Source organism: Nocardia higoensis (assembly GCF_015477835.1).
GTDB classification, from domain to species: Bacteria; Actinomycetota; Actinomycetes; order Mycobacteriales; family Mycobacteriaceae; genus Nocardia; species Nocardia higoensis_A.
On the sequence record NZ_JADLQN010000001.1, the window covers coordinates 2,353,259 to 2,468,601 of the forward strand.

Consider the following 115,343-nt stretch of genomic DNA (forward strand, 5'->3'; position numbering starts at 1 on the left):
GCGAGCACCCCGCGCCCGGCGAGTTGCCTGATCGCCTCACGCACCGTCGAGCGGCCGACCCCGAGCTGTGTGGCCAGCGTCGTCTCCCCCGGCAGCCGCGCGCCCAGGTTCCACTCGCCGGATCTGATCCTCTGTAGCAGAAGATCGGCGGCCTGATCCGCCATCGATGCTCGTCGCACCTGCGTCATCTCACATCATTCCTCTACTTGTCTGCGGAGTTGTGCTAGATTCTAGCGCGTGCTCGCGCATCGCTCCCTTCTCCTCCTTCGCCGCCACGGCGGGGTCTAGCCGGACCGGCTCCCGCCGTGGGGCTGTCGTCCGCGCCGGTCACCCCTTGCGAAGAAGAAGGACTCGTCATGACCGACACGTCGTATCCCACCATCGTCACACCCAGCGGGCCTGTCCCGGCACACGCCGCACATTGGAACCGCCAACGCCGATCGCAGATGCCCTCGCACCGCTACCGTGACGTCTACTCCCGGGTGGATGTCGCACTCGCCGAACGCGATTGGCCCGGCCGCAAGCTGACCGAAGCCCCGCTGTGGGTGCCGGTGGATCTGCGCGACGGCAACCAGGCGCTCGCCGAGCCGATGGACCCCGCCCGCAAGCGCAGGTTCTTCGAACTCATGGTGGCCATGGGCTACAAGGAGATCGAGGTCGGCTATCCGTCCGCGTCGCAGACCGACTACGACTTCGTGCGACTGATCGCCGAGAGCGATCTTGCTCCCGAGGACGTCACGATCGTCGTGTTCACCCCCGCCCGCCGCGATCTGATCGAGCGCACCGTCGCCTCGATCGAGGGCATCACCAACGACATCATCATCCACATGTACACCGCGACGGCCCCCGTCTGGCGGGACGTGGTACTCGGGCACGGACGCGCCGAACTCGCGGATGTGATCCTGACCGGCGGCCGCGACGTGCTCGACTGCGCCGGCGATCTGCCGAATGTGCGCTTCGAGTTCTCTCCCGAGGTCTTCAACCTGACCGAACCGGACTACGTCCTGGACATCTGCGACGCGATGACCGATCTCTGGGCCGCGACCCCGGACCGGCCGGTGATCCTCAACCTTCCCGCCACCGTCGAAGTCGCCACCCCGAATGTGTACGCCGATCAGATCGAGTACATGCACAAGAACCTCGCCCGCCGCGACGCGGTGATCCTGTCGGTGCACCCGCACAACGACCGCGGTACCGGCGTCGCCTGCGCCGAACTCGCGGTCCTGGCCGGGGCACAGCGTGTCGAAGGCTGCCTGTTCGGCAACGGCGAACGCACCGGCAATGTCGACCTGGTCGTCCTCGCGCTGAACCTGCACGCCCAGGGGGTGGACCCGATGATCGATTTCTCCGACATCGACGAGATCCGCCGCACCGTCGAACACTGCAACCGGATCGAGGTCCACCCCCGCCACCCCTACGTCGGCGATTACGTGCACACCGCGTTCAGCGGCACCCACCAGGACGCGATCAAGAAGGGCTTCGCCGAGCACGCGGCCCGCGCCGCGGCCGAGGGCCGCCCCGAACACGAACTGGCATGGCAGGTCCCTTATCTGCCGATCGACCCCGCCGACATCGGCCGCACCTACGATGCGGTGATCCGGGTGAACTCGCAATCCGGCAAGGGCGGCATCGCCTACCTGCTGGCTCGCGACTACGGCATCGAGATGCCCCGTCGCCTGCAGATCGAGTTCGCCCGAATCGTCCAGGCGCACACCGACACCACCGGCCGGGAAGTCACCTCGGCCGAGCTGTACGAGATCTTCCAGCGCGCGTATCTCACGCAGGAAGCCGGAACCGGGCGTGTTTTGCGATGAATTCCGTTCCTACTCCCGCACCGGGACGGCGCGAAAACGTTTCAGATATTTCGGCCAGTCCCAGGTACGCAAGAATTCGACCGCGGCGTCATATCCCTTCCGATACAGCGCTTCCTTCGCCTCATCGCTGATGCCGAAGTCGAGCACACCGACATCGGTGGAGTCGACGCGAATAGCGCGCGCGGAAACCCAGGGCTGGTTCAGATATGCCTGATCCCGCCCGACCAGCATCGTGGGAAGGAGATCGCTGAGCAGACGCACGCCGCCGATGAAGCGGAGCATACCGAGCCCGGGAATCACATCGTCGTTCCCGGCAGGCAGGTTGGGCAGCACGGTGATCCCGAATGTCGGCCATCGCGGTTCGCGATCGTCGGTCCTGTCCAACGAGTCGATCGGGAAGTTCGACAGCACCCCGCCGTCCACGAGAGTGGAGACCACTCCCTGTGTGCCGCTCATCGAGCTGGGTCGGAAGAAGTACGGAATCGACATGGATGCGCGGACGGCGTCGGCGACCCGTTGCGCGCCCGGCGAGCAACCGTAGACCCGCTCGTAGTCCCAGGGCAGTCGCACCAATTGCCCGGTCGTCACGTCGGTGACGGTGACCGCCAAGGAGTACCGCTGTGGTAGCGGAAGGCTGTCGTCGAAGTTGGGCAGATCGTCGAACGTGACCACACCGAGGTCCCGTAGCTTCTCGGCGATCCACTCGTGGGCGTAGTCACCCCGATAGAGGCCGGTGCCGCGGAACAGCGCCCACAACGGCCCGACAACAGGGATGGCTTCTATCGGGCCCGGGTCGAGGAATTCGCGGTAGTCGAGATCGAAGGCAATGTCCTTCAGGTCCTTACTACTGAAGTCCGGATGTTTCGCCCCCGCCGCAAGGACGGCTCCGACGACAGCGCCTGCCGAAGTTCCGGATACTCGATGGAACGTGTATCCGGCGTCGAGTAGCGCGGCAACCGCACCCACCAACCCGATGCCTTTCACTCCGCCGCCCGCGAGGACCACATCCGCGTTCTTGTCGGAATCGGAGGAGATCATGGCCGACCTCCCTCGTCACGTACACCACTGTCGCTGCCGGATCTGCTTGCACACATTTGCCGCTCCTCCCGCATCTATGGCTACTTGACGCTCTTCCCTCCATTCCTGAATCGCTCACTTCGGCCCGAGAAGCCGAGCCCACTCTTCGATTATGAACAGAATCGAAGAGACGAGTTCCTCCACCCAGAACCGTCTACCCCGCGCCGCTCCCTCAGACCGTCGGCCCTATCTCGACCATCCGCGCCCACTCCGGTGTCGCGACGTAATCGGTATCGCGTTCGCTCCACCGGCCGCCGTCTCGGCGGAACAGCCCGATCACCGTCCGGCACCCCGGCCGACTGGCCGGCCAGGGTGTCTGGCCGTCGGTCAGCACGACGAGCACATCGGGACGCGGCCGGCTGCGCAGCGCCTGGACGAAACCGGCGCGCAGGTCCGTACCGCCACCGCCCATCAATGCGATCCCCTCCGCCTGACACAGCGGATGCGCGATCCGTGCCGCCGCGTCACACGACAGCACGGTGACCAGATCGCGACGACCGCCGACGGCGCGGGAGATGGCGGCGACTTCCAGCAGCGCGCTGCCCAGCTCCGCGTCACTGACCGAGGCCGAGGTATCGATGATCACGCTGACCCGCGGCGGCGTGCGGCGCAGGCTCGGCAACACGACGCCGGGCACCCCGGCCGAGCGCCGAGCCGGCCTGCCGTAGGTGTAGTCCTCGCCGGCACCGGCGGCCGACGCCGCCGCTCGGATCGCCGCTGCCAGCAGATCCCGCCACGGCTGAGGCGGATGCAGCGCCTCCTCCGCCCAACGCCGCCACCCTTGGGGAGTCTTTCCCGGGCGGCCGGCGATGCCTCGAGCCACCCGGAAACGGACGGCTTCCCGTTGCTGCTCGGTGAGGCCGTCCGCGCCGTCCGGTCCCCATTCCCATGCGCGGTGCAGTCCGTCCGCGCCGCTGCCACAGTCCAGCCAGGCCAGGTCCTGGGTGTGTGTGCCGAGGCGGAACTGACGCAGGTAGTCCTCCATCAGTCCGCCCGCGGGCAAGCCGAGCGTCGCGGGCAGGACAGCGCCCTCGGGCTGGACCAACCCGTCGCCGAACGCGTCGTCGTTGATCTCGGCATCCGCCGCGATGTTCATCCGGAGCCGCTCCGCCGGACCGGTCAGATCGTGTTCGCGGGCGAAGCGATCACTGCGTCCGTGGTGGTCGCGCAGCAGATGCGATACCTCGTGCACCAGTACCGAGGCCAGGTCCTCGATGGGCGTGGAGGCCACGAACCCGGGCGAGACGTAGCACCGCCAGTAGCGGTCGACCCCCATCGTCGGGACATGTCGCGACTCGACGACCCGCAGCGCGTACAGGGCGGTCGCGAGGTACGGGCGCGCCCTGACAGCCAGCAGCCGGGCGGCGAAGAGTTTGTCGACGTCCAGCGCCGCGGCAGCTGCGGTCATCGTCCGGCCCGCTCGGCGACGCGGGCCGCGGCGCGATCCGCTTCCTGGGACACCGACATCATGCCCGCCAGTCGCTCGATCGAGGCAGGCACCACCCAATCGTCCTGGCGCAGGGTGGCCAGGGTGGTCGCCGGGACGACCACCAGGTCCGGCGCTCCGGTTTCCACCGCCTTCACCAGCACCGCCCACGCCGCATCCCACCGGGATGGCGACGGATGCCGGCGAACAGCTGTCACCACCGCGTCGAGCACGGCCTGGCGCAGATCGCCGCGCTCGGGCAGCTCGGCGGCGGCCGGGTCGGCGAGCAGCACCTCGGGGTCAGGGAGGTCCATCCGGTCGATGCTGGTCAGCAGTTCGAAGCCCGGCCCGTCTCCCACCGTGCCCCGGATCAGCTGGGACAGCACATCCGGGGAAGAGCCCGCCGCGGTGGCGAAGGCGATCAACCGCAGTGTCATGTCCCAACTGCGTGGCGACGGCCAGGCACCGCCCCGGCGCGTCTCACTGCTGGGCAGCTGATGGACGAGCTTGGGTCGCGCCGTGAGGAGTTCGCACACGGCGCGACGGGCGAAAGCCACTGCCTGCGGCAGCTTTTCCGGATCGAGCCGGGGCAGTGTCGCGCGCGGCCAGGTCCCGCCCAGGCCGCGCACGACCACATCGTGATCATGAGTCCAGTACAAGTGCACGAACCGGTTCGCCAGCGGCGGGCTCAGCTCCCACCCGTCGGCCGCCGAGGAGCGCGGGTTGGCGGCCGCCACGATGCGCACACCCGGCGGCAGGCGAAGTGCGCCGACCCGGCGTTCCAGGACCAGGCGCAGCAGCGCGGCCTGCACGGCCGGAGGCGCCGTCGACAGCTCGTCCAGGAACAACAGCCCCCGACCCGCCCGGACGAGTCGCACTGCCCAGTCCGGCGGAGCCATCGGGACACCGTTCTCCGCGGGATCGTCTCCGAGCACGGGCAGGCCCGAAAAGTCCGACGGCTCGTGCACACTCGCGATCACCGTGGTCAACGGCAGCTCCAGCGATTCGGCGAGCTGGGTCAGCGCCGCGGTCTTGCCGATCCCCGGCTCACCCCACAACAGCACCGGCAGGTCCGCGGCCACCGCCAGGGTGAGCGCCTCCAGTTGGGTGTCGGGCCGGGGTTCGGTCCTCACCTCGCCCAGCAGGGACAGCAGTTCGTCGGCGACGTCGAGCTGGGAGAGGTGGGTTCGCTCCGCACCGGGAGCGCACGGAATGAATGCGTACATGTGTGAATCACCTTCGAGTGGTCGATGATCGGCGCGCTCGGCGCCGAACGGACGGGAAATGAGATCGCTCGATGAGGGCCGTGCCGCGCGGTGTGGGCGTGGACGGGAGGGACGGCGGTCGGCGGGAGGCCAGATGTCCGAGTCAGTGCCGGGGTCTCGGGGTCACCGCTGGGTGGCGTGACGCGGGTGTGCTCGATGTGCGCGACGCGCGTCGGACCGGATAGGCCCCGGACCGGTCAGCCCGGCCCGGAACAATCCGTAGGTGGTCCGCTGACGCGCGAACGCCTCCAAGGCGTCCCGCAACGGCCCGTCCCGCAGCACGGCACCGGGACCGAGCAGGCCCTCGACCACGGCCAGCGCCCCGTCGGTGTCGCCGTGATCCAACCGTTCCCGGACACCGTCGAGGCAGTCCGGACGGCGATGCGCTCGGTCGATGGCCCGCAGGCACGGCAGCGGAACACCGGTCAGGGCGACCAGCAGTTCCTCCCGCCGGATCTCGGCCGGATCATGGTCGAGCGCGGTCAGCACGCCGTCGACCAGTCCGATCCGATGCTGCTCGCCCCGGCACCGCACCAGTTGCCGACTGCTCGCCTCCTCGGCTCTGCGGGCTGCACCCGGCCGCGGACAGTCCGGTGCCAGCGCGGAGGCGACCAGCGGATGCAGCCGATCGGCTGTGATCGCACCGGCGCGAAGCAATTCGAGGTCGGGCAGCACCCAGGTCGCCGCATCCGGCAGCACCGGCAGCGCGGACACCGCACCGCGCGGATATGCCTCGGCGATCCGCAACGCGGGCAGGCGGTCGCGGTCGACGGACAGCTCCACGACCACCTCGCGCCGACCCCCGAACCGCACCCGCAGAGCGCCGGTCTGCCGTCCTTCGGCGCGCAGCAGTATCCCCGCTTCGGCCACCCATCGGTCGACAGCGGAGCCATCGGGCGCTATCGCCGACAACGCTGGGTCGATACCGCGACTTGTGTCGAATTGTGCTGCCCCGGAACGTATTCCGAGTTCGCCGACGCTGCGCACATCCCACAGGTGACGATGCAGATCCAGGCGGAACCGCCGGTTCGGCCGGGGATGCGGGTGCGGGCCGGCACAGGATCGGTCCCACACCGCGAGGCTGATCCGCTGCCCGGCATCGGCCCACGCCGGCGCGGTGCGCACCACCAGCGCCACCGAACTCGCTGTGCGACAGCTGCTTTCGGAGTCGGATGGCCCGTACCGTGCCAGCGCGATGGTCAGCCCAGGCCGCAGCAATCCTTCAGGAGCGACCCTCGGCAGATGCCAGCGCAACAGATCAGGCGCCAGACAGCGCAGATCATCCTCGACTCGGGCGGCGACCTCGTGGCCGTGCCTGCGTGCCAGCGCCCGCGCATCGATATCGATATCGAAACCGGCAGCGGCACAAGCGCCCACCCAGTCCCCGGCACGCCGCCGGGCCGTCGCGGTCTCGATCATGGACGGCGGCACGGCGAACTCCCGCACGCGCAGCCAGAGGGACAGACGGGAATCGTCACCGTTCGTGTTCGGAGTGCGCATCAGCACTCACCTTGCACGAACGGGACCCCCAATCTCTGATCAGAATGAGTCATCACGAAGCCGACGATAACACGGGGCGATCGTCACAGCGGTGTGCCGGGAGCGAGCGGGTTGCCGTCCCCCCTCCGGAGCGCGATCATCGATAGTGATCGCGCTCGCTGTCCCCGGCCGCTCCCGCGCGCCGGCGACTCCACAGAACCCGTAGTTCTCGGCGACGAGAGGATCGCGCCCATGTCCTCGCATCACAAAGGGAAGCAGGCCGAACAGCCCGCCCTGGAGGCTCGGCCCGCCACTGCCCCGGGGTCCCCCGCGACTACCGAAAGTCCCCCCGCGGCCACCCTGAACTTGCCCTTCCTCAGCGCCCGCGTGGCCATCCCCGGCCAGGGCATCGACATGAAGGCAGGGCCGGTCCGGCTGTCCCTACCGACCCGCTATCTCTATTACGGCGGACTCGGTGCGCTCACCGTCGCCGGCGCGATCGAGTGGCCCATCGCCGGGGCTCTCGCGGTGACCGGGTTGATCGTCGATCGCCTGCGCACACCCGCCGCCGACCGGCCCCAGGCCGTGGGCGCAGGCGCAGGCGCAGGCGCAGGCGCAGGCGCAGGCGGGAAGTAACCGCAGAGCACCACCCCGGACCCCTCCATGCCGTTCGGCGAATTCCCTCGAGCAGTGCCTCCCTGTCGCAGGCCCGGGCCCGAGTTCTCTGCTCAGCCCGACTCGAAGTGCCGAAGCACGCGGAGGGACCGAAGGGTGACCCACCGGTTCGGCGTCCCGGCCCGGGGATAGGAGACGTGCGTTCGGCCCGGGTAATGGGCGGCCCCCACCCACCGACCATCGGGCCGACGTCGCTTCCGGACGAGATCGAGCGCGTCGGCGAGACGTGAGTCGTAGGCGATGCCCGCACCGCGGAGCACATCGAGCCCTCGGAGCACATCGAAGTGCCAGCGGGCAGGCTCGTGGAATCGGGTGAATTCCGCACGTATCGGCTCGCCGTCTGATCGTCGCCGGTACAGGTGCCGGTCGAGCAGCACCGTCGCCGCCTCGCCTATCGCGCAGCGCACGTCGTCCGCGCGATAGGCGTAGCCCCGACGCAGGAATTCGGCGAATCCGTCGATGACGCTCGTCGTACTGTGGACCGAGGAGACTCCGGCGCCCGACCTGTTCGCTCGGCAGTTGAAGCCCCCGTCGGGCAGTTGCTGCCCGAGTACGAAGTCCACCACACTCGCCACGGCGGCGGACTCCGCACCGAAGTAGCAGGAGTAGGCGAGGAACATCCCGTTCATACAGACGTCTGAGTTTTTCACCGAATCCGCCGGGTTGAACCCGCCGTCCTCACCTCTGTGTGCTTCCAGAGCCGACGCCACGGCCCGGGCACAGATCGGCTCGTCGACCGGCACGGCCAGGTCGCGCAGTTCCAGCAGCGAGTAGTGCGCGCACGTCCACTTCGGCTCGTAGAAACCCCGCCCCCAGCCACCACGCTGTCCGGCGGAGAGGATCCGCGCACCAGTCCCCTCCGATGCGATGCGTGCTCGAAGATCGGGCCGCGTGTCGTCGAGCAGGTCGCGACGGGTCTGGAACTGCACCGCGACCTCGCCGTCCAGAAGCCACCGGACGACCTCGTCCTCGAGATTCCCGCCGACCGCGCCCACGGAATCAGTCTAAGGAGCGGTCGGCAGGTGTTTCCGGCACGGGCGGATCAGCGAGTGGCGGCCGGAACCGGTTGCCAGTGGTGGGCGCCGCCCGTCGTGGTGACGCGGCCGAACTGGACGTCGGCGAAGTGCATGCCGAAGCCGAGGACACCGGGCTCGGTCAGCTGGTCGACGAGCCATGCGGTGGTGGCGCGTGATCGGACGGGGTCGTCGTCGGCGGAGCTGGTCAGGCCGGGGTGGGTGATCTGGACGGGGGTGGTCATGGCGTCGCCGAAGACCAGCAATTGCTCATCGCCGCTGGTGACTCGGTAGCCGGTGTGGCCGAGGCTGTGGCCCGGGGTGGGCATCGGGTGCACGCCCGGGAAGATCTCGTCCTCCCCGATCGTGCGTACCTGGTCGGCAATCACATCGAGGACTTCCGGGGGCGTGCCGTCGGCGATCGCGAGGTGGGGGTTGTGCCATTCGGCGGCGGAGACCAGGATCGGGATGCCGGCGAAGATGTTGGTGGTGGTGCCGGGATGGGCCTGCCACAGCCACCCGAGGTGGTCCATGTGCAGGTGGGTCAGCGCCACGAGCTCGATGTCGGCGACGCCGCGGCCGACGGCGGCCAGGCTGTCGAGCAGTGCGCCGCCGCGAAGAAACCCGACCTGTGTGGGCACGGCCAAAGGCCCGAATCCGGCGTCGATCATCATGGCGCGGTCACCGTATTCGATCAACAACGCTCCGACGCTGGCGGCGAGGTAGCCGTCGCCGTCGATCAGGTCGGCGAACTGCTGCCAGATCTCTTCGCCGGCGTCGGGCAGCCAGCGGTGGGGATCGATGCGGGCCACGCCGTCGGGCAGGTAGGTGACACGGTGGTCACCGACGTCGATACTGCGCAGCTCGACGGCTTCACGGTGGAGACGTTCTCGGGTGATGATCATGGCGAACTCCTAGCAGGACTCCTGCCCGATCTCGGGTATCTCGGGCCACGGCGAGTCGCCCGCGCGCGACGGTGGGTGTCGTGTCCGAGAGGTTGTGCGGCCCGAGTCGCCGGGTCATGGTCGTAGCGGCACGAATGTCTTTCCACGACAGCGCGTTCGGCTCGAGCATCAATGGCGGCAGCACCATGCCGCGGAAGCCTGTCGTGATCGAAGTGGCGGCCGTGAGCGGAGAGCTCACGGCCGGCGCGCCGCGGAGTCGGCGGGACACATGGCAAGCGCTGCTACAACCGTAGAAGGCGTTCGCGTCACCGCGCGGCGACGGGTGGACCGGTGCCCACGTTCATGGCCTGCGTGAGAACGCGGTGAATGTAGTCGGGGTCGGCAGGGGCGTTGTCGATCAGAATCGCTGTGCACAGGCCGTCGGATGCGGCGACCACCGCGGCGATCGCATCGGCGTCATCGGTTAGTGTCGCGGCGAGTTCGGCGACATTCTCGCGCCACCGACGAGCGACCGGCGCCAGGGCGGGGCGGCGAGCGGCGAGCGTCGAAAGCTCGCGCTCAGCCAGGGCACGCTCGCGCCCCGGCCCGCCGGATTCGGCGATGAGCCGGGCCAGGCCACGCAGTTTGTCGCCGGGGCTGTCGATGATGGCGCGGATGCACGCGGTGTAGTCGTCGGCGACGCTGGACAGGGCCGCGACGAGCAAGTCGTCCAGAGTGGCGAAGTAGTAGGTGCTCAGACTGGTGGCGATACCTGCCTGCTTGGCGACCGTACGGTGGGTGACACCGGCGGCACCGTCACGGGTGACGACGGCGAGGGTGGCGTCGATGATTTCGGCACGGCGTCTGCTGCCCCGGGCCTTTCGTCCGTCGACGGGCTCTTCGTCGTCGCTCATGCTCCCCTCCTGCGTGTTCCAGGGCCACCGAGCACATCATCGCTCGGCTGTTTCCCCATCATCATCCTCGCCGATCGGGCGCACGTGACGCAGGGCGACGACGCAGAGGGTCACGGCGGCGAGGATCGCAGCGGCGGCAACGGCCGATGCGGTGTTGACGCCGACCACAAAGGCCGCCTTCGCAGCGCCGACGACCTCGCCGGGAACCTCGTCAGCGACCGAAAGAGCACCGGAAAGGCTGTCGGTGAGACGCCCGGAGACCTCAGGGGAGGTATTCGCCGGCGGGTGCACACGGCTCGAGTACACGGCGGCGGTCAGGCTGCCGAGCAGGGCGACACCGACGGCGATGCCGAGTTCTTGAACGGTCTCGGACATCGCGGCCGCCGACCCGGACTTCGCCGCAGGGGCCGCGCCGACGACCATGTCCGTACCCAGGGCCGCGATGGCGCCCAGCCCGAGGTAGACGAACGCGAACCCGGCGACGACCCGGATAGCGTCCTCGGTCCCGGAGGTGGCCAGAAGCCCGTAGCCGATCACCGACAGTCCGAGCGTGCCGGCCATGACCGAGCCGGGACGTATCCGCCGGGCGACCAGAGGTGCACCGATGGCGGCGACGAACATCGCCAGCGCAGGCGGCCCCATCCACCAGCCCGCGGTGAACGCACTCATGCCCTCGACGAACTGGAGGTATTGGGTGACCAGGTACATGGCGCCGCCCACACCGGCCAATCCGATCAGCAGCACGGCCAGGGCCGCCGAGAACGCTCGGTCGGCGAACAGACCGACATCCAGCAACGGGGAGGTCAGACGACGCTGACGCCGCACGAACATCACACCGGCGACCGTGCCGATCAGCAGTCCGACGACGGCGCTCCGGTCGATACCGTGCGCGGAGACACTCTTGATGACGTAGATGACCGGCAGGAGCGCCGCCAGTGACAAGGCGACACTGACCAGATCGAGCCGGTCTGCGTGCGGATCGGCGTGCTCGGGAAGCGCGAACCTCGCCCCGACCACCACAGCCAGGGCGATCGGAACGGCGAGCAGGAATGCCGCGCCCCACCAGAAGGCATCCACGAGCAGGCCGCCGACCACCGGCCCGGCGGCCATACCGAGGGCGAACATCGTCGCCCACACACCGATGGCCAACGCGCGCTGGCGCGCATCACCGAACATGTTCGAGATCAGCGACAGAGTCGACGGCATCAGCGCGGCTCCTGCCACGCCGAGAAGCCCGCGCGCCAGGATCAGCAGTTCGGCACTGGGCGCGAAGGCAGCGAACACCGAGACCGCCGCGAACGCTGTCATCCCGACGACCAGCAGTCGCCGCCTGCCGATCCTGTCCCCCAGGGTGCCCATCGTGATGAGGAAACCGGCGATGAAGAACCCGTAGGCGTCCATGATCCACAAGGTCTGTGTCGCCGAGGGATTCAGCGCCTCGGTCATGCTCGGCAGCACCAGGTACAGCACCGTCACATCGAGACCGAGCAGGACGGTCGGCAGCGCCAGAAGCCCCAGACCGATCCACTCGCGAACCCCTGCCCGTCGGGCCTGTTCCACCACCATCACGCCTCCTCGCCATTTTGAACGATAGTTCTAATTGTACGATCGTTCAAATATAAACATCGGCCCTGACCCCTGTCGAATCAGTTGCGTCGTGACCATGGGACCGGTCGGCATGGGGACTGGTGTGCGGGTCAAATGACACCGCTACCCCGGCGGGGGTCCGGGACCAGCACGAGCAGGAGTGACGCGGGTGTTCTGGGACACCACGGCGATCACCGCCGCATGCGCACCCGCGGCCCGGTCTCCCGGGCGAGGAGCACGGCGGTAGCTCCGGTACCGACGAACGTCCGAAGTCCTACGCCCGGTCGCCGATCGAACTGTGGCAGACGAGTCCGTTTCCGGTCGCTCGCGTAGCGGCGAGGAGCCTGTATCCCCAGTCCTTCATGAGGTCGGCGGCTTCCGGTGGTCCGTGCACGATGAACGGTGCTCCGATCGAGACGAGGCAGAAGGCCGCCCAGTCCAGGGATTCGGCGGCGATGTGGACCTCGCAGGAGCCGGGGTCGATGGCAGAGACGGTGCCGTAGTGGACGATCTCGGCTCTGACCCGTTCGGCGGAGGCCTGGATGGTGGCGTGGACCCGGTACTTGGAGGGCATCGACCCGATCCGGTCGCGGACGTAGTCCACCGGATCGCCGCCGGGCAGGCGGCGTGGTGCGAATCGTGCGCCGGTGTGGCGTGGTTGCGTGATCCGGTCGATTCGGAAGGTTCGCCAGTCGGTGCGATCGAGATCCCAGGCCACCAGGTAGAGGCGGCTTTCGATATTGACGATCTGATGCGGTTGGGCGGTGCGGCGCGTAGTGGCCGCGTCGCTGCCGCGGTAGGAGAACGAGACGGTATCGGCGTCCCGGCAGGCGAGCGCCAGCGTGGTCAATGCGGTGACATCATCGATCCCGGCTCGGTTGTATTTGTCACCGGTGGGGGTCGCGACAGTCCGGAGACTGTCGATCCTGCGGCGGATCCGGACGGGAAGGACCTGGACGATCTTGGCCATGGCGCTCATGGCGGCTTCCGCGGAGGCGGGATGGGCGCCGGTGGCGATCTCCTTCAACCCCAGCACCGTCGCGGCGGCTTCCTCCTCGCCCAGTACCAGTGGCGGCAGGCAGGCCCCCGCGCTGAGCTGGTAGCCGCCACCGGTTCCGCGCGTCGTGACGATCGGATAGCCGATCTGCTGGAGACCGAGTACATCGCGGCGGACGGTCCGCTCGCTGACATCGAGTCGGCGGGCGAGATCGGCACCGGTCCAGTGGCGACGGCTCTGCAGTAGACCGAGAAGCGCGAGGGTGCGAGTGCTGGTGGACACGTCCCGAGGTTAGGCGCACTTGTGGCCATATCCTGTCCGCAACTGCGGCGAACCTGGGGGTACCAACCGAAAAGGAGACAGTATGTCCACCACTCCCGCCGTCCCCCCGGCACCCGCCGGATCCGCAACGGCCGACCCCTTCATCTTGACCGACGACGCGGCAGGTCTGCTCGACTTCCTCGTCGATGTGTTCGGGGCGATCGAGGTCCCCGAGACGCGGACCGCCGATACCGACGGCCTGATTCTGCATTCCGAGCTGCGGATAGGCGATTCGACGCTGACGATCGCCGATCGTAAACCGGACTGGCCGTATACGCCGTCCTTCGTCCGCGTCTACGTCGACGATCCGGCCGCCACGCTGAAACGAGCCGCCGCGCGTGGTGCGCGGATCGTGACCGAGCCCACGGATTTCTGGGGCGACGTACTCTCCCGCTTCGCCGACCCGTTCGGCCACCTGTGGTGGGTGTACAAGCACAATCCGGGTAACGCGTCCTGGAATGAAGGATCGGCGGACGGAGTCGGCGAAGGCGACTGGGGGAATGCCGATTCCGCCGAGAAAGGCACGGGCGAGCAGTCCTGGGAATCGTTCGCCACCCCGGAATTGACAGCCATTCATTCCTCGCTCATGGAAGCGATGGCGTCGCTGCAGGATCCACGCACCCGCTGACCCGTCGGCTATGCCCCGCGGCCTCGTATGCGCCGCGGGGCATCGGCATCCGTAATTTCCGGTCCTGAATCGCGCCGGGACGCTTGCGTTGCGCTTCTCACGCCCGCGCCTTTGGCTGTCAGGACTTGCCTGTACCGCTGAAATCGGTACGTGGACAGTCTGTTCGGGCTGCGCTCCGATCGATTCATGTCCGGTCCCTCGTCACCCGAACGGTGGCCGCAACGCCCTGTCCCGCCACCGCCCGGCAGTGGTTCCGACAAAATGGCTGTGGGCGCGTGTGGAAGCAGTCCACCCATTGGCGAGACCTCACGCAGTTTCGATCGACTCCCGATCCAGTCCGGTCAGGACTCCGTGCAGGCCGGGAACATCCGATCGCTCGATCAGCGCTTCCCAGCGGTCGAGGTTGCGCACGTGAGACCGACCGGCTACAGCTTGGGCCGCTATAGGCGGAATCCGCCGGGAAATATGCGCCGAAACGAACAAAGGTCCGGCTCGAAAGCCGGACCTTTGTTCGTTCGAGTGGAGCTAAGGGGACTCGAACCCCTGACCCCCACACTGCCAGTGTGGTGCGCTACCAGCTGCGCCATAGCCCCTTGGTGGGTCTCGCTCGGTTTCCCTCGCGCCTGACAAAAGTTACACCACCGGCGTGTTGGCAGCCAAATCGGCTGGTCAGCGGCGTGAACAGGGATAGACGAGCGGCGCGAGCGAGCGAGGCCCGGGGAGCTTAGATCAGGGAGCGGTCAGTTCGGCGACCCACTCCGCGTTGTTGGCGTCGAGTTTGGTGTCGCCGTGGAACAGCGAGGGTGTGGCGGCGTCGTTGTCGAGGCGGGCGTTCAGGTCGGCGAGGGCTGTTTCGGCGGCCTTCTCGGCGGCGGCGACCTGGGCGCCGGTGGCGACACAGTCGACGGCGTCGGCGGGGGCGCCCGCGGTGCGGGCGAGGTCGGCCAGGGCCTGGTTGCTGTGGTCGGACTTGCCTTCGGCGGGCTGGTCGGTGACGAACAGCTGGTCGTGGAAGCGGGCGTAGAGGGGACCGTCGCCGGTGGCGGCCACGCAGCGGGTGGCGGCGATGGCGCGGGTGGAGTAGTCGCCGCTGTCGGATTTCGGGTTCAGGAAGGCGACGTAGTGGTAGGCGACGGTCAGCGCGCCCTGGTCGACCCGCTGGGCGATCTCCTGGCCGTAGATGCGCTCGAGGGTGCCGCACGCGGGGCACAGCGGATCTTCGTAGATGTCGACGACGGGTTGCGCGCCCGGCCTGCCGAGGACGACGACACCGTCCTCACGCAGCGTGACCTCGACGGCGGGTTCGCGGACGGGGCCGTAGCCGTCGTTGCGGATCTCGGCGTCGGACGCGCCCCAGCGGAACACCAGGAAGACGATCAGCACGATCATGGCCAGGGCGATGCCGCCGAGAGCGAACGTCGTGGCGCTCGACATGGGGCGCGGGGTGTAATTCGGACGCTGTTGACTCACCCGCCCTACTCTGCCTCGAGTCGGCCGGTTCCGGGCGGCGGGGTTCAGAGGCGCGGGGGCCGGCGTCGCCGCCATCGCCCCATCCGGGACGGGCCGCCCTCGGGCAGGTGCTCCACGGCCGCGCGGTGGGCCAGCTGGTATTCGTCGTCGTCGATCGGCACGCCCGCCGGTTCGCCGGTGTGCGCGTGCGCGTCGGTGCGGCGCAGGGTCTCGGGGACCGCCAGCCAGGCCACGGCGGCGACGAGCAGCAGTGCGCCGGTCGCCGACAGGCCGACGGCGTAGCCGAAGTGCTCGATGAGGATGCCTGCGGCGACAGGGCCGATCACCGCGCCGAGGTCGCCCGCCATCTGGAAACCGGCCAGCACCGGACCGCTGCGCGCCTGGGAGCCGACGACGTCGGCCAGGGCGGCTTGCTGGGTGGGAGTGAGCATGCCGGAGCCGATGCCCGCCACCACCGACGCCGCGAGCAGCCACAGCAGGTCGGGCGCGAAGCCCAGACCGGCGGTGCCCACGCCGCAGACCAGCGCACCCGCCACGAGGAACGGGCGTCGGCCGAACCGGTCGGACAGGCGGCCGGACTGGAAGAGCACCAGCACATTGCCCACCGCGAACGCGGTCAGCGCCACCCCGGCCATCCCCGGCGACTGCCCGAGGGTCTCGACGACGATCAGCGGCACGAAGGCCATCCGCACGCCGAACACCGCCACACCGTTGGCGAAGTTCGACCACAGCATCGCCGGATAGGCCGGCTCGGCCAGGCCCTGCCGGAACGTCAGCTCCGGCGCTCGCCCACCGGTCTCCGGCGCGGCCAGATGCGAATCGCGCAGGCTCACGTAGACGATCGCGCAGGCGAGCAGCAGGGCGGCGGCGTAGATGACGAACGGCACGCGCAGCCCGAGACCGGCCAGCGCGCCGCCGACGAGCGGGCCGCTGACCGAGCCGATCAGGAAGCTCGACGACCACAGGCCCGACACCCGACCGCGCTGATGGAACGGCGAGAGCCGGATGACCAGCGCCAGTGAGGACACGGTGAACATGGTCGAGCCGATGCCGCCGAGCGAACGCAGCACCAGCAGCTGCCAATAGGTCTGGGACAACGCGCACAGTCCGGTCGAGACCGCGACGATTCCCAGCCCGCTCAGATAGACCCAGCGCTCCCCGAGCCGCTGCACCAGCGCGCCGCTGAAGGGCGCGAACAGCAGTCGCATCAACGCGAACGCGCTGATGATCGCCGAGGCGGCGGTGAACCCGACGCCGAAACTGCGCGCGAACTGCGGCAGCACCGGCGCGACGAGGCCGTAGCCGAGGGCGATCACGAAGGCGGCGCCGATCAACACCCAGATCTCGACGGGCAGTTTCCGATCGTCGGCGGTCGTCGCGATCTCGCCGGTGCCACAACTGCTCACCGCGATAGCGCCTTGCCCACCATCTCCTCCGCGGCGGCTTGGACCTGGGCGAGATGGTCGGGGCCGTGGAAGGACTCGGCGTAGATCTTGTATTTGTCCTCGGTCCCCGACGGGCGGGCGGCGAACCAGGCGTTCTCGGTGGTCACCTTCAGGCCGCCCAGCGGGGCGCCGTTGCCGGGCGCGCGGGTGAGCACCTCGGTGATCGGTTCCCCGGCGATCTCGGTGCCGGTGACCATGTCCGGGGTCAGCTCGGACAACAGTTTCTTCTGGGCCGCGGTGGCGGGGGCGTCGATGCGCGCGTAGGCGGGGCTGCCGTAGCGGCGTTCGAGTTCGCCGTAGCGGGCCGACGGGGTCTGGCCGGTGACGGCGGTGATCTCGGCCGCCAGCAGGGCCAGCAGGATGCCGTCCTTGTCGGTGGTCCACACGGTGCCGTCCATTCGCAGGAAGGACGCGCCCGCGCTCTCCTCGCCGCCGAACGCCAGGCTGCCGCTGAACAATCCGGGCACGAACCATTTGAATCCGACCGGCACCTCGTGCACCTGGCGGCCGAGCACACTCACCACCCGGTCGACCATGGAGGAGGTGACCACGGTCTTGCCGATCTTGGTCAACGCGTCCCAGCCGATCCGGTTGGCGACGAGGTATTCGATCGACACCGCGAGGAAGTGGTTCGGGTTCATCAATCCGCCGTCGGGGGTGACGATGCCGTGCCGGTCGGCGTCGGCGTCGTTGCCGGTGGAGATGTCGTAATCGTCCTTGATGGCCACCAGCCCGGCCATGGCGTAGCGGGAGGAGGGGTCCATGCGGATCTTGCCGTCGCTGTCGAGGGTCATGAACCGCCAGGTGGGGTCGACGAACGGGTTGACCACCTCGAGTTCGAGGTCGTAGCGCTGGCCGATCTCCTCCCAGTAGTCCACGCTCGCGCCGCCCATCGGATCCGCGCCCAGGCGGATGCCCGCGCCGCGGATCGCGTCCAGGTTCAGCACAGTGGGCAGGTCGGCGATGTAGTGGTCGAGATAGTCGTAGCGCTCGACGTGGTCGGCGAGCGCCTGCCGCAGCGAGACCCGCGCGACGCCGTCGAGGCCGGCGGCCAGCAGTTCGTTGGCGCGCGCGGCGATGGCATCGGTGGCGGTCGTGTCCGCGGGACCGCCGTGTGGCGGGTTGTATTTGAAGCCGCCGTCGCGAGGCGGGTTGTGTGAGGGGGTGACGACGATGCCGTCCGCCTGATGCTTGGTGCCGCCGCGGTTGTGGCGGAGCACGGCATGGCTCAGCGCGGGGGTGGGGGTGTAGCGGTCGCGGGCGTCGATCATCGCCGTGACGCCGTTGCCCGCGAGCACCTCCAGCGCGGTGGTCCACGCGGGCTCCGACAGCGCATGGGTGTCGCGGGCCAGATAGACCGGGCCCGTGATGCCCCGGGTGGCGCGGTACTCCACGATCGCCTGGGTGACGGCGAGGATGTGGCGTTCGTTGAACGCGCCGTCCAGGCTGGAGCCGCGATGCCCGGAGGTGCCGAACACCACCCGCTGCGCCGGGTCCGCCGGGTCGGGCACGCGGCTGTAATAGGCGGTCACCAGGTGCGCGATGTCGTCGAGATCGCTCGCGCGCGCGGGACGCCCGGCTCGATCGTGGGCCATGCTCGGGTCTCCCTTCCAAGTCGGCTGTGCCCGGCTGGTCATCGAGATCATGCCGTCAGCCGGCCGATCCCGGACGCGGTGAGGTACACCGCGCCCAGACCGGCCGCCACACTGATCACGACGTAGCCCAGGGCGATGCCGTAGGCGCCGTCGGTGATCAGACGGATGGTCTCGTAGCCGAACGTGCTGAACGTCGTCAACGCGCCGCAGAAGCCGGCGCCGGCCACCGTGAGCAGCCAGCCGCCCGCACCCGCGCCGATCAATCCGCCCAGCACAGCCGAACCGACAATATTAACGGTCAGCGTCCCCAGCGGCAGCCTGGAGTCGAATCGGGCGGCGACAGCACGGTCGATCAGGTATCTGGCCGGTGCGCCGACCATGCCACCCGCTACGACGAGCGCGACGTTCATCGGCGTACCTCGTCCTTGCGCGAACCTGGCGCGAATCGCAGGCCGATCATCGTCGGGCCCCTTCCGTTGTTCTGTCGCCGAACCTGTCAACCAGTCTCTGCCGTTCTCGATCCGCCCGGCACCGGTGGAGCTGTCGCCGATCGAGCCGCTGCCTACCGAGCCGTTCCCTGTCGAGCTGTCACCCACCGCACCGCGCCCACACCGAGCGTCACCCCGGTGAGTGCGGCAATCAATGTTCCCCCCAGATACCCGAGCGCCCCGAGCACCGCACCGGACTCGAGCAGTGTACGAATCTCGAGGCTGTAGGTCGAAAAAGTGGTGTAACCACCCAGGACACCGACACCGAGGAAGGGGCGCAGCAGGCGATGGGTCACCCGGCCCTGCAGGAGCAGCGTCATCAGGACCCCGATGCCGAAACAGCCGGTGACATTCACCACGAACGTCGACCACGGCACGTGCCCCGGCGAGGTCGGCCACCAGGCGCCGATGGCATAGCGCAGCAGCGCGCCCAGGCCGCCGCCCAGCGAGATGGCGGTCAACAGTGCCGGATCCACCGGCGGCATCGGCGGTCGTGCGCTCATGCCGCGACCTCCTCACCCGTTCGGTTCGGGAGCCATGCTATCCGGCACAGAACGGAGAGAATTCCTCCGCTTAAGCCGTCGCGTTGCTAGCATGGCGGGGTGCATCAGGTCGCGGCTCCCTCTCCACCCCGGCGTCTACGGGCGGACGCCGCGCGCAATCAGCAGCGCATCGTCGCCGCCGCCCGCGAACTGTTCGCCGATCGCGGGCTCGAGATCACCCTCGACGACGTCGCCGAGCGCGCGGGCGTCGGCGTCGGCACCGTCTACCGCCGGTTCTCCAACAAGCGCGAACTCATCGCCGAGGTCTTCGAGCAGAACATGCGCGATTTCGCGGTCGCGGCAGAACAGGCGGCCCGCCACGGCGATCCGTGGCTCGGTCTGGTCGAATTCTTCCAATACGCCTGCGAGCATCTGGCCTGCAATCGCGGGTTCAGCGAGGTCATGCTCGAACTGCACGACGAATCGGAACGCTTCGCGCACCTGCGCGACCGGATCACACCGACCATCGCCGCGATCGTCGACCGCGCCCGGGTGGCCGGAGTGCTGCAGCCCGAGATCGAACCGTCGGACTTCCTCGCGCTCGTGCACATGGTCGACGCCGTCGCCGAATTCGCCAATCCGGTCAATCCCGTTGTGTGGCAACGGTATGCGGCCATCGTGTTGAACGGCGTGCGCGCCGGCGAGGTCACCCGCATCGAACTGCCGGTGGGGCCGTTGCGCGAGGAGGACTTCGAGCAGGCCAAGCTGCACGCCTGTACCGCCCGACGCCGATAGCTACGAGTACGCCCCGAGTAGCGGACATCACACCGCGCCGCTACAGTTGGACGCATGACCAAGTGGGTGAACTGGGCCGGCGATCAACAGTGCGCCCCGGCACGCATCGCCAGGCCGGGCGACCCCGGCGAAGTGGCCGAAATCCTCGCGCGCGCCGCCGACAACGGACAGACCGTGCGCGTCGCGGGCGCGGGCCACTCCTTCACCGACACCGTGCTCACCGATGGCGCGCTCGTCGACCTGTCCCGGATGAACCGCGTACTCCACCTCGACGCGCACAGCGGGCTGATCCGGGTCGAGGCGGGCGCCACCCTGAACACCATCAGCACGGCCGCCCACGCCGCCGGACTCGCGTTCCCGAATCTGGGCGATATCGACGTGCAGACCATCGCCGGGGCGACGGCTACCGGCACCCACGGCACCGGCGCCACACTGCAGAACCTCTCGGCCGCGCTGCACTCGATCCAGATCGTGCGCGCCGACGGCGGCGTGGTCGAGGTGAACGAGGACGATGATCCCGAGGCCTGGCGGGCCGCGCGGGTCGGGCTCGGCGCGCTCGGGGTGGTCACCGCGGTGACCCTGCGCATGGTGCCCTCGTTCGTCCTCGAGGGCGTCGAACGCCCGGAACCCGTCGAGGACCTGCTCGCCGATCTGGACCTCCACGTGAACGGCAACGAGCACTTCGAGTTCTACATGTTCGGGCACAGCCCGCTGGCGATGACCAAGCGCAACAACCGAGTCGACCTGCCCGAGCAGCCGCGCGGCGCGCTGGCCGACTGGTTCGGCGACATCCTGCTCAACAACCACGCCTTCGACCTGCTGTGCAAGCTGGGACGCAGCAGGCCACGCGCGATCCCCTACATCCACAAGGCCGCCGCCTACGCGGGCAGCTACCGGCGTCAGATCGACCGCTCCTACCGGGTGTTCGCCTCCCCCCGGCTGGTCCGCTTCACCGAGATGGAATACGCGCTGCCGCGCGAACATTCCGCCGAGGCGATCCGGGCGATCAAGGATGTCGCGAGCCGATTCGACACGCCGATGCCGATCGAGGTCCGCTGGGTCGCCCCCGACGACGCGCTGCTCTCCCCGGCTGGCGGCCGCGAGACCTGCTACATCGCCGTGCACCAGTACCAGGGGATGGAGTGGGAGCCGTTCTTCCGCGCCTGCGAGTCGGTGTTCGACTCGTTCCATGGTCGCCCGCACTGGGGCAAGCGCCACTTCCAGACCGCGGACACGCTGCGCGAGCGTTACCCGCACTGGGAGCGGTTCCGGCGGGTGCGCGAGCGTTTCGACCCACAGGGATTGTTCGCCAACGACTACCTGAACCGGGTGCTGGGCCCCGTCGGCTGAGTCCGCCGACCGGTGGCGTTCACGCGCTGAGGATGTCGTTCACCAGTCGCGGCAGGGCGATACCGATGGGCTCGCGGAAGATCTCCGTGGCCAGATGGTCGTAGGGGGTCTGCTCGGCGTTGACGATGATCAGCGCGGCACCCGCCTCCACGGCCAGCGAACACATGGAGGCGGCCGGCTCGACCTGCAGCGAGCTGCCGACGGCGAGGAAGATGTCGCTGGTCTGCGCCGTCAGAACCGCCTTGGTCACGGTGCGCCGATCGAGCTGCTGACCGAACATGACGGTGGCCGCCTTCAGGATGCCACCACAGCGCGGGCAGGGCGGATCGGGTTCGCCCGCGGCCACCCGCGCGAGGGTGTTCTCCATGCTGTCCTCGTAGGGGCAGCCGACACAGACCACCTCGAACATGTTGCCGTGGATCTCGACGACGCGGTCGGGCGCGGAGCCGGCGCGCTGATGCAGGCGATCGATGTTCTGGGTGATGATCGTGACCGCCCGCCCGGCCCGCTCCAGCTCGACGAGCGCACGGTGGGCGGCATTGGGCCGCGCCTGCCATGCCGGATTGTCGCGGCGAGCTTCCCATGAGCGGACCCGCAGGTCGGGGTCGGACAGGTAGGCGTCATAGGTGGACAGCAGTTCCGCGATCGGGTTCTTCGTCCACACCCCGCTCGGGCCGCGGAAGTCGGGGATGCCGGAGTCGGTGGAGATACCCGCGCCGGTGAGCACGCCGATGCGGCCCGGACGCGCACGCCATGGGGTCGTCATGCGGTCGAGCCTAGGTGTTTGCCGAAGATGGTGCATCGAGTAACGATGTGGCTAGGCGGAAGAATGAGAGATTGCTATCCTAATTATCTCATTGTTCTGATCTGGGTCGATCAAAGGAGATCGTGATGACCGCGTCCGCCGCAGTCGAGAAGAGCACCGCGCCGAAGCTGCCGCCCCGGCGACCGTTCCACCCCGGCACACGCATGTGGGACGAAACCGGCCTGATCACCTTCTCCCTGACCGCAGGCTCGGCCTTCCTGCTGCAGACCATGGAGCCGACCATCTCGGCCGTCGTCGACGAGCACTCGACCTTCCGCACCGACCCGATGGGCCGCGCCCTGCGCAGCCTGTCCTCGGTCATGATGTGGGTCTACGCCGGCGAGGGCGGCATCGACGAGGCCGACCGGCTACGCAGCATGCACGCCTCGCTCAACACTGTCGATGCCTCCGGCTTCAAGCACCAGGCGCTGAACTCCTTCTCCTGGGCCTGGGTGCTGCACACCGGCACCTACGCGTTCACCAAGAACGCCAAGTACTTCAGCCGTAAGCCGATGACCGACGCCGAGAAGCAGGAGTACTACGAGGAGGGGCTGCAGCTGATGCGCAACTTCTCGGTGGCGCCCAAGGAGATCCCCGCCGACTACGCCGCCTTCGAGAAGTTCTTCGACGACGTGGTCGAGAACCACCTCCAGGCCACCGACACCGCGCGCGACTACCTGCGCACCATCCGTTCCGTCGCCGCGCCCAAGCAGCTGCCGAAGTTCCTGCATCCGGTGTGGAAGGCCGCTGCCGCCCCCGTCGGCCGGATGCAGTACTTCTGCACCGTCGGCACCACCCCCGAGGTCGCCCGTCGCAAGCTCGGGCTAAAGTGGACCGCCGCCGACGAGCGCAAGCTCGTCGTGCTGGGCTGGTTCCTGGCGCGCCTGGTCCCGCTGCTGCCGGAGCGCGTGCGCTACTTCCCGATCGCGTACGAGGCGCGCAAGGTCGAACGCGACAAGGCCCGGCTGCGCAAGGTCATCCAGACCCGCCCCATCTGATCGTCGGCTTCGGCACTTCGGCTTCGGCGAAGCCGGCGCACGACCGCCGCGACAACGACGTCGCGGCGGTCTTCGCCTGTCCAGGGCCTACCTCCGGGGATACGCCGAAATGCGGGCGCGTTCACGCGTATCCCGTACGCTACGACAGCGTTTCGGCTCCCGGGCACACCACGGGAGTCCGGGCACACCGCTGGATCGCTCCACCTCGAAAGGCGTACCGATGGCTCACAAACCCAGTGTGCTGTTCGTCTGTGTACACAACGCGGCCCGATCGCAGATGGCCGCCGGGTTTCTGGACGCACTCGCCGGTGACCGTCTGGAGGCGCGTTCGGCGGGCGTCGACCCGGCCGACGCCCTCGACCCGACCGTCGTCGCCGTCATGGCCGAGGTCGGCATCGATCTGTCCGACCACACCCCGCGCAGGCTCACCGACGAGGCCGTCGGCATCTCCGATGTGGTCGTCACCATCGGCTGCGGCGACGCCTGCCCGTACTTCCCCGGCATCAGCTACCGCGACTGGATGCTGCCCGATCCGCAGGGCGAATCCATCGAGGTGGTCCGCGGCATCCGCGACCGCATCCGCATCCTCGGCGAGAATCTGATCGGCGAACTACTCCCCTCGAACGCCCACTGATCGGGGCCGCGCCGAGGCCGAGAAGCGACGTCCGATTCGTTCAAGACCGAGGGCGCGGGCGCGTCCTACGGTGAGAACATGACCCCGCAACTGGACTTCCTCGGCATCATCACCTCCGACATGGCCGCCGCGCTGGCCTTCTATCGCAAGCTCGGGCTCGAGTTCCCCGCCGACGCCGAGGAGCAGCCCCACGTCGAAGCCACACTTCCCGGCGGCTTCCGGCTCGCTTTCGACACCGAGGACACCGTGCGCTCGTTCCATCCCGAGTGGCGCCCGCCCACCGGCGGCGGCCGGATCGGCTTGGCGTTCCGGTGCGCCGACGCCGCCGAGGTGGACTCCGTGTACGCCGAACTCGTCGACGCGGGATACACCGGCGAGCTGAAACCCTGGAACGCGGTCTGGGGCCAGCGCTACGCGACCGTCGTCGATCCGGACGGCAACGGGGTCGATCTCTACGCGCCGCTGGACTGAGCGCCGCTGAATCGGGCGCCCTCATCCCTGGTCCGCCCAGCGGCGCATCGCGGTGGTCGGTGGCGTCCGGCCGGGGCGACGCGTTGCGGGCACCGATCGGCACAACGACATGCGCGAGCGGCGCGGAGGCGGATCTCGACCCGTCGGCCGAGCTCCATCCGCCCTGAGCACGCAGACGACGTGGACTCGCGCCCGGAGGTAGATCTCGACGGTTGAGCAGTGTCGAGATCAGCCGTATCGAGCCGGGCCTCGGATCGAGCGCGACGGAATGCCGATCAGCGCGCCGGGCGGGCGGCCTGCCAGCAGGGTCACCTCACGGGTGAAGTGCGCCTGGTCGGCGTAGCCCGCGTGCGCGGCGGCGAGGGCGAGCGACATCCCGCTCCGGGCCGCCGCCAACGCACGGTGCATGCGCAGGATGCGCGCCAGCGTCTTCGGCCCGTAACCGAACGCGGCGAGCGAACGTCGGTGAAGCGCACGGGCACCGATTCCGGCGGCATCGGCGGTGGCGGCAACCGACGCGCCTGCCTGCAGCGCCGCGACGACCAGGCGCGGCAGCGGATCGAGCGCACCGAACTCGGCAGCACGGCGCAAGACGACGGCTTCCAGTGCGGCGGCCGGGTCGGACGCGACGTCGACCTCCACGGTGAGTGCGCGCACCCGCGCGACGGGCCACAGATCGGTCAGCTCCACCCGGCGGTCGCGTAGTTCGTGGGCGGGCACGCCGAGCAGTTCCGGGGCGGTGCCGGGATACAAGCGCAGCCCGGCGAACCTGGTGCCCGGCGCGGCGTCGGGTCGATACGGGCCGGTGTCCGGTCCGGCCACCAGCAGGGTGCCCTCGCGCCACAGCAGGTCGATCGACCCGTCGGGCAGGACGGGCGAGCTGTCGCCGGACTCGACGGTGCGAGTCCAGACCACCGCCCCGTCGAGCCGCGACGGCCACTCGCGATAAGCGCCCGCAGGTTCGACCACGGCCCGACCCTAACCCCGGCCACCGACAACACACCTCGGGGCCACCTCACCGTGGTGATGGCAGCACCGCGCCCGGACTACCTGGACCGATCAGCAGATCTATCGCCGCACCGACACAATTCGCATTCGGTGCGCATCCGATCACGCGGACATGCCGTCGCCGACGGCCACGCGAAAAGCGCTCGAGTCCCCGGTGCGCGCGCTGCGATGCGCGGACGCTGCCGCGGCAACGGCCCGCACCGGCTGCCGCAGCGCCGTCGGAACGCCGTCGGCGATGACAGAATCGGCCGATGGCAGACGAACTGACCTACGACGACATCGACGCCGCCGCCACGCGCATCGCCGGGCTCGTGCGCCCGATCACCGTCGCCCGTGCCGAACCCGGCGGCGATGTGTGGCTGGCCCTCGAATTCCTGCAGCACACCGGCTCGTTCAAGGCACGAGGGGCGGCGAATTTCGTGGAGGCGCAGCATGCCTCGGGCGCGTTTCCCACGGCGGGCGTGACCATCGCCTCGGGCGGGAACGCCGGCCTGGCCTGCGCGTGGGCAGCGGCCCGCCGGGGTGCGCCCGCGACGGTCTTCCTGCCCGCCACCGCACCGGCGGTCAAGGTGGAGCGCCTGCACGGCTATGGCGCACAGGTGCGACTGGAGGGTACGGAATACGCCCAGGCACTCGCCGCCAGCCGGGCTTTCGCCGCCGAGACCGGCGCGCTGGAGTCGCATGCCTACGACCACCCGCTGATCGTCGCGGGCGCGGGCACGCTGCTCATCGAAATACGGCAGGCGCTACCGGATCTCGACACGATCGTGGTGGCGGCCGGGGGCGGCGGGCTGTTCGCCGGGATCGCCACCGCGGCCGCGCGGCACGGAATACGCACCGTCGCGGTCGAACCCGTGCACTGCCGGGCGCTGAACGCCGCACTCGAGACGGGATATCCGGTGGAAGTGGAGGTCGATTCGATCGCCGCCGATTCCCTGGGCGCCCGCCGGGCCACCGCGATGGCGCTGACCGCGGCTCGGCTCGGCGACGCGGTGTCGATACTGGTCACCGACGAGCAGATCGTCGCCGCCCGGCGTGGGTTGTGGGAGGAGCGGCGGATCGCGGTCGAGTACGCCGCCGCCACCGCACTGGCCGGGCTCCGGTCCGGCGCCTATCGACCGGCCGTCGGGGAAAAGGTCTGTGTCGTGCTGTGCGGGGCCAATACCGACCCCGCGGACCTCAGCCCATGACAGCGTTCATGATGGTGCCCGCGCTGGTGGCGACGGTGCCGCCGAGCATGGCGCCGGCCACCATCTTCGGCGACTGCAGCGCGCCGCCGGTCCACTTCTCCCAGGCGAAGCGGCCACCGGCGAAAGTGATCGCGCTGACGCCGGACAGCAGCGTGAACCAGGTGAAATACCGGGTCATTTCGAGGATCTTGTCCGCCATCGGCGGTGCCTCCGGGGTCGGATTACCGACCTGGGCGAGAACCGTGCCGTAGATGTCGTGCGCCGCAGAGAGAACCGTGCTCACAGCCGTACCCCTCTTCGAAAGTCAGCATGCTCGAATACATACGGGATGAATGCCTAGCGGATATAACTGTGTCGCCGAGTACCACCGGCCGCGTTGCCTGCCCGGTCGTCGAACGCCGGGCCGGAGATCGGAATCGGTCGATCGCGCGAACCGCCGTCGAGCATGCTACTAGCAAACTCACCGAAATCTAGGGCACCACGACGAATCCGTGGCCGAGTGGTGATCTGTTCTCAGGGGACTCTCATGGCTACCGGGGCCGTCGTCTCAGGATCGCCGTGTTGACTCTTCGACGGCTGCCCCTCTCGGCTTCCTCTGGACCGGGCGGTAGGCAGCGCCAACTTCCCGCTTCGCGAGGCCGTCGACCAGATCAGGACGACACCGGCTGCGGCTCCCGCGTCTGCTCGGTCGCGGGCTGTGCCGCGGCCGGGGTGTGGGTCGATCGCCGGGAGGCGAGCACGAACAGCACGACCAGCAGCACGCTCAACCACACGTAGGTGTTGCCGACGAAATGCTGCGACCCCGTCCACTCCGATTCCCGTTCCTCGCCGTTGGGCAGCCAGTTCTGCGGCCCGTAGACGAACACCGCGGCCGTCACCACCGCGACCGCGCACGGCAGAACCGCCCGCCGCCACGGCATCCGCACCGCGTAGGCGACGACTGCGAACAGGGCCGGGGCGATCCACACCCAGTGGTGGGACCAGGAGATCGGCGAGACCAGCAGAGTGAACACGGCGTTGATCGCCAACGCGAGCGCGGGCAGCCCGGCCGCCCGGCGCATCGCCGTGATCACCAGGGCCAGCACCAGCGCACCCACCACCAGCCAGACCACCGTGAACGCGGGCTCGGGCACCTTCAGGCGGGCCAGCACGGCCTGGATCGACTGATTGGTGTGGAAGGCCGAGCCGCTGAGGCCGTCGACGTTCATGCCGCCGAACCAGTAGGTCATCGAGGCGTCGGGCAGGATCGCGAAGCTCAGCGCGGTCGCCACGGCGCCGGTGATCGCGGCGGTGACCGCCGCCTTGTAGTCCTTGCGGATCAGGAAGTACAGCACGAACGCCGCGGGCGTCAGCTTGACCGCCGCGGCGATGCCGACCAGCATGCCGCGCCGCCATTTCGGCTTCTCGGTCAGGCAGTCGGCGGCCACCAGCGCCATCAGCAGCAGGTTGACCTGACCGAAGTCGAGGGTCGCGTGGGTCGGCTCGAGCAGCATCGCGAGCGGGACCGCGCAGGCGGTCGCGAACAGGGCGGTGCGCCGCTGCTCCTCTCCCGGCCATACCCGGCGCGCCACCAGGTACAGCGTCAGCGTCAGCGCCGCCACGGAGGTGAGGAAGAAGGCGAAGGCGGCGATGTCCCAGGGCAGCAGCGCGAAGGGCGCGAGCACCAGTGCCGCGAACGGCGGATAGATGAACGGCAGCCCGATGCCTATGGTGGTCTGCGGTAGCTGGCCGTACATGTCGCCACCGTGCCGCAGGGCGTCGATACCGAGCCGGTAGACCTGCAGATCGATGAAGCCGCCGGTGATCTCCTCGAACGGCCACAGCGGCCTGGTCAGGCACACGGTGGAGAACACGACGAGCAGCAACGGCGCCAGCCATGCCGAACGCCTCGAGCGGCGGTTCGACGGCCTGGGCGCACTCTCGCGTACAGAACTACTCATCCGCGCCGACTATACGGACCTGTTCGGCTCGCTTCGGCAGCAGTCGCCAGATCCGCGCTGCTCAGGCAGTTTGCCGCTGGATAACAGGGCCGATCCGGCGAGATCTCCAGCCACACACGGGCCGCGGCGGCCGCCGTCGTGAACCGCTTCGTGTCACCGACATCCGCGATCCCCTCGGTCGCCTCCTCGGCCCGCTCGCCGACGCCGACCCGCATGTCATCGCACACCACACCGGACACGGCGCGTCGCGACCATCGAGTGATCCCGTTCCGTAGGAGATGCAGGAGCGCTCCCAGCCGGGTAGCTTCTCGTCTCGGGTCAGGTGACCTGATCGGGATTCGGAGTGGTGAGCAGTGCGGTCTGACGGAGTGCCGCGGCAGGTTCCGGCACGAGCGCGGACCGCGATGTCGCGGCGGGTTCGCTATGCGAACTTGTCGCGCGTATTGAGCGCCGCTGTGGAAGCCGACCCCGACAGCGTGCTGGTCACCCTCGGAGTCGACCGCCGCGAACTCGACAAGCGGTCGACACGGTGGGCACGCATCCTGCTCGCGCGCGGGATCGGGGCGCGCGATCTGGTGATCGTGTCGGTGTCGTCGCCGGTGGACGCGGTGACGGCGATGTGGGCGGTGGCCAAGGCCGGGGCGGCGTTCGGTCCCGGACTCCCGGAACTGCTCGCCCGCGCCCGCCTCGGCATCACCACCGCCCGCGACCTCGCCCACGAGCCCGCGGGCTCGATCTCCTGGCTGCTCATGGACGATCCGCGCCTGCGCGCCGAAGCCGAACGCCACCTCGGCGAGCCGATCGTGCAAGCCGAACGGGTGCGCCCGGTGACCGCCGAGGACCCGGCCTGGCTGTACACCCGCACCGGCGCGAACGGGGTCGAGATCGTCACCGTGAACCACGACGAGGTCGCGCACACGCTGCCCCCGCATGATGCCGTCCCGCCGGAACTCGACCTGTTCACACCGGCGGAACAGCAGGAGCACCCCGCCACCCGGCTGGTGCGACTGCTGTTGTCCTCCTGGCATTTCCGGCCCGCCCCGGCCGAGGTCCCCGACCCGCCGCAGACGCTGGCCGGTCTGTTCGACGCCGTGGTCGCCCGCCATCCCGACGCGATCGCGCTCAGCTCCGACACCGGCCGCTGGACCTATACCGAAATCGACGGGCGCGCGAATCGCCTGGCCCGCAGGCTGATCGCCCACGGCGTCGGCCCCGAGACGATCGCCGCGGTCCTGCTGCCGCGTGGCGTGGACCAGGTGGTTGCCCTGCTGGCGGTGGTCAAAGCGGGCGGGGCGTATCTGCCGATCGATCCCGCCTACCCGGCCGAACGCATCGCCTATCTGCTCGACGACGCACGGCCGGTATGCGCCCTCATCGACGGCACCGCGGAGATGCCGGTCAACCTGCCGACTCTCACCGTCGACGACGACACCGCTTTCCCGAGCGAACCGATCACCGATCAGGAGCGCCGCACCCCGCTACGTCCGGACCATCTCGCGTACGTCATCTACACCTCCGGCTCCACCGGCCGTCCCAAGGGCGTGCAGATCCCGCACCGCAATGTGCTCGCCCTGTTCGACAGCACCCGCGCGCTGTTCGATTTCGACCACACCGACGTGTGGACGATGTTCCACTCCTCCGCCTTCGACTTCTCGGTGTGGGAGATGTGGGGCGCGCTGCTGCACGGCGGCCGCCTGCACCTGGTCGACCTCGACACCGCCCGCTCCCCCGCCCGGTTGCGCGCCCTGCTCGGCGCCGAACAGGTCACCGTGCTCAACCAGACCCCGTCGGCCTTCCACCAGCTGTGCGCCGCCGACAGAGACATCGCAGGTGAACACGGTCACGAGCCGCTGTCCTTGCGCCACATCATCTTCGGCGGCGAGGCCCTGGACCAGCGCAGCCTCACCGATTGGTTCGACCGCCACGGCGAGGACTCCCCCCGCCTGGTGAACATGTACGGCACCACCGAGACCACCGTGCACGCCACCCATCACGCGCTGACCCGGTCCGGTCCGGGCGGTATCGGCACCGGCCTGCCCGGCCTGCGGGTGCTCGTCCTCGACCAGCGTCTACACCCGGTGCCTTTCGGCGTCACCGGTGAGATCTATCTGGCCGGTCTCCAGGTGGCCCGCGGCTACCACCATCGCCCCGACCTCACCGCGACCCGTTTCGTCGCCGACCCGCTGGGCGGGGGCGTCCGCCTCTACCGCACCGGCGACCTCGGCGCCTGGGGCCGCGACGGCACGCTGCGCTACCTCGGTCGCGCCGACGACCAGGTGCAGGTGCGCGGTTTCCGGGTCGAACTCGGCGAGGTCGAGGCCGCCGTGCTGGCCGCGCCCGGCGTACGGAGCGCGGCCGTGCTGGCCCGCGAGGATGTCGGCGGCACCCGGCAGCTGGTCGCCTACGTCACCGGCACCGACGATCACGCCGCCGTCCGCGACGCCGTCGCGAGAATCCTTCCGCACCACATGGTCCCGTCGTCGGTGGTACCCCTCGACACACTGCCGCTGACCGCCCACGGCAAACTCGACCGCGCCGCCCTACCCGCCCCCGTGGTCGCCACCGCCTACCGCGCCCCGCGCGACGAGGTGGAACACGCTGTCGCCGCCGCCTTCGCCGAGGTCCTCGGCCTGCCCCGGATCGGCGTCGACGACGACTTCTTCGCCCTCGGCGGCACCTCGCTGCGGATGTTCGGCCTGCAACGGGCCCTCGCCACCCGCCTCGACGCCGAGGTCCCGGTGACGACTCTGCTCGAAGCGGGCACCGTCGCCGAACTCGCCCGCCGCCTGCGCGAGAACCCGGCGCCGACCCGCACCGAAGGCCCGCTCGCCGACACCGCGCTCGATCCCGAGATCACTCCCGCCGGCCTGCTCGCACACCGCGGACCCGCCACCGACGTCCTGCTCACCGGCGCCACCGGTTTCCTGGGCGCCTACCTGCTGCGTGAACTCCTCGACCGCACCACCGCCCGCGTCTGGTGCCTGGTGCGCGCGGCGAGCGTCGAACACGGCATGGCCCGCATCCACACCACGCTCGAGAACTACCGACTGTGGGAGCCCGGCTTCGCGACCAGGATCATCGCCGTTCCCGGTGATCTCGCCGCTCCCGACCTCGGCCTGTCCGGGCCCGACCGCGCGCGCCTGGCCGAGCAGATCCACGTGATCTATCACAACGGCGCCCGTGTCAACCATCTCGAACCGTATGCCCGGCTGCGACAGGCCAATGTCGAGGGCACCAGGGAAGTCCTGCGCCTGGCCACCACCGCCCACGCCAAACCCGTCCACTTCGTCTCCACCACCGGCTCCGTCGTCGCGGCGGGCGAGACCACTCCCGTCACCGAGGACACCGCCCGCGCGGCAGCCGATCTCATCGACAGCGGCTACGTCATCAGCAAGTGGACCGCCGAGCAGCTGCTGTTCCAGGCCCGCGACCGCGGTCTGCCCGTGCGCGTCTACCGCCCCGGATTGATTTCCGGCGACCTGCAATTCGGCGCCCACAACCCCGACGACAGCTTCTGGAACATGATCCGCGCCGCCGCCCTCCTCGGCGCCGCGCCCGACGTGGTCGATGCCACCGTCTCTCTCACCCCCGTCACCTACGTGGCCCGCGCTCTCGTCGAGATCTCCCTGCGCGCCCCCCGCGCCACCGCCTTCCACCTCGTCAACCGCATCCCGGTGCCCGTAGCCGCGGTGCTCGACGCCCTGCGCCGCAACGGCTTCGACATCACCACCGCCGACCCCGCCGAGATCAGCGCCCGACTGCACCACGAAGCCCACCGCCGCGACGCCGCGGGCGACGACACCCTCGTCCGCGCCGCCCTGCTCAGCACCGGCTACACCGACGGCATCGCCACCCTCGACTTCGACGACACCAACACCCGAACCACCCTGCGCGGCACCGGCATCGCCTGCCCCGCCCTCACCCCCGCCGACCTCGACACCTACATCCGCGCCTTCCGCACCACCGGTTTCCTCCCCGCCCCCGACCCCGCGCCCTCCCGGCCGACCTTGTCGGGTTAGCGAACCGTCGCAGCGCCGGTTCCCTGTGATCGGAACCGGAGAGGGCAGTCGGCGGCGACGACATTCGATCGAATTGCGGACCCACCATTAGGCGATATACCGACGAATATCATCCGATACTCCACCGGGAAATCTTTCCAGAATTAATTTTCCACAGTTGACATTCAATGGTGAATAATTACATTCCGCCCGTCATGATTAGTGATTTCGGCCACAAAATCATGCGAACCGGTTATATTTCAAACATCGACTGATGCGGTTCGACATTCCGCCGGATCGTTGCTCGACATTCCCTGGAGATAGCCATGAGTTACACATCCACTCTTCTTCGCGCCGGCGTTCTCGTTCCGATCGCCGTCGCCACCGTGTTCAGTATGGCCGCACCCGCGAGTGCCGCCACCGTGAACGTGAACTGGAGCTGCCGGGGCACCGTCCTCGGCATCGGCCAGACCTCGAGCATGAGCACAACGGTCACCGGCACCGCGCCGAGTTCGGCGGCGTCGGGTTCCGCGGTGGCCATCACCCTCACCCCGGGCGCCTCGTCGGTTCCCAGTTCCGCTTCCGGCTTCACCGTGAACAACATCAGCAACCTGAAGATGACGTTCCCGACCCCGGCGAACTCGACACTGGTCTCGGCCACCGCCTCCGGCGGAAGCGTGGCAGGCACTGTCTCCACGTCGGGCGGGAATGTCGTCCTGACCGTACCGGGTCCGATCGCCGGCGGCACCAGCTTCACCCCGCCCGCGGTGACCATCAACGTCACCGCGGGCGCCGCCGGAACGCCCATCACCAGCAAGTACGCGGGGACGAGCTACAGCAACCCCGGCATGACCATGACGACCAACGTGTCCTTCGTCGGCAACGTCGCGACCTCGTGCTACCCGAACCCGTCACCGACTCTCACCACCACGACCGTGAGCTGAGCGCACGGACGTCACGACATCGCGACCGGTATCCGTATCGGAAGGGTGTGGTGAACATGCCTGGACCGGGTTGCGCCGGCAACCCGGTCCAGGTCTCACCCGAGCCGAGTGGGGCGACCACCATCCTCGACAGTGGTTGCGCTGTTTCGGTTTTGGTGTGATGACACCAATTCCGCGATGCGCAACATCACATCGGCGGAGGTGTCGTACAGTGCATGTCCTACACCGCGCACGGCCGCTTCGGCGGCCGGACCCTTGCACGCTTTCGTGATGTCGTCAGCCGCGGTACGGGCTGTCGGCCAATCGATCGACAGGAGCCCACATGCCCGCTCCGCTCATCCGGCGGCATTCGTCGAGGCCACCGAACTCCCCGACCCCTCGGACGGAATGGGGCGCTCGACGACCGAGCACACCCTGATCGTCGACTTCTGCTGAGCACATTCAACTTTCACATGATCGAGGGGAAAGCCTGTGTGCCCGAGAACAAGCGAACCCGCCCGGATCTCGGTCGAGCTCGAAAGGGCCCTGGAGTTCTATCACGGAACCGTCGAGGATCTGATTCGCGAATTGATCAGAGTACTGGGCCTGAACGAGACCGATCGGCGTGCGCTGGAGATCATCCTGCTCGAGGACGAGAAGTCCACGACGCCGGGAATGCTGGCCGAACGGCTCGGCCTCACCGCCGCCGGCGTCACGATCATGCTCAACCGGCTGGAGAAGCAGGGCTACATCGTCCGCTCGCTGCACCCGACCGATCGTCGTCGCGTGATCGTGATGGCCACCGAATTGGCCACCCATCGCGTCCGGGAACTCGTCTTCCCCATGATCGTCGAGCGCTACAAGATGTTGCTGAGATGGTACGACTCCGCCGAACGCGAAATAATCGCCGACTTCCTGACCCGCGCCGGTGAACTGCAACGAATGCACCGGCAGCGGCTGCGCGACGTGGCCCCCTACCCGCGCCCCTGAAATTCTGCCCCACTGAGCCGTGTCGAAGCGACAGGAATTCGAGGCGCCCCGGAACTCACTCACCGAACTCCGGTAAGGGTTCTCGGGTTCGCGCTGCCCGCGTACTGCCATTTCCGGTCGAACCGATCGGCATATCCCGAGGAGAAAGCAGTAGCCGGATGCGAACCATCGACAACAGCGAAGGCCGACCGGCAGCGCAGGACAACGACGCCGGGCCCGCGCCTCGGATTCTGTGCTGGTGCGGCCCGCCGGACGGTCGGTTCCGCCGACAGATGTCGCGGGCGGGTGTGGTGGCTGCGTTGGCGACCACGGCGATCGGGATAACGCTCCTGGTGCAGGCGGAGTGGAGCCCGCCGGTGCAGGCGCACGACCGGGAGTCGGTCTCGGGCCGGCTCACCATGCGGACTGTCGACTATCGCTCTGTCCAGAACCAGGCCGTCGTGCCGGACACCACCACGACCTCGGGCGCGCCGAGCGAGGTTCCTGTGCCGGGCTACGCCTCGGGCACCGACCCGGCTACCGATGCCGCAGGCGCCCAACCGGCCCCCGATTCCGGCCACCCCGAGACCGGCACGGACACTGCGACGGAACCGCCGACAGCCATGCCACCGGAGGTCTCGACGGATGCGTCGGTGAGCGCGAGTGTGTCCGTGTCGGCGAGCCTGTCGATCGAGTTCACGTTCGGCGTCCCGGTCCCGAGTACGGACACTTCCACCTCGGTATCCACGGTGACCGTCACCACGACTCCGTCGGTCACTACGACGGCCGACCCGAGCACAGTGACGGTGTCGCCGCAGAGCACCACGACAACAACCACTGCGGCTCCCGCGAGCACCACGACAACGACCACCGCGGCTCCCGCAAGCACCACGACAACGACCACGGCGCATCCTTCGAGCACCACAACAGCAGCAACGACGACCACGACGACGACCGAGCCTCCGAAGCCGACGCGTCCAACGACTCCGACGGTCGCACACCCACCGGTCACATCGACACCGCCGACGACAGCCGAATAGCCCCTGCCTCCAGCCACGGCGGTGGCTGCGGGGCGGAAGCGGGATCGGTCCACCGAAGCGGGTATCCCACCCGGCGCACCTGCGCCGCATCCCATTCCGGTGTCGGCGAGCACGGGTCTATCCATCCGAGCGCGTTCATCCCTGCCCTTCCCCTGGCGTTTGCCGACAAGCACCCGCCGCCGAGGACCGGCAGGGCGGCTGCGCCGGACGCTGGCCCTCGTACCGCTTGTCGGTTGGTGGCGGGTCGTCGTAGGCGGACGGCCAGAAGATCATCACCAGGACAACGGCGACCGGCAGCCCGACCGCGACGACGAGACCGAACTGAGCCCCGCTCACCGGCGAACCCCGCTCAACGGCGACCAACGGCCGAACGACGCTCGCGGCGCGGCGCATTCGACATCGGCGCTCGCCATCAGCCGGTCCAACGTCACAACGTCGATATGGGCCGACGACGACAACAGGACTACCTCGACACCGGCTGCCTCGACTTGCTCGACCAGCCCGAGCGCGGAAGCGGGGTCGCCCCACCGAAGCGGATACCCCAACCGGCGCGCCAACCGGCGCACCTGCGCCGCATCCCATTCCGGTGTCGGCGAGCACGGGTCGATCCATCCGAGCGCGTCCATCCCCTGCCCTTCATCCCCTGTCACTGGTAGGGCACCCGCCGCCGAGTACAGCCGTCCAGCCGAATGGCTCAACGCGATGGCTGGACAGTTGAGCGTGTCTCGGCGGCGGGGCCGAAGCCGAGACTAGGAGGCGCACGGTCGCTGTCCTGTCTCCAAAGGACAGGCCGCGCAGGCAAGATGCATCCCGTACCCTGAGGTGATATGGGGTTGCCTGAACGCGGAGGACCCGGCCAGATGGGCGAGGTCCCGCCGAATGAAGTCGGTCGCCGTATCCGGGAGATCCGGGCATGGCGGGGCCTGAGCCTCGAAACAGTCGCCGGTCTCGCTGGGATCTCCTATGGCTACCTCGGCCGCTTGGAGCGCGGCGAGCAAGCGCTCTCGCAACGACGCACTCTGGAAGCGCTGGCACATGCCCTGCGAGTGGCACCGTCAGAGTTCAACGGACAGCCTTGGGAAACGTCTGCAGGACAATCGGCGGCCGCTCACGCGGGCCTGATCGACATCGAGCACGCGCTCGAGAGATGCGAACTCGGCGAAGACCCCGGCGGAAGCATGCGGGAGTGGCCCGCGATAGACGCCGATATCGCTGTGGCACAGCAGTTGCGGGAAGGGACCGACTACTCGGCGGTGTGTGCTCTGGCACCCAAGCTGTTGATCGAACTCCATGCCGCGTACACGCGGCGACCAGACCTCCGTCGCGAGGTGCTGGTGGGCCTGATCCGGTGCTACTACGTGCTGGCCGAGACGACCAAGCGCCTCGGTGCGCGCGGACTACCGATCATGATCGTGAAGGCCGCGCAAGCGTGCGCTGAGGAACTCGAATCGCCGGCATGGCTCGGGTTCGCAGTGTGGCTTCGCGGCTCGATCTCCGGGTCGATGTCCCGCAGTCGGCAGTACGCGCGCGCGGTGGCTGCGGCCGAGCGCATCGCACCCCATCTCGATGACGACGAGGTCGCGCAGGCCTACGGGATGCTCAACCTGTCAGCGGCTCTGGCTGCAGCCGTGCAGGACGATCGCTCGACCGCCGACACCCACCTCGCCGAAGCCGCGGCGGTGGCCGAGCGCATGGACCATGAAATCGGCAGCTTCGGGCGGCTGTGGTTCGGGCGCACCAATGTGCATGTCTGGCGCGCGTCGATCGGCATCGAACTCGGCGACGGGGTGGCGGCGGTCGAGCACACGGCCGGTATCCCGGTCGACGCCATCCCTTCGGCATCCCGCCGCGCTCATTACTACGCTGAAGCGGCGCGGGTGCTCATGGCCGAACCTGCCTACCGGAGCAGGGGTCTCGATCTGCTCTTGAAAGCGGAAACCATCGCCCCGCTTCAGGTTCGTGGTGACTTCTTCGTTCGTGAGGCGGTGGCAGACCAGTTGCGCACGGCCCGCCGCGATGCCGGTGGTCGTAATCTGCGGGGCTTGGCCTGGCGGCTCGGGATCGCCCCCGAGCACGGTGCGCAGCCCCATTGACCGTTGCAGGTGCCCGATTCGGGTGGTTCTGCGGGTCGGGGTCCTCGCTCCTTCGGCCGGTCGGCCGAAGCAGTACAGGAAGCCACCGCCGACCTCGCGGTAAAGATATCCACGTCGAATGCCGTTTCCACCACGGCTGCACCTAGACGACGTTGCCAATCCGGATGGGCAGCTCGGCTGCGTCGCGACGCTGCGGCGGAGTGTGGGCAAACTGTGGGCACGAGCACTCCGAGCACCGCTGTCGGGGCATGAAAAAGGCCCCTCACCTGGGCTTCAGGTGAGGGGCCTCGAGTGGAGCTGCCGGGAATCGAACCCGGGTCCTCCGCCGCGTCTTCAGGGCTTCTCCGTGTGCAGTTCGCTGTGTCTCTGCTCGGATCTCTCGGTCACGCGAACAAGCCGAGATGACGATCCCAGTCGCTGTTGGTTGTCCCGTCCATCTCCGCGACCGAGGCGGACGGTGAAGCCCTCTAGCTGATGCCGGCACCGGGACCGAGGGCTTATCCCGGGCCGACAGAGACGCTATCGCTTAGGCAGCGAGAGCGTACTCGCGCTGATGAGAATCGGCGCTTAATTGGTTGCAACGACGCTTACGGTGGTCTCTTGCCTGCACCGACACGCTTCCCCTGAATCAACGTACGCAGTCGAAACCGTTCAGCCCCGTACGTGTCCGCTCCTTGCGGACTGCTTACTTTAACACCGCGCACCTAGCGGATCATCCCGATTTTCCGGCCACGGGGGCGGTGTCGAGCGTCACACCGAGTGCCATCGGCGAACAGCTTCGTCCGGCTCGGAATCACAAACCTGTCACGCCGCTTCCCCGGTCCGGCAACCGTTGGGTATCTTCTCGATCGGCCACGGGAGACAACCGAGGATTCCGATGGCAAGAGTAGGAAGTCATAAATGCGTATCTCCGGCGGTCGACGCCATCTGTTCCGTACCGCCGTAGCCGGGACGATCATCGGGTCACTCCTGGTCAGCGGGTGTTCCGACCCTGCCGAGCAGGCGGGCCCCGGGGTGACGAGCGAGCCGTGCCCGCAGGCGATCGACGAGACCAAGGGATGCGTGTATCTGGGGGTGCTCTCCGATCTGGCCGACGGGCCGTTCAGCGCCCTCGGCAAATCCATCGACGACGGCCAGCAAGCGTTCTGGCGGGAGGTCAACGAGTCCGGCGGGATCGGCGGATACGAGATCGACATCACCACCTACGCCAAGAACACCGGCTACGACCCGCAGCGTCATCGCGCCGAGTACGAGCGGATCGAACCGCACGTGCTGGCGCTGGCGATGAGCATGGGTACCTCGCAGACGGTGTCGGTGTTGCCGGATATGGAGGCCGACGGCGTCGTCACCGGTGCGGGCACGCTGTGGTCGGGCTGGCAGTACGACGAGACCGACCGGAACCTGGTGATGGATTACGGCTACTCCTACTGCGAGGAGGCGATGCTGGGGCTGGACTGGTTCAGCGCCGAGCACTACCTGCCCAGCGGGATCGGCATCGTGGCCTTCCGCGGGCACTACGGCGGCGACTACGCCGCGGGAACGTTGCGGTGGGCCGCCGCCAACGGCATCCCGGTCACCACCCGGTTCGACACCGGACCGAACAACGAGGTCGGCAATCAGGACGCGCCGGTCGCGGCGATCATGGCCACGCAGCCGGACGTGGTGGCGCTGGCCACCGGACCGAGCGAGACCGCGGAGATCATCGGCAAGCTGGTCGCGGCCGGTTACCAGGGCCGGTTTCTCGGCTCCACCCCGACCTGGAATCGGGCACTGCTGCAGTCGGCGGTCGCGGAGCCGATCACCACGCTCTACAACTACACCTCGCCCTACGACGGGTGGGACGGGACCAGCCAGGGCGCGGCCAAGGCCCGTGCCGCCTCGCCGCAGGAACCCTCGAATTGGGGCTACAACCTCGGGTGGGCCAGCTCGTATCCGGTGAAGGCACTGCTCACCCGGGCCGCCGAAGAGGGCACACTGAATCGGGCCGCGCTGCGGCGGGCGATGATCGGCCTGACCGCGACCTCGGAGGGCATGGCGCCGGATCGGGTGTACGGGGTGGACCCGGATCCCAAGAACGAGCGTGCGGTGATCAGCGTGCCCGATCCGTCGGCGCCGCTGGGGTCGCGCACGGTCGCCTCCTGGTACCGGGGCGGGACGCTGGAGCGGATCACCTTCGACGGTCCGTGCGCGCGGCTGTGACCGTGCCCGGCGGTGATGCCGGGCCCACGACGACCGGGCCTAGGATTTCATTCCCTTGATACGGCGGCCGAGCTCGCGGGTGACCTCGCGTTCGGCCGTGCGCCTGGCCAGGTCCTGACGCTTGTCGTAGTCCTGCTTACCGCGAGCGAGGGCGAGTTCGACCTTCACCTTGCCGTCGGAGAAGTACATCGACAGCGGCACCAATGTCTGATTGCCTTCCCGCGACTTGCCGACGAGACGTTCGATCTCGCGCTTGTGCAGCAGCAGCTTCCGCACCCGACGCGGCGAGTGATTGGTCCAGGTGCCGTGACTGAACTCGGGGATGTGCAGACCACGCAGCCACACCTCGCCGTTGTCGACCGTCGCGAAGGCGTCGACCAGCGAGGCCTTGCCCTCTCGCAGACTCTTGACCTCGGTGCCGACCAGCGCGATCCCGGCCTCGTAGACATCGAGGATCGTGTAGTTGTGCCGCGCCCGGCGGTTGGTCGCGATGACCTTTCGCCCCTTCTCCTTCATAGCCCCATCTCCTTCACAACGGTCAACTCTAAGTGACGGGGCAACCGGATTATTCCCGCCGCCTGGGCGCGGACGGCGGGCGCGGCGGTCAGCCGCCGGGGCGGACGACCAGGTAGAGCACGAGCAGACCGGTGAAGGCGGCGACCATCAGCACCGTGGTCAGCCTGGGCCTGCCGAGCGGGCGCGCCGGGCGCCTGCGGCCGAGCCACACCGATTCCACCGCGGGGTCGGCCGAGCCGGGGCGCGCGGGTGCCTGAGGATCGGCGGCGGCTTGCGGGCCCGGTCCTGCGGACCCGTCGTCACCGGAGGACTCGTCACCGGGAGGCATACCTGCACGGTAGTGCCACGACGGGCGACGCGCGCACGCAGCGCACCGGGTGTTGCCATTCGGTGATGTCGGTGCGCGAACGGCTTCGCTCAGGCCAGCTTCCGGTGGAATTCCTCGGTGCCCGCGCCGGTGGGCGGATCCACGGTCACCACACGCAGATCCACGCCCGCCGCGCCGAATTCCATGACCATGAAACCGAGTTGGTGGAACGTCTGGAACAGCGCGGGAGTGTCGTCGCTCGTGTCGGGGGGTGTCGCGCCGCCGGTCTTGCCCGCCGCGCCGGACACGAGCTGCCGGGTGCCCTTGGAGGCCGTCGTCGGCTCGAGCACCTGCAGGCAGTGGTCGTGGCCGGAGAGGATGAACTGGCACCGGCCGAGTACGTGATCCTCGAAGAAACGGCGCACGTGCACGCCGTTGACCGGCTCGATGTCGAGGCCCTCGTAGCGGCCCGCGTTGCCGTGGGAGCCGTTGCTCAGGAACGGGTGGTGGGTGCAGACCACCTTCCAGCGCGCGGGTGATTCGGCGATCGCGCGATCGAGCCAGGCGCGTTGCTCGTTCATGTATTGTCCGTCGACCGCCCAGTACGGGGACAGGATCGGCGGGATGTAGGAGGCCAGCGGGTTGAGGTCGAGCACGAAGAACTTGACGTGCGGGTCGGGCTCGGGGACCCGCACGGAGTAGTAGCGGCTCGGCATCCACCAGCGCCGCGAGTGCGCGTGGTAGCCGACCTCGTGGTCGCCGCGCAGCAGCCAGCCGCCGTCCCCGGGGAAGATCGCGGTGTTGTCGTGATTGCCCAGGGTCATCAGCCAGGGGAAGTCGAGGCCGGTGTTGGGGTCTTCGAACTTGGCGCCGAACTGGATGTCGTCGGCGCCGGCGGGACCGGACTCGTAGATGTTGTCGCCGAGGCCGAGGGCCAGATCGAAGGGCTCGCGGGCGTGGAAGGCCCTGGCCGCGTCGGCGACGGCCCACTGGGCACGGGTTCCGGTGCCCGCGTCGCCGGTGACCAGCACCCGAACCGAGCCGCCGCCGGTGGGGAGGGGGAACTTGGCGACGCCGTCGCCCACCGGCACCGCCTGGGCAGGAGTCAGCCCGAGCAGACCCGCGCCCGCCGCCAGCACGCCCGCACCGGCGAGCAATTGCCTGCGTCCGATGCCCGGTACCTCACCCATCCGCCGACCTCCGTTTCACTTCCGGCGCATTCCGCCACATCATCACCCATCGACACACCCGCGGCCAGCCCTCGGCGGAACTCGCGGTGGGCATTCGCCGAGGGCGGACCCACGGCGGTCAGGCCGGGACCAGCACCTCGAGCACCTGCTCGCCGTACTTGGCGAGCTTCGCCTCGCCCACGCCGCCGACACCGCCCAGCTCCGACAGGCTCGACGGCTTGCGCGCGGCGATCTCGCGCAAGGTGGCGTCGTGGAAGACGACATAGGCGGGGACACCCTGTTCTCTGGCCGCCGTGGCCCGCCAGGCGCGCAGCTTCTCGAAGACCTCGACGTCGGCCGCGGGCAGGTCGGCGGCGACGGCGCGGGCCTTGGCGGCGCGCGCCTGCCTGACCGGTCGCTCGGGTTCACGGCGCAGCCGCACCTGACGACCGCCGAAGAGCACTTCCCCACTGCCGGGGGTCAGGGTGAGCACACCGTAGTCGCCGCGCACCGCGAGCAGTCCCTGGGCCAGCAGCTGCCGCACCACCCCGCGCCACTCGGTGTCGCGCAGATCCGCGCCGACACCGAACACCTTGAGCGCGTTGTGCTCGTACTGCAGCACCTTCGGGCTCTGTTTGCCGAGCAGGATGTCGATGACGTGCCCCGCGCCGAAGCTCTGGCCGCGTTCCCGCTCCAGTCGCAGCACCGCCGAGAGCAGCTTCTGGGCCGCGACCGTACCGTCCCAGGATTCCGGCGGGTTCAGGCAGGTGTCGCAGTTGCCGCAGCCGGCGCCGGACTGGCCGAAGTAGGCCAGCAGCTGAGCGCGGCGGCAGTCGACGGTCTCGCACAGCGCGAGCATGGCGTCCAGGTGCAGCTGCAACTGCCTGCGGTGCGCCGCGTCGCCCTCGGAGTTGTCGATGAGTTTGCGCTGCTGGACCACGTCGTTGAGGCCGTAGACCATCCAGGCGGTCGAGGGCAGGCCGTCGCGGCCCGCACGGCCGGTCTCCTGGTAGTAGCCCTCCACCGATTTCGGCAGATCCAGATGGGCGACGAATCGCACGTCGGGCTTGTCGATGCCCATGCCGAAGGCGATGGTGGCGACCACGATCAGGCCGTCCTCACGCAGGAACCGGGACTGGTTGGCGGCCCGGGTGCGGTTGTCCAGGCCCGCGTGATAGGGCACCGCGTCGATGCCGTTCTCGTTGAGGAAGGCCGCGGTCTTCTCCACCGAATTGCGCGACAGGCAGTAGACGATGCCCGCGTCGCCGGTGTGCTCGGTGCGGATGAAGTCGAGCAGCTGCCGTTCGGCGCGGTTCTTCGGCTCGATCCGGTACTGGATGTTGGGCCGGTCGAAGCTGGCCACGAAGCGCCTGGCCGAGCCGAGATCGAGGCGGTGGATGATCTCGTCGCGGGTCTTCTCGGTGGCGGTCGCGGTCAACGCGATGCGCGGCACGTCCGGCCAGCGCTCGTGCAGCACCGACAGCGCCAGATAGTCCGGGCGGAAGTCGTGACCCCACTGGGCGACACAGTGCGCCTCGTCGATGGCGAACAGCGCGATCTCACCACGTTCGAGCAGCCGGGCGGTGGACTCCAGCCGCAGCCGCTCCGGCGCGAGATACAGCAGGTCCAGCTCACCGGCGAGGAATCGCGCCTCCACGCTCGCGCGCTCGTCGGGGAATTGGGTGGAGTTGAGGAATCCGGCCCGCACACCGAGCGCGCTGAGCGCGTCGACCTGATCCTGCATCAGCGCGATCAGCGGCGAGACGACCACCCCGACGCCGCGACGCACCAGCGAAGGCACTTGGTAGCACAACGATTTGCCGCCACCGGTGGGCATCAGCACCAGGGCGTCGCCGCCGGAGACGACGTGCTCGACGATGGCGGCCTGGTCGCCACGGAAATCGTCGTAGCCGAACACGCGGCGCAGAACCTCTTGCGCCGCAGTGATTCCGGTGGGCGACGCGCTGTCGGCCGGTGGCTGATCTTCGGGGTGGTCCACGCGGCTCATCCTACGAGCGCCGCCCGACAGCCGCGCCCCGGGCGAACCCGGATCGCGGCCGGTACGGCGCAGTTGTCCACATGTGCACCGATGATGTCGCCGACCTCATTCGCGCACGTAGTACCGCAGCGTCGCGTACGCGGCGACGGCGGCCACCAGCACGCCGATGGGTCCGATCGTCAGCGCGACCACGGCGATGTCGTCCCCGGTGATGCGCGGGAAGACATTGCTGTCGAACAGCGGGCCCAGAGCCCGGTCGATGACCAGCGGGCGGGCGATGAGCAGGCCGGCGACCGCCAGCAGCGAGCCGACCACGGCGGCCACCACCGCCTCGAGCAGGAAGGGCAGCTGGGTATACCAGCGCGTCGCACCGACCAGGCGCATGATGCCGACTTCCGTGCGCCGGGTGAACGCCGCGATCTGCATCATGTTGGCGATGAGCAGCAGCGCGGCCAGCGCCATCACCACCGCCAGGCCGAAGGCCGCGTTGCGCAGTCCGTCGAACAAGCGCAACAGCCGGTCGACGAACTCGCTGTCGTTGGCCACCGTGCGCACGCCCTCACGGTCGGCGAAGGTCTCGTAGATGTGCTCGTACTGACCGCCGTCGGTCATCTTCACCCGCATCGACGCGGGCAGCGGCGTCTCGGAGATGTACTGCACCATCTCCGGCTGGTCCTCGAAGAGCTTCTTGGCTTCCTCCAGGGCGGCGGCGCGGTTGAGGAACTGCACGCTCTCCACGCCCGAGGTGGTCTTCATATCGGCGAGCAGCGACCGGCACGGCTCGGCCGCGCAGTCCGGGTCGTTCGCCGAGATGTTCTCGTCGAGGTAGAAGCGCACCTCGAGACGACCGGTGAAGTAGGCCTCGGTCTTGTCGGCCATCCGCACCGAGAGCAGGCCGCCACCGAGCATGGCCAGTGAGACGGCGGTGGTCAAGATCATGGCGATGGTCATGGTCAGGTTGCGGCGCAGCCCCGCGCCGACCTCGCCGAACAGAAAGCTCGCGCGCATTACTTCTCTTCCCTCGTCATCGCCCCACCCCGTAGACGCCGGTCGCGTCGTCGCGCACCAGCCTGCCGTGATCGAGTTCGACGACCCGCTTGCGCATCGCGTCGACGATGTGGTTGTCGTGGGTGGCCATCAGCACCGTGGTGCCGGTGCGGTTGATCCGCTCCAGCAGCATCATGATGTCGCCGCTGGTGTCGGGGTCGAGATTGCCGGTCGGCTCGTCGGCGAGCAGCACCAGCGGTCGGTTGACGAACGCGCGGGCGATCGCCACCCGCTGCTGTTCGCCACCGGAGAGTTCACTGGGCAGCCGGTCGGCCTTGCCGCCGAGATTGACCATCTCGAGCACCTCGGGCACGGTGCGTTCGATGAACTGGCGGCGCTTGCCGATCACCTCGAGCGCGAAGGCCACGTTCTCCTGCACCGTCTTCTGCTGCAGCAACCGGAAGTCCTGGAAGACGCAGCCGATGCGCTGACGCAGTTTGGGCACCTTGCGGCCGGGCAGCTTGTCGACCCGGAAGTCGGCGACCCGTATCTCGCCGGAGGTCGGCGCCTCCTCCTTGAGCAGCAGGCGCATGAACGTCGACTTGCCTGAACCGGACGGTCCGATGATGAAGACGAACTCGCCCTTGTCCACATCCACCGTGATGTTGTCCAGCGCGGGTCGCGTCGACGTCTTGTACGACTTGGTGACGTTCCGCATGGTGATCACGGGGAGCCAGTGTAGCCAGCGGGCTCTGCCACACCGCCCGGGCCGGGCTCTGCCACACCGTCCGGGCCGGGCTCTGCTGTACCGCCCGGGCCGGGCATGGTCACACAGCCCGGGCCGGGCAGCGCTAGTTCGCCGGCTCGGCCTGCGCGGGCTCGCTCTGGGTGATCGAGGCGGGCAACAGACCGCTCAACGGCAGGATCGTGGTCCCGGCCTGCTGCTCGGGCTTGACGAACAGATACAGCACGAAGATCCCGATCCACACCAGCGCCAGGACGGCCGTCGACCTGCGCGGCTTGGCGAAGATGAGGTCTCTCTTACGCAGTTTCACTCATACCTTCCCGGCGCAACGCCGAGGCCACTCGCACCCGAAGCTCACGACCGACCTCGAACTGCTTGCCCGGCAACGTGCGCGCGACCATGCGAATGCTCATCTTGTCCATCGCCAGGTCTTCGACGCCCATCACCGTGGGCTGGTCGAGCAGCAGCGGTTCCAGTCGCGGATCGGCGAAGGCCTCGGCGCCCACCTGATGCAGTATCTCGTTGACGCGGGTGAGGTCGGCGCCCGCGGCCACCGGGACGTCGATCGCGGCGCGCGCCCAATCCTTGGACAGATTGGTCACTTTCACGATCTGTCCGTTCGGCACGATGATGACCTCGCCGTCGGAGTTGCGCAACGTGGTGATGCGCAATGTGACGTCTTCGACAGTGCCCTCGGCCATTTCCGCCGATCCGGCCACCGAGATCCGCACCACATCGCCGAAGCCGTACTGGCGCTCGGTGATCAGGAAGAACCCGGCCAGGATGTCCTGCACGATGCGCTGGGCGCCGAAACCGAGTGCGGCGCCGAGCACCGCGGCGGGGGCGACCAGACCGGTCACCTGGAACCCGAGTCGCTGGAGCACTTCCACGCCGACGAGCACATAGGCGATGGTGAGGATCACCCAGGTGAGGACTTGCGCGAGCGCGTGCCGATGCTTGGCCGCCTCGGTGCGCACCAGCGCGTCGCCGCCGCGGAAGCTCGCGTCGATCTGACTGGTGATCCGGTCGCGCACGAAGCTGACGAACCGGCCGAACAGCATCGCGCCGAGGATCAGCAGCACGATCTCGAGACCGCTGGAACGCAACCACGCCGTGGTGCTCTCCCCCAGCGCGAACGATGTCACCGAGCCCATCGCCGAGCCGCTTCACCTTCCGTAACCAACACGCCAGACAGGCTACCTTCGCCCGCGCGCCTCCGATGCGCCCGTCGCGATCCGGCTACCGGTCCCCGGCGCAGAGCCGGAACGGCGCGGACCGATTCCGCCGGGCTCAACTCGCCTGGGTCTCACGCATGCGCCACCGGATGCCCGACTCGATGAAGCCGTCGATGTCGCCGTCGAGCACCGCGCTGGGGTTGTTGACCTCGTAGTTGGTGCGCAGGTCCTTGACCATCTGGTACGGGTGCAGCACGTAGGAACGCATCTGGTTGCCCCAGGACGCGCCCTCGTTGGTCTTGAGCGCGTCCATCTGGGCGCGCTCCTCCTGGCGCTTGCGTTCGAGCAGCTTGGCCTGTAGCACGCGCATGGCCGAGATCTTGTTCTGTAGCTGCGACTTCTCGTTCTGACAGGTCACCACGATGCCGGTGGGGATGTGGGTGAGGCGCACCGCGGAGTCGGTGGTGTTGACCGACTGACCGCCGGGGCCGGAAGAGCGGTAGACGTCGACGCGGATCTCGGTGTCGGGGATCTCGATGTGGTCGGTGGTCTCGACCACCGGCAGCACCTCGACCTCGGCGAAGGAGGTCTGGCGGCGGCCCTGGTTGTCGAACGGGCTGATGCGCACCAGCCGATGCGTGCCCATCTCCACCGAGAGAGTGCCGTAGGCGTAGGGGGTCTTGACGGCGAAGGTGGCGCTCTTGATACCCGCTTCTTCGGCGTAGGAGGTGTCGTAGATCTCCACCGGGTAGCCGTGCCGGTCGGCCCAGCGCACGTACATGCGCATCAGCTTCTCGGCCCAGTCGGCGGCGTCCACCCCGCCCGCGCCGGAGCGGATGTTGACCAGCGCCTCACGCTTGTCGTACTCCCCGGACAGCAGCGTGCGGACTTCCATCGCCTCCACATCGCCGCGCAGGGTGGCGCGCTCGGCGTCGGCGTCGGCGAGCGCGGCGGCCCTGGCCTCGCCCACTTCCCCCTCGGCCAGCTCGTAGAGCACCGGCAGATCCTCGAGCCGCGAACGCAGCCCCTCGACGCGGCGCAGTTCGCCCTGAGCGTGGGACAGCTCGCTGGTCACCTGCTGGGCATGGTCCTGGTCGTTCCACAGGTCCGGATCGGCCGCCTGGTGTTCGAGCTCGTCGATGCGGCGACGCAGTTCCTCGATGTCGAGGACCGACTCGACCGTCTTGAGGGTGGCGTCGAGTTCGGAGATATCGGCGGAGACGTCAGGATGCACGATCTACAAGGTTACCGGTCCCGCTCCGAGCAGGCGAAACCGCTTACCGCTGGGACGACCGCGCCCGACTCATCCGGACACGGCTCGCAGTCCGCCGGGACGACGGCCCGCGAGCCGGTCCAGGGCGTGCGCGCTCGCCTCGTCGGCGGGCAGGTGCACGATCAGACGCTGCGCGTCGTCGGCGGACAGGTCCAGCGTCTCGTAGGCCAGCCGGAGCGGCCCGATCACCGGATGGTTCATCCGGGTGATGCCGGAGGCGGCGGGCAGGCCGGGCACCGTGGCCACCCGCCGGGTGAATTCCACGCCTGCCACCACCGTCAGCTGCTCGACCATCCTGCCGACGACCGGATCGGCGCGGAAGGGGCCTTCCTTCAGAGTCGCCACCCACTGATCGGCGACCTCGGACCAATCCGGGTAGAGCTCGCGCGCCCGAGCGTCGGCGAACACGTACCAGGCGAGCCGACCGCCGTTCTCCTCGTCGAACAGCCCGCTCGGCGCCATCAGCCGCCGGTAGCCGTCGGTGCAGGCCAGCACCTCGCCGGTCCGGTCGAACAGGGCCGCCGCGGCCGGGTCGAGATGATCGAGCACCGACCGCACGGCAGGCCGAACCGTCCGGACCATCGGCGCCGAGCCCGTGCAGGCGAATCCGGGGTCCGCGGCTTTGGTGAGGCGGTAGAGATGGACGCGCTCGCCAGGGGTGAGCCGCAACGCGTCGGCCAGCGCGGCCAGGATCTCCGGCGAGGGTCTGCGGTCGCGGCCCTGTTCGAGTCGGGTGAGGTATTCCACGCTCACCCCGGCCAGCAACGCCAGCTCCGAACGCCGCAGGCCGGGGGCGCGCCTGCGGGCTCCCGCGGGCAGGCCGACGCTCGCCGGTGCGACCGCGTCACGGCGGGAGCGCAGGAACAGGCCCAACTCGTTGTCGCTCACCCGTCGAACGTACAAGCGCGCACGGTGGGAAGGGTGGCCCTCTCACTACCACTCTGATCGCGGTCTACTCGGCGGCCGTCGACGCGCCGCAGGCTCGTCGTGGGCAGATCATCGGCGGACCGCCGAGGTATGAGCCCGCCTGACGAGGAGGAGATCGAGATGAAACTCGCGGTGATCATCGGCAGTGTCCGGGAAGGCCGTTTCGGCCCGAGGGTGGCGGCCTGGTTCGCCGAGCGAGCGCTCGCGGACGGCCGCTTCGATATCGATGTGATCGACCTGGCGGAGGTCGACCTGCCGAACGCCCTGCCCGCCGTTCCGCCCGCGATGGAGCCGGACCCGCCGCGCCCCGCGGGTATGCGCGCGCTGAGCGAACGGCTGGGCGCCGCCGACGCGTTCGTGATCGTCACACCGGACTACAACCGCAGCTACCCCGCGGCGCTGAAGTCGGCGATCGACTGGCACTTCACGCAGTGGAACGCCAAGGCGGTCGGGTTCGTCGGCTACAGCGGCGCGACCGGTGGACTGCCGGCCATCGAGCACCTGCGCGCCGTGTTCACCGAGTTGAACGCCCACCCGGTGCGCGACTACGTGACGTTCCCGCGGTACTACCTGCTGTTCGACGAACAGGGCGAGCTGCGCGAGCCCGACGAGCCCGCGGCCGCCGCGACGGCGATGCTCGACCAATTGCACTGGTGGGCAAGCGCGTTGGTGACCGCTCGCGCAGCCACTGTCGCCTGACCCCGCCGCCCCGCGCTCGAGGACTGCTGCCCCGGTCGGCCGAAGGCGTGGCGCCCCCGTAGGCGCACGCACCCGACATGCTGTCCAGATCGAGGCGTAGGTGTCGGTCGGCCGGGTCGGCGGGGGCGTCCACGCTCGGCGAGCCGACTTCGCCGCGGCACTCGGCGAGATACCGGCGACGGGTCGTGGTTGTGCGAGTCGAGCAGGGGTTGGGTGTGGGCGGCCGATAGGCTGGGCGACCGTGGCTGCTCACTCCTCCGATCTCGAACTCGCGTTGCGGCTCGCCGACGAGGCCGACGCCATCACCACGGCGCGCTTCGGCGCACTCGACCTGAAGGTGGACGCGAAGCCGGATCTGACACCCGTCTCGGATGCGGACCTGGCCGTGGAGACATCGCTGCGGCGCCTGCTCGCCCACGCCCGGCCCGAGGACGCCGTGCTGGGGGAGGAATTCGGCGGCGACGCGGAGTTCACCGGCAGGCAGTGGGTGATCGATCCGATCGACGGCACCAAGAACTTCGTGCGCGGCGTGCCGGTGTGGGCCAGCCTGATCGCGCTGCTCTCCGACGGCGTTCCGGTGGTCGGGGTGGTGAGCGCGCCCGCGCTGGCCAGGCGCTGGTGGGCGGCGAACGGGTCGGGGGCGTGGACGAGTTTCCACCCCGGCGCGCCCAAGCCGATCTCGGTGTCGCGGGTGGGTGAGCTGGCCGCGGCGAGCCTGGCATTCTCCAGCCTGTCCGGCTGGCGTGATCGCGGGCTGCGGGAGAAGTTCATCGACCTCACCGACGAGGTGTGGCGGGTGCGCGGCTATGGCGACTTCTTCGGCTATTGCCTGCTGGCCGAGGGCGCGCTCGACATCGCGACCGAGCCGGAGGTCTCGCTGTGGGATCTGGCCGCGCTGGACATTCTGGTCCGCGAGGCGGGCGGCCGGTTCACTTCGCTGGCCGGAGTGGACGGCCCGCACGGCGGTGACGCTCTCGCCACCAACGGATTACTGCACGACGAGGTGATCGCCCGCCTGCGCCCCGCCTGACACCCGGCCCCCACCGCCACAGGGACGCCGCCGCGCGACGAGCGACGCCGGCGATCCGGGGCGGAAGTGAGCCGGGCCGCGGCGCAGCGCAACGGCAGGCACCGATCCCGGGGCCGAATCGACCAGCCCTCATCACCAGCCCGCCCCGGCGCCCTTCTCCGCGGGAACCGGCCGCTGGCAGGAACCCGCCGGAAAATCAGCCCGCCGAGCCGGTGGGCAGTCCCGATCCGGAGGCGGACCCGGAGCCGCCCGATCCCGATGCCGACCCGGAGTCGCCGGAGCCGGAGGACGAGCCGGACGGCGGGAACTGGGCCTCGCCCGAGCCGAGGTCGGCGCCGACGCCACCTTCGCCCGATCCCAGGTCGAACATCGGTCCTCCCGAACCGAAATCCACCTGCGGGCCGCCCGGGTCGATGTCGACTTCCGCGGGCACCAGCGGCAGGCCGGGCGCCGCCTGAGCGGGCGCCCACACCAGCCCGGCCGCGAGCGCTATGCCCGCCACCGCCGCTATTCGTCTCACTGCTGGTACCACACCAGTTCTCATGGACAAGACCTCCGTTTCAGGGGGACGATGCCGACACCGTAACGGAATCGACCCCTTTCTGAAGTGGCTTTGTTTCAGAAATCCTTCGCGACGATCCACCTACCGCCACCCGGGCGACTCGACGGCGTTCTTACTCTGGAGTAAGGTAGGTATTACTCAGGAGTAGGAAGACCATCCTGACCTCACCCCACCCCAGCAGAAAACAGGTGATGATGAGCACCCGAGACAGCGCGACGAAGCGACGTCCCGCGAACGGACGCAGCGACGACTCCGCCGTCGGCCTGAACCAGCCCAAGCGGGACTGGATGGGCACGGCGATGCGAGTCATGACGACGATCACCGGCTCCGATCTCGTCGAGAAATACAACCTGCGCAAGCCGATCGAGCGCGTCACCTACGAGAGCACCAAGAGCGGCTTCCGCACCCTCGGCGCGGCCACCAGGGCGTTCAAGAAGGTCTCGGGCAACGGCTCGCCCCAGCGACTGCCCGACAACGAGTCCAAGACCAAGGACTTCTTCGACCTCACCCCCACCGACGACCAGCAGATGATCGTCGAGACGGTGAAGGATTTCGCCGCCGAGATCATCCGCCCGGCCGCCGCCGCGGCAGACGCCGAGACCAAGGCGCCCGCCGACCTGGTCGCCCGCGCCGCCGAGCTCGGCATCACCGTCATCAATGTGCCCGAAGAACTCGACGGCGTGGCCACCGAACGCGGCGCGGTCACCAACGCGCTGGTCGCCGAGGCGCTCGCGCACGGCGACATGGGTCTGGCGCTGCCGATCCTGGCACCCAGCGGCGTCGCGGTCGCGCTCTCGCAGTGGGGCACCGACGCCCAGCAGCGCACCTACCTGCCCGCGTTCGCCGGCGAGAACGTGCCGCAGGCTTCGGTGGTCATCGCCGAGCCGCGTCCGCTGTTCGACCCGTTCGCGCTGCAGACCAAGGCCACCCGCTCGCCCAGCGGCTACCGCCTCAACGGCGTGAAGAGCCTGGTCCCCGCCGCCGCCGACGCCGAACTGTTCCTGATCGCCGCCGAACTCGACGGCCGCCCCGCGCTGTTCATCGTCGAGTCCGAGGCCAAGGGCCTGGTGGTGGAGGCCGACCCGAGCATGGGCCTGCGCGCCGCCGGCCTGGGCCGACTGATCCTCGACGACGTCGCGGTCTCCGGCGACGCCGTGCTGGGCGATGCCGATCCGATCGCCCGCGCCGAGGAGTACGCCGACGCGGTGCGGCTGGCCCGCCTCGGCTGGGCCTCCCTCGCCGTGGGCACCGGTCAGGCCGTGCTCGACTACGTGATCCCCTACGTCAACGAGCGTGAGGCGTTCGGCGAGCCGATCTCGCACCGGCAGGCGGTGGCCTTCATGGTCGCCGACATCGCCATCGAACTCGACGGCCTGCGCCTGGTCACCCTGCGCGGCGCCGCCCGCGCCGAACAGGGCCGTTCCTTCGGCCGCGAAGCCGCCTTGGCCCGCAAGCTGGCCACCGACAAGGGCATGAAGATCGGCCTGGACGGCGTGCAGCTGCTGGGCGGGCACGGCTTCACCAAGGAGCACCCAGTCGAGCGCTGGTACCGCGATCTGCGCGCCATCGGCGTCGCCGAGGGCGTCGCCCTCATCTGACCGGCTCGACCAGTTCTTTCAGGAGACCCTCCCCATGATCAATCTCGAACTCCCCAAGAAGCTGCGGGCCGGCGCCAACCAGGCGCATCAGGTGGCCGCGCAGATCTTCCGCCCCATCTCGCGCAAGTACGACCTGGCCGAGCACGAGTACCCCAAGGAACTCGACACCATGGCCGCCATGGTCGAGGGCCTGTCGGACTCCGGCACCCAGAAGATCAGCGGAGCCACCGGCGGCCGCGCCGACACCGCCGAAACGGGCGGAAACAACAACGGCGGCAATATGTCCGCGCTGCTCAACGCCCTGGAGACCTCCTGGGGTGATGTCGGCCTGATGCTGTCGATCCCCTACCAGGGGCTGGGCAACGCGGCGATCGCGGCGGTGTCCACCGACGAGCAGCTGCAGCGCTTCGGCAAGGTGTGGGCCGCGATGGCGATCACCGAGCCGTCCTTCGGCTCCGACTCCGCGGCCGTGAGCACCACCGCCGTGCGCGACGGTGACGAGTGGGTGCTCAACGGCGAGAAGATCTTCGTCACCGCGGGCCAGCGCGCCACCCACATCGTCGTGTGGGCCACGGTCGACAAGAGCAAGGGCCGCGCGGCGATCAAGTCGTTCGTCGTGCCGCGCGACGCCCCCGGCCTGTCGGTCGCTCGCCTCGAGCACAAGCTCGGTATCCGCGCTTCCGACACCGCGGTGCTGTTGCTGCAGGACTGCCGAATCCCGGCCGACAACATCCTCGGCAGCCCGGAAGTCAACGTCGAGAAGGGTTTCGCGGGGGTCATGCAGACCTTCGACAACACCCGCCCGCTGGTGGCCGCGATGGCCATCGGCGTGGCCCGCGCCGCGCTCGAGGAACTGCGCCGCCTGCTCGAGGGCGCGGGCGTCGAGGTCTCCTACGACACCCCGGCGATGAACCAGCACGCCGCGGCCGCCGAATTCCTGCGGATGGAGGCCGATTACGAGGCCGCCTACCTGCTGGCGCTGCGCGCGGCGTGGATGGCCGACAACAAGAAGCCGAACTCGCTGGAGGCCTCGATGTCGAAGGCCAAGGCGGGCCGCACCGGCACCGACGTCACCCTCAAGGCCGTCGAGCTGGCGGGCACCCTGGGCTACTCGGAGAACCTGCTGCTGGAGAAGTGGGGCCGCGACTCGAAGATTCTGGACATCTTCGAAGGCACCCAGCAGATCCAGCAGCTCATCGTCGCCCGCCGGGTGCTGGGCAAGACGAGCGCCGAGCTGAAGTAGCAGGTCCGACAACGGAACCGGTGCAGGTCGATTCTCCGACTCGCACCGGTTTTTCGGTTTCCGACAGGGCGCCTTCCGACAGGCTCGCCTAAGCCTTCGTCTGGGTTGCTCGACGCCGGGGTTGCCGTACGGGCGGTCAGTTCGCGCCGTTGGGCCGACCGTCCGGGCTCCACGGCACGGAGACGACCGGCGCCTCGATGATCATCATGCCCGGCTCGGTCCGCCCCTCCCGCCAGAGAATGTCGAAAAAGGCCAGCGCACCTGCGATCAGCGCGATTGTCACCGCAAGACTCACCAGCAGCTCCGACAACCACTTCGATCGAATCGACGATTTCTTCATCCCGCGCTCCCATCCCTGCGACATCAGGTCAATCGCGCATGGGATGGCCATGTATTACACAGCCGTCGAGACGGTCAACGCGTATGTTCGACTCCCGCGACCCCCTGCCGCCTCGTCGCGGAATTCGGCGATTTCCCGCAATGTGAACCATGTGGTCCATTCGTTGCTACCGGAAAGTAACTTCACAATGTGGCCTCGCCCGCTTTGTCGCCTTTGTGTGTGACCGGCCACACCATCTGCTGCTACGGTAGCCGCACATGCCGTTCGATATCGCTAGGTCAAAGGGCCGACGCGACGGTTCAGTGGAGGTGTAAGTGGTGAACCTGGCGCACACGCTGGAAACCATCAAGGCTGTGCGGTTGCTGAGTTCGCGCGGAATCGCCGATCTCACCAATCCGAAGGAGACGGTGCAGAACCTTCGGGAAGTCCGCCAGATGGGCCCGCAGGCAGCCGCTGTCCGCCATTCCGCCCGGATCGCCCCGGATCGCCCGGCCCTGGTCGACGAGCGCGGTGAGCTGAGCTACCGCGAACTCGACGACCAGTCCACCGCTGTGGCCCGTGGTCTGCAGGCGGCGGGCATCACCGAGGGCACCGTCGTGGCCGTGCTGGCCCGCGACCACCGCGGTCTGCTCATGTCCAAGATCGCGGCGGGCAAGCTGGGCGCGCGCATCGCGCTGATGAACACCGGCTTCGCCAAACCGCAGTTCGCCGAGGTCTGCGCGCGCGAGAAGGTGCAGGCGGTGCTGCACGACAGCGAATTCCTCGACCTGCTCGACGCGCTGCCGCCGGAGCTGCCCCGCTACCTCACCTGGGTCGACGAGGGCACCGAAATCCCCTCGGGCACGAAGACCTTCGACGATCTGATCGCGGAGAACTCCACCGAGGAACTGCCGCCTCCGAGTACCCCCGGCGGCTTCATCATCCTCACCAGCGGCACCACCGGCCTGCCCAAGGGCGCGCCGCGCACCAAGGTCTCGCCGTTCGCCACCGCGCAGTTCCTCGACCGGATGCCGTTCCAGAAGTTCGACACGATGGTGATCGTCTCGCCGATCTTCCACAGCACCGGCCTGGGCACCTGGCTCATCGGCTCGATCCTGGCGAACAAGATCGTCATGCGGCGCCGCTTCGACGCCGAGGCCACGCTGAAGATGGTCGCCGACCACAAGGCCGACATCCTGGTGGCCGTACCCACCATGCTGCATCGGATGGTGGAGCTGCCCGCGGAAGTGCTCGCCAAGTACGACACCTCCTCGCTGAAGGCCATCATCCTCGCCGGCTCGGCGCTCTCCCCCGAGCTGTCGATCCGCGCGGCCGAGGTGTTCGGCCCGGTGGTCCACAATCTCTACGGCTCCACCGAGGTCGCCATCGCCACCATCGCCAAGCCGGACGAACTGGCGATCGCACCGGGTACGGTCGGACGTCCGCCCGTCACCTGCGACGTGCGGCTCTACGACGAGAACGATCAGCGGGTCGAGGGCAAGAACGTCACCGGCCGCATCTTCGTCCGCAGCGGCGCACCCTTCGAGGGCTACACCGACGGCAGGCACAAGCAGATCATCGACGGCTACATGTCCACCGGCGACATGGGCCACTTCCAGGACCAGGGTCTGCTCATGGTCGACGGCCGCGACGACGACATGATCGTCTCCGGCGGCGAGAACGTCTACCCGCAGGAAGTCGAGAACCTGCTGCTCGAGCGTGAGGACGTGTTCGACGCGGCGGTCGTCGGCGTCGACGACGCGGAGTTCGGCAAGCGCCTGCGGGCGTTCATCGTGCCCGAGCCGGGCAAGCCCCAGCCCGACGGCGAGGAGATCAAGGCCTACGTCAAGGGCAACCTGGCCCGCTACAAGGTGCCGCGCGACGTCGTCTTCCTCGACGATCTGCCGCGCAACGCCACCGGCAAGCTGCTGCGTCGCACGCTGGTCGAGTACGACATCAACGCCTGACCGCATTACACCGATCTCGGCTCGCCCGAGTTCTCTGTTCGATTCGAGCGGAGCGGCCCTGAAAGCCGCTCCGCTCGGTCGTTTCCGCCGGAGTGCACCGGCGAGAACCGGTCCTGTCGCAGCGCTCGAGCGCCTGTGGCGCTATCCGCTATCATCAGCCGGTGCAGAGCAGCATCCACCGGTCGGCAGCGTGGCGTCGTGACGCCGTCGCTCGCCTGCGTGGTGGGTCGGCGGGCGCGGTCTCCGGCGCGGTGTCCATCGCCGCGCACGGCTGGGCCGCCGCCACCGCGGCGCCAGGCAGTTCCACTCTGGCGCTGCTCGCCGCCGCATCGGCAGTCGTCGGCGCCTTGGTCGCCGGTATCGGCCCACTGCGCAACACCACCTCCGGTCTGGTAGCCGCGCTGATCGCGGGCCAACTCCTCGGCCACGTCACTCTCGGCTTCGGCTCCGGCCACGCCCAGCACGGCGCCGACCTGATGAGCCGGCAGATGCTGACCGCGCATGTGCTCGCGGCCCTGTTCGCCGCCATGGTCATCCGCGGCGCGGAGGCGGCCTACCGCATCGGCACCACTGTGCTGGCGCGAGCACTCCCGCTGCGTCGCGAACTCCCGGTGTCCTTCGAACCCGCCCTGCTGCGCACCCGGTATCGAGACCGCGTCATTCTGCGTGTGTTCGCTGCCAGGGCGTTGCGCACGCGCGCCCCGCCCGGCCCGGTCTTCGCCTGATTCCACTCCACCCGGTGCGCGCCCTTCGGCCGCGCCCGTTCCTCGCACGCTGTCACGGCGCCGGAACCGCGTAGATCCACTCGGATCCGCGCGCGCCTCGATCCCCCGTCTGCATATTCGGGACGCGGGGACCGCGGCTGATTCGCCGACCAGCGGATGATTCGCCGACCGCGAAGCTCCTCCGCCGACCGGGAAGCCGCGCTGCCGAGCGCCCGCGCACGGCAGTGCGGCAGTGCGGCAGTGCGGCAGTGCGGCAGTGCGGCAGTGCGGCAGTGCGGACGAGTCACACCGTGGCCGAGCGCCTTTCGTGTTCGGCGGGGTCCCGTACGCCCAGCGCGCGACGACACCGGGTGATCCCTCTTCAGAACGAGAAGACTGTGAAAACAACAGAATCTCCGGCGCCCGGCACCGGTCCCATACCGCCGCCGGGCACCAGTCCGATGCCGCCGCCAGGCGCCGATCCCACAGCGCCACAAGGCGCCACACCGCCGTCGGACACCACATCCCCGTTGTCCGACAAGGCGCGTACGCAGCACGCGGACGCGGCGACACCGACCCGAGCGTCGGTCACCTCGTCCGAGGCGCCGGAGCGCACCGCGTCGATGTCCGGCCCGGATTCGACACCGGACCCGACCTCCCCGGCCGAGCCGCACCTGCCCGCGACAGCGGCCGGTACCGGAGCAACCGACTCGAGGCGGGAGAGCCGGGCCGAGCCGAACTCCGGGCGGCGGGGTGTGCAGGCCCTGGCCATGCGACTGCACTTCTACGCCGGAGTCTTCGTGGCCCCGTTCATCCTGGTCGCGGCGGTCACCGGCGCGCTCTACGCGATCTCGCCGACCCTGGAGCAGTTCGTCTCCCGCGACCTGCTGACCGTGGATCAGACCGGTGCGCCACGGCCGTTGGCCGAGCAGATCGACGCCGCCACCGCGCTGCGCCCGGATCTCGCGCTGGTGGCGGTCTCCCCGGCACCCGGCGCGACCGATACCACGCGGGTGATCTTCGCCGATCCCGCACTCGGTGAGTCGGAGCGGCACGCGGTGTTCGTCGATCCGTACACCGCCGAACCGATCGGCGAATCTGTCGTCTACGGCAGTTCCGGCGCGTTGCCCCTGCGCACCTGGATCGACCGCCTGCACCGGGATCTGCACCTGGGCGAGCCCGGTCGGCTCTACAGCGAACTGGCGGCTTCCTGGCTCTGGATCGTGGCCCTGGCCGGTCTCGCGCTGTGGTGGCGGCGGGTCCGTACCCGCCGATCCCGGAGTTCCTCGGCGTGGCTGCTGGCGCCCGACCGCAGCCGAGGGGGCCGACTGCGGAACATGAACTGGCACGGCGCGATCGGCATGTGGATCCTGCCGCTAGCGGCGCTGCTGTCGGTGACCGGCATGACATGGTCGACCTATGCCGGCGCCAATATCGGCGATCTACGCGCCCAGCTCAGCTGGACCACACCGGCGGTGAGCACCTCCCTCGGCGAGGGCGCGCCCGCGGCCGGTCCGAGCGGAGACCACCAGCATCACGGTGGCGGTCACGTCGGTGGCGCCTCGGCCGATTCCGGCTCGCGCGCGCAGGAGATCGACCGCGCCTACGCGGCGGCACGGGCGGCGGGTATCACTCAGGCCGCCGAGATCACCGTGCCCCAGAAGGCCGATCGCGCCTATGCCGTGAAGGAACGGCGGCTGCCCGGGATCTACACCGTCGACTCGGTCGCCGTGGACGGGCGCAACGGAGCGATCACCGATCGACTCGACTACGCCGATTGGCCGTTGATGGCGAAACTCACCAACTGGGGCATCCAGTTCCACATGGGCCTGATGTTCGGGTTGGCGAACCAACTGCTGCTGCTCGCCGCCATGATCGGACTCGTCGTGGTGATCGTGCTCGGTTACCGGATGTGGTGGCAGCGCAGGCCGACCAGGGACGCCGGGCGCTTCGCCTTCGGCCGGGCTCCACGCCGCGGTGCGCTGCGCGGCAGCTCGCTGTGGCTGGTGCTCCCGTTGCTCGCCGCGACCGTGGTCGTCGGCTGGTTCGTGCCGCTGGTCGGCCTGAGCCTGCTCGGGTTCCTGGTGATCGACACCCTCATCGGTCTACGACAGCGTTTCGGCGCCGCGGCGTCCTGACACCCGCAGGTCCTGACAACATCCTGAACATCTCCGGGGTCCTGCCCCGGCAACTCCACCGACGGCAGCCGTTTCCGCACGGCCGTCGCGGCGCGCCCTGTCGCGTCCGACGGCGGCCACGGACCGTGCCGCCCTCCGACGAAGGAATTCGATTTCTCATGCGTTTCGACCGTTTCGCCCTCACCACCGCCGCTGTGCTCACCGCCCTCGGCGTGACCGCGGGAACCGCCATCGCCGCACCCGCGCAGGATCGTCCCGCCGACCAGCAGACGGTGGGCTTCTCCGCACACGCCACCGACACCGCCTCCGTCATCGAGATCACCGGCGGCGCACTGCGCGTCGAGGACGAGAACCTGCAGATCACCGCAGCCGACGGCACTGTCGTCGCGGCCACCCCGCTGCACTTCACCCTCGACGATTTCACCTTCCCCATCGCCGCCGACATCGACGGAGATCGCGCCACCCTCACTCCGCAGCTCGACCCGGCCAAGGCGGTCTACACCCCGGTCGCGCTGCCCTACGAGAACTCCGCGCCGTGGAAGTCCGAGTACGAACGTGAGCAGGCCGCCTGGTCGCGGATGACCAGCACCATCGGCATGGGCGCCAGCATCGGCACCCTGGTCGGCGGGCTGGGCGGCGGTGCGATCGGCTGCGTCCTCGGCGGCATCGCCGGAGCCACCGTGGCGTCGGCGACCATCGTGGGTCTGTTCGGTCCGTTCATCCCGGCCGCCGCTGTCGGCTGTGTGGGCGGCATCCTCGCCGTCGGCGCACTGGGCACGCTGGCCGGGCAGATCCTGGTCACCGCACCCGTCGCCGTCGGCGCCGCGCTGCAGTACTTCACCACCATCAACCAGCCGTTCACCCCGCCCGCCAAGTGACCCGGCCGCCCGATCAGGGGCGGCACGACACACGAACCCCGGCGTCCGCGCGACGCCGGGGTTTGTCGTATGCGCGACCGGGTAGCTCGCCCAGCACTCCGTACGACACGGCAATGAAAGGGCACCGTCATGGCAACATTCGATTCCACCACCAGGACGAATCAGTGGTCACCGGTCCGAATCGCCGCGTTCGTCGTCGGCGCGACGTTCCTGCTGATCGGCATTCTCGGGTTCATCCCCGGCATCACCACGAACTACGACACCTTGGAGTGGGCGGGTCACCACTCCGAGGCGAAGCTGCTCGGCGTGTTCGAAGTCTCGATCCTGCACAACCTCGTGCATCTGGCCTTCGGCGTCGCCGGCGTACTGGCCGCACGCGCGGCGCGCACGGCCACGGGCTTCCTCGTCATCGGTGGCATCATCTATCTGGCCCTGTGGCTGTACGGACTGGTCATCGACCAGGACAGCTCGGCCAATTTCGTTCCGGTGAACACCGCGGACAACTGGCTGCACTTCGCTCTCGGGCTGGGCATGGTCGGGCTGGGCGCGTTGCTGCCGAGGTGGGTGACCGGTCGCCGGCACACCGGATTGATCGCCTGAGGCCGCCAGAGGTCCGTTTGCGCGGTCGGCGCCCGGGTAGCCGACCTGGTGACCCGTAATCGAGGAAAGGGGTTCGCATGAGCACGATGGCCGCCACCGTGGACGTCGAGGTTCCTGTCCGCACCGCCTACAACCAGTGGACGCAGTTCGAGTCCTTCCCGCAGTTCATGGAAGGCGTGGAGACCGTCCGTCAACTCGACGACCGGCACACCCACTGGCGCGTTCACGTCGGGCCGTCCACGCGGGAGTTCGACGCCACCATCACCGAACAGCATCCCGACGAGCGCATCGCGTGGAAGTCCGACTCCGGGCCCAACCACGCGGGCGTGATCACCTTCCACCGTCTCGACGACACCCACACCAGGGTGACCGCGCAGATGGACGTCGACCCGGAAGGCTTCGTGGAGAACGCCGCCGACAAACTCGGCATCCTGAAGCATCGGGTGAACGGTGACATGAAGCGCTTCAAGGAGTTCATCGAGAGCCAGGGATACGAGACCGGCGCGTGGCGCGGCGACATCCCCCGCCCGGGGAGCGACATGCCGCGGCCGGGCGGCGACATCCCCCGTCCGGGGAGCGATATGCCGCGCTCGGGCGGCGACATCCCGCGGCCGGGTGGCAACATGCCGCGACCGGGCGGCGACATCCCGCGCCCGGGCACACCGTAGGTCCGCTGACATGCCGGAGCCGCGGCCGCGCGCCGCGGCTTCGGCGTGTGTCCGTCAGGCGGCCACCGGCGGAGCGGGTGCGCGGCCGCGGAATCCGCACGGCTACGCAATCACCGTCGAGCCGACAGGCTTCCGGTGGCCTGCCGCGACGAGGCGTTCCCCGGCCGCGCGCGCGACGGCCGCCGAGCGGTCGCGGTCGACCAGAGCGACGACGCTGCCGCCGAAACCGCCGCCCACCATCCTGGCTCCGTACGCCCCCGCTGCCAGCACCGCGTCCACCACCTCGTCCGAGGCGGGCGTGGAGACCTCGAAATCGTCGCGGAGCGAGGTATGCGCCGCGACGAGGATCGGCCCGATCTCCCGGGGATCGGCGCCGCCGCGCAAGCACTCGGCGACCGCCAGCACTCTCGCGTTCTCGGTCACCACATGCCTGGCCCGCCGCCGCAGCACCGGGTCGGTGATCCGGCCGAGCTCACCGAGCGCCGTGACGTCGCGCAACGCGGGCACACCCAATTCCTGTGCTGCGGCTTCGCATTCCGCGCGCCGCCGCGCGTACCCTCCACCGGCGTTCTCGTGCGGTTCGCCGGTGTCCACGACGAGCAGAGCCGATCCGGACTCCGCGAGCTCGAAAGGGATCTGCTCACAGCCGTCGTCGCCGCGAGCGCCCACCGCGGTGAAGCGCCGCACATCGAGCAACAACGCATGCCCGGCGGTGCACAACAGCGCCGCCGACTGGTCGAGTATCCCGGTGGGCGCGCCCGCGTACCGGTTCTCCGCGCAGGCGGCGATATCGATGAGTTCACGGACGCCGAGGCCGGGTGCGCACAGATCTCGCATCGCCTGTGCCACAGAACATGTCAGCGCCGCCGAACTCGACAGCCCGGCCCCGATCGGCACCGCGCCGTCGACCTCGATCTCGATACCGGGCACCGCATGCCCGCGCGCACGGAACTCGCCGACCACGCCCAGGATGTAGCGTGCCCAACCAGGAATTCGCTCCCGCGCCTCGGCGATCTCCTCGATCGCGACCGCCAGTGGCTCACCCGGACGCTGCCGGGAAGTGATCCGAGCCGTCGCGTCGGTGCTCAGGCGAGCGGTACACCGCGTCACCAGCGGCAGCGCGACGGGAAGCACGAATCCGTCGTTGTAATCGGTGTGCTCGCCGATGATGTTCACCCTGCCCGGCGCGACCCACGTGTCCACCCGACCCATTCTGCTCCTGGCAACCGAACGGCATCAGCCCCGGTGAACCGTGGGCGGGCATTCGCCGCAATCGATCCCGCCGTGGCCGGGTCCGTGCCATTATCAGATCAGTTGTCCAGGTCCGCTCGACCTGTCCACAGCGCTCGGCCGGGACGGCTGTTCACAGCATCGCTTTCTCTCTCGACAACGTCGTCGGGGCCTCGATATCGACACTCTGGTATCGAGAGATCGATGCCGCCGTGGAGGAGTGCCGATCAGTCTGCCGCACGGATGACCGCGTCGTCAGGGCCGAGGGGGGTTGATGACAATGAACGAAACAGCTCCGGGATCTCGCCCGGGCGTGCTCGAAGCACTGGGAAAGCTCGAAACACTCTGTGGGATAGCACTTCTCGCTGTCTGCTCCACGGTGATCGCCCTCCCCCTGCTGGTCGGCGGGCGCCGGCTGTCCCTGGCGACGATGCTGATCGTGGTGACGGGCACGCTGGTCATGATCGGCCGCGGGTTGCGCAGGTACCGGCCCAGGCAGCCACTGCCGTGGTACCTGCTGGCGGGCTCGGCGGTCCTGTTCGCGGCGAGTTCGACCTCGCAGGACTTCGGCGCGGCCGCCGCGCACGGCGCCGATCTGTGCCTTCTCGCCGCGTATTTCGTCATGGCGCTGGCAGTCGCCGCCTGGCTGCGGACACGCAGGCGGCGCGGCGACTACGACTTGGCGCTGGACTCCGCTCTCATCGGCCTCGCCGCCATGCTCGCCTCCTGGCCCTTCCTGATCTCGCCCGCGATGGGTTCGGCCACCCCGGTGTCCGCTGCGCTCGTGGTCTGTCATCCGCTGCTGGACGCGATGCTGCTGGCCTTCCTCGCACACTCGGTGGCCACGGTGGGGCATTCGGAAGCATCTCTTCGGCTGCTGCATCTGGGGTTGTCCGCCGCGCTCGCCGGCGACCTGATGCGCAATCTGGACCGCGCCGGTCTGGCGCAGGTCGACCTGGCCGGCCAGCGCACACCGACGCTGTTGGCCTATGCGGCGATCGGGATCGCGGCCCTGCACCCGACCATGGCGGCGCTGGGTGGGCCGCGTCGTGTCCACCCGCACCGATCCCGGCAGCGGGCGAGCCTGATCGCGGGTGCGCTGATCGTGGCGGCACTGGTGCCGGTGCTCGGTTCCCACCTGGACACCGTCGACCGCGTCGTGGTGTCGTCGCTGTTCGCTCTCCTGCTGATCGGGGTGCTCGTGCGCAGCGAGCGCGCCATCCAGCGCAGTCTGCGCAGCGAACGTCGCGCCCAGTACCAGGCCGATCACGACATGCTGACCGGTCTGTTGAATCGGTCGGCGCTGTTGCGGGTGTACTCGCGTGAGCACACTTCACCCCGGCCGGGGCCACTCGGTCTGCTCTTCATCGATCTGGACGACTTCAAGCGGGTCAACGACAGCTACGGCCACGCCGTCGGCGACGAATTGATCGCCGACGCCGCTGCCCGCATCCGCCGGGTGGCAGGCCGCGATCCCGTGGTCGCCCGCTACGGCGGCGACGAGTTCGTGGTGCTCACCCCGTTCCCGGCGCAGCAGGCGGCCGCCTTGGCCGAGCGCCTGCTCGAGGCATTCACCACGCCGTTCGCGCTCAGCGCCGGATCAGTGCGGGTGACCGCGAGCATCGGCATCGCGAGTACGCAGAGCCGCAGGCACGGCATGCTCGTCGACGACCTGATCCGCGAAGCGGACGCGGCCATGTACTACGCCAAGGAACGGGCGCTCGGCTACGCGTTCCACCCGAACGCCGTCGTCGCCGACCTCGACACCGATCGTGCGGACGCTCGGCTGCACGCGGCGGACGACATCTGTCCCCGCCTCGCCGGACTGCCCGGCCGGAGCCGTGCCCACCGACCGGCGCGCACCCCGTCCGATCGGGCGACGGCCGAACCGACGCCTACGCCGCGGTCCACCGCGTCGGGAGTGGATGGGTCGGCGATCTCGATGCCCGAGCGCCCCGCGGCCGTCTCCGCCGCGCGCAGGTCGGCCCCGGGTGAGGCGGGCCCGAGTGGCGTCCACTGCCCGGACGCCGGTGCCGGCGCCACGCTCACCGCCTGGCTTCGGCGCACCGGAAAGCAGACCGCCGGGCGCGTGGGCTGAACACGCCGGGGCGCGGGATCAGGAGTCGAGGTCCTCGAGTGCGCGCTTGGCGGCTTCCAGCTCGGCCTGCAGCTGCGCGACCTTCGCCAGCTGCGCTTCCCTGGCAGCGTCGAGGATGCCGGCGACGACCTCGGCGACCTCCGGGTGCAGCAGCTTGGCGGCCTGGGCGACGGCGGCGCTGCTCACCGGCAGACCGCGCACCGACCGCTTCTTGCCGGTGACGACCTCCACGGTCCATTCGCCGTCGGCGGTGCCTGCCAGGGTGACCGACACCTCGGGCGCCTTCGCCTTGCGGGCCGGGGCCTTCGCGGCCTTGGCGGCGGGCCTGCTCGACGCGGCCGGGTCCGGTGCGGGCGCAGCGGTTTTCGCGGGCTGAGTCTTCGCGGCGTCCTGGGCGGGACGCGGCGCGCTCTCCTTGGCCACGGGTGCGCTCGTCGGGCTCGGCGGCTGGGTCACAGGGGTTTCCTTTCTCGGCGCGGGCTCGGCCCGCCCGGGTGCGGCGGCCGCCTTCTCGCGAGGCGGCTTGGTGACGGTCACTTCGACCGGGGAGAACGACAGCACGTCCCTGGAACCGGTGGGACGCACCTGCAAGAAGTCGCCCTCGGCCGGATCACCGAGTGCCACAACCTTTCCCGACCGTCCTTCGGCCACCCCGACGGCGGCGGCGGTGAACCACACCATCGGTGGGCGGCCCGCCGCGATCTCCGCGGCGATGTGCTGTATCTCGCTGTCCGACAACGGCGTGGGCTTGTTTCGCGGTGAGGGCATGGGGACTCCGGACGATCATGGGACGGCTGCGTGCCCCAGATGATGCCGCACGACACCGACAGCGCGCACAGGCGGCGGGTGCGAGCGCCTCTTCCGGTCCCTGGCGCCGCCCCCGCGAACACTGTTAACTTATTGCCCACGTCACATTCGCGCAAGGACGATCCTATTGATGCACGCACTTCAGGTGACCGGACCGGGCACCCTCGAGCTTCGCACGGTGCCGGTCCCCGACATCGGCCCCGCCGAAGTGTTGTTGCGCGTGGGCGCGGCAGGCATCTGTCATTCCGATCTGCGCATCGTCACGCTGACAGAGCCGCGGTGCGCCGAACCGTTCACCCTCGGCCACGAGATCTCGGGCACCGTCGAGGCGGTCGGCGCCGCGGTCGCGACACCGGTGGTCGGCGCCCGGGGAGTGGTGTATCCGTGCTGGTCGTGCGGTGTGTGCCGAGAGTGCCTGCGCGGGAACGAGAATGTCTGTCTCGCCGCCGGTCGCGCCGCCATCCCGCCCTGCCCCGGACTCGACCGGGACGGCGGGATGGCGGAGTACGTGCGCATCCCGGCACGCGCCTTCGTACCGATCGGCGACCTCGATGTGCTGCAGGCCGCGCCGCTGGCCGATGCCGCGCTGACCAGCTATCACGCTGTCGCCGGAGCCAGGGACCAGTTGCTGCCCGGGGCGACGGCCGTGGTCATCGGCGTCGGCGGTCTGGGGCACATGGCGGTACAGATCCTCGCCGCCACCACGGCGGCGAGGATCGTCGCGGTGGATGTCAGCGAGGACAAGCTGGCCCTGGCGACGGCCAACGGCGCGGACGAGGGCGTGGTGATCGACGACGACACCGCCGCGAGGATCCTGGACAGCACCGGCGGGCGTGGCGCCGAAGCGGTGTTCGACTTCGTCGGCGTCGACCAGACGGTCCGGCTGGCGGTGGAGTCGGTGGCGCCCAACGGCGCCTACCGAATGATCGGACTCGGTGGCGGCGCCCCGGAGATCACCTCGGCGCCCGCGGGCAAGGCGGGCTGGCCGTGGGGCGCGTCCGTGCGCAAGTCCTACGGCGGCACCCGCTCGGACCTGGTCGAATCCATCGCCTTGGCGCAGTCGGGCAAATTGCACGTCGAGGTCGAACCCTACGAACTCACCGACGGCCGCGAAGCCCTGGACCGGCTCGATCGCGGCCTGGTACGCGGGCGGGCGGTGCTGGTGCCGTGACCGCCGTCGGTACACACAGCGAATGCGAAGGGTGGCACGATGCCGAACCCCACTGACCCGGCTCCCTCCGGCCCGGCTTCTGAATCGCCGCACTCCAGCGGGGCGCATTCGACGCCGTATCCGACCATGCCGTGTTCGACCATGCCGCAGCCGTCCATCGAGCCGGAACTCGCGGCGTCGCGTTCGCGCGCGACGGGTCCCGCCGCGACGGCGGACGCCGACCGGCAGGGGTTGCGTGCCGAGTTGGTCGCCCGGCTGACCGGCCCAGGCGAGCCGTTCGAACTCGGGTCCGAGGATGTCCTCGGTGTGCCGCTGCGCGTGTTCCGGCGCAGGCACCGCTCGCTGCGCGCGGTTCTCACCGAGTCGGCGCGGCTGGGCGAACGCGAATACCTGGTCGACGGCGAACGGCGTATCACCTATGTCGACCATCTCGCCGAGGTGGCGGCGCTGGCCGTCGCGCTGCGGGAGCGATACGGCGTCGGCAAGGGCGACCGGGTCGCGATCCTGGCCGCCAACTGCCCCGAATGGGTGGAGGTGTTCTGGGCCTGCCAGTGCCTCGGCGCCGTCGCCGTCGGCTACAACGCCTGGTGGACGCCCAGGGAGATCGCCTACGCCCTCGACCACACCCGCCCTGCCGTGCTGGTTGCCGACGCCGCGCGCGCCGAGCGTCTCGCCGAGGTCGACCACGCGGTTCCGGTGCTGAGCGTCGAGCACGACGTGCCCGCGCTGTCGGCGGACTACGCCGGGGCCGGTCTCCCCGACACCGCTGTGGCGGAGGACGACCCGGCCGTCGTCCTCTACACCAGCGGCACCAGTGGCCGCCCGAAGGGCGCCACCCACTCGCACCGCAATCTGATCGCGGTCATCGACCATCACCGGTTCAACGACGCGCTGGCCGCCGCGTTCGTCGGCCGCGTGCACGACGGCGCCCCCATGGGCAGGCGCTTCCTGCTCACCTCCCCGCTGTTCCACATCGCCAGCCTGCACAACCTGGTGCTGCCCCGGATGGCGACCGGCGACACCGCCGTCCTCTATCGCGGCGCGTTCGACGGCGAGCGGGTGGCGAGCCTGATCGAACGCGAGCGCATCACCAACTGGGGCGCCATGCCGACGATGGTGCACCGACTGCTCGCCGCGCAGGTCGAGCGTCATGATCTGTCCTCGCTGACCTCGCTGTCGCTGAACTCCGCCCCCTCCCCCGCCGCCCTGCACCAGCGGTTGCGCGAGCGGATCCCGGTCGCGCGCACGGCGCTGTCCACCAGTTACGGCATGACCGAATGCGCCACCGCCGCCACCCTCGCCACCCCTGCCGAACTGGCCGAGTTCCCCGACACCGTCGGCAGGCCGATCATCGGAGTGGAACTCGACATCCGCGACGGGAACGGCGAGCCCGCGGGCGAGGGCGTCGAGGGCGAGGTCTGGGTGCGCGGTCCTTACGTCATGCTCGGCTACTGGGAAGACCCGGCCGCCACCGCCGCCGCGATCACCGCCGATCGGTGGCTGCGCACCGGTGACCTCGGTACGGTCGACAACGGCATGCTCCGTCTGTCCGGCAGGCGCTCGGACCTGATCCTGCGCGGCGGGGAGAACATCTACCCGACCGAGGTGGAGCATTGTCTCGACGAGCATCCCGCGGTCGTGGAGTGCGCGGTGGTCGGCCTGCCCGACGACGATCTCGGTCAGCAGGTCGCCGCAGTCGTCGTGGTGCGTGACACCGACTGCACCGAGGACGCAGCCGCCGCGGACTCCCCCGTCGAGGACTCCCCCGTCGAGGCCGAAGAACTGCGCGCGTTCGCCGCCGAGCGACTGGCCTACTACAAGGTGCCCGCTCGGTGGCGGATCACCACCGTCCCCCTGCCGCGCAACGCGACCGGCAAAGTCGTGCGCGCGGGCCTGGCCGAAACATTCACCGCCCTCTGAGGATCGGATCACCATGTACGACACCATCATCGAGAACGCCCGCTGGTTCGACGGCACCGGTGCGCCCTCGGCGATCCGCCACATCGGGCTGCGCGACGGCCGGGTCGCCTCGGTCTCGGCCGCGCCGCTGGACAAAACCGGCTGCCCGCGCATCATCGACGGCACCGGCAAATGGGTCCTGCCCGGCATGCTCGACATCCACACCCACTACGACGTCGAGATCCTCGGCTCCCCCGCACTGACCGAATCGCTGCGGCACGGGATCACCACCGTGCTGATCGGGTCCTGTTCCATCTCCACGGTGCACGTGGGCGCCGAGACCGCGGGCGATCTGTTCGGCCGGGTGGAGGCGATCCCGCGCGGCCATGTCATCGACGCCGTCGACAGATTCAAGTCCTGGACCAGCGCGGCCGAGTACGCGACAGCACTCGAGCAACTGCCGCTGGGCCCGAACGTGGCGGCGTTCATCGGGCATTCCGACATGCGCGCGGCCGCCATGGGCCTGGACCGCGCCACGCGCTCGGACGTACGCCCGAACGCCGCCGAACTGGACACCATGGCGCGGTGGCTGTCCGAAGCGCTCGACGCGGGCTTCGTCGGCATGTCGTCACAGCAGTTGCGCTTCGACAAGCTCGACGGGGAATTCTGCCGCTCGCGCACCCTTCCGTCGACGTTCGCGCCCGCCAGGGAGAAGCGCAGGCTCACCTCGATTCTGCGCAAGCGCGGCCGGGTGCTCCAAGGCGGACCGGACGCCTCGCGGCCGCACACCATCGCCGTGATGGCGGCCACCAGCCTGGGGCTGTGGCGCAGGTCGTTGAAGGTCAGCCTGCTCTCGGCCGCCGATCTCAAGGCGCTGCCGGTGATCCGGATCTTCGCGGTGATGTCGAAGGTGCTCAACGGTCTCGGGGCGAACTTCCGCTGGCAGCATCTGCCGGTGCCGTTCGAGGTCTACGCCGATGGCATCGACTTGGTCATCTTCGAAGAATTCGGTTCCGGCGCGGCCGCCATGCACCTGTCCCACCAGGTCGAGCAGCGCCGCGAGATGCTCGCCGACCCGCGGTACCGGCGGCGCTTCCGCAAGGACTACGACAAGAAGTTCGGCCCGCGGGTCTGGCACCGCGACTTCTTCGACGCCGAGATCGTCGCCTGCCCCGATCCCGCGGTGGTCGGCAAGTCCTTCGGCCAGGTCGGTCTCGATCGCGGCGGGCTGCATCCGGTGGACGCCTTCCTCGACCTCGTCGTCGAGCACGGCGAGAAGCTGCGTTGGCGGACCACCATCTCCGGGCACCGACCCGAGATGCTCGACCGTCTGGCGGCCGACCCCGGCGTGCAGATGGGTTTCTCGGACGCGGGCGCGCACCTGCGCAACATGGCCTTCTACAACTTCGGGCTGCGGTTCCTGCGGCGGATGCGCGACGCCGAGCAGGCGGGCCGCCCGGTGCTGTCGATGGAACGCGCCGTGCACCGGCTGACCGGCGAACTCGCCGAGTGGTACGGCATCGACGCGGGCCGGTTGCGCGAAGGCGACCGCGCCGATCTGGTGCTGCTCGATCCGGCCCACCTCGACGCGGAGCTGGACGCCTACGCCGAGGCGCCGGTCGCGCAGTACGGCGGCCTCGAGCGCATGGTCAACCGCGACGACGCCGCGGTCGAGGCCGTGTTCGTCGGCGGTGAGTACGTCTTCGGCAACGGCGTCGCCGCGGAGACGCTGGGGGTCCGGCGCACCGGGCAGTTCCTGCGCGCGCGGTGACCCGCCGCCGACCTCGGTGTGTTTGACAGGTCCGGACCAGGGAATCCGCCCCGGGATAAACCACCGAGGAAGGGGTGACGTTCCATGTTGCTGCGCCGACTTGCCCGACCGCTGCTGGCGACCGCTTTCGTCTACGACGGGGTCGACACGCTGATGAACCCCGAGCCGCGCGCCAAAGCCGCGGCCGCGCTTCCCGAGAGCGTGGCGAGCAGGCTGCCCGCCGACCCGGACACCGTCATCAAGGTCAACGCCGTAGCGCAGGTCTCCGGCGGTGTGCTGTTGGCGCTCAACAAGGCACCACGGTTGGCTTCGATCGTGCTGGCCGCTTCGGTGCTGCCTTCGACGGTCACCCAGCAGAACTTCTGGGCCGAGCCGGACCCGGACAAGAAGCTCGCCAAACGCACGGCGTTCCTCAAGGACGTGAGTCTGCTCGGTGGCCTGCTCATCGCCGGGGCCGACACCGAAGGCAAGCCGTCGCTCGGCTGGCGCGGGAAGCGGGCCGCCCGCAGCGCCGCCGCCACCGTCTCCGCCGCCCTGCCCTTCGGGGCGAGCGCGAGCGCGGGCACCGGGGAGGCGCTGCAGCACTACGCGCACGACGCCGCCGAGCGGGCGAAGGAACTCGGCACGGTCGCCGCGGCCAAAGGATCCGAGCTCGCCGAGACCGTCCAGACGCACGGCCCCGAATGGGCCGCGGCCGCCAAGGAGCGCGGCGCGGCCCTGGTCGGCGTGGCGAAGGAACGCGCGGTCCCGTTGGCCGAGACCGCCAGGGAACGCACCGCACCGCTGGCGCTCACCGCCAGGGAGCGTGGGGCGGAATTCGCCGAAGTCGCCAGGCATCGTGGCGCCGAACTGGCCGAGGTGGCCAGGCATCGCGGCGCCGAACTGGCCGACGTGGCCAAGGAACGCGGCGCCGAACTCGGCGACCGCGGCAAACATCGCGGCGCGGAACTGGGCAGCCTGGCCAGGCACCGCGGCGCCGGGCTCGCCGAGGTCGCCAAGGAACGCGGCGCCGAACTCGGCGACCTGGCGAAGCATCGCGGCGCGGAACTGAGCGACCGCGCCAGGCACCGCGGCGCCGCGCTCGCCGACGTGGCCAAGGAACGCGGCGCCGAACTCGGCGACCGGACGAAGCGACGGGCCGGTGGCACCAAGCGACGGGGGAGCTTGTTCGGACGCGGCTGAGTCGGGGGCTACTCCTGGGCAGCAGGGCGAGCGCGCAGATGGGCGCGCTCGCCCTGTTTGCCGAACAGGCTCAGAAACTCGACTGGATGCTCGTCGGCGGCGCCGAACCAGTGCGGCACCCTGGTGTCGAATTCGGCGGCCTCACCGGGGGCCAGAATCAGATCGTGCTCACCGAGGACCATCCGCAACCGGCCGTTGAGCACGTAGAGCCATTCGTAGCCTTCGTGGGTCTTCGGTTCCGGTACGCGCCTGTCGCTGCCCGCGGGGATGACCAGCTTGTAGGCCTGGATGCCGCCTGCGCGCCTGGTCAGCGGCAGCATCGTCATCCCGAAACGGGTGACCGGACGCAGGTGGATGCGCGGGTCGCCGGTGGGCGGTGCGCCGACCAGTTCGTCCAGGGTCACGCCGTGGGCCCTGGCCAGCGGCAGCAGCAGTTCGAGGGTGGGCCGGCGGGTGCCCGATTCCAGCCGTGAGAGCGTGCTCACCGAGATCCCGGTGGCCGCCGACAGGTCGTTCAACGTGGTCTCGCGTTGCTTGCGCAGCGCACGCAGCCGCGGCCCCACGGCATCCAACGCGTGATCCAGATCCTCATCCACGGCATCCAGTTTGCCACATCGGCAAATTCAATTGCCGATTCAGTTCTCGATCCGGGACAGTCGACGACCGAGGAGGTGGTCGAGATGACCGGAAATGGACGAGGACCGTCGGCGCGGGAGACGGCCGGATACGACGTGGTGGTGATCGGCGGCGCGGCCGCGGGACTGGCGGGCGCACTGACCCTGGCGCGCGCCCGCCGATCGGTGCTGGTGCTGGACGCGGGCGCGCCGCGCAACCGCTTCGCCGACGGCGTGCACGCCCTGTTCGGGCTGGACGGGATCGCACCCGCGGAGCTTTTCGAGCGGGGGCGCGCGGATGTGCTGCGCTACGGCGGGCAGATCGAGTCCGGCGAGGTGGTGCGCGCCCACCGGACCGAGGCGGGCTTCGAGGTCACGACGGCCGAGGGACGGACCGTGCGCGCCCGCCGTCTGCTCGTGACGACGGGACTGGTCGACGAGTTGCCCGACATCCCCGGCGTGCGGGAGCGGTGGGGCCGCGACGTCGTGCACTGCCCGTACTGCCACGGCTGGGAGGTGCGCGACCAACCGATCGCCGTACTCGCGACCGGCGCGCACTCGATCCATCAGGCCCAGCTGTTCCGCCAGTGGAGCGAGGACATCGTGCTGTTCACCCACACCACTGAGCCTCCGGCGGCCGACAAGGCCGAAGAGTTGGCCGCACGTGGCGTACGGGTCGTGCCGGGTGAGATCGCCGGAGTCGTAGTGGAAGACGACAAGATCACCGGGGTGCGTCTGGTCGGCGGCGAGGTCGTCGCGAGGACGACGGTCGTGGTGGCGCCCCGCATGATGGCCCGGGCGGAGTTTCTGGCCGACCTCGGCCTGTACCCGGTCGAGCATCCCTCCGGCGCGGGAACCCACATCCCCGCCGACCCGATGGGCGGCGCGACCGCAGTCGACGGCGTGTGGGTCGCCGGCAACATCACCGACCCCGCCGCACAGGTGGGCCCTTCAGCGGCGGCGGGCGCGAACGCGGCAGCGCGGATCAACGCCGATCTGGTCGTCGAGGACACCGCGACGGCGGTCGAGGCGGCGCGGCGGGTCCGGCAGCCGATCTGACCGGCGGACCCTGGGCTCACCCGAACGACCCTGACCGACACCGGAGCGACCGCAACCGATCCGGGCCCACGGCGGCGCCGAATGTCGAGTGGACTCCCGCCCTGAACCCAGCCACGGCGGGGCGGGGTCCGGTTGGGTGCGACGGCACCGCCGGAGCGCGGGTTCCGCTCATGACTCTCGCCCGGCGGTGCTCCCCACCAGCCCCCGAGTGCCCGGTCGCTCGGTCCGCACGGGTCACCGACGCCCGGGCTGTCAGATCCGCCGCACCGAGGTCGCGAGATCACCGAGCCGATGCGCGCGTGCGGTTTCGGCGGGCGTGAACGGCTCGTCGGGCCGGACGAACCGCAGCACCGAATCGCCGTGCGCCAGGTCGAGAGTGGTTTCCGGCCGACCGGGCGGGCCGGGGTCCGTGCCAGGGGCGAGGTAGCGCGCGCCGAGCAGCTCGGCCACCGCCAGCGGCAGCTCGGCGGGATCCGCCGCGACTCGCGCGGCGATACCGAGCGCCTTGGTCTGGCCGTCGATCAACGTCAGCGCCGAGGCCCGCCACACCCCCACCGCATGTCCGCCCGCCTGGGTCAACAGTGCCTCCAACGCGCGCCTGCCCAGTTCCTCCGGCGCCGACACCACGAGTTCGTCGAGCACATCCGCTTCCAGCCGATGCACGTGCACCGCCAGGATGTTGACTCGCCGGTGCGCCAGCCGGGCGGTCAACGCCTCCAACTGCCCGGGCCGATCCGCCAGGCGCACCCGGATGCGCCACAGCGCGGGCGCGGCGTCGGCCGCCTCCCGGAACCGCAGTTCGCTCTTGTGCAGCCATCGGCCGAGCAGCCGCATGGCGGAGGGCTCGACCACCCAGATCACCAGGATGGTGGTGGTGACGGTCAGCAGCAGCACGGTCACCAGATACGGCGGATGCCATCGGATCACCGCCGCGTGCAGCAGCAGTTCCACCGGGAACACCGCGGCCAGTTTGGCGAGCGCGAGCCGGGTGCGCGGCGGATGCGGCAGCCGGCCGCACACATCACAGGCGATCGAATGAAGTCGCAGTCGTGCGGAAGTCGGCCTCATGGGGCGAGATTCGCGACCAGTCGTTTCCGCGGCCGTACTCTTCGGTAACACCGCGGTGAAGGACTCCGCACCACCCGCTGAACTGCGCCGATGCGGTCGTGAGAGCCGACACACCTGATGAGTCGCAGTCCGCTGCACCACATCTGCCGCCGGGTACACGAAATCGTGATAAAGGCGTGCGCCGATTCGGCGAGAACAGACCACTCGCGCTGTTACGGTTGCCCGGCCGATCACGGCCAGGGCGCATTCACCACACGCGATGCGCGGCGCAATCCGATTGACCGTTCTTGGAGACCGTTCTTGACCGAAGCATCACCACTGTCCCCGGCAGAGACATCCGCGCAGGCAGACGGCTGCCCCGTGCCCCACGCCTCCCCGATCGACACCGACGGTCCCCGAATTCCGCTGTATTCTCCGGAATTCGCCGTCGATCCCCACCATTTCTATCGCGAAATGCGGCGCAACCACGGCGCTCTCGCTCCGATCGATATCGCGCCCGGAGTGCCGGCCACCCTGGTGGTCGACTACGAGACCGCGGTGCGCGTTCTCAACGATCCCGACCATTTCCCCGCCGATCCCCGGATCTGGCAGCAGGGCATCCCGGAGGACTGCCCGGTGCGGCCGATGATGGCCTGGATGCCGAACGCCTTGCGCAGCAGCGGTGTGGCGCATCAGCGTTACCGGGAGGCCTTTGTCGCCGCCGTCGACGGGATCGACCTGCACACACTGCACGCCACCGTGGAACGAGTCGCGGTGCCGCTGATCAACGAGTTCTGCACCACCGGATCGGCCGATCTGGTCATGCAATACGCCTTCCCGCTCGCCTTCGAAGCGATGGACCAACTTCTCGGCTGCCCGGCCGACATCGGCAGGCGCCTGCCCGCGGGCATGGCGGCGCTGTTCGACACGGTGAACGCCGCCTGGGGCATGCAGACCCTCACCGAGACGCTGCTGGAACTGGTGCACCTGCGCCGCGCCGAACCCGGCGACGACCTCACCACCCGCCTGATCCGGCACCCGGCGAAACTCACCGACGAGGAACTGGTCGCGCAGATCATGGTCCTCTACGGCGCGGGCATCGAACCGATGCAGAATCTGATCACCAACACCCTGCTGCTCATGCTCACCGACGAGCGCTTCGGTGGCAGCATGCTCGGCGGCGCGCTGTCCACCCGCGATGCCCTCGACGAAGTGCTCTTCGACGACCCACCCCTGTCGAACTTCTGCACCAGCTATCCCCGTCAGGCCGTCCTGCTCGACGGCGCCTGGCTGCCCGCGAACCACCCGGTGCTCATCAGTCTCGCCGCGGCCAACACCGACCCGGCCATCCGAGGCGGCGACCGCACCGGCAACCGCTCACACCTCGCCTGGGGCGCGGGACCGCACGCCTGCCCGGCCCGCTCGGTCGCCTACCTGTTGTGCCAGGACGCCATCGACCAACTGCTCGACGCGCTACCCGAACTGCGCCTCGCCCAGCCGGTCGGTGAGCTGACCTGGCGCCCCGGCCCTTTCCATCGCGCCCTGGCCGCGCTGCCGGTCCGGTTCCCGCCTGCTCCCCGGCTGCCCGTCGGCGACCACGGCGGGTCGGCGCCCCCGCCGCGCGCAGGGGCGAGTTGATGCCGGGCGAATGTTTCACTGATCAAGCGTTTCTCGCATAACTGCTACCGTGAGACTTCGCCGATTTCCAGGACGCCCCCGCGCGAGACCGATCCACGGGACGCCCCTGGGCGGCAAGGAGTATTGCCGCAAGCCGAGCAGTTCTGTTCCACCATGGGAGACGTATTCTTGACCAACCCATCGATGTTCACCCCAGCCGCCGCGTCCTCGCAGCCCGCGGGCTGCCCCGTGCAGCACGGATCCCCGATCGACACCGACGGACCCCGCGTCCCGCTGCACACCCCTGATTTCGCCGCCGATCCACACCGCTTCTACCGCGAAATGCGCGATCGGTACGGGTCTCTGGCTCCGATCGAGATCTCTCCCGGTGTCCCGGCCACTCTCGTGGTCGGCTACGAGACCGCGGTGCGCGTCCTCAACGACCCGGAGCACTTCCCCGCCGACCCGCGAGTCTGGCAGCAGGGCATCCCCGAGGACAGCCCCATCCGGCCGATGATGGAGTGGTATCCGAACGCGTTGCGCAACTCCGGTTCCGCGCACATGCGCTACCGGCACGCCTACACCGCGGCCATCGACGGGATCGATCTGCACTCGGTGCACAGTACGGTCGAGCGTATCGCGGTCCCGCTGATCAACGAGTTCTGCACCACCGGGTCGGCGGATCTCGTGACGCAGTACGCCTTCCCGCTCGTCTTCGAGGTACTCAACCGGATGGTCGGGTGCTCGGCCGAACTGGGCACCCGAGTCGCCACCGGCATGGCCGCGCTGTTCGACACGGTGAACGCCGCCTGGGGCATGCAAACGCTCAGCGAGGCGCTGATGGAGCTGATCCACATGCGCCGCGCCGAACCCGGCGACGACGTCACCTCGAGGCTGGCCCATCATCCGGCCGAGCTCACCGACGAGGAGATGCTCGCCAACCTGATCAGTTTCTACGGCGCCGCCATCGAGCCGCAGCAGAACCTGATCACCAACACCCTGCTGCTGATGCTCACCGACGAACGCTTCGGCGGCAACATGCTCGGCGGCGCGCTGTCCACCCGGGACGCGTTGGACGAAGTTCTCTTCAACGACCCCCCGATCTCGAACTTCTGCACCAGCTACCCCCGCCAGCCGGTCCTGCTCGACGACGCCTGGCTACCCGCCCACCAGCCGGTGCTCATCGGCTTGACCGCGGCCAACACCGATCCCGCCATCCGCGGCGGCAATCGCACGGGCAATCGCTCGCATCTGGCCTGGGGTGCCGGACCGCACGCCTGCCCGGCCCGCTCGGTCGCCTATCTGGTGTGCCAGGAGGCCATCGACCAGTTGCTCGACGCCATCCCAGAGCTGCGCCTGGCCATCCCCATCAGCGAATTGACTTGGCGCCCCGGACCTTTCCATCGCGCGATGACGGCTCTTCCGGTTGAATTCCCTTCGTCACCCCGATTGCTCATGAACGAAGGAGATCCCTCCCGTGGCTGATACGACAGTCGAGCCGATCCCGCTGGATCTCACCGGCGCCGACATCCAGGGTGAGTCCGCGCGAATCCGGGCCCGCGGTCCCGTCGCGCTGGTCGCATTGCCCGGCGGGGTGCCCGCGTGGTCGGCGACCGATGCCACCGTGCTCAAAAACCTGCTCGCCGATCCGCGCGTGTCCAAGGACCCGCGGCAGCACTGGACCGCCTTCATCGAGGGCGAGATCACCCAGGATTGGCCGATGTTCTCGTGGGTGGCGGTGAACAACATGTTCACCGCCTACGGCGCCGATCACCGCAGGCTGCGCAATCTCGTCGCCCCCGCGTTCACCCACCGGCGCACCACCGCGCTGCGTCCGCGCATCGAGGCGATCACCGCCGAGCTGCTCGACGCGCTCGAGGCGACCCCGGCCGGCGCCGTCGCCGACCTGCGCGAAAGCTACGCCTACCCGGTGCCCATCCAGGTCATCACCGAATTGCTCGGCCTACCGGATCATCTCGGCCCCGGGCTGCGCAAGTGCGTCGACACCTACTTCGACACCTCGACCGGCCCCGAAGCCGCCATGGCCAACTATGTCGAGATGTACGGCCTGGTGACCGAACTCGTCACCTACCGCACCGAGAATCCGGGCGACGACATCACCAGCGTGCTCATCACCACCCGCGACGAGGAGGGCTCCCAGCTCACCGAGAAGGAACTCGTCGACACCTTGATGCTGACGATCAACGCCGGTCACGAGACCACCGTGAACCTGCTCGATCAGGCGATCGTCGCGCTGCTCACCCACCCCGAGCAGCTCGCCGACGCGGTCGAGGGCCGGGTAAGCTGGGCGGAGGTGATCGAGGAGACGCTGCGCTACCAAGCGCCGGTCGCCCATCTGCCGCTGCGCTACGCGGTGGAAGACATCCAGGTCGGTGACGTGACCATCGGCAAGGGCGAGGCGATCCTGGCCTCCTACGCCGGAGCGGGTCGCGACCCGCGGGTGCACGGCGAGACCGCCGACGAGTTCGACGTGCACCGGGAGAAGAAGGATCACGTCTCCTTCGGCCACGGCGCCCACCACTGCATCGGTGCGCCACTGGCCCGGCTGGAGGCCTCGATCGCGCTGCCCGCGCTCTTCGCGCGGTTCCCGAAGCTGGCGTTCGCCCAGGACCCGGCCACGCTGAAGCCGATCGGCAGCTTCGTCTCCAACGGTCACCAGAGCCTGCCGGTCCATCTGCACGGCGCGCCGCACAGCTGAGCGGCACCGACGAGGCGGCGGTGCCCGGGATACCTTTCCGCCACCGCCGCCGAACGGAGAATTAGAACTCGTTCTACTATGAGAGCATCCGGGACCGGCCCGGATAGCGATCACGGAGGACCGCCATGCCGCTGGAGCCGACCGCTGCGGACCTGCTGGCGGCTGTGCAGGCCTCCCCGCGTGCCGTCGCCGCCCACGACAAGACCGCGTGGGTGGGTTTGTTCGCCGCGCACGCCACCGTCAACGACCCGGTCGGCTCCGCCCCGCACCTCGGCCCGACCGCCATCGGCCGCTTCTACGACACCTTCATCGCGCCGAACGCCATCACCTTCCACGTCGACCGCGACCTGGTCGCCGGCCGCACCGTGGTCCGCGACCTGTCCATCGAGATCACCATGTCCACCGGTGCCACCGTCCTGGTCCCGATGCACCTGCGCTACGACCTCGCCGACACCGACGAGGGCCTGCGGATCACCCGACTGGCCGCGCACTGGGAACTGGCCCCCATGGTCCTGCGCCTGCTGCGCGCTGGACTGCCCGGGCTCGGCGCGGTCACCGTCCTCGGCCCCCGCCTCGTCCGCAATCAGGGCCTGAGCGGCGCACTCGGCATGACCAGGGCCCTCACCGGCGTCGGCCGCGCGGGCAAATCCGTCGTCGCCCGCCTGCTCGCGGCAGCCGCCGACACCGATCTCGCCGGCGTGCGCGAACTGCTCAGCAACCGGGCCGAGATATCCCTGCCCGCGGGCCACCGCATCTCGGTCGAGGAGTTCACCAACCGCGCTCGCAACATCCGCTGGGACAAGATGCTCGCCGCGGGCCGCTGGGTCACCGCCTCGATCGCGATCGGCTCCGCCCACGGCGTCGCCATGGTCGAATTCGCCCCGGGTTCACTGCATATCGTCCGCCTGGAGATCTTCCTCGATCAGTGAATCCGCGTGCGCATACGCGAGTTCGACTGTGGCGAAAGGGTTCCTGGAACCTGTCGCGACCGGCTGGGTGCGGCTGATCCCCCACTTGTCGTCAGCTCCTGTGAAAACCGCTCCGCAGCATCGATTTCCACGAGTCGGACACACTCCTCGCGGAGGTGAGCATACCGCCCCGACAGCGGGTCCGATGAGCTCGGACGAGCTGCCGCCGCGGCTGCCACAACGATTGCCGGGGAGCGACGATTACGCAACCGAAGACCGGGGGGCGGCGGAGTCGAGCCGACCGAGCGTGGCCGACCACTCGGAGACGAAAAAGGCTCAGGCCGGAGAGTTGAACTCTCCGGCCTGAGCCGTAGTAGCGGGGACAGGATTTGAACCTGCGACCTCTGGGTTATGAGCCCAGCGAGCTACCGAGCTGCTCCACCCCGCGTCGGTAACTGCAACATTACACACAGCCGTACACGAATGGCAAATCGCGCCCTCGGCCGACGTACGCGCAGGTCCGAGGCACGGTATCGATCGCGTGGGCGCGGTCGGTCGGAACCGCGCATCGGCACAAAAGGCGAAAATGCCATGTTTCACAATGCGGCGGAACGACCGGGCGCAACGAGCGTGATCGATGTCACTATTACGCAGTGATATCGCCCACATAACGTTTGGATAACTCACGCGACACGCTCTCCGATTTACACCACATAGCCAGGAAAAACGGCAGTATTCGATCTGTTTGTTTCACGAATAACCCCGCGTTATCAAGATGTGATCCTCCGAGATTGATTCGTTACCGTCGCAGTGCGGCCCGGATCAACCGAGACGGGCCAGCCTCGGATCGTCGAACACCGGCAACCCTGCCCCACGACCCGAGGAACCCCGAACCTCCCGGGGGCAGGGACCCGGTGGCGACATGCCGGGCCGGCGGGCGCGGGGAGGGAAACTCACCATGACAAAGAACCGGAAGATCAGCACTCGCGCTCTCGGCCTCGTCGCCGCAACCGGCGCCTTTGCCGCCATCCCGTTCGGACTGTCCACCGCTTCCGCCTCCGCCGCGTCGCACAACTGGGACGGCGTCGCGCAGTGCGAGAGCGGCGGCAACTGGGGAATCAACACCGGGAACGGCTACTACGGTGGCCTGCAGTTCTCGCACAGCACCTGGGTCGCCAACGGTGGCACCGGCTACGCCCACAACGCCAGCAAGCAAGAGCAGATCCGGGTCGCCGAGAACGTTCTGAAGACCCAGGGCGCGGGCGCCTGGCCGGTGTGCGGTCAGTACCTGACCAGCGCGCCGGAGCCGGCACCCGCACCAGCGCCGGAGATCGCCCCGCTGCCCGACCCCCTGCCCGCCGTCCCGGATCAGAGCCGCGCGGTCTTCGAGCAGGTCGAGCGAGCCGCAGGCGAGCTGGCCGCGCAGTACGGCGTGGACGGCCAGTACCGCCAGATGCTCGAGCAGCACGGCGGTCTGATCGCCGGCGTGCTGGGTCGCTGACCCGTAGCCCCTGAGACCTTCCTGTCACAACAGCAAGCGGCGCCGTCGTCAACGGAGACGACGGCGCCGCTTGCTGTCTGCGGGGCCTTACCGGCCGGCGTCCTGGTAGGCCTGCACCGCTACCTCGAGTTCTTCCAGCGCCCTGCCGAAGTCCTCGAAGTTGCCGCTGCGCATGGCGTTGCGGACGGCTTCGATCTTGCGATCGAGCTCGGCGGCCGCCGCCTCCTTACCCGTCGTCCCGGTGGGCGGCGGGGTGGTCTGCGGCTGCGGCTCGCCACCATCGACGGGCGGCTCGACCTCGACCACCGGCGGCGCGGTACCCGGACGCGGCCTGGTCGCCGGATCGCCGCCCGGCGGAGTCGCGAGCGCGCCCGCACCGGGGATCACCTGATTCAGTGCCTCGGCGAGAGTGGAGGCATAGCCCACCTTGACGCTGCCCGCCTGATCGCGGTAACTCACCAGCACGCGCAGCAGCTGCGGGAAGGTCGCCGTGTTCGGGCCGGTGTTGCGCTCGTTGTAGAACGGCTCCACGTAGAGGATGCCGCCGTCGGCGATCGGCAGGGTCAGCAGATTGCCGTATCTGATCTTGTTCGAGTTGGACAGCAGGGTCTTCTCCTGGGAGACCTGTGGCGCTGTCGTCATGGTGTTCTGCGTCTGCTGTGGACCCTGGGTCTGGGTGTCGGTCGGCAATCGCAGGATGGTGAACTTGCCGTAGTTCTCGGGATCGGAGCGCACCGAGATGTAGGCCGACAGGAACTGCCGGTTGTAGCCGACCATCGCGCTGGTCAGGTTGAAGACCGGCTCGTTGGTCTCCTTGTCGCCGAGCAGCACGTAGTACGGCGGCTGGTTGAAGCTGCCGCCCTCGATCGTGGGATCGGCGGGCACCGACCAGAACGCGTTGTTGGTGAAGAACTCGCGCGGGTTGTCCACGTGGTACTTCGTCAGCATCTCGCGCTGGACCTTGAACAGATCCTCCGGATAGCGGAAGTGCGCCCGCAGTTCCGCGCTGATCGCGCTCTCCGGCTGCACCGCGTCCGGGAACACCCCGCGCCATGCCTTCAACACCGGATCGGTCGAGTCGACCTCGTAGAGGGTGACGGTGCCGTCGTAGGCGTCGACGGTCGCCTTGACCGAGTTGCGGATGTAGCTGACCTCCTTGCGGGGCAGCAGACGGCCGGTCTTCTTGTCGATGCTGTCCTCGACCGCACCCTCCAGCGAAGTCTTCTGCGCGTACGGGTAGTTGTCGAGGGTGGTGTAGGCGTCGACGATCCAGACGATGCGCCCGTCGACCACCGCGGGGTAGGCATTGCCGTCGGCGGTCAGCCACGGCGCGACCTTCTGCACGCGGTCACGCGGGCTGCGGTTGTAGATGATCTTGGAGTCCTCGCCGATGGCCTCCGAGAACAGGATGTTGCGCTCGGCGTACTTGGCGGCGAAGGCCAGTCGGTTGAACCAGTTGCCGATCGGCACCCCACCCGCGCCGGTGTAGGTGTACTGGGCGGTGTCGGAGTCGTACTCGCGCGGCGCCTGGCTCTCCGTCGCTCCGACGATGGCGTAGTCGGGGTCGGACTGCGAGATCAGCTCGCCGTAGTAGACGCGCGGCTGATCGACCTCGATGACCTGGCTGTCCTTCGGAGTGAACAGGTCGCTCACCATGAAGATCGGATAGCCGGAGTCCGACGAGCCACCGGTGACGCCCGCGTCCTCGGATTGCGGCTTGTTGACACGGTTCGCGGGCGCGGCCACGAAGCCGTTGCCATGGGTGTAGACGGTGTGCTTGTTGATCCAGTCCGTCTGGTTGCCGGTCAGCGCCGCGGGCGAGAGTTCGCGCGCGGCGACGATGAAGTCCTGGATCTGGCCGTTGATCTCGTAGCGGTCGATGTCGAGCGACTCGGGGAAACCGTAGAAGTTCTTCAGCTGACGCAGCTGGGTGAACGTCGGCGACAGGATGTTCGGGTCGAGCAGGCGAGCGTTACCGATGGTGGCGGCGTCGACCGGGACCTGCAGCGGGTTCTTGGCGCTCTCCCCCTTGTAGTCCTGATACTCGATCCGGTCGGAGGTGATGCCGAAAGCCTGCCTGGTCGCCGCGATATTGCGCTCGATGTACTCCGACTCCTTGTCGGCGGCGTTCGGGCGCACCGAGAACTGCTCGATGACCAGCGGATACACCGCGCCGACCAGAATCGAGGAGAGCACGAGCAGCGCCGCGGCCATCGCGGGCACCCGCAGATCACGCAACACCACGCCCGCGAAGAAGGCCAGCGCGCAGATCACCGCGATAGCGAGCAGGATCAGTTTGGCGGGCAGCACGGCGTTGATGTCGGTGTACGAACCGCCGTAGAAGGTCGGTTCCTTGCGCGAACTCGACAGCAGGTCGTAGCGGTCGAACCAGTAGGCGATCGCCTTGAGCAGCACGAACACACCGGCGATGACGGCCAGCTGGATGCGCGCCGGGCGGGTGAGCAGGCCCTCGCGGCCGGTCAGGCGCAAGCCGCCGAAGATGTAGTGGGTCACCAGGTTCGCGAAGAAGGCGATGACCACGGCGACGAACATCCAGTTCAACACCATCCGGAAGAACGGCAGGTCGAACGCGTAGAAGCCGACGTCGAGACCGAACTGCGGGTCCTTCTCCCCGAAGTCGCCGCCGTTGAGGAACAGCTGCGTGGTCACCCAGTTGGACTGCGCGACCAGACCGGACAGCACGCCGAACAGCAACGGTATGCCGATGCCGAAGGTCTTCAGCCTGCCCGTCACGGTGGCGCGGTAGCGCGCGATCGGGTCGTTGGGGCCGGCGGGCGGCAGGAACATCGGCCGCGTGCGGTAGGCCACCAGCAACGCCAGCCACACCGCCACGCCGACGAACAGCCCGACCGCGAAGAACAGCGCGATGCGGGTGCCAAGCACCGTGACGAACACCTCACGGAAGCCGACCTCACCGAACCACAACCAGTTCGTATAGGTGTCGGTCAGTCGAGGACCGAACAGCAACAGTGCAGCCAGGACGACAGCCGCCACCAGCAGCACACGGCTGCGTCGCGTCAGCGAAGGTAAGCCGGTTGGGGGCCGCATGCCCACGATGCCACTCTCCAGGTGTCCGGCGGCTCCCCGCACCTGTTCGGGGCGGGACGCCGCAGTCCGATGTTGCGGTCCGGTCCACAGAGACCTTTCGCGCCCACTCTACGGAAACGGACATTACAACGCCGGACGGGTCGTGACCGGCGACTCCGGCAACCCTTTTGCACCGGGTCTGCCGCGCGCGTCGCGAGCGGGTGAAAAGATGGCCGGGTGACCGCAGATCTGCACGCCGAACTCGTCCTGTCCCGCGCCGTCCGAGAGGTGGCGGAGTTCGCCGACGGCGAGGGATGGGGCAGACCGCCGCAGATGTTCGCGCTGGTGCCGACCGCCGATCTGGTCGCCGCCGAACCCAGCCTGCTCGACGAGATCGACCAGGGCAACGAGCTCACCCCGATCGCGCAGGAGCCGCTGCCCGAGGACATCACCGGCGGCTCGATCGCTCTCGACGAATTCCTGGCGACCACCACCTGGCCGCCCGCCGTGCGCGGCTGCGTGCTGGTGCAGGAGATCGTGGTACTGCCGCCGGACGCGGAGAGCGCCCTCGACGACGCGCTCGGCCCGCTGCTGGCCGATCACGAGGCCGCCGACGCCGCCGGGCGCGCCGCCGCGCTGGAACATCCGCAGCGCCGCTCGGCCCGGCTGTTCGCCGCGGTGTTGCGCGAGGGCGTGTCGCTGTCGCTGCTGCAACTGCGCCCCGACGACGACGCCGACGATTTCGGCGATCTGGATCTGCGGACCTACCCGAACCTGGCGTCCAATGTCATCGAAGCCTTGCACCACACGCTGACCGACTGAACCGGTCGGGAGCAGCGCTCAGCCGCAACTGGGCGCTTCCTGGCCAGCGTTGATGGCCGACAGCGACTGCACCGCGCCGTCGAGGGTCTCCACCTTCACCAGCCGCAGTCCCTCGGGAACCCGCTGCCGTGCCTCGTTGCAGTTGGCGGCGGGCACCAGGAAAGTCTCCGCGCCCGCTTCCCTGGCCGCGATCATCTTGTACTGGATGCCACCGATCGGACCGACCTTGCCGTCGGTCTCGATGGTGCCGGTGCCCGCGACGAAGTCGCCGCCGCCGAGTTCACCGGGGCTGAGCTTGTCGATCAGGGCGAGACTGAACATCAGGCCCGCGGACGGGCCGCCGATGTCGGCCAGGTTGAAGCTCACTTCGACGGGCGGCCGCGCGCCGGTGCCGATGGTGACACCCAGTGCCGCCTTGGTCGCGTCCTCCGGATTGGTGCCGAGAACGAATTCCGAGGTGCGTTCGACGCCGTCGCGGCGATAGACCACGGTCAGCGGCGTACCCGGCGCGCGCGATGTGGTCTCGTGCACCACGTCGCCGGGCGTCTTCGCCGGGACACCGCCCACGCTGACGATCTCGTCGCCGGGTTCGAGCACGCCGCGCGCGGGACTGCTCTCGCCGATCTCACGCACCAGCACGGCGGTGGGCAGCTTCAGGTAGTTCATCGCCGCGACCTCGGCCGCGCTCTCGGAGTTGCGGAACTCCTGCTGATTGGACTGATCGATCTCATCGCGCGGCACCCCCGGCGGATACACCTCCGCGCGCGGGACGAGGCCGTGCTTGCCGCTGGCCCAGAAACCGAAGGCTTCGTAGAGGTTCAGCCCGTCGCGCACCGAGACGGTGGTCATGTTCAGCTGCCCGGTCGTCTCGTCGAGCTCGGCGCCTTCGACCTCCACCACCGGCACACCGTCGTACTCACCGAGGGTGTCGAAAGTGGGTCCGGGCCCGAGCGCGACGAACGGCACGGTGAAAACGGTGCCGAGGACGCCCAGCAGCAGAACCGGTACGAGGGCGGCCAGCAGGGTGAGGATCCGACGATTCACCCCGCCCACCCTAGAGGTTTCGCTGTCCGCGTAATGGCGCGGCACATGCACCGATGCGGGCGGTGTCCCATGTCGTGGGACCGGGCCACCCGCGTAACGTGGTGGGTATGAGTGACTCCCCGTTCGGATTCTCGAACCGCGACGATGACGACGACGCGCGCAGGCGCGGCGAGGAGCCTTTCGGTCCGGGTGCGAACAATCCGTTCGGGTTCGCCGTCGGCGGACCGGGTGGCGCGGGCTTCGATCCCGCCCAGCTCGGCCAGATGCTCACCTCGCTCGGCCAGATGCTCAGCGGCATGGGCTCCCCCGGCGGGGGACAGTCCGGCCCGGTGAACTACGACGTCGCCAAGCGTCTGGCCCGCCAGCAGCTGGGCAAGGATGTGGGCCCGGTCTCCCAGGGCGCGGTCGAGGCCGTGGCCGACGCGGCGCACCTGGCCGAACTGTGGCTCGACGGCGCCACCACCCTGCCCGCCGGCGCGACCAGGACTGTGGCCTGGACTCCGGTCGACTGGATCGAGAAGACCTTGCCGACCTGGCAGCGGCTGTGCGATCCGGTGGCCCAGCAGGTCTCCGGCATGTGGACCTCGCAGCTGCCGCCGGAGGCGCGCGAACTCGCCGGACCGATGGTCGGCATGCTCGGCCAGATGGGCGGCTTGGCATTCGGCTCGCAGCTCGGTCAGGCGCTCGGCCAGCTCGGCAAGGAAGTGCTGACCTCCACCGACATCGGCCTTCCACTCGGGCCCGCGGGCACCGCCGCGCTGCTGCCCGCCGCGATCGCGGAGTTCAGCGCCGGACTCGAACAACCCGAGAGCGAGATCCTGGTCTTCCTCGCCGCCCGCGAGGCCGCCCATCAGCGTTTGTTCGCGCACGTGCCGTGGCTGCGCCAGCAGGTGCTCGGCGCGGTCGAGGACTACGCCCGCGGCATCACCATGGACTTCTCGGCGCTCGAGGAGGCCGCGCAGAGCATCGACCCGATGTCGCTGACCGACCCGTCGAAACTCGAAGAACTGCTGTCGCAGGGCACATTCGAGCCGCAGACCACCCCCGAGCAGAAGGCCGCGCTGGAGCGGCTGGAAACGCTGCTCGCCCTCATCGAGGGCTGGGTGCAGGTCGTGGTCGGCGAGGCGCTCGGCGACCGACTGCCCGGTGCGGGCGCGCTGGCCGAGACGCTGCGCCGCCGCCGTGCGACCGGCGGCCCGGCGGAACAGACCTTCGCCACCCTGGTCGGCCTGGAACTGCGTCCGCGCAAGCTGCGCGAAGCCGCCGAACTGTGGCGCAGGCTCACCACCGACGCGGGCATGGAGAAGCGTGACGGCGTCTGGGCGCACCCCGACCTGCTGCCCGATTCCGACGACCTCGATTCCCCCGCCGGCTTCATCGACTCGGTGATCGGCGGCGGCGCGGACGCTTTCGACGACCCACTGGCCCAACTGGCCGAGACCGAGGCGCGCGAGCGGGCCGAACGGGAAGCCGAGTCCGACGCCGCCGAGGGAGATGTCCCCGGGAAGTCGCGGGAGCGCGGCGAGGGCACCGCCGAATCCTGAGCCACCGAGCCGTCCCCGGCGAACCGCAGGGGAAAGCGAACCGAGCCCGGCGGCGCCTCCGGGCCGCCGGGCTCGGCGCGGACGCCGCCGCAGGACACGCGCGAGTCCGTCGAATTGTCCTGTGCACAACCCGAAAAGCTGTGGATAACCAGGCTTTTCGCGCCACCTGCCCCGGCTCGGCCCGCGCATACTGTCGGACATGACGACATCGACCGCACGCCCGCTCGGCCCGCTGCTCAATCCACGGGTGACCGTGCTGGTGCGGCCCTCCGGGGTGGTTCAGCTGGGCTGGGATCCCGAGCGCGCCGTGCTGCTCGATCCGCCCGGTCTGGACACCGCCGCTGTCCTCGCATTCCTGCGGCTGCTCGACGGCATGCACAGCCGCTCGGAGATCTGCGCCGAGGCCGCGGCTCGCGGCTCGACCGTCGAACGGGCCGGTGAGCTGCTCGACGAGATCGAGGCGGCCGGGCTGCTGCAGCCGCCGCGCGACCCCCGCTACGAGATCACCGCCGTCCGCGTGCACGGGCTCGGACCGCTCTCCGACGCGATCACCGCAGGTCTGCGTGGTCTCGGTATCCGTCCGGCCCGCTCGCGTTCCTACCGTCCGAACGCGCCCGAACACCGCGCGCGGGTCGATCTGGTGGTGCTCACCGACACCGTGGTCGTCGACCCCCGCCTGGTCGCCGACCTGGTCGTGAACCGGATCCCGCATCTGCAGGTGCGGGTCCGCGACGGCAAGGGCGTGATCGGCCCCTTCGTGCTGCCCGGCGAGACGAGCTGCCTGCGCTGCGCCGATCTCATCAAAGCCGACTACGACGCCGACTGGCCCCACCTGGCCGCCCAATTGCTCGACCGCGTCGGCCACGCCTCACCCGCCGCGATCGCCGCCACGGCCGCCCTGGCGCTCACCGAACTCGAAGCGATCATGGAGTGTTCGACCCATCGCTGCCCGGCGACTCTGAACACCACGCTCGAACTGGATCTGGATTCCCACCAGCTGCGACACCGCTACTGGGAGCCTCATCCGCGCTGCGGGTGCCGCCGCCTCGGCGCCGCGTACGCGACCTGAACCACTCTGCTCCGCGCCGGGCTGACATGACTCTTCTCCATCGCACGGTCATCCGATGAGTCTCGCCCCTGGGCATCGACACCGACCTTCGCCGAGGCCGCCGGATGCTCGTCGCGTCGGCACTGCGCGACCGTCCACGGAGACCCCGCGAGTTGCCGACCGATTCACGACGGCCGTGTGATCTGCGTCTCGGCTGCCGCCTCCACCGGAACCGGACGCGTGGCGCCGATCGGGCAAGGTGACCCACGGGACACTTCATTCGACCGGGTAATAGTCCGATACTCATGGCACGCTCACAGGTCCGTCGGCCATGATGGGGGTGTGTCAGACATCGTGCGCCGTGGCTCGTCCCGCAACGCCAAGTTAGCCAAGATTCCGCTCGGCATCGCCGGGCGTGCCGCCGTGGGGTTCGGCAGGAAGCTGGCCGGTGGCGACAAGTCCGAGATCAATGCTCAGCTCAACCAGAAGGCCGCCGAACAGTTGTTCACGGTGCTGGGGGAGCTCAAGGGCGGCGCGATGAAGTTCGGGCAGGCGCTGAGCGTGCTGGAGGCGGCGGTGCCCGAGGAGTTCGGCGAGCACTACCGTGAGGCGCTCACCAAGCTGCAGGCAGCCGCACCGCCGATGCCCGCGGCCACGGTGCACCGAGTGCTCGATCAGCAACTGGGCACCCAGTGGCGGCAGCGGTTCCAGTCCTTCGACGACACCCCGGCCGCCTCGGCCAGCATCGGGCAGGTGCACAAGGCGGTGTGGTCGGACGGCCGCACGGTCGCGGTCAAGGTGCAGTACCCGGGCGCGGACGAGGCGCTGCGAGCCGACTTGAAGACGCTGTCCCGGATGTCGGGGCTGTTCGCCTCGGTGATCCCGGGCGCAGACGTCAAGCCGATGCTGGCCGAGATCACCGAGCGCACCGAGGAAGAGCTCGACTACCGCAACGAGGCCGCCAATCAGCGCGCCTTCGCCAAGGCCTACGACGGCCATCCCGAGGTTGTGATCCCGAAGGTGGTGGCCAGCGCGCCGAAGGTGATCGTCAGCGAATGGCTCGACGGCACACCGGTTTCCGCGATCATCAAGGCGGGGGCGGACGATCCGGAAGGCACCAGGGCACTGCGCAATCGGGTGGCGCTGCTGATGGGCCGGTTCCACTTCTCCTCGCCGGAGGTCGTCGGCCTGCTGCACGCCGACCCGCATCCCGGCAATTTCATGATGCTTCCCGACGGCAAGCTGGCCGTCATCGACTTCGGCGCGTGCGCGCCGCTGCCCGACGGGTTCCCCGAGGTGCTCGGCCGGATGCTGGCATTGGCCGTCGACGAGCAGTACGACCAGCTGACCGAGCTGATGTACGAGAACGGGTGGGTGTTGCCCGGCCGCAGGGTCACCCATCAGGAGATCGCCGATTATCTGCGGCCGTTCTCCGACCCGATCCGCACCGATTCCTTCCACTTCACCCGCCGCTGGATGCAGCGGGTGGCGGGCAGAGCGACCGATCTGTCCAGCGCGGAGATGAAGACCGCGCGGGCACTGCAACTCCCCGCACAGTACGTGATGATCTTCCGGGTGCTCGGCGGCTCGGTGGGCATTCTGGCCCAGCTCGACGCCGAGGTGCCGTTCATGGGCTTGGCCTACACCTGGCTGCCCGGCCTGCGTGAGAATCGCTCGGCCAGCTGATACCCGTCGCGCTCCGAAAAGCGCTGTGCGGCAACGCAAACCGGCCGCCCATCCGAATCCTCGGATGGGCGGCTGGTCCGCTTTCGCGTAGCTGGACCCGGTCGGCCGGGGACGGGACCGGGCCGCAGTGCACGGAGGGAGGGCGCCCACGGGCCCGGCTCACGCCGGGACCGCCACCTTGCGCGGACGGCCGCGTGGACGCTTGCGCGCGATAACGACTCCTTGGTCGAAGATCTCACCGCCCCACACGCCCCACGGCTCACGCCGATCGATGGCGGCGCTCAGGCAGCCCTTGCGGATCGGGCAGGCCGCGCACAGCGCCTTGGCCTGCTCCAACTGGACGGGGTTCTCGGCGAACCAGAGGTCGGGGTCCTCGACCCGGCACGGCAGCACGGTCGCGACGTCGCGGGCGGGGGCGTACCCCGTCTCGGTCCGGCATGTCACGTCAGCAGGGACGGAGGTCAGTCGCTCTGCGGTGAACACGTCGTTCTCCTTCAGCTTGTTTGCGGCAGTCGTATTCGTCGGTGCGAAACCGGAGGCCGCCGGCTGAAGGGCCGGAACAGAAAAATGGCCACGGTTTCGCGTCGTGCGATCCGTGGCCTGGAGGACGGGGCGAGGGCCCCTACCTGGGTCGACTTCGGTGTCGACTCCTGGTCACGATCGCTGGGTGGGCATTGCGCAGGCGTGCGTGCGGCAGGATGCGCTGCGGCTCGGCTTCGGCGCCGTAGGCGACGATGCCGAAGGCAGCAGCCGCGTCGGCTGCTGCGAAGGCGTCGGTAGCGGCGCCGTCGGTTGCGGGAACAACGACGGGCCGATGCCAGCCTGCGCGGGGCTTGTCCTGACGGAGAGCGCCGACGATCGCGCTCTCCGGGGACATACCGGTCCCCAGCGGCGTGAGACGCGGGGAGGCCGACACGAAGCCGAGGACAGCTGTGCCACCGGTGGTGAAATCGGTGCTGCCGTTCATTGGTCGTGCCTCCCTTCCATGCGTGAGTCGAACAGTGTGCGTGATACCGGCGCGCCGGGATGCCCTCCCGGTGCGTAGAACAACCATAGGCAATGTGATCGGAACCGACAACCTATTTTCTACCTGCGGTTTCGGCGCGCGGACCCGGTTCGTGCGACGGACGCACCCGGTGCGGCCGCGGGTTGTGACGCGGCGGATTCCGGCCGAGGCGCGGCATCGACCCGTGCGGCCTTCATCCGTGAGGACACGATCGCCAGCACGTCCGCCCCGAAGTCGACGATCTTCTTCGCGCCGATGCCGGCGATGGCGCCGAGCGCGCGATCGTCGGCGGGCAGTTGCTCGGCGATCGCGGTGAGTGTGGTGTCGGTGAACACGACGAACTCACGCACCCCGAGCTCGGCGGCCTTCTCCTCGCGCCACTGCCGGAGCGCGGCGAACAGTTCGGCGTCGATCTCGACCGGGCAACGGCGGCAGCGGCCGAGCATGGTGGCATAGGTGCCGATCAGAGGTTTGGCGCAGACCCGGCAGCGCGGGCGGTTCGCCTCACGTTCGCGGGCGGGCGGCGCGGCGATCCGAGAGGCGGGCGAATCGTCGGGCACGAGGCCGTTGAGGAAGCGCGACCGCCTCCGGGTGCGCCTGCCGCCCGCGGCGCGTGACAGCGACCAGGACAGCCGCAGATGTTCGCGGGCGCGGGTGACGCCGACGTAGAGCAGCCGGCGTTCCTCCTCCAGCGCCGCCTGATCGGCGACCGAGCCGTCGTCGGCCAGCACGTGCGCGATGGGCAGGGTGCCGTCGGTGAGGCCCACGAGGAAGACCGCGTCCCACTCCAGGCCCTTGGCGGCGTGCAGGGAGGCCAGGGTCACGCCCTGCACGGTCGGTGGATGCCTGGCCTCGGCACGGGCGGCCAGTTCGCGCAGCAGGCCGAACAGGTCGAGATCGGCGTCGTGGGCGAGCAATTCCTCGGTCAGGGTGACCAGGGCGACCAGCGAGGACCAGCGCTCGCGGGCCTGCGCGCCCGCCGGTTCGGTCGCGGTGAGCCCGACCGGGGCGAGCGCGGCGCGCACCAGGCGCACCAGGGCCGGACCGCGACCGGACTCCTCGGGCAGATCCTCGCGGCTCGCCGTCTGGCGCAACACCGAGACGGCCTGCCTGACCTCGGCGCGCTGGAAGAACCCCTCTCCGCCGCGCACCTGATAGGGGATGCCGCGCGCGGTCAGGGCCTGCTCGTAGGCCTCGGACTGCGCGTTGACGCGGTAGAGCACGGCGATCTCGGCGGCGGGTGTACCCGCGGAGATCAGCCGTTCGATCGCCGCGGCCACCGACGCGGCCTCGGCGGGCGCGTCGTCGTATTCGGCGAAGGCCGGTTCCGGGCCGTCCGCGCGTTGGCCGACGAGTTGCAGGCGGGTGCCCGCGATGCGTCCACGCGCCGCGCCGATGACCCGATTGGCCAGCGAGACGATCTGCGGGGTGGAGCGGTAGTCGCGCTCCAGGCGCACCACCGTGGCCTCGGGGAAGCGCCGGGAGAAATCGAGCAGGTAGGACGGGGTGGCGCCGGTGAAGGAGTAGATGGTCTGGTTGGCATCGCCGACGACGGTCAGATCGTCGCGTTCGCCGAGCCAGGCGTCGAGCACCCGCTGTTGCAGCGGGGTGACGTCCTGGTACTCGTCGACCACGAAGCTGCGATAGCGGCCGCGGAACTCGTCGGCCACGGCAGGGAAGTCCTCGAGCGCGGCGGCGGTGTGCAGCAGCAGGTCGTCGAAGTCGAGCAGCAGGCCCTCGGGCGTGGTCTTGAGCGATTCGTAGGCCGTGTAGACCTCGGCGATGCGCGCCGCGTCGTGCGGCAGGTCGCGTCCGTGCGCCGCCGCCGCTGCCGAGTAGTCCTCGGGCGCGACGAGCTGGGATTTCGCCCATTCGATCTCGGTGAGCAGGTCCCGCACGCTCTCGGTGGCGGTGGACAGACCCGACCGATGCGCGGCCTGGGCCACCACCGGGAACTTCGCCTCGAGCAGCCGCCACGGAACCTCGCCGACCACCTGCGGCCAGAAGTACTTCAACTGTCGCAGGGCGGCGGCGTGGAACGTGCGCGCCTGCACCTGGTTCGCCTCGCCGCCCAGGCCGAGGGCGCGCAGTCTGCCCCGCATCTCGCCGGCGGCGCGAGCGGTGAAGGTGACGGCGAGGACCTGATCGGCTTTGACGTGCCCGGCGGCCACCAGATGCGCGATGCGGTAGGTGATGGTCCTGGTCTTGCCCGTGCCCGCGCCCGCGAGCACGCAGACCGGGCCGCGTGGCGCCCGGACGGCGGCGGCCTGCTCGGCGTCGAGGAGGTCCAGGTCGAGTGCGGGCACGGGGTCCATCATGGCAGCCGCGCCCGACACCGCCCCCAGGCCGTGACCTGGACGGTGGTCGAGACGCCCGCTGTGATCACTCCGCGATGTGGAACACGACCGGACCGCGGTGCGTTGCATCAGTCGTGACCGAAGTGAATCCTGCCCTGACGATGTACTCCACCACCTGGTGCGGCTACTGCCGCAGGCTGAAGAAGCAACTCGAGGAGAACGGCATCAGCTATGTGGAGATCGACATCGAGCAGGACGAGGTCTCGGCGGCGTTCGTCGGCAGCGTGAACAACGGCAACCATGTCGTGCCGACCGTGAAGTTCGCCGACGGCTCGACGGCCACCAATCCGAGCTTGGCCGCCGTCAAGGAGAGGCTCGCCGCACTGGCGTGATCCCGTCAGGAGTCCAGGGCCGCCCAGGACTCGATGATCGTGCGGGCGATCGAGATCGATCCGGGCAGCAGGAGCCGAACACCCTCCTGCTTCGCGCCCCAGGAGCCGAGTTCGAGCGCCTCGCGCACTTCCGCGCGGGTGAACCAGTGCGCCTCGGCGATCTCACCATCGGAGAAGACAAGTTCCTGCTCCGGGTCGCCGACCGCGCTGAAGCCGAGCATGAGCGAACGCGGGAACGGCCAGGGCTGACTGCCCAGATAGGTGATCTCGCGCACATCGACGCCGACCTCTTCGCGGATCTCGCGTTCGACGCAGCGCTCCAGCGATTCGCCGACCTCGACGAACCCGGCCAGCAACGAGAACATGGTCACCGGCCAGGTGTGCTGGCGGGCCAGCAGCACCCGGTCGCCGCCGTCGTGGACCAGGCAGATCACCGCCGGGTCGATGCGCGGAAACTCCTCGTGCCCGGAATCGGTGACCCGAGACCAGCCGCCCTTGGCCACGACGGTGCGTGAGCCGTCTTCCGCGCTGTGGTTGGCCTTGTCGTGCCAGTTCAGCAGCGCGAGGGAGGTGGCGAGCACGCCCGCGGTGAAGTCGTCGAGTTCCATCGCGGCGACCCGCAGGTCGGTCGAGGGGCCGTCCAACTCCTCGGCGCGCACCGCCCACAGGTGCCTGCCCTCGGTGATGCCGAGGAACACCGCCGACGGGTGGGGCTCCGCGGAATGCTCGATCGCGGCATCCAATACCAGCGAACCGTCGGTGAAGCGAATCCGTCCGCGCTTGTCGACGCGCAACAGCAGCGCATCGGCCCAGCCCTCTTTCAGGGCGCGCTCGTCGGCGCGCAACGTCTCGGCGCGGTCTCCGGCGAAACGGGACAGCAGCGGCACACCATGCAGTTGAAAGGACACGCCTAGAGACTACTTCTGCACGGCATCAGGCTGCCGCATCCAGCGCACAACTCCCGCCTACCGGATCGGGGCCACCACTACTTGCCGGTGCGGCGGATGAAAAGTAGCTTGTCGCCGGATTCGATGGCATCGACCTCGGGCTCCCCGACCCGGATCAGCTCACCGTCGCGCACGACGCCGAGCACGATGTCGCGCAGATGTCGCGGCGACCCACCGATCTCGTTCGGCTCCACCTCGCGCTCGGCGACCGCGAAACCGGCCTCCGGGGTCAGTAGATCCTCCATCATCTCCACAACGGTCGGAGTGGTGGTGGCGATGCCCAGCAACCGACCCGCGGTCTCCGACGACACGACGACCGAGTCCGCCCCGGACTGACGCAGCAGATGGATGTTCTCGGACTCGCGGATCGCCACCACGATCTTGGCCTTCTTGTTCAGTTCACGGGCAGTGAGGGTGACCAGCACCGCGGTGTCGTCGCGATTGGCGGCCACCACCACCGCGGCCGCATTCTGCACACTCGCCAGCCGCAGTACATCGGACTGGGTCGCCGTGCCCGCTACGGTGACCAGGCCCGCGCTGGCCGCGACCTCCAAGGCCACCGGGTCGGTATCGACGACCACGATGTCGGCGGCCTGCACGCCGTCGCCGATCATCGCGTCGATCGCGGTCCGTCCCTTGGTGCCGTAGCCGACGACCACGGTGTGATTTCGCACGCTGCGCCTCCAACGCTGAATCTTGAACGCCTGCCGGGACCGCTCGGTGAGCACGCTGATGGTGGTACCGACGAGCACGATGAGGAACAGAATCCGCAGCGGGGTGATGACGATGATGTTGACCAGCCGCGCTTGCGGCGACTCCGGACTGATATCGCCGTAGCCGGTCGTCGACAGCGAGACTGTGGCGTAGTAGAAGGAATCCAGGAAGGTCAGCTCGGCGCCGGTGCTGTTGGTGTAGCCTTCACGCCCGACATACACCACCACCGCTGCCGCGAGCAGGAGCAGCAGTGCGCCCAGAATCCGGCGAATCAGCGAAGCCCACGGGCTGACCGCGTTCTCGGGAATGCGAAGCACTCCCACCAACGCGAAGTCGGGCCGGGTGGTGAGTCCACCACGACCGGCACGATGAACGAATTCACCCAGCATCGCGCGACTTCCGGCGCACCGGCGCTTCGCTCACCAGCGACAATGCTTCTCCCTGCTGCGGCACAGAACGGGAGCCTACCGGTTCGTCCCGATACCGGTGGGACTGGACGCGTGTACCAGGTAGATGACAGGCTGGCTGCTCATGGCAGAGAAATCGGCGCACACACGTACGCCCGCCCTGACCTTGGCAGGCATCCTGTTCGGCGCCGGGGTGATGCACTTCGTGACTCCCGACCCCTTCGACTCGATCGTGCCACGCGCGCTGCCCGGCAAGGCTCGCGACTACACCTACCTTTCCGGCGTGGCCGAGATCGGTGTGGCCGCCGCCCTGGTCGCACCACGGACTCGGCGTCTGGGCGGACGTTTGGCAGCCCTGCTTTTCGCTGCGGTGTTCCCGGCCAATCTGCAGATGACAATCGATGTACTGGGGAATGCGAAAGCATCGAAGACTTTCAAGATCGTCACTGTCGCGCGATTGCCGTTGCAGTACCCGATGATCGCCGCGGCGCGCAAGGTCGCCCGAGGCTGAGTCGCGCCGCGCGAGTTGCCGCCGAGCGCGTCGCAGTCCCCGCGATCCTGTCCTGCCGAGTTCGCGGCCGAGCGGTGGTTTCGTTCTCGACGATGGTCTCAGTTCTGGTCCGCGGTTGCTGTGCGTGACGGCACGGGCGGCGCGGAAACGCTGATGAGCTGGGCGAGTTCCTCGGGTCCCGGCAAGTCCGTCGGCGCGATGGTGCGGCCGGTTCGGATGTAGTGGAAGGCGGCGCCGACGCGGGAGAGCATCACCCGTTCACTCTCTCCATAGCGGGCGGCCATGAGACGAGCCCACGCCAGCCGATAGATGGCCAACTGCATGGCCACCGCCGCTTCGTCCCCCGCGTCGGGTTCCGCACCGGTCTTCCAGTCCACCACCACCCAGCGGCCACCGGGCTCGGCGAACACCGCGTCCATGCGGCCGCGAATCACCACACCGGCGATCGAGGTCTCGAACGGCACCTCCACATCGATCGGGCTGCGATGCGCCCACGCCGAATTCAGGAACGCGTCCTGCATGCGGGCGAGTTCGGCGTCGGCGGTACCCTCCGCCGATCCGGGCGCTCCCGCACCGGGCAGCTCGTCGAGACCGAGCAGTCGGGTGCCGGAGAACCAGCGCTGCACCCAGGCGTGGAACGCGGTGCCGCGGCGCGCCAGCGGATTCGGCGGATAGGGCAGCGGGCGGCGCAGCCTGCGGGCGAGCCGGGACGGGTCGGCCCGCATCTCCACCAGCGCGGTCGCCGGGATCTGGCCCGGCAGTTCGACCTCTCGCTCCGCCGCGAGGGTGGCCTCGCGTTCGGCGAGCAAGGCGTCGACATCGGCGGCCCAGCCCTCGGGATCGTCGGGGTCGGCGGCCGGTTCCTGGCTCACCGCGTCCGGCTCGGGACCGAATTCCCGGTCATCGACATGGAAAGCGGCGGCGGCCGGTGGATCGAGATCCTGGTCGAGGTGCGGACGGTCGTCCGGCAGACGGAAGTCGTCGGACGGCACATCGAAGTCTTCCGGCGGAAAATCGTCGAATGGCGGCGCGGAATCATCGGGTGGGAAATGGTCGTCGAAAGGCGGACCGAAATCTACCGGCGGAAGAAAATCGTCGAAAGGCGGACCGAAATCATCCGGCGGAAGAAAAACGTCGGACGACGGACCGAAATCATCCGGCGCAACGAAATCGTCGAAAGACGGCGCGACATCATCCGGCGGCGGTGGCATATCCGCCGAAGCATGGGCCGAGTCGTCGGTCGGCGCGAAGTCGCCGGGTGGCACGACGACTCCGTCCGGCGACGGAGCGGGACCGCCGGAAAGGGAACGGGCATCATCCGGCGGGCGGACCAGATCGTCGTGGTTCTCCGCGATGTCGTCCGGCCACGGCGACGACGTTTCCAGACCGGGGGCCGACAGGAGATCGATGTCGTGGGTGAGCGCGGGACGTCGTGCGCGCGTGCGGGATTCACCGGGGCCTCGGCCGATGGACCGGCGCGCCGCGGCGCCGGACGTGTCGGTGGGGCGCGGTAGCTTCGGGGTGTGACGGGGCGACGGCGGGCGCGAGCGCAGGTCGGCCAGGGCGGCGCGCACGAGGGCAGCGCCCTGCTCGACGGGGTCGCGGCGGGCGCCGAGGGGGTCGCGGGGCCATTCGGCGGTGGCGGGGTTGTCGGTGAAGGGGTTGGCGGCATCGATGTCGGGCGGATCGTCCCAGCGGGCGATCCGCGCGGCGGCGAAGGCTGGGGAGCCGGGGGATTCGACCGCGTTCTTCAGCTCCAGCAAAAAGTCCGAGGGGCCCTTGGGCTCGTTGCCGGTCTCGGCCCAGTGGTGCGCCGAAACCAGCAGTACCCGTTCGGTTCTGGTGAGAGCGACGTAGAACAGCCGGCGTTCCTCGTCGAGGCGGCGGCGGTCCAGTGCCTTCTTGTGATCGGCGATGGCGCGCTCGAGTTCGGCGCGGTCGGCGAGGTCGGACAGGTCGAGCACCGGCACGCCCTCGGCGGCGTCGGCGGCGACGCGATCGCCGCGCAGGGAGGTGGGGAGTTCGGCGAGCGCACCGAGCCAGGTGCCCGCGGCGGCGCCGGAGGGGAACACCGCGCGCACGACGTGCGGGACGGCGACGATCTCCCACTCCAGCCCCTTGGCGGCGTGCACGGTGAGCACTTGCACGCGATCCTTGGCGACCTCGATCTCGCCGGGTTCCAGGCCGTTCTCCACCGATTCGGCGGCGGCGAGGAAGGCCAGCAGCCCGCCGAGCGAGGCGCGCGGGTCGGCAGCGTAGCCGGCGACCACCTCGGCGAAGGCGTCGAGATGCTCACGGCCCGCGCCCGCGCCGAGCATGACACGCCTGGCCTGGGTCTCCACCCCGACGCCGACGGTGCGTTCCACGTCGGCGACCAGTTCGGTCAGTGGCTGGCCGCTGCGTTCGCGCAGGGCGGCCAGTTCCCGCGCGAGGGCCTCGATGCGGGCGTAGCCGGCAGGCGAATAGTTCTCGGCCGGACCGGGATCGGCGATCGCGTCGGCGAGCCCGGCCTGCTCGACCGGTTCGGGTGCGACCTCGCGCAGAGCCTCGCGCAGCGCGGCCCCGTCGGTGATCTCCGCACTCGCCTCGCCGCCGGGCCGGGAGACCGACAGATCCCTGGCACGGCGCGACAACGCCGCGAGATCGGCGACTCCGATCCGCCAGCGCGCCCCGGTCAGCACCCGCACCGCCGCGCTGCCCGAGGACGGTTCGGCGATCAAGCGCAAGGTCGCGACGATGTCGGCGACTTCGGGAGTCGAGAGCAGACCGCCGAGACCGACGATCTCCACCGGCAGCCCACGTTCTCGCAATGCCTCCGACAGCGGGGCGGCATCGGCATTGCGCCGCACCAGCACCGCCGAGGTGGGCGGCTCCTCCCCGGCTTCGTGCCGGGCGCGCCATTCCTCGGCGATCCGCTCGGCCACCCACTCCCGTTCGTCCACCACGGTGGTGGTCAGCGCGAGTGCGACCACGCCGGGTTCGGCGCCGGGCTTGGCGCGCAACGCGTCGACGGTGGCCCCGCCCGCGCCCTGTGCCGCACCGCGCAGCGGATCGGCGACCAGGTTCGCCAGGGCAAGCGCTTCGGGGGGATTGCGCCAGCTCGTCAGCAACGGCAGAGTCGGTGCTTGAACGCCCGGGGCTCGGGGGAAGTCGGTGGCGAACCGGGGCAGGTTGGCCGCCGACGCGCCGCGCCAGCCGTAGATCGACTGCATCGGGTCGCCCACCGCCGTCACGGCGGGCCTGGCCGGACCGGCGGTACCGCCGAACAGGGCCGAGAGCAGCACCCGCTGGGCGTGGCCGGTGTCCTGGTATTCGTCGAGCAGCACCAGGCGGAACCGCTCGCGCTCGGCCTGCGCGACCTCCGGGTGTTCGGCGGCCAGCCGGGCGGCCAGCGACATCTGCGCGCCGAAATCCAACGCGCCGCGGTGGCGCAGCGCCTCGTCCAGTGCACGGACCAGCGGTAGCAGCGCCACCCGTTCGCGTTGGGCGCGCAGGACATTGCGCAGCGCCTGGCTCGGCCCGCCGCGCTGACGCGGCCCCGCGGGCAGGGTGTTGATCAGCTTCTCCAGCTCGGTGTGCGCCTCGGCCAGCTGCTCGGGGTCCACCAGGTGCTCGGCCAGCTGCCCCGACAGCGCCAGCACCGCCTCGGTCACCGAGACCGGAGAGCGTTCGGTGTCCAGATCGCCGTCCCAGGCGCGCACCACCTGGTGGGCCAACTGCCACAGCTGGGTCTGGGTGAGCAGGGTCGCCGAAGGCTCCACCGGCAGCAGCAGACCGTGTTCGCCCAGCAGCCTGCCCGCGTACGAGTGATAGGTGCTGATCTCGGGTTCCGCGGCGGCCAGCTGAGCGCGCACCGTGCCGCCGGAATCCATGTCGCGCAGCAGCGGGGAACCGGCCAGCCTGGCCAGCCGGGTGCGGATACGGGCGGTCAGCTGCTGGGCGGCCTTGCGGGTGAAGGTCAGGCCGAGCACCTGCTCGGGCGACACCAGGCCGTTGACCACCATCCACACCACGCGCGCGGCCATCGTCTCGGTCTTGCCCGCCCCCGCGCCCGCGACCACCAGGGTGGGGCCGGGTGGGGCGGCGATCACCGCCGCCTGTTCGTCGGTGGGCGGCGGCAACCCGAGCGACTCGGCGATGCGCTGCGGGGAGACGCTCACTCGTCGGTCACCTGCCTGCCCGCGTCCTGCACGGGGCAGCTTCCTGCGACCGAGCAGTGCCGGCAACCGTCGTTGCGCATCGCCAGGTAGCTCGGTCCCTTCGTCGCGGCGGCCGCGTCGTGGATGGTGTCGCGCCAGTCCCCCAGTGATTTCTCGTCGAGGGGGTCCTGCAGGCGCTGGGTGGCGCCTTCGGTCTTGTGCGACTTCGCCACGTAGACCAAGCGGGCGCCACCGGGTTCGCCCAGAGCGCCCGCGGCGTGCGAATCGCCTGCCTCACCGGTGGTCTCGCCGTCGAGCGCGCCGGAGGCAGCGGCGACCTGGTAGGTCGCCAGCTGGGCGTGATCCGCGGCGGCTTGCTTGCTGATCGGATTCTTGCCGGTCTTGACATCGATGATGACGAAGCGCCCCTGCTCGTCGCGCTCGAGCCGGTCCACCCGGCCGCGGATGCGCACCGGCCGTTCGTCGGACGAGCGGGCGGGCAGCACACAGTCCACCGCGACCTCGACGCCTGCCTGGGTGAGTTCGCCGCGCGTGTTGCGCACCCAGGCCATGAAGGTCTCCAGCATGGCCTCGGTGCGGCGGCGTTCTTGGCGCGAATGCCAGCCGTCACCGGGATCGACTGCGCGCCAGGTCTTGTCGAGGGCAGCGCGCACCTCGTCGACCGGGACCCGGCCGGCCAGCGCCTGCACGAGCGTGTGCACCAGGCTGCCCTTGACCGCGTGCGGATTGTTGCCGTCGGTGCCGCCGTGCCGTTCCAGCGCCCAACGCAGCGGACAGGTGCGCAGCAGTTCGACGGTGGAGGGCGAGAGCGCGACCGCCGCCTCGTCGTCTTCCCACAGCGGGTCGGTCGAGCTGAGTTCGGCTGTGCCGTACCACTCTTCGGGCGCGCTGCCAGGAACGCCCGCGGCGGCGAGGCGGGCGAGCTGATGCGCGGCGCGGCGCCTGCGGGCGGGTTCGGCGTCCGGATCGCACACCACACCGCGCAATTCGGCCACCAGGGCATGCATCACGAGAGCGCGACCGGGATCGACGACGGGGAGCACGCCGGGTTCGGAGTCCTCGGTGCGGCCGAGCAGTTCGGTCAGGAAGCGGGACGGAACCAGATCACGATCGCCGGTCACCGATTCCACCGCGGTCACCAGCAGAGATCGGCGGGCCCGGCCGCACGCGACCAGCAGCAGCCTGCGTTCCTCGGCCAGGATCGGCGCGGACCGGCTGACGAACTCCCCCGCACCGCCGACCCCGGCCAGCAGATCCACCAGTTCCTCGGTGTGCAGCAGCGTGCCGCGCGGGCGGGTGTTGGGCCAGATGCCTTCCTGCACACCGGCGACTGCCACCACATCCCATTCCCGGCCCGCCGCCGCATGCGCGCTCAGCAGCGCGACCTCCTCGGCGGGCGGGGTCAGGGGCCTGCTGTCGTGCGGAATCTCCTGCTGGGAAATGTAATCCACGAAGCCTTCGATACCCGCGCGCGGCAACCGGTCGACATAGGCGGCCGCAGCGTCGAACAAGCCGACGGCCGCGTCCAGGTCACGATCGGCCTGCATCCCCACCGCTCCGCCCCGCTCGGACTGCGCCACCCAGCGCCGTTCCAGCCGCGACGCCGTCCACAGGGCCCACAACACGTCTTCGAGGCTCGCGCCACGCTCCCGCGCCGCCCGCGCCCGGTCCAGCGCGTGCAGCACCCGCCGCAACGGCGCCGCCTCCACGTCGGTCAGACCGTCCAGCAGCGCGCGATCCCCGCCGCCCACGAGCAGACCGCGCAACACCTCGGCCGAGGACTGGTCCGCCAGCGGAGGCTGCTCCACCTCGGCTCCGACACTCGAATCCGCCCCGAGCGCCCTCGAATCGACGCCCCCGGACAATCGGCCCGGCACCTGCGGGTCCGCCTGCTCGAACGACTTCGGGCGCAGACCGGAGCCGCGCGCCGAGTCGTCCGCGGTCTCGTCGACTTCCAGCCCCCAGTAGGCGTCGACCGCCCGCCACTGCGAGTCCTCGGTCAGCGGAATCTGCCCGATCGTCTCGTCGTCTCCCTCCCGATCCGTCCCCGTGGACCAGGTTGCCTCCCCGGGGGCAGCGTCGGGGACACCGCGGGTGTTCGAGGAATTCGCTGCCGAACCGTCACGCGGTCGAGGACGGGCGGTCGCTGTCGCCGGATGGTCGATGCGCACGGCCCCTCCGGCCACCTGCCTCGCATCGGCGTCGGTATCGGCGGCGGCGCGCCCGACGAGGGCTGTGGGTGCATCGAAAACGACCGGCCCACCGACTGTTTCACGGACAGCGACCATGTCGGCGTCGGTCGTGGCGTCGGCGGCGGAGCCACCTGTGTCGCAGGCGGATCGCTCTTCACCGTAGGCGGGCTCCCCATCGCCGTAGGCGGGCTCCCCATCGCTGTCAACGGATTCGGTGACCTGCCACAGGGTGGGCAGCGTGCGGCGAATGCCTCGGCGCAGCCGACGCAGCGTGATCTGATCGGCTCCGCCGAGTGGCCCGGCGAGCAGGTCGAGAGCGTCTTCGGCGGAGAAGACGGCCACCGACTGCGCGCCGGGGCGGTCGGCGGCCAGCAAGGCGCGCAGGGCCAGCAGCATCCATGCCGCGCCGCGCCGCCGTGCCAGCGGGGCGTCCAGCGTGGGCTGGCGCACCGGCACCCCGGCGGCCAGCAGTGCCCGGCGCAGGGGCGCGAGCGAGAGCGGCACCGAGCGCACGATGACCGCCATGCGCGACCACGGCACGCCGCCGGTGAGGTGGGCGCGGCGCAGATGGTCGGCGATGAGGGCCGCCTCCTTGGCGGGAGTGCCGAGCACCCGGACGCGCACAGCGCCGCTCTCGGCGGGGGCGGTGGATCCGGGCGCAACGCGATGCGGTGCGCTGCCGGGCAGCGTGGCGGCGATCCGGTGGGTGACCAGGCCGATTCCCGATGCGCTGCGGTGGTTGTCGCGCAGGACGATTCTGCGCTCCTCGGGTGCGCCGGGGTCGGCGGCGAAGCGGGGGTCGGCGCCGCGGAAGGTGAACACGGCCTGATCGGGGTCGCCCGCGACCACGACGGTGTGCGCGGCCGCGCCGACGACGCGCACGAGCAGGGCGGCCTGGGGGTCCAGGTGCTGGGCGTCGTCGACGAAGAGATAACGCAGCCGGGCGCGTTCGTCGGCGAGCAGGTCGGCGTCGGTGGCCAGGGCATCCAGGCAGGCGCCGACCAGTTCGGCGGCGTCGAGCGCGGGGGCGGTGGCTTCGGGCGCTTCCACGCCGACCGACCAGCGCAACAGCAGCGACTGTTCGTAGCGCCGCAGGAACCGGCCCGCGGCGATCCATTCCTCCCGGTCGTGTTCGCGGCCGAGTCGTTCCAGATCCTCGGGGCCGAGGCCGCGTTCGGTGGCGCGCAGCATGAGATCGCGCAGCTGCTGGGCGAAACCGTCCAGCCCGAGGGCCGGGTGCAGGCGTTGCGGCCACAGTCCGTGCGCACCGGCGGCGATGTCGGTGAGATCGCCACGCAGCATTTCGCGCAGCACGGCATCCTGCTCGGCACCGGTCAGCAAACGCGGCGGCGGATTGCCGTGGGCGGTGGCGTGCCTGCGCAGCACCGCGAAGGCGTAGGAGTGCACGGTCCGCACCAGTGGTTCGCGGCTGGCGCCCGGCACGCCACCCGTGGTGGGGTCACCGGCGGACAGCCGGGTGGTCACGGCGTCACGGACCGCGGCGGCGGCGTTCTTGGCATGGGTGAGGACCAGCACCGATTCCGGGTCGGCGCCCGCGGCGATACGGCCCGCCGCCAGGTCGACCAGTAGGGAGGTCTTGCCGGTGCCCGGGCCGCCGAGCACCTGCCAGGGCTGCCACCTCGGGCGCGGCGCGGGCGGTCCGGCGATGGCCTCGAACAGCGGACGCAGTTCGGCGCCCCAGAGCCGGACCCCGGGTGGCGTTACTGTCCGGCGAACCAGTCGCACCGCGCTATCCGATCGCACCACGGGGGCTATTGCAACAGACCGGGCCGACACGATCGGCCGGTACGGCCCCGCGGAGTCGATTGCGTCACCACCAGGGGTGACCGGCAGCGGCGCGCCCGACACAATGGTCCGGGTGTCGACCATTCACCTACATCGCTTCGGTCCCGCGGACGCGCCGGTGGTGCTGGCCCTGCACGGGCTGACCGGACACGGCGCGCGCTGGGCGTCACTGGCCCGTGAACTGCCCGAGGTGCGGTTCCTCGCCCCGGATCTGCGCGGCCACGGCCGGTCCACGAACCTGCCGCCGTGGGACTTCGAGACCGTGGTGGCCGACCTGGCCGAACTGGTGCGCGCCGAGACCGACGGCCCGGTGGTGGTGACCGGGCATTCCTTCGGCGGGGCGACCGCGGTGCACCTGGCCGCCCGGCATCCGGAACTGGTCCGCGCGCTGGTGCTGCTCGACCCGGCGATCGCGGTCGATCCGGTCGTGCTGGCCGATATCGCCCAGCGCGGCCTGGACCACCCCGACTACGCCGATCGCGACGAGGCCCGCCGCGACAAGCTCGCCAGCGCCTGGCACGACGTGCCCGCCGAACTGCTAGAGATCGAACTGGACGAGCACCTGGTCCCGTGGCGGGACGGGCGGGTCGGCTGGCGGCTGAGCCTGCCCGCCATCACCTCCTACTGGGGACAGCTGGCCCGCCCGTTCGTGCTGCCGCCTGCCGGGCTGCGAACCGTGCTCGTGCAGGCGATGCTCGTGCAGCCGCCGTTCGTCACCCCGGCCTTCCGCACGGCGCTGACCGAGCACTTGGGTCCCGCCCTGACGATCCACGAGTTCGATTGCGATCACATGGTCCCACTCGCCCGGACCGGCGAAACGGCGCAACTGATCCGCGGAATGCTCTGAGATGGCCACTTCCGAGGCGCAGATCGAGCACGTCCGGGCGCTGATAGCGGGCATCCCACCCGGTCGCGTCGTCACCTACGGCGATCTCGCCGCGGCGGCCGGGCTGTCGACGCCACGGACGGTCGGCTGGATCATGCGCACCGACTCCGCGGACCTGCCGTGGCACCGGGTGGTCGGCGCGGGCGGCAGGCTGGCCACCGCGAAATCCGATCGGCAGGCGCGTCTGCTGGCCGAGGAGGGCGTGCCGTTGCGCGACGGTCGCGTCGACCTGACCGCCACCCGGTTCCCGCTTTCCTGAACTGGGCGTCCGGACGGCCCGCGAGGGCTACCGTGGGTCCATGTCCACCCATCTGGCGTGTGTCGTCTTCGACGCGGACCAGCCGCGCGGGCTGGCGGGATTCTGGGCCGAATTGCTCGGCTGGACAGTCCTGTTGGACACCGCCGAGCGCGTCGATGTGGCTGCCGCGGATGTGGCGGGCGGTGAGGTCGGGCTGAGCTTCCGGCCCGCCGAGACAGCCAAGAACGGCAAGAACCGTCTGCACCTGGATGTGTGCAGCCGCACCGCGCGTCATCAGCGCGAGCAGGTCGATCGCGCGCTGGCCCTCGGGGCACGCCACCTCGATCTGGGGCAGGGCGAGGTGCCGTGGACGGTCCTGGCCGACCCGGAGGGCAATGAGTTCTGTGTGCTCGAACCTCGCGACCAGTACACGGGCACGGGTGCGCTGGCGGCGATCGTCGTCGATGCCGTCGACCCCGCTCGACTGGCGAACTTCTGGTCGCGAGCGTTCGGCTGGCCGGTGGCACACCGCGACCCGGTTCTGGTGGGGCTGCGCTCGGCGACCGACCTCGGGTCCTGGCTGGAGTTCGTACGCAGCGACGACGCGAGCGACCGACGCGGCAGGCTGCACCTCGATCTGCAGATCTGGTCGGGGTGCGCCGAGGAGATCACCCGGCTGTGCTCGGCGGGCGCGACCCCGGTCGACAGCGGGAATCCCGACGCGGTGGTGCTCACCGACCCGGAGGCCAACGCATTCCGTGTGCTGCGAGCGGCGGCCGACCACCTCGGCGCCTGAGCCACTGTCTCCGATCCAGGATCCGCCCAGCGGGGCGGCGGCCGTCACGAGCCTGCGACACGCACGCTTGCGAACCGACGCCCGTTCCGCCTACGCCGCCCGTGCGACCGGCTCGCAACCAGATCGGTGTCGGGATCTCCACCACATCGGCCACTAGCATTTCGTCCATGCCGAACTTCGCGATGCCGTCTCCTGCGATGCCGTGTGCCGCGACGCCGTCCACCGCAGCGACATCCGGATCGGTCTCGTTCGCAGTGGCGATGTCCAGCACGGTGAGGTTCCGAGCGGGGGCGGTGCGGATGCGCGTGGGCTTTCCCGATCCGAGGTCCGCACCGCTGTCGTGTCCGGGATCCGAGCAGGCCCAGGGGTTCGGCCGATGACCGCCGCCGACGCCATCGTCCTGGCGGGTGGTCGCGCGAGCCGGATGGGCGGGGTCGACAAGCCCGGCCTGGTGATCGGCGGGCGCTCCATGCTCGAGGCCGCGCTCGCGGCCGTCGCGGACTGCGCCAGGACAGTGGTGGTCGGCCCGCCGCGGCCGAATCTGGCGGCGCATGTCCGGCAGGCTCGGGAAGCGCCCGCGGGGTCGGGGCCGGTCGCCGCGATCGACGCCGGTCTGGGCGCGCTGGGCGATTCCGGCGCGGCGCTGGTGGCGGTGCTCGCCGCGGACATGCCCTTCCTCACCGCCGAGGCGATCGACGAATTGCGCGGGCGCGCTGTGGCATCCGATGTGGACGCGGTGTTCGCCGCGGATTCCGACGGACGGCCGCAGTATCTGGTGGGCGTGTGGCGGCGCAGCGCCCTGCGGGCCGCGCTCGACCGCCTGGATTCGGTGGTCAACCAGCCGATGAAAGCGATCGTCCCGGCGCGGACCGACATCGTCGAACTGTCCGGGGCCGCGCTGGCAGGCATCGCCGACTGCGATACCGACGACCAGGTCCGCCGGGCCAGGGCGATCGCGGGCGAGCCGCTGTCGTTGGCCCATGCCCGCGACGCGCTGCGCGCCGACCTCACTCCCCTGCCGATCCACACCGCCGACCTCCGGACCGTCCGAGGTGCGGCGCTGGCCGAACCGCTCGCGGCGGCCGCGGCGCTACCGCGGTTCGACGTCTCGGCCATGGACGGTTACGCGGTCAGCGGCGACGGACCATGGCGGTTGCGCCGCGACATCGGTTTCGCGGGCGGGCAGCGTCCGGAGGGACTGCTGCCCGGTGAAGCGGTGCGCATCGCCACCGGCGCACACGTACCCGACGGCGCCACCCTGGTGTTGCGCGACGAGTTCGCCGACATCTCCCCGGATCGCGTCCTGCACCGCCTGCCCGACACCCCGGTGCGCGAGGACATCCGCCGTCGCGGCGAGGACCGGCACGAAGGCGATCCGGTCGCCCCGCGGGGCACCCCGGTCACCGCCGCCCTGATCTCCGCGGCCGCCAGCGTCGAGGTGACCGCCGCGCCGGTGCGCGGACCCGTGCGCGCCCGCGTGGTGATGACCGGCGACGAAATCCGCAGCGACGGCCCTCTGCGCGCGGGCCAGACCCGCGACTCGATCGGCCCGATCCTGCCCGATCTGCTCGGCTGGTGCGGCGTGGTCACCGCCGACCGCGTGCACCTGCGCGACACTCCGAACGGTTTCGACGAGGTACTCGCCGCCGCGACCGACTGCGATCTCCTGGTCGTCGTCGGTGCGACGGGCGGCGGCGCGGCCGACCAATTGCGCGCAGCGCTCGCCAGAGCGTCGGCCACCGTCGTGGTGCCGCGCCTGCGACTACGACCGGGCGGCTCCACGGTCGTGTCCGAACTGCCCTCCGGGACAACGGTTCTGGGGCTTCCGGGCAATCCGTTCGCCGCGGTGGCGACCGCGCTGGCGTTGACTCCCGCCATCGTCGAGGGCCGCACCGGCGCGCTCCCGGCGCGCCCGCAGCGTGCTCCGCTGTGCAATGCGGCGGCGATCACCGCACCGGTGCCGCGCATCGTCCCGGCGCGCCGCGATGACCGAGGGGGCTTGATCGGCGATCAGTCGGTGCGCACCGCCCACCTCGGCGGGCTGATCGACCGCGACGGGCTGGTCGTCGTGCCCGCCGGCGCCGCCGACGGCGACCTCGTCGAGTTCGTTCCCCTGCGCTGGTAGTCCCTGCGTCGACATCACCCCGGCCTCGAACGGCACAGCGCACACGCTCCTCGGCGACTGCCGCGCTGGTTGACCTCTTCGAGGACGTGCCGCCCTGACTCCGGGCCATTTCCACGCCGCCGGGAAGCGAGTGCCCGCCATCCCGGCGGGGTCTGCGACGGCACACCCCGGCTGCCCGTCCGCCTCGGTCACCGTTTTCGTCCGGTCGATGCCTGCTGTTGTCCAGACTCCGGTTCACCCTGAGTCCGAGTGTGGCGCGACGGGAACGAGCCGATATCGTTTCCGGCGCCGGATTCTCTCTCGACGAAGGACGCCTCGCGATGAACGACAGTTCCCTGATCTGGGACGACGGTGCCTTGGTCACCATCGACCAGCGCGGACTGCCGCACGAGGTGCGCCGGATGCGACTCGGCACGGTCGAGCAGGTCGTCGACGCCATCGCGACTCTCGCGATCCGCGGCGCCCCCGCCATCGGTATCGCGGGCGCCTTCGGCGTCGTCATCGCGACGGCCGCGCACACCCGTGACGGCATGGTGGATGTCGAGGCGGTACACGCCGAGGCCGACCGGATCGTGGCCACCCGGCCCACCGCCGTGAATCTGGCCTGGGCGGTGGCGCGAGTGCGGCCCCGCATCGCCGACGGCGCCGAGGCGGTGCTCGCCGAAACCCTCGACATGCTCGCCGAGGACGGCCGCGTCAACCGGGCGGCGGCCACCCACGCCGCCGACCTCGTCCAGCGGCTGTGCGGAGAGCGCAGGTTGCGGGTGCTCACGCACTGCAATACCGGCAGGCTCGCGACCAGCGCGTTCGGCACCGCCATCGGCGCGTTGCGGGTGCTGGCCGAGCGCGGCGCGATCGAGGACGTGATCGTCGACGAGACCCGCCCGCTGCTGCAGGGCGCCCGGCTGACCGCCTGGGAACTGGCCGAAGCCGGTATCCCGCATCGGCTCACCATCGACTCCGCCGCTGCCTGGGCGATGGCCACCGGCCAGGTCGACTGCGTGCTCGTCGGCGCCGACCGGGTGACCGCGGCGGGCGATGTCGCCAACAAGATCGGCACCTACGCCGTCGCGCTGGCCGCGCGCCGGCACGGCCTGCCGTTCATCGTGGTCGCCCCTGAATCCACTCGCGACCCGGCGACCGCGACCTGGCGCGACATCGTCGTGGAGGAACGCGGCGCGCCGGAGGTCACCGCCTTCGCGGGCACGCCGACCGCGCCCGCGGGTACCGCCGTGTTCAACCCGGCCTTCGATGTCACGCCCGCCGATCTGATCACCGCCGTGGTCACCGAGAACGGCATCGTGCACGGGACCGTCCTCGACAGCGCGCCTGTCGGCGGGGTGATGCCCGCCGCGATCGACGGCACGGCGATCGCGCCCGACGCGCCGATCGCCGGCGAGGCGGCCACTCCCGCGGTGAGCGCGGCCTCCGGAGGCACCCCGACGCCGGGCACGCTCATCGCCGCCACGGCGCGTGAGCTCTACTCGCGCGGCTGGATGCCTGGTACCGCGGGCAACCTCTCGGTGCGCACCGGCGACACCGCCGTGGTCACCGCGAGCGGCCTGGCCAAGGGCGAGCTCACCGCGCGGGACATGGTCACCGTGCGGGTCGCCGACGCGGGCCCGCTGCCCGGCCAGACCCGCAACCCCTCCGCGGAGACCACGATTCACACCGCCGTCTACCGCGCGACCGACGCCGCCGCCGTGGTGCATGTGCACTCGCCGTTCGCCACCGCCCTGGCCACACGCGCCGCAGCCACCGATTCGCCGGGTACCGTCCGGATCACCGGCCTCGAATTGATCAAGGGCCTCGGCGGCTCCGATCCCGAGGCCGTGGACCTGCCGGTGTTCCCGAACTGGCGCACCGTCCCGCGCATCGGCGAGGACATCGAACGCTGGCTCACCGAGCACCCCGGCGCACCACCGGTCCTGTGTATCTCCGGGCACGGAATCACCACCTGGGGGCAGACGCTCTCGCAGGCGCGCGACCGCGCCGAGTGCCTGGAAGCCCTGTGCGAACTGGTACTGCGCACCGACGGTGACACCACGCTCCGCGCCGAACCCCGCTCGGCACCGCCGGGCACGGCACCGGAATCGACGCCGCGCACGCAGGACCAGCCGCTCCCCGCCGGCCGATAGCGCGCATCACGCACACCGTTCTCCAGATGGGATCCCTGTCATGACTCTGCTCCAGGTGATGGCCGCCGACGACGCGAGCCGGGTGCGGCTGCGCACGACCGACGACGCCGTGATCTCCGCCGAACTGGCCGCGCACGGCATCACGTTCGGCCGCTGGCCCGCGCACGACGACGCCGCGACCCTGTCGTCGGAGGACCTGCTCGCCCGCTACGCCGACCACGTCGGCGAACTCAACGCCGACGGCCGCTACCGCCATATCGACATCGCCCGCATCCATCCGGACGATGCCGACCCGTCCTGGCCCGAGACCGCGAAGGGCGCGCGCGCCAAGTTCCTCGACGAGCACCGCCACGCCGAGGACGAGGTGCGCTACTTCGCGTCCGGGCGCGGCTGCTTCTACCTGCACCTGGGCGAGGAGGTGCTGGCCGTGGTCTGCGAGGCGGGCGACCTGCTGTCGGTGCCCGCGGGGACCCTGCACTGGTTCGACATGGGCGAGCGTCCCGACTTCATCGCCGTGCGGTTCTTCGAGGAGGCCGACGGTTGGATCGGTGATTTCACCGGTGACCGGATCAGCTCCGGCTTCCCCACCCTCGACGAACTGCTGACCGCGTCGTGACCGGTCCGTCGGTGGTCGTCCTCGATATCGAGGGCACCACGAGCCCCACCAGCTCGGTCCGGGAGGATCTCTACGGCTACACCCGTACGCGACTGCCCGGCTGGCTGGCCGAGCACGCCGACTCCGCGGCGGCCCCGATTCTGGCGCAGACCAGGGAACTGGCCGGGCGGCCCGAGGCGGGCACCGACGAGGTGGCCGAGATCCTGCGGGACTGGCTGGGCAGCGACGTGAAGGCCGAGCCGTTGAAGTCCGCCCAGGGCCTGATCTGCCACGAGGGCTTCGTCACCGGCGCGCTGCACGGCGAGTTCTTTCCCGAGGTACCCGCGATCCTGCGGTACTGGCACGCGGCGGGCCTGCGGCTGGCGGTGTATTCCTCGGGTTCGGTGCGCAACCAACGGGATTGGTTCGCCTACGCGCGCGGCGGTGAACTCGGATCGCTGATCGACGAGCACTTCGACCTGTCCAGCGCGGGCGCCAAGCGTGACGCTTCTTCGTATCAGCGCATCGCGGCGGCTCTCGGCGTCGCGGCGGAACAGATCCTGTTCCTGTCCGATCATCCCGACGAACTGGACGCGGCGGTGGCGGCCGGCTGGTCGGCGATCGGGGTGCATCGGCCGGGCGAGCCGCACCGGCCGCGCCCGCCGCACCGATGGATCGCCTCGTTCACCGAGCTGGACGAATTCCCCTGAACTCCGGGGCGTGTGGGAGCGGCGCGCCGAACGGCTAGGCGCCGAAGACGTGGGCGGGTTGCGGCGGGACCGCGCCGAGGCGGCCCTGGGGCACCGCCGAGAAGATGCGCCTGGCCTGCACCGCCGCCGGGTTGGTCGACCACGGCGCCAGAGCGGTGGTGAACATCAGTTCGCACCAGGACAGCGCGGGCACCTCACCCGCGGCCAGGGTGGCGATGAGCGACATCTCGGTGTCGTGTCCGGCCCAGGCCGCGATCAGCCACGCGGCGTCGAGGCGGCCGAGGAATTCCTCGGCGTCTTCCGGACGGCCGTGCGGGGTGTCCACGGCCAGGTGCACGGTGGCCGCGATGGCGTGCCGCATCGTGGCGTCGACGCCCGGGGCGTCGTGCAGCAGCAGCGCTTCGAGTGCCGAGCGCAGCTCCATGCCCGCGTCCTCGACCGGTCCGGGATCCTCACCTTGGTTGCGGATCATGGGAAACGCCTCCTTCGGTTCATCGTTCACATACGGGAAGGTGTGCACCGCCCGCAGGTGTCGGCCCAATCGGCCCTCCGGCTCGTCCTGGTCGACCAGACTGACCAGGGCGCCGGGGTTCCAGTCGAGGCTGCCGAAGACCTGACACCAGTCGAGCGCCGGATTGTCCTCGGAGATCACCAGGTCGAGAATCAAGCCGGACATGGACGCCGCACAGGCCAGCGTCACGGTGTCCACGTCGCTGTCGCTGACCACGAGATGCAGCGTCGCCTCGGTGTGGCCCGCGTCGGCGCGGGCCCGCCCGGCCAGCCAGACCGCGCGCGCGGCCGCGGCCATGGTGCCCGCGAAGGTGTCCCCGTGGGGGTTGTCGGCGTCGCTGTCCAGGAAGGGGCCGTACCAGAGCGCACGGCCCTCGTCGCCGCAGACCGCGAACGTGCCGTTGGTGCAGTTCGCCGCCGCCGCGAGTGAAATATGGGGTACCAATCCGATGTCGTCGACCATGTAGCACTCACTCCCCGCAATGTTCGCGCAATCTTCGTCCCCGGCACCCGGCCGCCCCCCGTGTCCATCCTCCGCAGCCACCCGATTCCCGGTCCCGGCGATAAACGCATCGAATACGTTCGTTTGACCGATGTCCAGTTGATCCAGTCGTTCTCGCGCATACCGGGCAAGACCCACACCCACCGCCGAAGCGGGGTGCGTATCCGGCTCCGCATTTCTCCGGCAACGCATTTCGCCACCATATCCGCCACGGCTGCGCCGCATCGTGACATTCGCGCGATCCACGCCGCCTTTCCCGTGCCGTGCGCGCGAAAACGGCCTCTGTGCTGCGGAATTGCCGAGTAACGAATAGGTATCGGATCGGTCGCGTATCGGCTTCCTCGCCCATGACATCGACGAACACACCTCGCGAACGCGACACGCCCCGCGGTACGGCGCACGCCGAGCCCGGCCGCAGGTTTACCGCCCGCTACCCATTCCGACCGGAACTTCCGTCGCAGATGGCCTGTTTCGCCGCCCGCGGACATCCCCCTATGGCCCGACGGTGGCAGTTTCCCGACGAACGCGCGCCGCCGGAGAGCGCGTGCGCGGCACCCGATCGAACATGCGATCGATTCGACCGGCCGCGCACGAAACAGCGATATCCCGGCGGCAGGCCCGGGTCATGCAAACCGAGCCCACGCCCGGCCAGGCGAACTTTTTACTGGTGTCGATTTCTGAATAATTCCAATCGAATTCGAGTGCACCGCAAATGCCGAGCGATTGCTCGCGGCGATGCGTGAGCGGCGATCGTCGCCACTTCTCCGGGAACGACGGTCGCCCCCCACTCCAGGAAAGCGAAACCGTCCGGTCTGCCCTGGCGGATGTCCGCCCCACGACCTACGCCGCCAGGTGCATCGCTCGTCGTATCGCGAAAACCACGCGACCACATACCCGACCTACCGGTCTGTGGTCCAGACTCCATGACGCAGACCACATTCGCGCTGGACAACGCACTGCCGCATTGTGTTAACGATTGTAAAACGCCGGAGAAGCCCGCGTTTCCAAAGGTTCACCACCTCGCCGAGCCACCACCGCCGGGACCAGGCCGTCCGGCCACGTTCGCAGGTCGAGGCCACCCGAGCGGCCGCATCGCGCGCATACCCGGTGACCGGGACATTGCCGCGATCTCACACCTCACCAGCGCTCGTCGAGCGATGTGAGAGAACCGTTTGGTGGCGCCTGCCCGGCTCCTTACAGTCGGGGACAACAGCCCGATTTCACAGCTCGAAGGGGGCGTCGTGGTTCTTTCGCGCACTTCAGATTCGGCTTCCGCCGACCCGGCGGGACCGCGATCCGCGGACCCCGCAGACGCCCTGCTAGCGCTGGGCAAGTACTTCCAGCGCGGCGAGATCTCCGCCGATCAGCGGTCGCTGCACAAGGTCGGCGGCCGCAGTGCCGACGAGTTCTACCGCGACCGCTGGGCGCACGACAAGGTGGTGCGCTCGACTCACGGCGTGAACTGCACCGGCTCGTGCTCGTGGAAGATCTACGTCAAGGACGGCGTGATCACCTGGGAATCCCAGCAGACCGACTATCCCTCGGTCGGCGCGGACAAGCCGGAATACGAACCCCGCGGCTGCCCACGCGGCGCCTCGTTCTCCTGGTACACCTATTCCCCTGCCCGCGTGCGCTATCCGTATGTGCGCGGGACGCTGCTCGAGTTCTACCGCGAGGCCAAGGCGCGGCTGAAGGATCCGGTGCTGGCCTGGGCCGATGTGGTCGAGGATCCGGTGAAGTCGAAGGCGTACAAGGCCGCGCGCGGCAAGGGCGGTTTCGTACGCGCCGAATGGTGGGAAGCCGCCGAGATCGCCGCCGCCGCGCACGTGCACACCATCAAGACCTACGGCCCGGACCGGGTGGCGGGCTTCTCCCCCATCCCCGCCATGTCGATGGTCAGTCACGCCGTGGGCGCGCGGTTCATCTCGCTGCTCGGCGGCTCGATGCTGTCGTTCTACGACTGGTACGCCGACCTTCCGGTCGCCTCGCCGCAGGTGTTCGGCGACCAAACCGACGTCCCGGAATCGGCGGACTGGTTCGACGCCGGTTACCTGATCATGTGGGGCTCCAATGTCCCGGTCACCCGCACTCCCGACGCGCACTACATGACCGAGGCGCG

General features: G+C 69.5%; 95 protein-coding genes, 2 tRNA genes, 1 other RNA gene and 2 pseudogenes (2 of these 100 running past the window's edge). 50 read left to right on the top strand and 50 right to left on the bottom strand.

Features of this window, described 5'->3' with window-relative positions:
• On the bottom strand, positions 1–188 hold the 5' end (the start) of the coding sequence (locus tag IU449_RS10685) for a FadR/GntR family transcriptional regulator (protein ID WP_195001667.1). It extends 481 nt beyond the left edge of the window; only the first 188 of its 669 coding nucleotides appear in the window; the start codon lies at positions 186–188; the stop codon falls past the left edge of the window.
• Between the two features lie 258 nt (positions 189–446).
• Between IU449_RS10685 and IU449_RS10690 the strand changes: the two are divergent.
• Positions 447–1,778, top strand: a pseudogene (locus tag IU449_RS10690) (2-isopropylmalate synthase); the annotation flags it as partial.
• A gap of 45 nt (positions 1,779–1,823) precedes the next feature.
• Here the strand turns inward: IU449_RS10690 and IU449_RS10695 are convergent.
• From IU449_RS10695 to IU449_RS10710, 4 genes are all read right to left on the bottom strand, one after another.
• The gene (locus IU449_RS10695; RefSeq protein ID WP_195001669.1) at positions 1,824–2,852 is read right to left on the bottom strand and encodes a patatin-like phospholipase family protein; all 1,029 of its coding nucleotides are present in this window, start codon (positions 2,850–2,852) and stop codon (positions 1,824–1,826) included.
• 211 nt (positions 2,853–3,063) lie between these two features.
• Positions 3,064–4,299 carry a DUF2201 family putative metallopeptidase gene (locus IU449_RS10700; protein WP_195001670.1) on the bottom strand — a complete coding sequence of 412 codons (1,236 nt, stop codon included), beginning with the start codon at positions 4,297–4,299 and terminating at the stop codon, positions 3,064–3,066.
• Positions 4,296–5,543, bottom strand: a complete 1,248-nt coding sequence (locus IU449_RS10705) for an AAA family ATPase (RefSeq protein ID WP_195001671.1) — start codon at positions 5,541–5,543, stop codon at positions 4,296–4,298. The genes IU449_RS10700 and IU449_RS10705 overlap by 4 nt, the downstream gene beginning before the upstream one ends.
• A gap of 162 nt (positions 5,544–5,705) precedes the next feature.
• The gene (locus IU449_RS10710; RefSeq protein WP_195001672.1) at positions 5,706–7,082 is read right to left on the bottom strand and encodes a hypothetical protein; all 1,377 of its coding nucleotides are present in this window, start codon (positions 7,080–7,082) and stop codon (positions 5,706–5,708) included.
• A 231-nt stretch (positions 7,083–7,313) separates the two neighbouring features.
• On the opposite strand from IU449_RS10710, the gene IU449_RS10715 reads away from it, so the two are divergent.
• Positions 7,314–7,697, top strand: a complete 384-nt coding sequence (locus tag IU449_RS10715) for a hypothetical protein (RefSeq protein WP_195001673.1) — start codon at positions 7,314–7,316, stop codon at positions 7,695–7,697.
• A 92-nt stretch (positions 7,698–7,789) separates the two neighbouring features.
• Here IU449_RS10715 and IU449_RS10720 read toward each other — a convergent pair whose 3' ends face one another.
• The 5 genes from IU449_RS10720 to IU449_RS10740 all read right to left on the bottom strand — a co-directional run bounded on the left by IU449_RS10720 (position 7,790) and on the right by IU449_RS10740 (position 13,413).
• On the bottom strand, positions 7,790–8,731 hold the full coding sequence (locus tag IU449_RS10720; protein ID WP_195001674.1) for a hypothetical protein: 942 nt from the start codon (positions 8,729–8,731) through the stop codon (positions 7,790–7,792).
• Positions 8,732–8,778: 47 nt separating this feature from the next.
• Positions 8,779–9,654, bottom strand: coding sequence for an MBL fold metallo-hydrolase (locus IU449_RS10725; protein WP_195001675.1), 876 nt, complete (start codon positions 9,652–9,654; stop codon positions 8,779–8,781).
• A gap of 305 nt (positions 9,655–9,959) precedes the next feature.
• Complete coding sequence (locus IU449_RS10730) at positions 9,960–10,547, bottom strand: TetR/AcrR family transcriptional regulator (RefSeq protein WP_195001676.1); 588 nt, start codon at positions 10,545–10,547, stop codon at positions 9,960–9,962.
• Between the two features lie 36 nt (positions 10,548–10,583).
• On the bottom strand, positions 10,584–12,113 hold the full coding sequence (locus IU449_RS10735; protein ID WP_195001677.1) for an MFS transporter: 1,530 nt from the start codon (positions 12,111–12,113) through the stop codon (positions 10,584–10,586).
• A gap of 295 nt (positions 12,114–12,408) precedes the next feature.
• Positions 12,409–13,413: a helix-turn-helix transcriptional regulator gene (locus tag IU449_RS10740; protein WP_195001678.1), complete on the bottom strand. Its 1,005-nt coding sequence runs from the start codon at positions 13,411–13,413 to the stop codon at positions 12,409–12,411.
• Positions 13,414–13,495: 82 nt separating this feature from the next.
• Here IU449_RS10740 and IU449_RS10745 point away from each other — a divergent pair, with 82 nt between their 5' ends.
• Positions 13,496–14,080: a VOC family protein gene (locus IU449_RS10745; protein WP_195001679.1), complete on the top strand. Its 585-nt coding sequence runs from the start codon at positions 13,496–13,498 to the stop codon at positions 14,078–14,080.
• Positions 14,081–14,600: 520 nt separating this feature from the next.
• Here the strand turns inward: IU449_RS10745 and IU449_RS10750 are convergent.
• From IU449_RS10750 to crcB, 6 genes are all read right to left on the bottom strand, one after another.
• Positions 14,601–14,673, bottom strand: a tRNA-Ala gene (locus tag IU449_RS10750).
• 136 nt (positions 14,674–14,809) lie between these two features.
• Entirely contained in the window at positions 14,810–15,550 is a 741-nt protein-coding gene (locus IU449_RS10755) for a DsbA family protein (protein ID WP_324188172.1), read from the bottom strand.
• 44 nt (positions 15,551–15,594) lie between these two features.
• Positions 15,595–16,956 (bottom strand): MFS transporter, encoded by a 1,362-nt coding sequence (locus tag IU449_RS10760; protein WP_324188173.1) that lies wholly within the window; start codon positions 16,954–16,956, stop codon positions 15,595–15,597.
• Positions 16,953–18,590, bottom strand: a complete 1,638-nt coding sequence (pgm, locus tag IU449_RS10765; protein ID WP_195001680.1) for a phosphoglucomutase (alpha-D-glucose-1,6-bisphosphate-dependent) — start codon at positions 18,588–18,590, stop codon at positions 16,953–16,955. The genes IU449_RS10760 and pgm overlap by 4 nt, the downstream gene beginning before the upstream one ends.
• A 47-nt stretch (positions 18,591–18,637) precedes the next feature.
• Positions 18,638–19,000, bottom strand: a complete 363-nt coding sequence (locus IU449_RS10770) for a fluoride efflux transporter FluC (RefSeq protein WP_195001681.1) — start codon at positions 18,998–19,000, stop codon at positions 18,638–18,640.
• 152 nt (positions 19,001–19,152) lie between these two features.
• Positions 19,153–19,581: a fluoride efflux transporter CrcB gene (gene crcB / locus IU449_RS10775; protein WP_195001682.1), complete on the bottom strand. Its 429-nt coding sequence runs from the start codon at positions 19,579–19,581 to the stop codon at positions 19,153–19,155.
• A gap of 99 nt (positions 19,582–19,680) precedes the next feature.
• Here crcB and IU449_RS10780 point away from each other — a divergent pair, with 99 nt between their 5' ends.
• On the top strand, positions 19,681–20,355 hold the full coding sequence (locus tag IU449_RS10780; protein ID WP_195001683.1) for a TetR/AcrR family transcriptional regulator: 675 nt from the start codon (positions 19,681–19,683) through the stop codon (positions 20,353–20,355).
• 54 nt (positions 20,356–20,409) lie between these two features.
• Positions 20,410–21,705: a D-arabinono-1,4-lactone oxidase gene (locus IU449_RS10785; RefSeq protein WP_195001684.1), complete on the top strand. Its 1,296-nt coding sequence runs from the start codon at positions 20,410–20,412 to the stop codon at positions 21,703–21,705.
• A gap of 19 nt (positions 21,706–21,724) precedes the next feature.
• On the opposite strand, the gene IU449_RS10790 is transcribed toward IU449_RS10785, so the two are convergent.
• Entirely contained in the window at positions 21,725–22,471 is a 747-nt protein-coding gene (locus IU449_RS10790) for an SIR2 family NAD-dependent protein deacylase (protein ID WP_195001685.1), read from the bottom strand.
• 125 nt (positions 22,472–22,596) lie between these two features.
• Between IU449_RS10790 and IU449_RS10795 the strand changes: the two genes are divergently transcribed.
• From IU449_RS10795 to IU449_RS10805, 3 genes are all read left to right on the top strand, one after another.
• Entirely contained in the window at positions 22,597–23,508 is a 912-nt protein-coding gene (locus IU449_RS10795; protein WP_195001686.1) for an oxygenase MpaB family protein, read from the top strand.
• Between the two features lie 220 nt (positions 23,509–23,728).
• Complete coding sequence (locus IU449_RS10800) at positions 23,729–24,142, top strand: arsenate reductase ArsC (protein ID WP_195001687.1); 414 nt, start codon at positions 23,729–23,731, stop codon at positions 24,140–24,142.
• Between the two features lie 78 nt (positions 24,143–24,220).
• The gene (locus tag IU449_RS10805) at positions 24,221–24,613 is read left to right on the top strand and encodes a VOC family protein (protein ID WP_195001688.1); all 393 of its coding nucleotides are present in this window, start codon (positions 24,221–24,223) and stop codon (positions 24,611–24,613) included.
• Positions 24,614–24,841: 228 nt separating this feature from the next.
• Here IU449_RS10805 and IU449_RS10810 read toward each other — a convergent pair whose 3' ends face one another.
• The gene (locus IU449_RS10810) at positions 24,842–25,582 is read right to left on the bottom strand and encodes a helix-turn-helix domain-containing protein (RefSeq protein ID WP_195001689.1); all 741 of its coding nucleotides are present in this window, start codon (positions 25,580–25,582) and stop codon (positions 24,842–24,844) included.
• A 290-nt stretch (positions 25,583–25,872) separates the two neighbouring features.
• Here IU449_RS10810 and IU449_RS10815 point away from each other — a divergent pair, with 290 nt between their 5' ends.
• Positions 25,873–26,811, top strand: a complete 939-nt coding sequence (locus IU449_RS10815) for a serine/threonine dehydratase (RefSeq protein WP_195001690.1) — start codon at positions 25,873–25,875, stop codon at positions 26,809–26,811.
• On the opposite strand, the gene IU449_RS10820 is transcribed toward IU449_RS10815, so the two are convergent.
• Together IU449_RS10820 and IU449_RS10825 are read right to left on the bottom strand one after the other, a co-directional pair.
• Positions 26,801–27,094 (bottom strand): hypothetical protein, encoded by a 294-nt coding sequence (locus tag IU449_RS10820; RefSeq protein WP_040797797.1) that lies wholly within the window; start codon positions 27,092–27,094, stop codon positions 26,801–26,803. The two genes, IU449_RS10815 and IU449_RS10820, sit on opposite strands and share 11 nt — an antisense overlap.
• Positions 27,095–27,461: 367 nt before the next feature.
• Positions 27,462–28,751: a glycosyltransferase 87 family protein gene (locus tag IU449_RS10825; protein ID WP_195001691.1), complete on the bottom strand. Its 1,290-nt coding sequence runs from the start codon at positions 28,749–28,751 to the stop codon at positions 27,462–27,464.
• A gap of 455 nt (positions 28,752–29,206) precedes the next feature.
• On the opposite strand from IU449_RS10825, the gene IU449_RS10830 reads away from it, so the two are divergent.
• The 4 genes from IU449_RS10830 to IU449_RS10845 all read left to right on the top strand — a co-directional run bounded on the left by IU449_RS10830 (position 29,207) and on the right by IU449_RS10845 (position 34,662).
• Complete coding sequence (locus IU449_RS10830; protein WP_324188174.1) at positions 29,207–32,770, top strand: amino acid adenylation domain-containing protein; 3,564 nt, start codon at positions 29,207–29,209, stop codon at positions 32,768–32,770.
• 305 nt (positions 32,771–33,075) lie between these two features.
• Positions 33,076–33,693 carry a hypothetical protein gene (locus IU449_RS28980; protein ID WP_228803895.1) on the top strand — a complete coding sequence of 206 codons (618 nt, stop codon included), beginning with the start codon at positions 33,076–33,078 and terminating at the stop codon, positions 33,691–33,693.
• A gap of 270 nt (positions 33,694–33,963) precedes the next feature.
• Positions 33,964–34,128, top strand: coding sequence for a hypothetical protein (locus IU449_RS10840; protein WP_195001693.1), 165 nt, complete (start codon positions 33,964–33,966; stop codon positions 34,126–34,128).
• 132 nt (positions 34,129–34,260) lie between these two features.
• Positions 34,261–34,662 (top strand): MarR family winged helix-turn-helix transcriptional regulator, encoded by a 402-nt coding sequence (locus IU449_RS10845; RefSeq protein WP_228803897.1) that lies wholly within the window; start codon positions 34,261–34,263, stop codon positions 34,660–34,662.
• A gap of 493 nt (positions 34,663–35,155) precedes the next feature.
• Here the strand turns inward: IU449_RS10845 and IU449_RS10850 are convergent, their stop codons facing one another.
• Positions 35,156–35,794, bottom strand: a complete 639-nt coding sequence (locus IU449_RS10850; RefSeq protein ID WP_195001695.1) for a hypothetical protein — start codon at positions 35,792–35,794, stop codon at positions 35,156–35,158.
• Between the two features lie 219 nt (positions 35,795–36,013).
• Positions 36,014–36,331: a hypothetical protein gene (locus IU449_RS10855; RefSeq protein ID WP_324188175.1), complete on the bottom strand. Its 318-nt coding sequence runs from the start codon at positions 36,329–36,331 to the stop codon at positions 36,014–36,016.
• 210 nt (positions 36,332–36,541) lie between these two features.
• On the opposite strand from IU449_RS10855, the gene IU449_RS10860 reads away from it, so the two are divergent.
• Complete coding sequence (locus IU449_RS10860; protein ID WP_195001696.1) at positions 36,542–37,774, top strand: helix-turn-helix domain-containing protein; 1,233 nt, start codon at positions 36,542–36,544, stop codon at positions 37,772–37,774.
• Between the two features lie 289 nt (positions 37,775–38,063).
• Here the strand turns inward: IU449_RS10860 and ssrA are convergent.
• Positions 38,064–38,433, bottom strand: a transfer-messenger RNA (tmRNA) gene (ssrA, locus tag IU449_RS10865).
• 241 nt (positions 38,434–38,674) lie between these two features.
• Here ssrA and IU449_RS10870 point away from each other — a divergent pair.
• A complete protein-coding gene (locus IU449_RS10870; protein ID WP_195001697.1) occupies positions 38,675–39,973 on the top strand; it encodes an ABC transporter substrate-binding protein in 1,299 nt (432 codons plus the stop codon).
• A gap of 39 nt (positions 39,974–40,012) precedes the next feature.
• On the opposite strand, the gene smpB is transcribed toward IU449_RS10870, so the two are convergent.
• The 10 genes from smpB to IU449_RS10920 all read right to left on the bottom strand — a co-directional run bounded on the left by smpB (position 40,013) and on the right by IU449_RS10920 (position 49,032).
• Positions 40,013–40,489: an SsrA-binding protein SmpB gene (smpB, locus tag IU449_RS10875; protein ID WP_195001698.1), complete on the bottom strand. Its 477-nt coding sequence runs from the start codon at positions 40,487–40,489 to the stop codon at positions 40,013–40,015.
• Between the two features lie 88 nt (positions 40,490–40,577).
• Positions 40,578–40,817 (bottom strand): hypothetical protein, encoded by a 240-nt coding sequence (locus IU449_RS10880; protein WP_195001699.1) that lies wholly within the window; start codon positions 40,815–40,817, stop codon positions 40,578–40,580.
• An 89-nt stretch (positions 40,818–40,906) separates the two neighbouring features.
• On the bottom strand, positions 40,907–41,986 hold the full coding sequence (locus IU449_RS10885; protein WP_195001700.1) for a metallophosphoesterase: 1,080 nt from the start codon (positions 41,984–41,986) through the stop codon (positions 40,907–40,909).
• A gap of 118 nt (positions 41,987–42,104) precedes the next feature.
• Positions 42,105–43,964 (bottom strand): DNA helicase RecQ, encoded by a 1,860-nt coding sequence (gene recQ / locus IU449_RS10890; protein ID WP_324188176.1) that lies wholly within the window; start codon positions 43,962–43,964, stop codon positions 42,105–42,107.
• A 105-nt stretch (positions 43,965–44,069) separates the two neighbouring features.
• Positions 44,070–44,972 (bottom strand): permease-like cell division protein FtsX, encoded by a 903-nt coding sequence (gene ftsX / locus IU449_RS10895; RefSeq protein ID WP_195001701.1) that lies wholly within the window; start codon positions 44,970–44,972, stop codon positions 44,070–44,072.
• A gap of 16 nt (positions 44,973–44,988) precedes the next feature.
• Positions 44,989–45,678 carry a cell division ATP-binding protein FtsE gene (gene ftsE / locus IU449_RS10900; protein WP_195001702.1) on the bottom strand — a complete coding sequence of 230 codons (690 nt, stop codon included), beginning with the start codon at positions 45,676–45,678 and terminating at the stop codon, positions 44,989–44,991.
• Positions 45,679–45,802: 124 nt separating this feature from the next.
• Positions 45,803–46,006, bottom strand: a complete 204-nt coding sequence (locus tag IU449_RS10905) for a hypothetical protein (RefSeq protein ID WP_195001703.1) — start codon at positions 46,004–46,006, stop codon at positions 45,803–45,805.
• On the bottom strand, positions 45,993–46,850 hold the full coding sequence (locus tag IU449_RS10910; RefSeq protein WP_195001704.1) for a mechanosensitive ion channel family protein: 858 nt from the start codon (positions 46,848–46,850) through the stop codon (positions 45,993–45,995). Before IU449_RS10910 ends, IU449_RS10905 begins: the two co-directional genes overlap by 14 nt.
• A gap of 136 nt (positions 46,851–46,986) precedes the next feature.
• A complete protein-coding gene (gene prfB / locus IU449_RS10915) occupies positions 46,987–48,105 on the bottom strand; it encodes a peptide chain release factor 2 (protein WP_195001705.1) in 1,119 nt (372 codons plus the stop codon).
• A 69-nt stretch (positions 48,106–48,174) separates the two neighbouring features.
• On the bottom strand, positions 48,175–49,032 hold the full coding sequence (locus tag IU449_RS10920) for a helix-turn-helix domain-containing protein (RefSeq protein ID WP_195001706.1): 858 nt from the start codon (positions 49,030–49,032) through the stop codon (positions 48,175–48,177).
• A gap of 129 nt (positions 49,033–49,161) precedes the next feature.
• On the opposite strand from IU449_RS10920, the gene IU449_RS10925 reads away from it, so the two are divergent.
• Together IU449_RS10925 and hisN are read left to right on the top strand one after the other, a co-directional pair.
• A complete protein-coding gene (locus IU449_RS10925) occupies positions 49,162–49,770 on the top strand; it encodes an NADPH-dependent FMN reductase (protein WP_228803899.1) in 609 nt (202 codons plus the stop codon).
• Positions 49,771–50,011: 241 nt separating this feature from the next.
• Positions 50,012–50,800: a histidinol-phosphatase gene (hisN, locus tag IU449_RS10930; RefSeq protein ID WP_195001707.1), complete on the top strand. Its 789-nt coding sequence runs from the start codon at positions 50,012–50,014 to the stop codon at positions 50,798–50,800.
• A gap of 196 nt (positions 50,801–50,996) precedes the next feature.
• On the opposite strand, the gene IU449_RS10935 is transcribed toward hisN, so the two are convergent.
• Positions 50,997–51,320 (bottom strand): hypothetical protein, encoded by a 324-nt coding sequence (locus tag IU449_RS10935; RefSeq protein ID WP_195001708.1) that lies wholly within the window; start codon positions 51,318–51,320, stop codon positions 50,997–50,999.
• Between the two features lie 230 nt (positions 51,321–51,550).
• On the opposite strand from IU449_RS10935, the gene IU449_RS10940 reads away from it, so the two are divergent.
• Both IU449_RS10940 and IU449_RS10945 read left to right on the top strand, forming a co-directional pair.
• A complete protein-coding gene (locus tag IU449_RS10940) occupies positions 51,551–52,960 on the top strand; it encodes an acyl-CoA dehydrogenase family protein (protein WP_416382126.1) in 1,410 nt (469 codons plus the stop codon).
• A gap of 34 nt (positions 52,961–52,994) precedes the next feature.
• Complete coding sequence (locus IU449_RS10945) at positions 52,995–54,203, top strand: acyl-CoA dehydrogenase family protein (protein ID WP_195001710.1); 1,209 nt, start codon at positions 52,995–52,997, stop codon at positions 54,201–54,203.
• Between the two features lie 136 nt (positions 54,204–54,339).
• Here IU449_RS10945 and IU449_RS10950 read toward each other — a convergent pair whose 3' ends face one another.
• Positions 54,340–54,543, bottom strand: a complete 204-nt coding sequence (locus IU449_RS10950) for a hypothetical protein (protein WP_195001711.1) — start codon at positions 54,541–54,543, stop codon at positions 54,340–54,342.
• Positions 54,544–54,860: 317 nt separating this feature from the next.
• Between IU449_RS10950 and IU449_RS10955 the strand changes: the two genes are divergently transcribed.
• The 6 genes and pseudogenes from IU449_RS10955 to IU449_RS10980 form a co-directional block, all read left to right on the top strand.
• Positions 54,861–56,489, top strand: a complete 1,629-nt coding sequence (locus IU449_RS10955) for an acyl-CoA synthetase (RefSeq protein ID WP_195001712.1) — start codon at positions 54,861–54,863, stop codon at positions 56,487–56,489.
• 161 nt (positions 56,490–56,650) lie between these two features.
• Complete coding sequence (locus IU449_RS10960; RefSeq protein ID WP_195001713.1) at positions 56,651–57,214, top strand: hypothetical protein; 564 nt, start codon at positions 56,651–56,653, stop codon at positions 57,212–57,214.
• 602 nt (positions 57,215–57,816) lie between these two features.
• Positions 57,817–59,331 carry a PepSY-associated TM helix domain-containing protein gene (locus IU449_RS10965; RefSeq protein WP_195002484.1) on the top strand — a complete coding sequence of 505 codons (1,515 nt, stop codon included), beginning with the start codon at positions 57,817–57,819 and terminating at the stop codon, positions 59,329–59,331.
• A 158-nt stretch (positions 59,332–59,489) separates the two neighbouring features.
• On the top strand, positions 59,490–60,209 hold the full coding sequence (locus IU449_RS10970; protein WP_195001714.1) for a hypothetical protein: 720 nt from the start codon (positions 59,490–59,492) through the stop codon (positions 60,207–60,209).
• A gap of 129 nt (positions 60,210–60,338) precedes the next feature.
• A complete protein-coding gene (locus tag IU449_RS10975; protein WP_195001715.1) occupies positions 60,339–60,809 on the top strand; it encodes a DUF4383 domain-containing protein in 471 nt (156 codons plus the stop codon).
• A 77-nt stretch (positions 60,810–60,886) separates the two neighbouring features.
• Positions 60,887–61,339, top strand: a pseudogene (locus tag IU449_RS10980) (SRPBCC family protein); the annotation flags it as partial.
• Positions 61,340–61,579: 240 nt separating this feature from the next.
• On the opposite strand, the gene galK reads toward IU449_RS10980, so the two are convergent.
• The gene (gene galK / locus IU449_RS10985; RefSeq protein ID WP_324188178.1) at positions 61,580–62,680 is read right to left on the bottom strand and encodes a galactokinase; all 1,101 of its coding nucleotides are present in this window, start codon (positions 62,678–62,680) and stop codon (positions 61,580–61,582) included.
• 406 nt (positions 62,681–63,086) lie between these two features.
• Between galK and IU449_RS10990 the strand changes: the two genes are divergently transcribed.
• Positions 63,087–64,805 (top strand): GGDEF domain-containing protein, encoded by a 1,719-nt coding sequence (locus tag IU449_RS10990; RefSeq protein ID WP_324188179.1) that lies wholly within the window; start codon positions 63,087–63,089, stop codon positions 64,803–64,805.
• A gap of 18 nt (positions 64,806–64,823) precedes the next feature.
• Here IU449_RS10990 and IU449_RS10995 read toward each other — a convergent pair whose 3' ends face one another.
• Positions 64,824–65,573: a DUF6319 family protein gene (locus tag IU449_RS10995; RefSeq protein ID WP_195001718.1), complete on the bottom strand. Its 750-nt coding sequence runs from the start codon at positions 65,571–65,573 to the stop codon at positions 64,824–64,826.
• A 169-nt stretch (positions 65,574–65,742) separates the two neighbouring features.
• On the opposite strand from IU449_RS10995, the gene IU449_RS11000 reads away from it, so the two are divergent.
• From IU449_RS11000 to IU449_RS11015, 4 genes are all read left to right on the top strand, one after another.
• Positions 65,743–66,783, top strand: coding sequence for an NAD(P)-dependent alcohol dehydrogenase (locus tag IU449_RS11000; RefSeq protein WP_195001719.1), 1,041 nt, complete (start codon positions 65,743–65,745; stop codon positions 66,781–66,783).
• Positions 66,784–66,924: 141 nt separating this feature from the next.
• Positions 66,925–68,703, top strand: coding sequence for a class I adenylate-forming enzyme family protein (locus IU449_RS11005; protein ID WP_195001720.1), 1,779 nt, complete (start codon positions 66,925–66,927; stop codon positions 68,701–68,703).
• 13 nt (positions 68,704–68,716) lie between these two features.
• A complete protein-coding gene (locus tag IU449_RS11010) occupies positions 68,717–70,453 on the top strand; it encodes an N-acyl-D-amino-acid deacylase family protein (protein WP_195001721.1) in 1,737 nt (578 codons plus the stop codon).
• Positions 70,454–70,537: 84 nt separating this feature from the next.
• Positions 70,538–71,635 carry a DoxX family protein gene (locus IU449_RS11015; RefSeq protein WP_195001722.1) on the top strand — a complete coding sequence of 366 codons (1,098 nt, stop codon included), beginning with the start codon at positions 70,538–70,540 and terminating at the stop codon, positions 71,633–71,635.
• Positions 71,636–71,643: 8 nt separating this feature from the next.
• Here IU449_RS11015 and IU449_RS11020 read toward each other — a convergent pair whose 3' ends face one another.
• Positions 71,644–72,240, bottom strand: a complete 597-nt coding sequence (locus IU449_RS11020; RefSeq protein WP_228804423.1) for a helix-turn-helix domain-containing protein — start codon at positions 72,238–72,240, stop codon at positions 71,644–71,646.
• A gap of 75 nt (positions 72,241–72,315) precedes the next feature.
• Here IU449_RS11020 and IU449_RS11025 point away from each other — a divergent pair, with 75 nt between their 5' ends.
• Positions 72,316–73,308 carry an NAD(P)/FAD-dependent oxidoreductase gene (locus tag IU449_RS11025; protein WP_195001724.1) on the top strand — a complete coding sequence of 331 codons (993 nt, stop codon included), beginning with the start codon at positions 72,316–72,318 and terminating at the stop codon, positions 73,306–73,308.
• A gap of 252 nt (positions 73,309–73,560) precedes the next feature.
• Here the strand turns inward: IU449_RS11025 and IU449_RS11030 are convergent, their stop codons facing one another.
• The gene (locus tag IU449_RS11030) at positions 73,561–74,376 is read right to left on the bottom strand and encodes an amino acid-binding protein (protein WP_195001725.1); all 816 of its coding nucleotides are present in this window, start codon (positions 74,374–74,376) and stop codon (positions 73,561–73,563) included.
• A gap of 360 nt (positions 74,377–74,736) precedes the next feature.
• Between IU449_RS11030 and IU449_RS11035 the strand changes: the two genes are divergently transcribed.
• From IU449_RS11035 to IU449_RS11050, 4 genes are all read left to right on the top strand, one after another.
• Positions 74,737–75,993 (top strand): cytochrome P450, encoded by a 1,257-nt coding sequence (locus tag IU449_RS11035; protein ID WP_324188180.1) that lies wholly within the window; start codon positions 74,737–74,739, stop codon positions 75,991–75,993.
• A 153-nt stretch (positions 75,994–76,146) separates the two neighbouring features.
• Positions 76,147–77,457: a cytochrome P450 gene (locus IU449_RS11040; protein WP_416382127.1), complete on the top strand. Its 1,311-nt coding sequence runs from the start codon at positions 76,147–76,149 to the stop codon at positions 77,455–77,457.
• Positions 77,450–78,691, top strand: a complete 1,242-nt coding sequence (locus tag IU449_RS11045; protein ID WP_195001726.1) for a cytochrome P450 family protein — start codon at positions 77,450–77,452, stop codon at positions 78,689–78,691. Before IU449_RS11040 ends, IU449_RS11045 begins: the two co-directional genes overlap by 8 nt.
• 125 nt (positions 78,692–78,816) lie before the next feature.
• Complete coding sequence (locus IU449_RS11050) at positions 78,817–79,620, top strand: nuclear transport factor 2 family protein (protein WP_195001727.1); 804 nt, start codon at positions 78,817–78,819, stop codon at positions 79,618–79,620.
• A 353-nt stretch (positions 79,621–79,973) separates the two neighbouring features.
• Here IU449_RS11050 and IU449_RS11055 read toward each other — a convergent pair.
• Positions 79,974–80,047: transfer RNA gene (locus IU449_RS11055), tRNA-Met, on the bottom strand.
• 510 nt (positions 80,048–80,557) lie between these two features.
• Between IU449_RS11055 and IU449_RS11060 the strand changes: the two genes are divergently transcribed.
• Positions 80,558–81,100 (top strand): transglycosylase family protein, encoded by a 543-nt coding sequence (locus tag IU449_RS11060; protein ID WP_195001728.1) that lies wholly within the window; start codon positions 80,558–80,560, stop codon positions 81,098–81,100.
• Positions 81,101–81,187: 87 nt separating this feature from the next.
• Here the strand turns inward: IU449_RS11060 and IU449_RS11065 are convergent, their stop codons facing one another.
• Positions 81,188–84,175: a UPF0182 family protein gene (locus IU449_RS11065; protein WP_195001729.1), complete on the bottom strand. Its 2,988-nt coding sequence runs from the start codon at positions 84,173–84,175 to the stop codon at positions 81,188–81,190.
• 210 nt (positions 84,176–84,385) lie between these two features.
• On the opposite strand from IU449_RS11065, the gene IU449_RS11070 reads away from it, so the two are divergent.
• A complete protein-coding gene (locus IU449_RS11070) occupies positions 84,386–84,970 on the top strand; it encodes a PPA1309 family protein (protein ID WP_324188181.1) in 585 nt (194 codons plus the stop codon).
• Positions 84,971–84,988: 18 nt separating this feature from the next.
• Here IU449_RS11070 and IU449_RS11075 read toward each other — a convergent pair whose 3' ends face one another.
• Positions 84,989–86,014 (bottom strand): PDZ domain-containing protein, encoded by a 1,026-nt coding sequence (locus tag IU449_RS11075; protein WP_195001730.1) that lies wholly within the window; start codon positions 86,012–86,014, stop codon positions 84,989–84,991.
• 107 nt (positions 86,015–86,121) lie between these two features.
• Between IU449_RS11075 and IU449_RS11080 the strand changes: the two genes are divergently transcribed.
• The 3 genes from IU449_RS11080 to IU449_RS11090 all read left to right on the top strand — a co-directional run bounded on the left by IU449_RS11080 (position 86,122) and on the right by IU449_RS11090 (position 90,292).
• On the top strand, positions 86,122–87,558 hold the full coding sequence (locus IU449_RS11080; RefSeq protein ID WP_195001731.1) for a zinc-dependent metalloprotease: 1,437 nt from the start codon (positions 86,122–86,124) through the stop codon (positions 87,556–87,558).
• Between the two features lie 199 nt (positions 87,559–87,757).
• Positions 87,758–88,627 (top strand): hypothetical protein, encoded by an 870-nt coding sequence (locus tag IU449_RS11085; RefSeq protein ID WP_195001732.1) that lies wholly within the window; start codon positions 87,758–87,760, stop codon positions 88,625–88,627.
• Positions 88,628–88,948: 321 nt separating this feature from the next.
• On the top strand, positions 88,949–90,292 hold the full coding sequence (locus IU449_RS11090) for an ABC1 kinase family protein (RefSeq protein ID WP_195001733.1): 1,344 nt from the start codon (positions 88,949–88,951) through the stop codon (positions 90,290–90,292).
• Positions 90,293–90,451: 159 nt separating this feature from the next.
• Here IU449_RS11090 and IU449_RS11095 read toward each other — a convergent pair whose 3' ends face one another.
• The 3 genes from IU449_RS11095 to IU449_RS11105 all read right to left on the bottom strand — a co-directional run bounded on the left by IU449_RS11095 (position 90,452) and on the right by IU449_RS11105 (position 93,613).
• Positions 90,452–90,736 carry a WhiB family transcriptional regulator gene (locus IU449_RS11095; protein WP_195002488.1) on the bottom strand — a complete coding sequence of 95 codons (285 nt, stop codon included), beginning with the start codon at positions 90,734–90,736 and terminating at the stop codon, positions 90,452–90,454.
• A 178-nt stretch (positions 90,737–90,914) separates the two neighbouring features.
• Positions 90,915–91,259, bottom strand: coding sequence for a hypothetical protein (locus IU449_RS11100; protein WP_195001734.1), 345 nt, complete (start codon positions 91,257–91,259; stop codon positions 90,915–90,917).
• A gap of 119 nt (positions 91,260–91,378) precedes the next feature.
• Complete coding sequence (locus IU449_RS11105; protein WP_324188239.1) at positions 91,379–93,613, bottom strand: ATP-dependent DNA helicase UvrD2; 2,235 nt, start codon at positions 93,611–93,613, stop codon at positions 91,379–91,381.
• Positions 93,614–93,756: 143 nt separating this feature from the next.
• On the opposite strand from IU449_RS11105, the gene IU449_RS11110 reads away from it, so the two are divergent.
• On the top strand, positions 93,757–93,987 hold the full coding sequence (locus tag IU449_RS11110; protein WP_416382160.1) for a mycoredoxin: 231 nt from the start codon (positions 93,757–93,759) through the stop codon (positions 93,985–93,987).
• Positions 93,988–93,992: 5 nt separating this feature from the next.
• Here the strand turns inward: IU449_RS11110 and nudC are convergent, their stop codons facing one another.
• Positions 93,993–94,895, bottom strand: coding sequence for an NAD(+) diphosphatase (gene nudC, locus IU449_RS11115; protein ID WP_195001736.1), 903 nt, complete (start codon positions 94,893–94,895; stop codon positions 93,993–93,995).
• 77 nt (positions 94,896–94,972) lie between these two features.
• The gene (locus tag IU449_RS11120) at positions 94,973–96,037 is read right to left on the bottom strand and encodes a potassium channel family protein (protein ID WP_195001737.1); all 1,065 of its coding nucleotides are present in this window, start codon (positions 96,035–96,037) and stop codon (positions 94,973–94,975) included.
• Positions 96,038–96,179: 142 nt separating this feature from the next.
• Between IU449_RS11120 and IU449_RS11125 the strand changes: the two genes are divergently transcribed.
• A complete protein-coding gene (locus IU449_RS11125) occupies positions 96,180–96,566 on the top strand; it encodes a hypothetical protein (protein ID WP_195001738.1) in 387 nt (128 codons plus the stop codon).
• 98 nt (positions 96,567–96,664) lie between these two features.
• Here IU449_RS11125 and IU449_RS28985 read toward each other — a convergent pair whose 3' ends face one another.
• Together IU449_RS28985 and IU449_RS11140 are read right to left on the bottom strand one after the other, a co-directional pair.
• The gene (locus IU449_RS28985; RefSeq protein ID WP_324188182.1) at positions 96,665–100,726 is read right to left on the bottom strand and encodes a UvrD-helicase domain-containing protein; all 4,062 of its coding nucleotides are present in this window, start codon (positions 100,724–100,726) and stop codon (positions 96,665–96,667) included.
• A complete protein-coding gene (locus tag IU449_RS11140; protein ID WP_324188183.1) occupies positions 100,723–104,664 on the bottom strand; it encodes a PD-(D/E)XK nuclease family protein in 3,942 nt (1,313 codons plus the stop codon). Before IU449_RS11140 ends, IU449_RS28985 begins: the two co-directional genes overlap by 4 nt.
• Before the next feature lie 124 nt (positions 104,665–104,788).
• Here IU449_RS11140 and IU449_RS11145 point away from each other — a divergent pair, with 124 nt between their 5' ends.
• From IU449_RS11145 to mtnC, 7 genes are all read left to right on the top strand, one after another.
• The gene (locus tag IU449_RS11145; protein ID WP_195002490.1) at positions 104,789–105,571 is read left to right on the top strand and encodes an alpha/beta hydrolase; all 783 of its coding nucleotides are present in this window, start codon (positions 104,789–104,791) and stop codon (positions 105,569–105,571) included.
• Between the two features lies 1 nt (position 105,572).
• The gene (locus IU449_RS11150) at positions 105,573–105,869 is read left to right on the top strand and encodes an MGMT family protein (protein WP_195001739.1); all 297 of its coding nucleotides are present in this window, start codon (positions 105,573–105,575) and stop codon (positions 105,867–105,869) included.
• A gap of 40 nt (positions 105,870–105,909) precedes the next feature.
• Positions 105,910–106,644: a VOC family protein gene (locus tag IU449_RS11155; RefSeq protein ID WP_195001740.1), complete on the top strand. Its 735-nt coding sequence runs from the start codon at positions 105,910–105,912 to the stop codon at positions 106,642–106,644.
• A gap of 376 nt (positions 106,645–107,020) precedes the next feature.
• Positions 107,021–108,769: an NTP transferase domain-containing protein gene (locus IU449_RS11160; protein ID WP_195001741.1), complete on the top strand. Its 1,749-nt coding sequence runs from the start codon at positions 107,021–107,023 to the stop codon at positions 108,767–108,769.
• A 320-nt stretch (positions 108,770–109,089) separates the two neighbouring features.
• Positions 109,090–110,907 carry an S-methyl-5-thioribose-1-phosphate isomerase gene (gene mtnA, locus IU449_RS11165; RefSeq protein WP_195001742.1) on the top strand — a complete coding sequence of 606 codons (1,818 nt, stop codon included), beginning with the start codon at positions 109,090–109,092 and terminating at the stop codon, positions 110,905–110,907.
• A 40-nt stretch (positions 110,908–110,947) separates the two neighbouring features.
• Positions 110,948–111,523, top strand: a complete 576-nt coding sequence (locus IU449_RS11170) for a 1,2-dihydroxy-3-keto-5-methylthiopentene dioxygenase (RefSeq protein ID WP_195001743.1) — start codon at positions 110,948–110,950, stop codon at positions 111,521–111,523.
• Positions 111,520–112,212 carry an acireductone synthase gene (mtnC, locus tag IU449_RS11175; protein ID WP_195001744.1) on the top strand — a complete coding sequence of 231 codons (693 nt, stop codon included), beginning with the start codon at positions 111,520–111,522 and terminating at the stop codon, positions 112,210–112,212. Before IU449_RS11170 ends, mtnC begins: the two co-directional genes overlap by 4 nt.
• A gap of 34 nt (positions 112,213–112,246) precedes the next feature.
• On the opposite strand, the gene IU449_RS11180 is transcribed toward mtnC, so the two are convergent.
• Positions 112,247–113,185 carry a hypothetical protein gene (locus IU449_RS11180; RefSeq protein WP_195001745.1) on the bottom strand — a complete coding sequence of 313 codons (939 nt, stop codon included), beginning with the start codon at positions 113,183–113,185 and terminating at the stop codon, positions 112,247–112,249.
• Between the two features lie 1,280 nt (positions 113,186–114,465).
• Between IU449_RS11180 and IU449_RS11185 the strand changes: the two genes are divergently transcribed.
• On the top strand, positions 114,466–115,343 hold the 5' end (the start) of the coding sequence (locus tag IU449_RS11185) for a nitrate reductase subunit alpha (protein ID WP_195001746.1). 2,917 nt of this gene lie beyond the right edge of the window; 878 of the gene's 3,795 nt are visible here — the first part of the coding sequence; its start codon is at positions 114,466–114,468; its stop codon lies beyond the right edge, outside the window.

Coding starts and splice junctions, on each gene's coding strand:
- IU449_RS11100 (WP_195001734.1), bottom strand. CDS start 91,259: ATGAACGGCAGCACCGATTTCACCACCGGTGGCACAGCTGTCCTCGGC.
- IU449_RS11160 (WP_195001741.1), top strand. CDS start 107,021: ATGACCGCCGCCGACGCCATCGTCCTGGCGGGTGGTCGCGCGAGCCGG.
- IU449_RS11000 (WP_195001719.1), top strand. CDS start 65,743: ATGCACGCACTTCAGGTGACCGGACCGGGCACCCTCGAGCTTCGCACG.
- IU449_RS11125 (WP_195001738.1), top strand. CDS start 96,180: ATGGCAGAGAAATCGGCGCACACACGTACGCCCGCCCTGACCTTGGCA.
- IU449_RS10945 (WP_195001710.1), top strand. CDS start 52,995: ATGATCAATCTCGAACTCCCCAAGAAGCTGCGGGCCGGCGCCAACCAG.
- IU449_RS11105 (WP_324188239.1), bottom strand. CDS start 93,613: ATGGACCCCGTGCCCGCACTCGACCTGGACCTCCTCGACGCCGAGCAG.
- IU449_RS10995 (WP_195001718.1), bottom strand. CDS start 65,573: ATGCCCTCACCGCGAAACAAGCCCACGCCGTTGTCGGACAGCGAGATA.
- IU449_RS10840 (WP_195001693.1), top strand. CDS start 33,964: ATGTCGTCAGCCGCGGTACGGGCTGTCGGCCAATCGATCGACAGGAGC.
- IU449_RS11170 (WP_195001743.1), top strand. CDS start 110,948: ATGACTCTGCTCCAGGTGATGGCCGCCGACGACGCGAGCCGGGTGCGG.
- IU449_RS10800 (WP_195001687.1), top strand. CDS start 23,729: ATGGCTCACAAACCCAGTGTGCTGTTCGTCTGTGTACACAACGCGGCC.
- mtnA (WP_195001742.1), top strand. CDS start 109,090: ATGAACGACAGTTCCCTGATCTGGGACGACGGTGCCTTGGTCACCATC.
- IU449_RS10965 (WP_195002484.1), top strand. CDS start 57,817: ATGTCCGGCCCGGATTCGACACCGGACCCGACCTCCCCGGCCGAGCCG.
- smpB (WP_195001698.1), bottom strand. CDS start 40,489: ATGAAGGAGAAGGGGCGAAAGGTCATCGCGACCAACCGCCGGGCGCGG.
- IU449_RS11145 (WP_195002490.1), top strand. CDS start 104,789: ATGGTCCGGGTGTCGACCATTCACCTACATCGCTTCGGTCCCGCGGAC.
- IU449_RS11120 (WP_195001737.1), bottom strand. CDS start 96,037: ATGCTGGGTGAATTCGTTCATCGTGCCGGTCGTGGTGGACTCACCACC.
- IU449_RS10910 (WP_195001704.1), bottom strand. CDS start 46,850: ATGGGCTCGGTGACATCGTTCGCGCTGGGGGAGAGCACCACGGCGTGG.
- IU449_RS11015 (WP_195001722.1), top strand. CDS start 70,538: ATGTTGCTGCGCCGACTTGCCCGACCGCTGCTGGCGACCGCTTTCGTC.
- IU449_RS10880 (WP_195001699.1), bottom strand. CDS start 40,817: ATGCCTCCCGGTGACGAGTCCTCCGGTGACGACGGGTCCGCAGGACCG.
- IU449_RS10885 (WP_195001700.1), bottom strand. CDS start 41,986: ATGGGTGAGGTACCGGGCATCGGACGCAGGCAATTGCTCGCCGGTGCG.
- IU449_RS10695 (WP_195001669.1), bottom strand. CDS start 2,852: ATGATCTCCTCCGATTCCGACAAGAACGCGGATGTGGTCCTCGCGGGC.
- IU449_RS10950 (WP_195001711.1), bottom strand. CDS start 54,543: ATGAAGAAATCGTCGATTCGATCGAAGTGGTTGTCGGAGCTGCTGGTG.
- IU449_RS10735 (WP_195001677.1), bottom strand. CDS start 12,113: ATGGTGGTGGAACAGGCCCGACGGGCAGGGGTTCGCGAGTGGATCGGT.
- IU449_RS10710 (WP_195001672.1), bottom strand. CDS start 7,082: ATGCGCACTCCGAACACGAACGGTGACGATTCCCGTCTGTCCCTCTGG.
- IU449_RS11110 (WP_416382160.1), top strand. CDS start 93,757: ATGTACTCCACCACCTGGTGCGGCTACTGCCGCAGGCTGAAGAAGCAA.
- IU449_RS11030 (WP_195001725.1), bottom strand. CDS start 74,376: ATGAGGCCGACTTCCGCACGACTGCGACTTCATTCGATCGCCTGTGAT.
- IU449_RS10815 (WP_195001690.1), top strand. CDS start 25,873: ATGGCAGACGAACTGACCTACGACGACATCGACGCCGCCGCCACGCGC.
- IU449_RS10795 (WP_195001686.1), top strand. CDS start 22,597: ATGACCGCGTCCGCCGCAGTCGAGAAGAGCACCGCGCCGAAGCTGCCG.
- IU449_RS10730 (WP_195001676.1), bottom strand. CDS start 10,547: ATGAGCGACGACGAAGAGCCCGTCGACGGACGAAAGGCCCGGGGCAGC.
- IU449_RS10805 (WP_195001688.1), top strand. CDS start 24,221: ATGACCCCGCAACTGGACTTCCTCGGCATCATCACCTCCGACATGGCC.
- IU449_RS10825 (WP_195001691.1), bottom strand. CDS start 28,751: ATGAGTAGTTCTGTACGCGAGAGTGCGCCCAGGCCGTCGAACCGCCGC.
- IU449_RS28980 (WP_228803895.1), top strand. CDS start 33,076: ATGAGTTACACATCCACTCTTCTTCGCGCCGGCGTTCTCGTTCCGATC.
- IU449_RS11080 (WP_195001731.1), top strand. CDS start 86,122: ATGAGTGACTCCCCGTTCGGATTCTCGAACCGCGACGATGACGACGAC.
- IU449_RS10925 (WP_228803899.1), top strand. CDS start 49,162: ATGAGCCCGCCTGACGAGGAGGAGATCGAGATGAAACTCGCGGTGATC.
- IU449_RS10970 (WP_195001714.1), top strand. CDS start 59,490: ATGCGTTTCGACCGTTTCGCCCTCACCACCGCCGCTGTGCTCACCGCC.
- IU449_RS11010 (WP_195001721.1), top strand. CDS start 68,717: ATGTACGACACCATCATCGAGAACGCCCGCTGGTTCGACGGCACCGGT.
- IU449_RS10785 (WP_195001684.1), top strand. CDS start 20,410: ATGACCAAGTGGGTGAACTGGGCCGGCGATCAACAGTGCGCCCCGGCA.
- IU449_RS11005 (WP_195001720.1), top strand. CDS start 66,925: ATGCCGCAGCCGTCCATCGAGCCGGAACTCGCGGCGTCGCGTTCGCGC.
- IU449_RS11085 (WP_195001732.1), top strand. CDS start 87,758: ATGACGACATCGACCGCACGCCCGCTCGGCCCGCTGCTCAATCCACGG.
- IU449_RS10745 (WP_195001679.1), top strand. CDS start 13,496: ATGTCCACCACTCCCGCCGTCCCCCCGGCACCCGCCGGATCCGCAACG.
- IU449_RS10790 (WP_195001685.1), bottom strand. CDS start 22,471: ATGACGACCCCATGGCGTGCGCGTCCGGGCCGCATCGGCGTGCTCACC.
- IU449_RS10860 (WP_195001696.1), top strand. CDS start 36,542: ATGGGCGAGGTCCCGCCGAATGAAGTCGGTCGCCGTATCCGGGAGATC.
- IU449_RS10705 (WP_195001671.1), bottom strand. CDS start 5,543: ATGTACGCATTCATTCCGTGCGCTCCCGGTGCGGAGCGAACCCACCTC.
- IU449_RS11150 (WP_195001739.1), top strand. CDS start 105,573: ATGGCCACTTCCGAGGCGCAGATCGAGCACGTCCGGGCGCTGATAGCG.
- IU449_RS10770 (WP_195001681.1), bottom strand. CDS start 19,000: ATGAACGTCGCGCTCGTCGTAGCGGGTGGCATGGTCGGCGCACCGGCC.
- IU449_RS10870 (WP_195001697.1), top strand. CDS start 38,675: ATGCGTATCTCCGGCGGTCGACGCCATCTGTTCCGTACCGCCGTAGCC.
- IU449_RS11060 (WP_195001728.1), top strand. CDS start 80,558: ATGACAAAGAACCGGAAGATCAGCACTCGCGCTCTCGGCCTCGTCGCC.
- ftsX (WP_195001701.1), bottom strand. CDS start 44,972: ATGCGCGCGAGCTTTCTGTTCGGCGAGGTCGGCGCGGGGCTGCGCCGC.
- IU449_RS10725 (WP_195001675.1), bottom strand. CDS start 9,654: ATGATCATCACCCGAGAACGTCTCCACCGTGAAGCCGTCGAGCTGCGC.
- IU449_RS11025 (WP_195001724.1), top strand. CDS start 72,316: ATGACCGGAAATGGACGAGGACCGTCGGCGCGGGAGACGGCCGGATAC.
- IU449_RS11050 (WP_195001727.1), top strand. CDS start 78,817: ATGCCGCTGGAGCCGACCGCTGCGGACCTGCTGGCGGCTGTGCAGGCC.
- pgm (WP_195001680.1), bottom strand. CDS start 18,590: ATGGCCCACGATCGAGCCGGGCGTCCCGCGCGCGCGAGCGATCTCGAC.
- IU449_RS10975 (WP_195001715.1), top strand. CDS start 60,339: ATGGCAACATTCGATTCCACCACCAGGACGAATCAGTGGTCACCGGTC.
- IU449_RS10700 (WP_195001670.1), bottom strand. CDS start 4,299: ATGACCGCAGCTGCCGCGGCGCTGGACGTCGACAAACTCTTCGCCGCC.
- IU449_RS11180 (WP_195001745.1), bottom strand. CDS start 113,185: ATGGTCGACGACATCGGATTGGTACCCCATATTTCACTCGCGGCGGCG.
- crcB (WP_195001682.1), bottom strand. CDS start 19,581: ATGAGCGCACGACCGCCGATGCCGCCGGTGGATCCGGCACTGTTGACC.
- IU449_RS11040 (WP_416382127.1), top strand. CDS start 76,147: ATGGGAGACGTATTCTTGACCAACCCATCGATGTTCACCCCAGCCGCC.
- IU449_RS11155 (WP_195001740.1), top strand. CDS start 105,910: ATGTCCACCCATCTGGCGTGTGTCGTCTTCGACGCGGACCAGCCGCGC.
- IU449_RS10715 (WP_195001673.1), top strand. CDS start 7,314: ATGTCCTCGCATCACAAAGGGAAGCAGGCCGAACAGCCCGCCCTGGAG.